Here is a 112,945-nt window from a genome sequence, read left to right on the forward strand (position 1 = left end):
CCGAAGAGATGCGCAACACACGGTCGTCTCCGCGTCCCTGACTGAGTTGATTGGCGAGATAGCGCCCTTCAGCCTCATCAACCCCAATCACGGCGCGGTCAGGCCCGCCTTCGGCAAAGAGCCGACGCTTGGCCGCAAAATACCCGCCGAACCCGCCATGACGGTCAAGGTGATCTGGCGTGAGGTTGGTCCAGACGGCAATGTCTGGCGTCAGGCTTCGGGCAAGGTCAGTCTGATAGGACGAGAGTTCCAGCACGATCACCTCGCCGTCATGGGCTGGTTCAAGATCGAGAACACCACGTCCGATGTTCCCTGCCAACTGTGAAGGCCGACCATTTTCCACAAGTATGTGATGGATCAATGCCGATGTCGTCGATTTGCCGTTTGACCCTGTAATCGCGATCACCTTGGGTGTCGTATCAAAATTATCCCAATCCGGTGTTGCGAAAGATCGGAAAAATAGTCCGATATCGTTGTCGACGGGGACATCGGCATCCCACGCGGCGGCAATGATGGGGTTTGGTTTGGGATAAAGGTGCGGAATTCCAGGGCTGACGATCAACGCGGCGACATCATCAAACGCGCCCGCTTTCGTCAGGTCTCTGATGTCAAAACCTGCGTCATAAGCGGCCTCGCGCGCACTGGCCCCATCATCCCAAACGACTGGAATAGCACCGCCTGCTTTCAGCGCCGCCGCTGTAGCGCGACCTGACCGCCCAAGGCCCAAGACCGCCACGACCTGCCCCTCATAGCCTTGGACCGGAATCATCTGGTTTTGCCCCCTAACGAACCTTCAGCGTCGCGAGCCCAATCATGGCGAGGATCAGAGAGATAATCCAGAAACGGATGACAATCTGCGGCTCGGCCCATCCCTTTTTCTCATAATGGTGATGGATCGGGGCCATCAGGAAGACCCGCTTCCCTGTCCGCTTGTAGTACAGCACCTGAATAATCACCGAGAGCGCCTCAACCACGAAGAGCCCGCCGACAATTGCCAGAACGATCTCGTGTTTTGTGGCCACAGCGATTGCGCCCAGCGCTCCGCCCAAAGCCAGAGACCCCGTATCGCCCATGAAGACCGCTGCAGGGGGTGCGTTATACCAAAGAAAGCCCAAACCTCCACCGATTAAACCCATCGTGAAGATCAGGAGCTCACCTGTATGAGGCACATAGTGGACATCAAGATATTGGGTAAAGTCGGTGCGACCGACCGCATAGGCAATCACCCCGAATGCACCGGCAGCAATCATCACTGGCATGATCGCAAGCCCATCAAGCCCATCTGTCAGGTTCACCGCATTCGCGGCACCGACAATCACAATGATTGCAAATGGGATAAAAAGAATTCCCAGATTGATCAGCGTGTCTTTGAAAACCGGCAAGGCAAGCTGATGTGTCAGGTCATCAGGGTGATAGGCCGCAGCCCAGTAGCCGGCGATCCCAGCAATCAATATCCCCAACAAAATCCTGACTTTACCTGAGACACCACCAGTCGACTGTTTGGAGACTTTTGCATAATCATCAGCAAAGCCGATGGCTGCAAACGATAAGGTCACGAACAGCACCATCCACACGAACGGATTATCGAGCCGTGCCCAAAGCAGCGTGCTGAAAGTCAGTGCGCCAACGATCAATAGACCGCCCATTGTCGGGGTCCCGGCTTTGACGAAGTGACCTTCCGGTCCGTCATCGCGGATAGGTTGGCCTTTGCCTTGTGTGCGGCGCAGAACGTTGATCAGAGGTTTCCCAAAGATGAATCCGAATAGCAGCGCTGTCATGAAGGCTCCGCCCGCGCGAAACGTGATGTAGCGGAAGAGGTTGAAAAAGTCTCCGCCATCGGAAAGTGCGGTCAACCAGTAAAGCATGGGTTATCCTTCGTCTTGATCCGAGAGGCGATGCCCCAGTTTACGGATGGCGTCAACGACCAGACTGACTTTGGACCCTTTAGACCCTTTGACCAGCACAACATCGCCTGCATCGACCAGATGTGTCACTTTCGGGACGAGTTCGGCTGCCGTCGCAGCCCACTGGCCACGTTGCCGGTCCGGCAACGCCTCCCACAAATGACGCATCAGCGGACCTGCACAGTGAATAAGCTCCAGTTGCTGAAGATGCGGATTCTGCGCCATCTCGCTGTGCATCTGGATCTCTTGAGGCCCCAGTTCCAGCATATCGCCCAAAATCGCGACGCGCCGTCCCTTGACGATGCGTCCGACATTGTGTGTCGGTGTTGAGGCCGCAAGCACTTCCAAGGATGCAGCAAGTGAAGTCGGGTTCGCGTTGAAAGCATCGTTCAGGAGTTCGAGGCTCTCGCCTTCGTTGGCGCCATCGGTGACGATGACCTCTCGCGTGCCGCGGCCCGCTGGTGGGACCCAGGCCGCGAGATCAAGTGAGGCAGCGACAGGATCAGCACCCAATGCCTCGACCACGGCGAGAACGCCAACGGCATTCACCGCAAAATGCCTGCCAGGAACTGACAGCTTGAACAGGTAGTCCTCTTCACCATGTCTGGCTTTGATCACGGTGATATCGCCTTTGATCTGGACATTTCCGACCATCCAGTCGAGCTCGTTTTCACCAAACAGAACCTTGCGCGCCCCGACGTGATCTGCATGCGCTTGCAGTATGTGGGTGGTATCTACATCCCCGTTCAGCACCGCTACGCCCTCTGGCTCCATACCATCCATGATGCAGGCTTTTTCATGAGCAATGCCCGACAGATCGTCAAAAGACGCCAGATGCGCTGCAGCAACTGTTGTCACCATAGCGACGTGAGGCCGGGCCATGCGCGATAGCGGTGTAATCTCACCCGGATTGCTCATACCAATTTCGATCACCGCAAATTCGGTATCCGCTGGCATCCGCGCAAGCGTCAGGGGCACCCCCCAGTGGTTATTATAAGAAGCCTCTGCGGCATGACACTTTCCTTGCCGCCCCAAAACGGTGCGCAGCATCTCTTTTGTCGACGTTTTGCCGACTGAACCTGTGATTGCTGCGATGCGCGCCGCCGAGCGTGCGCGGGCTGCGCGACCAAGCGCCTCAAGTCCCTTAAGGACATCGTCCACGAGCAAAAGCGGGGCGCTATCTGGCACACCTTCAGGTTTGCGGGACACAAGCGCAGCAGCGGCACCAAGTTCCAGTGCTTGCGCAACAAAGTCGTGGCCATCACGAACGTCTTTGAGCGCCACAAAAAGATCACCCGGCTGAAGTGTGCGCGTGTCGATTGAAACACCTGTGGCTGTCCAATCGCCAGTGGTTTGCCCGCCGGTGGCGGCCATTGCCTCTGCGGAGGTCCATAATTCGCTCATATCCGGCCCTCCAATGCAGCGACAGCCACGCTGGCTTGTTCAACATCATCGAAAGGGAGCACCGTATCACCAACGGTTTGACCGGTCTCGTGCCCTTTTCCTGCAATCAGCAACGCATCACCTGCGGTCAACATATCGACCCCTCTCAGGATCGCTTCAGCCCGGTCGCCAACTTCACTGATCACTGCCGGATCGCCAATGTCCAACGCCCCATCCATTACAGCGCGGCGGATCGTGGCAGGATCTTCAGACCGCGGATTGTCGTCTGTGATAATTACGACATCAGCATTCTCGGCCGCCGCTTTGCCCATCAACGGGCGTTTGGACGTGTCGCGATCCCCACCGGCTCCGACAATAACGATGATCCGCCCCATCACGTGAGGCCGCATGGCTTTCAGCGCGGTCTCAATGGCGTCAGGCGTATGCGCGTAATCGACGAATACCGCAGCACCGCTTTCGCGTGTTGCAGCAAGTTCCATCCGCCCACGTACTGTTTTCAGATGCGGTAAAGTATCAAAAACCGCGTCGGCGTCAGCGCCAGCAGCAATCACCAGACCGGCTGCCAAAAGGACATTCTCGGCCTGAAAACCACCGATCAGATTCAGGCGCGTTTGACGTGATTTGCCGTCCCACTGGAACAGAAAGTCCTGGCCTGTCGCATCAAAGCGTTGCCCTGTTAATTTCAACCGCGCATCGGCATGGCGTCCTACGCCCATGACCGATTGTCCGCGCTCATTAGAGATTTGCGCAACTTGGGGCCCTTTAGGATCATCAAGATTAATGACCGCCGTCCCGTCCTGAGGCAAAACACGGCGGAAAAGACCCATCTTGGCATCAAAATAAGCCTCAAAGGTCTTGTGATAATCAAGGTGATCTTGCGTGAAATTCGAAAATCCCGCTGCCTTCAGGATCACGCCATCAAGGCGGCGCTGATCAAGACCATGCGACGACGCTTCCATCGCAACATGTGTGACACCGTTTTGCGCAGCCTCGGCCATCACGCGATGGAGGGTAATCGGTTCAGGTGTCGTATGCGCGAGAGGATGTGTCCAGACACCTTCAACGCCCGTTGTTCCAAGGTTGACGCCTGCAATCCCCAGTTCTTCCCAGATCTGACGGCAAAAGCTGGAGATCGAGGTTTTGCCATTGGTTCCGGTCACTGCCACAACGGTCGCAGGATGCGCCCCGAACCACAGCGAGGCTGTCTGGGCCAGCGCCTCTCTGGGGTCTTCCGTGACAATCAATGCGGCATCGCTTTCAGCGAGCTCACTTTTTGCAAGCTCCGCACCAGTGGCGTCGGTCAGAATCGCGCCTGCTTTCATACGCAAGGCATATTGGATGAATTCGCCACCATGGACGCGTGCACCTGGCAGCGCAGCAAAGAGAAAGCCCGGTTTCACATCACGGCTATCGACGGCCAATCCGGTGATCTGCGCCTCGCGCCCGCCTTGCGCCCTCAGCCCCAGTTCTGCCAGCGACTTCATCGTCCACCTCGTATTAGTTTGAGGTGAGAGTTACACCGACCTGTTGAGCGCTGTCCACCTGTGGTCTGAGACCCAGCAAGGGCGCGACGCGGCGGATCATCTCGGCCGCAACGGGCACCGCCGTCCATCCCGCCGTACGGCGCGGCTCTGTCCCGGATGTTTCGGTGGGCTCATCAAGGGTGACGATCAAAACGTAACGCGGGTTGTGAGCCGGGAAAACCGACGCAAAGGTCGCAATGACTTTGTCATCGTAGTAGCCGCCACCGGCGGCGCGCGGCTTGTCGGCGGTGCCGGTTTTGCCACCCACCGCATAGCCTGGAACCTCGGCGAATGATGCTGTCCCGCGGGTCACCACCTGACGCAGCATATCGCGCGAACGCGCGCTGACCGCCGCGCTGATCACGCGCGGCCCCTGCTGGGGTTCACTTTGACGCAATAACGTCGGGCGCACCTGCGTGCCGCCATTCAAAAGCGATGCATAGCCCGCCGCCAGATGCAGCGGCGAGGACGACAAACCATGACCGTAAGAGATCGTCATGGTGGAGATTTCCGACCAATTCCGCGGTGCAAGCGGACGCCCTGTTGGCGCCTCAATCATCTCGATCTGGGTCGGCTCAAGAAAACCGAGGTTACGCAAAAAGTCCTGCTGACGCTCCGCACCGATCTGCATGGCGATCCGCGCGGTACCAATGTTCGAGGATTCAACAATAACGTCGGTCGCACTCAGGCGCGGCCCATAGTCATGGAAATCCCTGATACGGAAGCGACCCCACGTCAGCGGCCCTTGCGTGTCGATCATGGTGTCGGGATTGACAAGACCCAGTTCCATTGCCTGCGCAACAGTGAAGATCTTGAACACGGAACCTAGCTCATAGACACCTTGAACAGCACGATTGAACAGCGGGCTGTCTGACTGGTCGCCGCTTGTCAGAACGCGAGGTCTGTTGTTGGGATCAAAGTCCGGCAGAGAGGCCATTGCGACAATCTCGCCTGTGTGAATATCCATCAATACCGATGAGGCGCCTTTGGCGTTCATGATCGACATGCCGCCTGCCAGGACCTGCTCGGTGACGGCTTGCACCGTCAGATCAAGCGACAACTGTAGCGGCGCACCTTCATTTGCCGGATCACGCAGGAAGCCATCGAATTGCCGTTCAACACCAGCCACACCGATCACTTCCGCAGAGGAGACGCCCTCGCGACCGTAGCTTGCGCCGCCAAGGATGTGCGCGGCAATCGGGCCATTGGGATAAAGCCGCATTTCGCGTGGCCCGAACAAAAGACCAGGCGAGCCAATATCATGGACCTCTTGCATCTGCTCAGGGCTGATCTGGCGACGGATCCAGAGAAAGCGTCGATCCCCTGTGAAATCTTCATGCAGTTCTGCGGCATCGAGTTCTGGAAAGATCGCAGCCAATTCACGGGCTGCCCGCGCAGGATCAATCATGTCCTGAGGATGGGCGTAGAGCGAATGCGTCTGGAGATTGGTCGCAAGGATACGACCATTTCTATCAATGATGTCAGAACGTTGCCCGATGATGGGATTGCCCGCCACAACCGCGCGGGGTTCCTCCGGCACGGAAGATGCCAGCGCACCCATCCGCATTCCGATCACGCCGAAGGCGACGAAAAACGCAAGCCCCAGCACCAACAAACGCCCCTCAGCGCGTTGACGCTGTTTGTCAGCCATGGCGGCATGCCGTCGCGCCTTATTGGCAGCTTCGATTGCGGCAGGGTTTTCCCCCTTCTCTCTGGCGCGCAGGACTGCTGCGAGCGGGCGGAGTGGTGTCCGGATCATAGTCCACTCTCCGATCCTGCATTGTCAGAAGACAGCTCGATTGCATTCGTAATCGGCAAAAGCGGTTGCTGGGGGAAAGCAACCTGATCAACACTTCCAAACGCCTCCGGCATCAACGGCAAGAGGCCGAGCCGGTCAAAGTTCAAATCGGCGAGATCCGCCAAACGGTCAGGCCGGTTGAGATACGCCCACTCTGCGTTCAAGACGCGCAGCCGTTCATGAGCAGCACCGATTTCTTGGTGCAGATCACGCACGTCAGCAATTGCCGACTGTGTTTTGTAGTTTTCCTGATAGGCCCAGAAGGCCAAGCCCATGACCGCCAAAGCCGAGAGCACGTAAAACAAACCACGCATTACTTCCGCCCCTTTTTCATCGGCATGCCCAGGTCCTTTGGGTCAATCGGTTCGGCAGGCGCATCTGTGCGCACAGCGACACGCAGTTTTGCCGAGCGCGACCGCGGGTTTTCGGCCAGTTCCTGTTCGTCAGGTCCGATCGCCTTGCGCTGACTGACCTTCCACGCCGGAGTGATCTCTTCCAGCGCCGGGGCATACCGGTTGGCATTGGCCGCATTGCCTGATCGGGCCTGAAAGAACCTTTTGACCATCCGGTCCTCGACCGAATGGAATGTCACAACGGCAAGCTGGCCACCGGGTTTCAGCGCCCGCTCGGCCGCCATTAGCCCTTCTGCGAGCTCACCATATTCATTGTTGACCGCGATGCGGAGCGCCTGGAAGGTGCGCGTGGCCGGATGTGATTGTCCAGGTTTTGCACGCGGGAGGCACCCTTCCACCACTTTCGCCAGCGCGAGCGTAGTGTCGAGAGGTCGCGCGGCCACGATCGCTTTAGCGATCCGCCGCGACGCGCGTTCTTCGCCGTAAAGATAGATGATATCAGCAATTTCTGCCTCCTCAGCTTCGTTACAGATGTCAGCGGCGGACCGCCCTTCCTGTGACATGCGCATGTCCAATGGCCCGTCCCGCATGAATGAAAAACCGCGCTCAGCAAGATCCAACTGCATGGAACTGACGCCCAGATCCAAGACCACGCCATCGAGGTCGCTGGCGTAGTCGTCGAGCTTTGAAAAAACGCCCTGCACCAGTTTGATCCTGTCGCCGTATGTCGGAACCCAATGCGATGCCATTTCGAAGGCCAGCGGATCACGGTCCACACCGATCACCGTGTCGGCGCCAGCCTCAAGCAGCGCGCGCGTATATCCGCCATTGCCAAAAGTGCCATCAAGCCAGACCCCGGAAACAGGCGAGACCGCTGCGATGAGCGGCCTGATCAGGACAGGAATGTGTGGGGTTTCGTCTGCGGCAGCTGACATCGGACCCTCACGTACCTAGCAAACTCAGCGGATCGAAATCATCGGGCTGTTCGGCCAACCAGTCAGCCATCGACTGACCAACGGTTTCCTCATATGTCTCTGCTTTCCAGATTTCGAAGTGGTCACCGACGCCACTGAAGTAGAGCTCTCCATCAGTCAGGCCCAGCTTCTGGCGCTGACGGATCGGCATTACTGTGCGGCCGTCTTTGTCGACTTCGAGTCTGATGGATTGACCAAGGATCAAACGTGACAGGCGCATCTTGCCAGGATCACCTTTCGGCATCGCATTGATCTGGTCGGCAATCTCGGCAAACCCGTCCATCGTATAGACGTGCAACGTTTCTTTCAGGTGATCGCCGTAAAGCAAATAAAGTCTGGGGTTCAGGCCTTGCGTCCACTCGGGATCGCCAGCTTCGAGAACACGACGAAAATCAGCAGGGATCGACATGCGCCCCTTGCTGTCCACCTTTTGGGTGTGTTCGCCTGTAAAACTCAGAACCACTGTCCCTCGGCCCTTGCCCCCTGAATTCCTCTGGATGTGAAAACGGCGGATTGCGCTGCTGCCACTGCACAATCCGCCGCCTTCGTCCCTTTGCGGGAAGTCCGACTGCGCGTGCCACCTGGGGGGATGTCTGCTCGCTCACGCGCCGGATCTGTTGGGTAATGGCGAAGCCTGTATGAAACCTGCAACTTTCGCCGGTTGGGGTTCTTATTTTGCCCCTTTGGAAATCAAATTCGTCATTACCGTGACACTGTTGTGCCAGCAGTTTCCTCACCGATCAACACTTTTTTGGGAATTCATGGAACTTACTGGAAATGACTGGAGTGCCAGCACTAAGGTTGCGATCAACCACAACAAATTCATGCGCAATATAGAGTGTTACGCTACCAAAAATCATCAATATATGGGAAATTCTAAGCGTTCCACCGCGTCCCAGCGCAACCCTGACACCAAAGAAAAAATTTGATCTCGTGGAGACAAATCTCACAAATCAAACGTGAATATACCATGTGGGACAGGAAATCGTCTCGCCATGCTCCGTCGATTCCAGACTTTCCCGAAACGAGTCGCGATGTGTCAGATCAGTGACTTGTGCATGATGTGCGCAGCCACATAGCCGAGCGACGGATGATCAAAAGCCTCAGGGATCGTGCCGATGATCTGGAATCCGAGCCGGGTCCACAGTCGGATTGCACCCTCGTTACTTTCGAGCACAAAATTGAATTGCATCGCGCGATATCCGATTTCTCGTGCGATCTCCTGACTATGTTCGCACATCGCGCGGGCAACGCCCTGCCCGCGCGCCGAAGGATCAACGATGTAACCGCAGTTACAGACATGCGCCCCGCCGCCCGACTGGTTTGGGCAAAGATAATACGTTCCAAGGACACGCTCTTGGTGCTCTGCCACGAAAGTGGCGTCTGGCCGATCAACCCAATAAGCGAGCGCGTCCTGCCTACTGATCGCCGGATCCACGGCATATGTATCGCCGCGTCGGAACACATCACGCAACAACGGCCAAATAACGTCAGAATCATACGCCCCGGCCGGTCGGATCAGCATTACGCCATGCCGCCATCAATCAGACGCTGCGCAAGCTGTCCATATGCTCGCGCCATTGGCCCGTCACCAGCCGCAATCGGTGTGCCCGCATCGCCCGCAAGCCGAGTTTCCAGGTCAATCGGCAGCGCACCGAGCAGTGGAACACCCAGCCTCTCAGCCTCGGTTGCGACGCCACCATGGCCGAAAATATGATGTTCACTGCCACAAGTCGGACATTGAAAGCTCGACATATTTTCGATCATGCCAAGGATTGGCGTGCGGACAGAGTTGAACATGTCAATCGCCTTACGCGCATCAAGAAGCGCCACATCCTGCGGTGTGCTGACAACGATTGCACCTGTGACCTCCGCTTTCTGGCACAAGGTCAACTGCACATCACCGGTACCAGGCGGCAGATCAACGATAAGCACATCCAGCTTGCCCCATTGGACCTGCCCCAGCATCTGTTGCAGCGCCCCCATCAGCATCGGGCCGCGCCAGACGACCGCTTTGCCTTCTTCCATCATCAGCCCGAGCGACATCATCGTGACGCCATGCGCATGAAGCGGGATAATCGTCTTGCCGTCGGGGGAGCCGGGACGCTTGTTCACCCCCATCATGCGTGGCTGTGAAGGTCCGTAGATATCAGCGTCAAGCAATCCCACCTTGCGCCCTGCCTTCGCCAAAGCTACGGCCAGGTTCGAGGATACTGTGGATTTACCAACACCCCCCTTGCCGGACCCGATTGCCAGTATCCGATCCACACCGGACACTTTTGCAGGGCCGGATTGTGGTGTCGGGTGGCGACCAACCTTGAGCGCTGGCGGATCTTTCGGTTTCGCTGGCGCACCGTGGGCCGTAAGCACCACAGAAGCTGTTTCCACCCCTGGCAGGCGGCGCACGATATCTTCAGCCGCGCGGCGGACAGCATCCATCCGCGACGCTGCTTCCGGGGTTTCCGCTTCGATCACGAATCTGATCGCGCCGTTTTCTACGGAAAGCGCACGGATCATGTCTTTCGATACGAGATTCTCCCCGCCAGGGAGTGTCAATCGGGAGAGTGCGGCAAGCACATCGTCGCGTGTGGCTGTCATTCGGCGCCCCTTGGGTCAACTGTTTTATCGGGTTCATGCCACATCTGGCATGATGATCCACCGACGCAAGTGCCTAGCGTGCAACTTGCGTAAAAAACAAGCAAACACATGACACTAGGTCAACGCCTCTTATGCATTTGCTGCATAGCAGCATTGACAAACGCGTTATTGTGCAAGTGCAGCATTATCCTACATAACTGTCACAAGAGCGGAAAACACCGCACCTACCAATTCGAGACTGCCACCTCCTCCCCCTGAGGCAGTCTTGAGAATGAACCTACGGCTCTCCTCCTCCCTGACGCCGTGGGTCAGTTCAAAACGGTGGCGACACTCACCTCCTCCCAGAGTGTCGCCACCGACATGGAATTCGGGACCGCCTCCCTCCTCCCTGGCGCGTTTCGAGAAGACCGCAAGGTTATCGCACCTCCTCCCGCGATGCTTTGTGAAGAAGTGTGCTACTGCCTCCTCCCTTAAGGTGGCGCGCTTATAAATAAGAAACGGTCATGCCCACCTCCTCCCGGGCATGGCCGTTTTTTTATGCGCGGGTATCCTTAGGGCTTCCCATCACCATATAGCTTGTGATCGATCGCACATGCGGCACGGTGCCGAGTGTGTCGGTATGAAAGGCCTTGTAGGCTGGCAGATCGGCGACTTCGACGCGCAGCATATATTCAAATGCACCAGCGACATTGTGGCATTCCGTGACTTCTGCCGCACGTTGCATTGCTTGCTCAAAGCCCGATTGAGCTGCTTTCGTATGCTCAGACAGCCCGACCGCGACATAGACAACATAGGACCGACCAGTGCGCACAGGATCCAGCTTTGCGCGATAGCCCCTGATCGTGCCGTTCCGCTCTAGTTCCTGAACGCGGCGCAGACAGGCGGACGGCGACAGGCCGACAGCTTCGGCCAATTGCAGGTTGGTCATCCGCCCATCGCGTTGCAATTCACGCAATATTTTTTCGTTTATTTGATCAATACCAGCCATTAATTGATCAATTACACCAAAATGGCACAACTTGGCAATTTCATTGCGCAATATGCCAATTAATGTTGCGCCATGACATATGAAATTCTCATTGCCTTAATTGGCTTCGCGTTCGCCAGTTCGGTCACACCGGGCCCCAACAACCTGATGCTGATGGCATCGGGCGCCAATTATGGTTTGCGCCGGACCGTGCCGCATATGCTGGGTATCTCAATAGGCCATGCCTTTATGGTGGCAATGGTGGGCATCGTGCTCTTGCAAGTTTTCGAGGCTTATCCGGTGTTGAACACCCTGCTCAAAATCCTCAGCGCGGCCTATATGTTGTGGCTTGCGTGGAAAATCGCCAACGCTGTGCCACCGGAGGCAAAAGAGGTGACGGGGAAGCCATTCACATTTCTGCAGGCCGCTGCCTTCCAGTGGGTCAACCCAAAGGCCTGGTTCATGGCGATTACGGCAATCAGCGCTTATGCACCACAAGACAGGGGCATCGTCATCGGATCATTGATGGTCGCGGTGATCTTTGCAGCCGTCAACTTGCCGTCCGTTACTGTCTGGGCCTGGATGGGGGTGCAAGTACGGCGCTGGCTTGGCACAGCACAGAGGCTGCGCGTGTTCAACGTCTCCATGGCCGTGTTGCTGGTCGTTTCGCTTTATCCGATGTTGATCAGTTAGGTCCTTGCTCCATCAACCAATCCCGCACAGATTAGCTGCATGAAAACGCCATTTGAAAAGATGATCGCGGGTGAGCTTTACAACGGAGCTGATCCAACGCTTCTGGAGATGCAGGCGAAAGCACAGGCACGTCTGGACGCCCTGAACGCGGTTTCACCTGATGATAGGCCCGCGCAACTCGCAGCGATGCGAGCACTTTTCGGGACTGTGGATGGACCGTGCATCATCAAGCCGCCATTCACTGTTGAGTTCGGTTGCAACATTCATTTGGGGGCATGGGTCTTTGTCAACAACGGCGCAACCTTCTTGGACAGCGCCCCGATTACAATCGGAGAACGCGCCGCAATCGGGCCAAACGTCCAGCTTGTTACGGCAACCCATCCCGTCCGGCCCGCAGATCGTTTCACCGACACTAATCCTGAGGGGATGCCTCCTTTCATCGTGCACAATATCGCCAAGCCAATCACGATTGGCGCATATGCTTGGATTGGTGCAGGGGCGATCATCATGCCCGGCGTGACGATTGGCGCGGGGGCTGTCGTTGGCGCCGGGTCGGTCGTGACCAGAGATGTGCCAGACCGCATGATCGCTGCAGGCAATCCGGCAAAGATCATCCGTTCTGTGGACGACTAGCGGCTAGAACGGCACATCATCCGCCTGATCGGCACTGACGACAAATTTGGCGACAACATGCTTGGCACCCGCCTTGTCAAATTCGATGACCAGCTTGTCACCTTCGATCCCCATGATCTCGCCATAGCCGAATTTCCGATGGAACACGCGCTCCCCTTCGGTAAAGGCGCTGGTGGCATCCAGATCAATCGTCATGTTCCGCGCCTCTGACGGGGCGGTCATGCCGCGCTGTTGGCTGCGGGATTGCAGGCGCTTCCAGCCAGGCGAGTTGTAGACATCGGCGCGGCTGGCCTCTTCATGCAGGGTCGATCGCGCCATCCCCTGCATCATGGGAGAGGCGCTCGCCGACATGCCTGCTGCACCATATCCCCCCCCGTAAAGACCGGGCGGCGTCAGCACCTCCACATGATCCTCTGGCAGTTCGTCGATAAAGCGCGACGGCATCTGGCTTTGCCACTGACCATAGACACGGCGGTTGGCGGCAAAAGAAATCGTGCACACCTCTTCGGCCCGCGTGATACCGACGTAGGCGAGCCTGCGTTCCTCTTCGAGGCCCTTGAGCCCGCTTTCATCCATCGACCGTTGCGAGGGGAACAAGCCGTCCTCCCATCCCGGCAGGAATACGGCGGGAAACTCCAGACCCTTGGCGGCGTGCAGCGTCATGATACTGACCTTCTCGCCGCCATCGTCTGTCTCATTGTCCATGATCAGACTGACGTGTTCGAGGAACCCCTGCAGGTTCTCGAAATTCTCCAGCGCCTTGACCAGTTCCTTCAGGTTCTCCAGCCGCCCCGGCGCCTCAGGCGTTTTGTCGTTCTGCCAGAAGGTCGTGTAGCCGCTCTCATCAAGGATCATCTCGGCGAGTTCGACATGGGTGTCGGCCTCATCGCGGACCTGCGCGTTCCAACGGTCGATCGAGGCAACCAGAACGCCCAGTTCCATCAAACCCTTGCCACCAAGCAGCTTGCCCTGCACAACCAACCGCGCACCTTCAACCAATGACACGCCGTTGCTGCGGGCCGTGCGCTGAATCGTTTGCACTGCCTTGTCACCCAGCCCACGCTTGGGGGTATTCACGATCCGCTCGAATGCCAGATCATCCTCTGGCGAGACCGCGAGGCGGAAGTAGGCCATCGCGTCCCTGATCTCCATGCGTTCGTAAAAGCGAGGGCCGCCGATGACACGGTAAGGCAGGCCGATGGTCAGAAAACGGTCCTCAAAGGCGCGCATCTGGTGAGATGCGCGGACAAGGATCGCCATATCATCAAGGCCGATGGGCGCCATGCCACGGGTGCCGCGCTGCGCCGCTTCGATCTCTTCCCCGATCCAGCGGGCCTCTTCCTCGCCATCCCAATGGCCGATCAGGCGAACCTTCTCGCCATCCTCGCCGGAGGTGAAGAGCGTCTTGCCCAGCCGCCCCTTATTGGCGGAAATCACACCGGACGCAGCGGCAAGGATATGGCCCGTCGAGCGGTAGTTCTCCTCCAGCCGCACCACATGCGCGCCCGGAAAATCTTTTTCAAAGCGCAGGATGTTTCCCACCTCTGCCCCGCGCCAGCCATAGATCGACTGGTCATCATCGCCCACACAACAGATGTTCTTGTGCGACTGGGCGAGCAGGCGCAGCCACATATACTGGGCGACATTGGTGTCCTGATACTCGTCCACCAGAATGTAGCGGAACCAGCGCTGGTATTGCTCTAGCACATCCGGATGCTTCTGAAAGATCGTGACCATATGGAGCAGGATGTCGCCGAAATCCACTGCATTGAGGTCCAGCAGGCGACGCTGGTAGGCGGCATAAAGATCGATACCCTTGTGATCGAACGCGCTGCTTTCCGCGACAGGCACCTTCTCTGGCGTCCAAGCCTTGTTCTTCCAACCGTCGATAATGCCTGAGAGCATCCGCGCGGGCCAGCGTTTGTGGTCGATGCCCGCCGCCTCGATCAATTGCTTCATCAGGCGGATCTGGTCGTCGGTATCCAGAATGGTGAAATTCGATTTGAGACCAACCAGTTCAGCATGACGACGCAACTGCTTGACACAGACAGCATGAAAGGTACCCAGCCAAGGCATCCCCTCAACAGCCTCACCCAACATGCCCCCGATACGCGATTTCATCTCGCGCGCGGCTTTGTTGGTAAATGTCACGGCCAAAATCTCATGCGGGCGCGCGGTGCCCGTGATCAGAAGATGCGCAATCCGTGTGGTCAAAGCTTTGGTTTTGCCGGTCCCCGCGCCCGCCAGCATCAGAACGGGACCCTGCAAGGTCTCCACCGCCTCGCGCTGCGCGGGGTTCAGACCATCAAGATAGGGCGCCGCCGGCCGCCCCATCGCCCGCTGGCTCAGCGGCACCGCCGCCGCCTCAAACGCATCATCTTCGGAAAAACTGCTCATTTCTTTCACATAGCCCCATTCGCCACATGTGAAAAGGCTTGTTCTCTTTCCGTTCCAGCCATTATTGGCCCACAAATATCCCCGCCGGAGGCCTTCCGGACGTTGCAAACCGCGCGGATTTCGCCATAGCTTTCCGCCCATGACACTGCATGCCCGCTACCCCGCCATCTCCGATCTCAAAGCGCGCGCACGCCGCCGGATCCCGCATTTCGTCTGGGAATACCTCGACAGCGCCACTGGGGTTGAGGCCACCCAGCGCCGCAACCGGACCGAGCTGGACAAGGTGCTGCTGAACCCCTCGATCCTGCATGGCGAGTTCGACCCCGATCTGTCAACCACACTGCTGGGGCACAAACACCCCCTGCCCGTCGGCATCGCCCCTGTCGGCATGTCCGGCCTGATCTGGCCGGGGGCCGAGCAGATGCTGGCGCGCACCGCCGCGAAGGAAGGTATCCCCTACACTCTCTCGACGGTCGCCGCGCAATTGCCGGAAGATGTCGGCCCGCATGCCGGTGACCACGCGTGGTTCCAGCTTTATCCACCGCGCGACCCCGCGATCCGTGACGACATTCTGACACGGGCCAAAGACTCCGGCTTTACGACCATTGTGCTCACCGTCGACGTTCCTGTCGCCTCGCGTCGCGAGCGGCAGACCCGTGGCGGGCTGACCCAACCGCCCCGCCTGACGCCGCGTCTGGCAGTGCAGGCGGCCCAGTGCCCCGCATGGCTCATGGGCATCCGCAAGACGGGCATGCCGCGCCTGCGCCTGATGGAAAGCTATTCTGAGGTGAAAACCACCCTGCCCTCGAACCAGCATGTGGGCTACCTTCTGCGGACGTCACCCGACTGGGATTATTTCAAATCTCTGCGCGATGTCTGGGACGGGCCCTTGATCGTCAAGGGCGTCAGCAACGCGAAAGATGCGACACGCCTGCAGACCGAAGGGGCTGATGCCATCTGGGTCAGCAACCACGCCGGCCGTCAGTTCGACGGTGGTCCCGCCAGCATTGAGGTACTGCCACAAGTGCGTGCAGCCACTTCGCTGCCTGTCATCTTCGACAGCGGGATCGAGGGCGGTCTGGATGTGTTGCGCGCGATCGCCCTTGGTGCCGACTTCGTCATGCTCGGCCGCGCCTTCCACTATGGGCTAGCTGCCTTGGGCGAGGAAGGCGCGGCACATGTCCTTGATATCCTGCGGCAGGACATGTTCAGCAACATGGGACAGATCGGCGCCAGAAAACTCTCCGACCTGCCCGGCTGCCTGCGGCACTAGCGCAACGTCATCCCGCCATCGACCATATACTCTGAGCCGGTGACGAACGCGGCCTCGTCCGACAAAAGAAAACATGTCACTGCCGCAACTTCTTCCGCTTTGCCCATCCGGCCCAATGGCACGTTGCTGGATATCTGTTCACGCAACTCATCGGCATCACCATCATCCGACCCGAAGGCGTCAAAGAAATTCGTCTCAATCGGACCGGGCGCGACAGAGTTGACGCGAATGTTCCGATCAGCGAGCGCCCGCGCCCAACTGCGGGCCATTGCGGCGCAGGATGCCTTGGTCGCGGCATAAATCGCGCCCTTGGGACCACCCAGATAAGGAGCCACGGATGCTGTCAAAAGCACTGCACCACCGTCCTTGATCAACGGTTTGAGCGCGGCCATCTGCAAAGCCGCGCCGCGAACATTAACGTTCATCATGGCATCAAAACCTTCGGCATCGACATCCTCAACCGCCATATTCTGTCCGAACCCGGCATTGAGATATGCACCGTCAATCTCGCCCATCTGATCCTTGATCTTGTTAGCTAACTGTTTTGCAGTGTCAGGATCTGAGGCGTCGTTGCGCAAAACAAGACTTCCCGATGGCAAACGCCGCCCCGCGTCGTCCAGGTGATCTTGCGTGACGCCGGTCACTGCAACCTCGCCGCCCTCTGCGACGATACGCTCTGCCGTCGCAAGGCCGATTCCACTCGTGCCGCCTGTGATCAGAATCCGCTTTCCGACAAATCGTTTCATCATTGTCTCCTGTCTTCGTTCAGAGCCCAACGGCGCAGCGGGCGGCTCCGTTCCACCCAAAAATGCCTGTGACGATCCGAGACAGTTTACGTGGCGTTTCAAACCGCATAGGAATGCTGCAACTGCAAAAAGAGGCCGCCATGACCGACTTCAAAAAAATCCTGATTGCCAACCGCGGCGAAATCGCCATCCGCATCATGCGGGCTGCCAACGAAATGGGAAAAAAGACCGTGGCAGTCTTTGCCGAGGAAGACAAACTCGGTCTGCACCGTTTCAAGGCGGACGAAGCCTACCGCATCGGTGAAGGTATGGGGCCGGTTGCAGCGTACCTCTCGATTGACGAGATCATCCGCGTGGCCAAGATGTCAGGAGCCGATGCGGTCCACCCCGGCTATGGCCTTCTGTCCGAGAATCCCGATTTCGTGGATGCCTGTGCCGCCAACGGGATCACCTTTATCGGCCCCAAGGCTGAAACCATGCGTGCCCTTGGTGACAAGGCCAGTGCCCGCCGTGTGGCGATTGAGGCCGGCGTTCCTGTTATCCCAGCGACCGAAGTGCTGGGCGATGACATGGCCGCAATCAAAAAAGAAGCGGCTGAAATCGGCTACCCGCTCATGCTCAAAGCCTCATGGGGCGGTGGCGGACGCGGTATGCGTCCGATCATGTCCGAAGATGAACTTGAGGAAAAAGTCCTCGAAGGCCGCAGGGAGGCTGAGGCCGCTTTTGGTAATGGTGAGGGCTATCTGGAAAAGATGATCATGCGCGCCCGTCACGTCGAAGTGCAGATCCTCGGCGATCGTCACGGGCAAATCTATCATCTTTGGGAACGCGATTGTTCGGTCCAGCGCCGCAACCAAAAGGTCGTCGAGCGCGCACCTGCCCCCTATCTGAGTGGCACGCAGCGAGAACAACTCTGTAACCTCGGCAAGAAAATCTGCGCCCATGTGAATTATGAATGCGCGGGCACGGTCGAATTCCTGATGGATATGGATTCGGGCGAATTCTATTTCATCGAAGTAAACCCGCGCGTTCAGGTGGAACACACCGTCACCGAAGAAGTCACCGGCATCGACATCGTGCGCGCCCAGATCATGATTGCCGAAGGCAAATCGCTGGTTGAGGCGACGGGCTGTGCATCTCAGTATGACGTCAAACTGGACGGCCACGCCCTGCAATGCCGCGTGACCACCGAAGACCCGCAGAACAACTTCATCCCGGACTATGGCCGCATCCAGATGTACCGCTCGGCCACAGGCCCGGGTATTCGTCTCGATGGTGGCACGGCTTATTCAGGCGCGGTCATCACGCGCTACTACGACTCGCTGCTTACAAAGGTGACGGCCCGCGCGCCTACACCCGAAATGGCCATCGCCCGCATGGACCGCGCCTTGCGTGAGTTCCGCATCCGCGGTGTGTCGACCAATATCGCCTTTGTGGAAAACCTGCTGAAGCATCCGACCTTCCTGAACAACGAGTATCACACCAAGTTCATTGACGAGACGCCGGACCTTTTCAAATTCTCCAAGCGCCGCGACCGTGCAACGAAAATCCTGACCTATATCGCGGATATTACCGTCAACGGGCACCCCGAAACCGCTGGACGTCCGCGCCCTGCGGCGGACGTCAAGCCTCCCAAACCACCGGTGAAGCCGACAACAGACGTCACCCCCGGCACCCGCAACATTCTGGACGACTTCGGACCAGAGGCCGTTGCCGACTGGATGAAGGACCAGAAACAGCTTCTGATCACCGACACCACGATGCGCGACGGGCATCAGTCGCTTCTTGCAACACGGATGCGCTCCATCGACATGATCGGCGCGGCACCGGCTTATGCGACCAAAATGAATGGCCTCTTCAGCGTCGAATGCTGGGGCGGGGCGACATTCGATGTGGCATATCGTTTCTTGCAGGAATGCCCTTGGCAGCGCCTGCGCGATATTCGCGCGGTCATGCCGAACATCATGACCCAGATGCTGCTGCGTGCGTCAAACGGCGTGGGTTACACCAACTATCCTGACAACGTGGTGCAAGCCTTCGTGGCACAGGCCGCGAAATCCGGCGTTGATGTGTTCCGCGTGTTCGACAGCCTCAACTGGGTTGAGAATATGCGCGTCGCGATGGATGCCGTCATTGCGGCCAACAAGGTCTGCGAAGGTACGATCTGCTACACCGGCGATCTGATGGACCCTGCGCGGTCCAAGTATGATCTGAAATACTATGTCGGCATGGCCAAGGAGCTTGAGGCCGCAGGTGCACATGTCCTGGGCCTGAAAGACATGGCGGGTCTTTTGAAACCCGCTGCGGCGACAGCATTGGTCACCGCCCTTAAAGAAGAGGTGTCGCTCCCGATCCACTTCCACACGCATGACACCTCTGGTGCGTCCATCGCCACGATACTCGCGGCGTCTGCCGCCGGTGTCGACTGTGTGGATGGCGCAATGGACGCATTGTCAGGCAACACATCGCAGCCAACACTTGGCTCGATTGTGGAGGCGCTGAAAGGCACAGAGCGTGACACAGGGCTGGATGTGGCCGCGATCCGTGAGATCAGCAATTACTTCGAACAGGTCCGCGCGCATTACGCTGCATTTGAATCTGGCCTTCAGGCCCCTGCCTCGGAGGTCTATCTGCACGAAATGCCAGGTGGGCAGTTCACCAATCTCAAAGCACAGGCGCGTAGTCTGGGGCTGGAGGAGCGCTGGCACGAGGTCGCACAGACCTATGCCGATGTGAACCAGATGTTTGGTGACATCGTGAAGGTCACGCCATCCTCCAAAGTTGTGGGTGACATGGCATTGATGATGGTCTCACAGGGTCTGACCCGCGCGCAGGTCGAGGACCCTGCCGTCGATGTGGTCTTCCCCGACAGCGTGGTCGAAATGATGCATGGCGATCTGGGCCAACCACCTGGTGGCTGGCCGAAAGCGATCCAGAAGAAGGTTCTGAAGGGCGACAAGCCGATTACCGACCGGCCTGGCAAGCACCTTAAACCGGTCGATCTGGAAGCCGTGCGCGCCGATCTTTCGTCCCAGCTTGAAGGCAAAGCGGTCGATGACGAAGACCTCAACGGCTACCTGATGTATCCCAAGGTCTTCCTCGACTATATGGGTCGCCATCGGACTTACGGGCCTGTGCGGACGCTGCCAACCCGCACGTTCTTTTACGGAATGGAACCGGGCGAGGAGATTTCTGCCGAAATCGATCCCGGCAAAATCCTTGAAATCCGACTGCAAGCTGTGGCCGACATGAACGAAGACGGCGAGGTGAAAGTGTTCTTCGAACTCAACGGTCAACCGCGGACAATCCGGGTGCTGAACCGTCTTGCTGCCGCTGACAAGATCAGCCGGCCGAAAGCCGAACAGGGCAATCCGAACCATATCGGCGCGCCGATGCCAGGTGTTGTCGCAACAGTCGCCGCGCAGGCTGGCAAAGAGGTGAAGGCTGGCGATCTGCTGCTGACGATTGAAGCCATGAAAATGGAAACCGGCATCCATGCCGAGCGTGACGCGGTGGTCAAAGCTGTGCACGTGCAGGCCGGTGGTCAGATCGATGCCAAGGATTTGCTGGTCGAGCTGGAATAAATACCCGCTTCGTCGAAACGCCTTCTATTGCGGCTGCCCCAACGGTGGCCGCGATTTTCGTTTTGACTGTTGGGTGCATCACGGGATTGCGGCTATCAATGACCTAGTAGCACCACCCTGACGCAGGAACTCATTTGCAACGCCATCTCGCTCTCATCGCTGTCTTGGTCCCTGACTATGAGGCAGGTATCGCGTTCTTTGTTGGCCAGATGGGCTTTGACCTTTTGGAAGACACGGATTTGGGAAATGGCAAACGCTGGGTGCGTGTGGCCCCGAGAGGCGCACAGACCGCGTTTCTGCTGGCCAAGGCTGTCGGTGCGCAGCAACAAGCTGCCATCGGTGCGCAGGGCGGCGGTCGCGTTTGGCTTTTTCTGGAGACTGACGATTTTGACCGCGACCATCGCGCAATGGTCGCAAATGGCGTTGTCTTTGAGGAAGCACCGCGCGACGAACCTTACGGGCGCGTCGCTGTTTTCCGTGATCCCTTCGGCAACCGTTGGGACCTGATCACATTTCGGGAGTAACGCGTGCAAAAACTGTTGTTCGTCAGTGATCCGCATATCACCATCGACGGCGAGACCATCATCGGGCTTGATCCTGCAGAACGCCTTAAAGCGATCTTGGAGGCGGCGATCACGGCGCATGCGGATGCAGAGGCGCTGGTGCTGCTGGGTGATCTCACGCATCACGGTGCACCGGCGGAGTATGCACGATTGCAGTCGGTACTTGCGGGTGTCCCCATCCCCATCATTCCCATGATGGGCAATCACGATCGCCGTCAGGCTTTTATCGAGCTGTTCCCCGAGACACCGCTTGCCGATGGGTTCGTGCAACAGGTCCGGGACTTCGGGCAAACCCGTCTGATCACCCTCGATTCGCTTGACGGCCCGCCCTATCGGGACGGGCACCACGCAGGCAGACTTTGTCCCACCCGTTTGGAGTTTCTGGAAACGGCTTTGGCCACCCGTGGGGACAAATACGCAATCGTTTGTGTGCATCACCCGCCCTTTGCGACAGGTATCACTGGCATGGATAGCATCAGGTTGGCAGAGGGGTCCGCATTTCTTGACCTCTTGGCAAGCTACGGAAAGCTGCATCTTATCTGCGGTCACATTCACCGCACCATGTCCGGTAGCACGCGCGGCGTGCCCTGGAGCATGTTCAAAAGCCCCTGCCATCAAGGCTTGCTTGCCTTCGATGATCCCAATTCACACCTCTCTTCGAATGAACCGGGTGCCTACGGGCTCGCCCTCCTTTCAGGTGACGGCGTCGTCATACACAGTGAGGATGTGGGGCTCACGGGCAGGCAGGTCTTTGGCGGCTATGCGGTGGCCGATCATCCGTAATCTCTCTGCAAGAAAATCTGCGCAGCACTGCGATTTTGGTCTTGCAACGCAGGATCAGACTTTATAGATCACGCTTCACGAATTGCAGCGCGGGCGTAGCTCAGGGGTAGAGCATAACCTTGCCAAGGTTAGGGTCGTGAGTTCGAATCTCATCGCCCGCTCCAATTCGACGAAAGGCCGCGACACCCGTCGCGGCCTTTCGTCGTTCAGATGATCGTTCTTCACGCGTCGACGGCCAGCTCAGACAGCACCGCCGACGACTTCCAGCACTTCCTCGGGTCGCGCCAACCTCGGCATTGATCTTGGTTGGGGCGCAAAGCCATCTGCACGCAGGATCGCTGCAACTTCGGCCATGATGACCTCATCCAGCCTTTCAGGTGGTGCGCCCAATTCTTCACGCCTGATCTCTGCCATTTCAGGCAAAGCAATCGCGAGATCGGCAGGGCTGTCCTCATCATCGGATACGGATGCCGCATATCGTGGTTCTGCGTCGTGCAAGACAAGTGGTGGCAAAGACTGATCATAATCGTCGATCGCTTGCTGGCGAGTCACCCGCGCCATGACATCTTCGGTATTTGAAACCGCGGCCAAGGCCAGTCGTCCCACTACGTATGCGTCCACTGTTGAGCCGACCAACGCGTAAAGCGATGGGATCAGCAGATAAAGATCATCGGTTTCATCCCGGTCTCTGTCTGTGAAGAGAATCGTGCTGATAAAGGGGGCCTTACGTTCGCCAGAAAGGGCGATTGAATGTGTAAGCTGCCCGTCGATGCGTTCGTCCATAACGAGCAAATCTATCGTATCAACCCTGATCAAGGCATGCGCCACGTCAAGTTTTTCGACACAAAGGATCTGAAACCCTTTGTCCATCAGAGCACGTGATACAGCACAGGCCGCTTCCGGGTCCTGTCGCAAAATGAGGGCTTTCATCGGGTTCTCCTGATAAAAATGGCAACACGCCCAACTAAAGGCCGAACCCTTAAATTTTGCTGAAAAGTCACAGCAGATTTTGTCGGGCTTGGCCCCTGCCCTGATTTCGGCCTATAGAGCGATACGAACCACCGAAGGCAGCACCTCATGCGCAAGGCAACGATCACTCGCAAGACAGCCGAGACCGATATCTCCGTCACTATCGACCTTGATGGCACCGGCACCTACGACAACCAGACCGGCGTCGGTTTCTTTGACCACATGTTGGATCAGCTGTCGCGTCATGCCTTGATCGACATGACGGTCCGCGCCGACGGTGACCTGCACATTGACGATCACCACACGGTCGAAGACGTGGGCATCGCGCTGGGACAGGCGCTGACAGAGGCGCTGGGTGACAAAAAAGGCATCTACCGCTACGGGTCCTGCCATCTGGCAATGGATGACGCACAGGTGCGCTGTGCGCTGGACCTCTCTGGCCGTCCCTATCTGATCTGCAACCTTGATCTGCCCTTCGGCAAGATCGGGACGTTTGATACCGAGCTGGTGCGCGAGTTCTTTCAGGCGCTCTCGACCCATGGCGGCATCACGTTGCACATCGACAAACTACACGGCTTCAACGCCCACCATATAGCCGAGGCCGCTTTCAAGGCCGTTGCCCGCGCCCTGCGAGAGGCGGTCGAAACCGATCCGCGCAAGGCCGATGCCATCCCTTCGACCAAGGGCAGCCTATGACAACGGCACTCGTCGATTACGACAGCGGCAACCTGCATTCGGCCCAAAAGGCCTTTGAACGCATGGCAGCAGATGTTGGCGCGGGGTCGATCATCGTGACATCCGATCCAGAGGTCGTGGCGAAGGCTGACCGGATCGTCCTGCCAGGTGACGGGGCCTTCCCCCATTGCCGGAGCGAGCTTTTTGCGCGGTCAGGGTTGGCCGATGCGATTGAGGACGCTGTCATAAAGCGCGCTGTGCCCTTTATGGGCATCTGTGTCGGGATGCAGATGATGGCGACGACCGGTCACGAATATCAGGAAACCCCGGGCTTTGGCTGGGTTGCCGGTGATATCCGTAAGATCACCCCATCTGACGAGAGCCTCAAGGTGCCCCACATGGGCTGGAACGATCTAATAATCGACGCGCCCCATCCGGTGCTGGACGGGATCACGACAGGTGACCACGCCTACTTCGTGCATTCCTATGCTATGCAGGTCTCCAATCCTGACGAGCGTCTTGCCCATGTGGATTATGGTGGCGATGTCACCGCAATCATTGGCCGCGACAACATGATCGGGATGCAGTTCCACCCCGAAAAATCCCAGGATGCCGGACTGAAGATGATCGGCAATTTTCTGCTATGGGCGCCTTAGCAGTAAATGCCTGTTTTGGCATGAAATTATCGCCGCACCGAGACTGCAATACTCAGGCTTCGTGCTTCTCTGGGCGTGATCCGGGAATGCACTTGTTTACTTTCATCCTCTCAGGACATGATTGCCAAAAGCAAACTGCACCGCACGACCGGTGCTGCAACACCGGGCAGTCAAAATGAACCTCAATCGCCGCACCTTCGCATTTGCCATCGTCGCGAGCCTCGCGGCTTGCGGTGGACGCGACGAAACAACGGCTGCCAGCAGCCGCAGGATCACAGATATTCCGCTCTACCCAAACGAAACGCCGGCGCTTCGGGCGCTGATCAACCGCTATGCCGCCGTTCATGGTATACCCGTCACGCTGCTGCATCGTGTGATCATCCGTGAAAGCACACATAACCCAGCAGCCCGAAACGGACCCTACATGGGACTGATGCAGATCCACCCCAATACAGCACGCGGCATGGGCTATCGGGGCACCCCAGAAGGTCTGCTCGATGCAGAAACAAACCTGATCTACGCGGGCAAATACCTGCGCGGCGCGTGGCTGGTTTCCGGCGGAGACGAAGAGGCGGCCGTCATGTGGTACGCGCGCGGCTATTATTACGAGGCCAAACGGCTTGGCCTGCTCGAAGAAACCGGATTACGCTGACTTCGCTGCGCGCTCGGCAATCTTCAAGCAAAGCTCGGTCGCCTTCTCCATGTCCTGAACGGAAACCCACTCCAGCGGGCCATGGATGTTCTGCATCCCTGTAAACAGGTTCGGGCATGGCACGCCCAACTCGGTCAGCCGCGATCCATCTGTGCCGCCACGGATCGGGACGGATTTGGGCGTGATCCCAAGATCGTCAAACGCGGCACGCGCCAGATCGACCGGCATCATGTTGTCTTCAAGCCAGTAACGCATGTTGCGATACTGCGGTGAAATTTCACACGTGATCTTGGCGCGCGGTTCGGTAGCGGCAATCGTTTCGCAAACCTGGCGCATCAGCGCACCTTTCGCCTCTAGCCCATCCATTTCGAAATCACGCAAGATGAAACGGACAACCATTTCGTCAGCTGTTCCTTTGCAATCAACAACATGGATGAACCCTTGATATCCATCCGTTGTTTCAGGTGTCATGGTGACATGCGGCAACGTATCGACGATCTTGGCCGCCAAATGGATGGCATTGACCAGTTTGTCCTTCGCCCAACCGGGGTGGATCGAAACACCTTTCACCGTGACAACAGCAAAGTCGGCGGAGAACGTCTCGTAGACTAGTTCCCCCAGATCTTCCCCGTCGAAAGTATAGGCAAAATCAACGCCAAGATCCCTTGGCAGACGATCATCCACACCGCGCCCGATCTCCTCATCCGGCGTAAAGGCGACACGGATTGTCGGGCGCTTGATGTCAGGGTTTTCCAAAAGATGGCGTGCCGCGGTCATCACGATCGCCATCCCGGCCTTATCATCAGCACCAAGCAGCGTAAGGCCTGAAGCCGTTACAATGTCATCACCGATCTTTTCGAGGAGATACGGATTATCCTCTGGTGTCAGTGTCAGTTCAGGATCATCGGGATAGCTGATCGCACCTCCGTTATAGCCTTCGATCACTCTTGGCTTGACGCCTGTCGCATTGAATTGCGGTGCGGTATCGACATGCGCAAGGAAGCCGATCGTCGGTCCTTCAGTCGTTCCCGGAATCGTCGCGATCACTGTGCCGTAGTCCGTTTTGACAACATCGGCGGCCCCCATCTCGGTCAACTCCTCGACGACGAGGTCAAGAATGACGTGCTGGCATTCTGTGGAAGGTGCGCCCGGTCGGTCCATGTCGGATTGGCTGTCAATCTCGCAATAGCGCACGAGGCGGGATTTCAGTTCTTCCTTGAATGCAGTCATGATGGCCTCCGATCAGTTTGAACCCAGCAGGCCGAACCGTAGCGGCAAAGTCAATCCGCTCAAGATGCAAAAAGGCCCCCGCAAAGCGAGGGCCTCGGACCTTTCATAGAGCCGGTCTTACTGGACGCGCACCCAATCCTGGCTGGAGCACAGCAAGCCACCGGCAATGCACCCGCGTAGACGCAACTGGTTGCCTGCAACCTGCATCTTGCCAATGTAAATCTTGTCGTTTGACGGACGCCAGACGGAGCCTTCGTAGCTGCCATCACCGGCAGGCATCATGTCGATCACCAGCGTCTTGCCGATGTTCTCTGACTGATATTCTCCGTCAGCGTTGAATGTGCGGGCAATCACACCACATACGGCTGCGCCGCACTGGGCCATCTCGATATGTGCATAGGCCCCATCATCCACCTGCGTCTGCCATGTGCCAATGGCCGCATCCTGCGCGGCGGCGGCTGTCCCGAACACAGCAACAGCGACGGCTGCAATAAATTTCTTCATCCTCAATTCCTCCCTGAGTGATGGGCGAAACATGTGCAAAAGCGCCGATTCCGATCAAGGATGACGTTGGGTCCATTGGCGTCGTTGCATTTTCTGACCTTGCGTGCTTAACCGCGCCGACAGCAATCAGAGGTGCGAAACCATGATCCTTTACCCTGCCATCGACCTCAAAGACGGAAACGCGGTCCGGCTTGTGCATGGCGATATGGACCAGACGACAGTCTTCAATGATGATCCCGCGGCACAGGCCAAAGCGTTTGTCGCTGCAGGTTGCGAGTGGTTGCATCTGGTTGATCTGAACGGTGCGTTTGCGGGTGAACCGGTCAATGCCGCACCGGTCGAGGCCATTCTCAAAGCCTGCCCTGTCCCGGCACAATTGGGCGGTGGCATCCGCGATATGGCCACGATTGAGCGCTGGCTCGACAAGGGTCTGGCCCGCGTCATCCTCGGCACGGTCGCGGTCGAAAACCCCGAACTGGTACGCGAGGCGGCAAAGGCCTTCCCCAATCAGGTGGCTGTCGGTCTCGACGCCCGCAATGGCAAAGTCGCGACACGCGGCTGGGCCGAAGAAACGGACGTGATGGTCACCGATCTTGCCAAATCCTTTGAGGACGCCGGTATCGCTGCCATCATCTATACCGACATCCTGCGCGACGGGGCGATGAAGGGACCGAATATCGAGGCGACCGCCGATCTCGCGCGCGCCGTGTCGATCCCCGTGATCGCCTCGGGCGGTGTGTCGTCGATGGACGACCTGATAGCACTACGGGACACAAGCGTGATCGCAGGAGCGATCTCTGGCCGCGCGCTCTATGATGGGGCAATTGATCTGGGTGCTGCGCTGGAAGCGCTGCGCTAGTTCTTTCATCATTTTGCCAAAAATACTCAAAGGGCAACGCTTGCCGCAGGCGCAGCGGCAGCCTAGAAGCAAGACATGTTGAAAACGCGCATCATCCCCTGTCTCGACGTCGCCGAGGGCCGCGTCGTCAAAGGCGTGAACTTCGTAGATCTGATTGATGCAGGCGATCCGGTCGATGCGGCGATTGCCTACAACGCCGCTGGCGCGGACGAGCTTTGCTTTCTCGATATCATGGCCACGGAAGAAAACCGCGGCACGATGTTCGATCTGGCGACTCGCACAGCTGAACAATGCTTCATGCCGCTGACAATCGGTGGCGGTGTGCGCACCCACCACGACGTACGCAACCTGCTCTTGGCAGGGGCCGACAAGGTCAGCTTTAACTCTGCCGCTGTCGCCAACCCTGATGTCGTGGCTGAGGCTGCAATGCGATTTGGCAGCCAGTGCATCGTTGTGGCGATCGATGCCAAGACCGTGGAACCGGGCCGCTGGGAGATTTTTACCCATGGTGGACGGCGTGCGACCGGCATTGATGCGGTGGAATTTGCCCGTACAGTCGTTGAAAAAGGCGCAGGAGAAATCCTGCTGACCTCAATGGACCGCGACGGGACGAAGTCCGGCTTTAACCTGCCCCTCACACGCGCGATCTCGGACGCCGTGGATGTGCCTGTCATCGCCTCTGGCGGCGTTGGCACGCTTGACCATCTTGTTGAAGGTGTGACGATGGGTGGCGCTTCGGCGGTTCTGGCCGCCTCGATCTTTCACTTCGGCACCTACACCATCGGCGAAGCCAAGGATCATATGGCCGGTGCCGGCATCCCTGTGAGGCTTTCATGACGCTTGATGACCTGGCACGCACAATAGCCGAGCGAAAAAATTCAGACCCCGAAAGCAGTTGGACTGCAAAGCTCTTGTCGAAGGGCCCTGAAAAATGCGCTGAAAAATTCGGTGAAGAAGCGGTCGAAGCCATTATCGAAGCGGTCAAGGGTGACAAAGACCGGCTGACGTCGGAGGCCGCCGATGTGCTTTATCACCTGCTTGTCATGCTCGCTTCGCGCGACGTTACATTGGCCGAGGTTCTGGAAGAGCTCGCGCGGCGTCAAGGCACCTCAGGTCTTGCCGAGAAAGCCGCGCGAGGCTGATACATCAGCTGGCGCGGAGTCCGCCACTCATCCATTGCACAATGTAGCTGTCTGAAAAGAAGCCTTCGAACATCGCACGACGCCTTGGCGGCTGCTGACGTTCCCATTCGATCTGCCGCAGCATCTCACGTGCCTCATCCTCGCGCATGGCCTTTTTTGCCATTCGCGCCGCTCTCTGGGCGATGTGCGACTGACCTGGTCGACGGCGCGCGGACCGTGCGGTCTCAAGGTTGAACTCAGCGACCCACTCTGGACGATAGGCCTGTTGCAGTGCGTCAAGCGACGGTGCCTCAGGTGTCCCGTCGGTCGCAGTCGTCTCCTCTTCGGTCTTGAGGACATGCTTGTTGGTTTCTTCAACGATGGCCGAAATTTCCTTGAGCGGGACTGCCAATGGCACTTTGACCACACGTTCTTTTTGCTGTTCAGCCTCAATGCGCTCAAGCCAGTGACGGGCGCTCTGGATACGCGCATCAGGGTCGACCTGCATCGCCTGATCCACTGTTTCCAGCAACACATCGTCAAAGTCCGGGAAGCGACCAAGCAGCGGCTTACAGGGATCATCTGTGCCCGCAGCCAATGCATTTGCACGCGTTTCGGCATCCGCGGGGGCTTCACCCGAAATCAGGTGATAAATGGTGGCGCCGAGGGCATACAGATCACTGCTCGCGCCCTGCTGCGCGCTGACGTCGTAGAATTCATGCGGGGAGTAGCCGTCTTTCACGACCAGGATATTTGCACCGGCCTGTTTTTCTGCGCCTTCGCGGACCGCACCAAAATCTATCAGGATAGGGCCACCCCATTTATCGAGAAGCACATTGTCTGGTGAGATATCGCGATGCAGGAGGCCGTTTGAGTGGACCAGATCAACAGCATCAAGCAGTTTGATCAGAATGCCGTGGATCTGATCAGGCGACAATTCCTCATCACCCAATTCAATGATGTCCGCCAGATCACGTCCCTCGATCAGATCAAGAACCATATAGGCGGTACCATTTTCCTCGAAGACTTGATGCACGCGCACGATATTGGGGTGTTTGAGCATCGCAATGCTGCGTGCCTCGCGAATGAACATCGCAACGATCTGTTTGAATGTGCCGTTGAACTCGGGATCCGCGACGGAAATTTCCGTACCGTGTCTTTCGCAAAATCCATCGGCAAAGCATTCCTTGATGACCACCGTGCGCTCCAATCCCGCATCCTTGGCAAGATAGGTCATGCCAAAACCGCCGGCGCCGATTTGCTGGTCTATTCGGAATTTGCCGCCTTGCAGAAGCGTGTCAGGGGCAAGGGCTTGATCGGGCGCAGCAGCAACGCCCTCTTCATCGAGTATTCTGGTCTTTTCCAATTTTTCACCATCGTCTCTGGAGTGGACAGGGACAACAACAGCTTACTCGTGACACCCTAAGGTGCTGACGGCGCTCTGATTCCGTCAATCAGCCTTTCGCGTGTTAATCAGCATCGGCGAGAGTCTGCTTATGAACGCTGTATGAACGGGGGAAACCCGCGCAAAACCGGTGGCATAAGGCGGAAGTAGGATCGCAGCTTGAGAAAATTTTCTTTGAATTCGCGGCGCTAGGAGAGTTTGGAGGAAACACGGCCCGTCACGAATCCACCCATCCGTAATTCATTAAACAGCCGCTGATACTCAATCTTCGGGCATCTGTTCTGGATGACATCGACACCGCGTGCTTCTGCTTTGGCGGCCGCTTCTTCGTGCATCACCCCAATCTGCATCCAGATTGTCTGGAGGTCCGGCCAACGGTCCAATGCGGCATCGACGATCGGCGGCACTGCGTCTGATCGGCGGAAAATATCGACCATATCGACGTTGACCGGGATATCTGACACCTCTGCATAGACTGTCTCACCCAAGAGGGTCTGACCGGCTAGCCCGGGATTAACGGGTATGACACGCATACCCTTTAGGCCCAGATAACGTGCCACATAGTAGCTGGGTCTGATCTGGTTTGCGGAGACACCAACGACCGCAACAGTTTTGGTGCGTTTCAAAACGTGGCGCAGGAAATCGTCTGAATACGTCATAGCCCGACGATAACTCAGTCGATGCTGATAAAAAAGCGCCCGGTTTGCCCGGGCGCAGGTGTTGGAACGAGGGACAGTGAAGAAGGGCGGACAGTTCCAAATGTCCTGCCCTCGAAAGATCAGTTATGGTGCAATACCGCACCGCAGAAGATGTGATCAGGCAAACGTGATGGTTCGCGATCTGATGCCCGCTTGTGTCCAACGACTTGCGCAAATTTCCCTAGTCGAAGACCTCATCAACCACGTCTTCGATCACATCCCACAGGCCAGACAGCATTTTCTTGCCAAAGCTCTTGCCTTTGCGGCGCTTGTGGGGCCGTGGCGCGTGACGTCCCGTATGCGTGTTGTCGTATTTGCGCTTCGGAGGCTTGGCGACCGGTGCCGCCGCTCGTGCCTCAGTTTGTGGAAGACTTTTCATCGCACGCAGTGGTGCGCCGCAATTGCTGCACGTCAACTCGTGCTTGTCTTTGCCGCGCAGCACCAGAGCGGCCTTGGTCCCGCAATAACAACAGGTCGCAATCTTTGTGGCCGCCATTCTTCTCGTCTCTCTGCTACGCTTTTACAGCATATAGGGCGACTGCCGCAGCATTTGAGACGTTGAGCGATCCAAATCCACCTGCCGCGTCGATTTTGACCAATGCATCACAGGTTTCGCGGGTTTTTTCACGCAAACCCGGTCCTTCGGCTCCGAGCACAAGGGCAATCGGTCGATCTCTTTGGCCCTCTACAGCGGTCTCAATGCTTTGGTCGGCTTCACCGGCCAACCCCAAGACCAGATATCCCATACTCTGCAATTCGGAGATAGCGTCGGCAAGGTTGCGCACGCGCAGATAGGGTTGCCGCTCCAAAGCACCACTTGCTGTCTTTGCCAAAGCACCTGTTTCGGGTGCAGAGTGCCTTTGCACTGCGACGACAGCGCGCGCGCCAAAAACCTCTGCTGACCGCAAGATAGCGCCGACGTTATGAGGATCTGTTACCCGATCAAGCAACACCATTCGCGGCGGCATCAGTCCATCACCAAGCGCGACATCGGCCAGACTGCCCCAGTTGCGTGGTTTCACTTCAAGTGCGGCGCCTTGATGGACCGATTGCGGATCAAGAGGCGCCGCAAACTTGCGCGGGTCGGAAATCTCTGGTTCCAACCCGCTTTCGCTGACAGCATCGCCCAGACGCTCAAGCGCGTTTCGCGTCACCACAAGACGAAGTTTTTCGCGCTCAGGGTTCAGCAAGGCATCCCTGACGGCATGCAGCCCGAAAAGCCAGACTGTTTCCTGCGCAGCCGCACGTTTCGCCTGTTCCTTGGCAATGACCCACTTGGGTTTTTTCATTTCTCTCGCCCTTCATTTCTACTATCGCGATAGCCGACATCTGTTCTGCTGTGAAGAGCGCCTGCACTGGCTCATTTTGCTGTTGACGCACCCTAGGGGCGCAGGTAATCACCCCCGCAGTGGGCGACAGGCCGCAAGGTGTGGCAGGGGACTGTAACTCCCTCGAGGCGACTCACGCCTGGTTCGATTCCAGGGTCGCCCACCATACATCCTAACATGCTGTTTTTTATGGCGTGCAGATGCTATCATTATCTGCAAATGGCCAAATCTCGATACAAATGGCGTGGATTTCGATACAATGGGCGATGAGGACAGAGTTCCTTACTTGAAGATTGATCGCGGTAGGTACTTCTATCAACGGAGGGTGCCACAGCGGCTTCAAGCGCATCTTGGAATACGAAGGTGGCAAATGCCATGTGGCGATGTTTCCTATTCGAAAGCTGTGCAAATGGTAGTTACGTGGGCTGAAGAGCACGACGAACTCATTGCAAGCTTGCGTGACCCAGACAAGCTTCAAAAGGCCGGGGTGGAAGCGTCACGCCAACAGACGGCAAAGCAAATGGCTGACCCTGATCCGCTTTTTCCCGCCTACTACGCCATGACAGAACAGAGAGAGGGTGAGAAGCAGTTTTACACTCGCGAAAGTTTACCACGCCCATGGCAGGCAGCGGCGGTCTTGATGCAGGAAGCACAGCGGATTTACGAAGGCAAGCCATCGTTGGAAGCCCCGATCTGGCGGATCAAATACAGAATCGAAGAGCTTGAGCGTGGCGACCAAATAACATCCAAGTTGTCCCTACCAAGTCTCCCTGGCCTAAAGGAGTATGTGGCTAGATTGGACAACAAGATCGTTGCCGCTGCTCGAATTGAAGTTCGCGACACCGTCCCGATGCCTCTGTACGCAGAATTGTATTTAGATAAGCTGAACGAAGCCCATGACCTAGGCTTTGGCGTTCACGCGGGGATTCCAACTGATCCGGATGAGCGTGAGGAGTATGACTTTATCAAGCGCAAGCTTGAACGCAGGATTTCTGAACTGTCGCCTGACCCAAGCACACTGACGGCCTTGCTAGAGCGATACTGTGACTTCAATTCTATCCGACTTGGCCCTCGTTCAAAATACCGCCGAGATTTGTCGCGTCTTATAGCGATCACTGGCGATGTGCCAATCGGACATGTACGCGTGGAAAGCCTCCGGGAACTGAGAGATCAACTTCTCGGCAAAATAAAGCCATCATCCATTCAAGCTGTATTTACACCAATCAAAGGTGTCTTTGGTTTCGCGTTTGATGAAGGCATCATCGAGATGAACCCAATGCAGGGAGTCAAACTGCCACGAGACAAAAGACCAATTGAAGAAAGGAAGTGGAAGCCGTTCGATCCAATCGAATTTGGTAGAATCATGAAGGCAGCGGAGGAGCTATGGTCGTCACCTGTGCGAGGACTATCCGACGCCCGTCGAGAGGCAATACACATGGTCGTTAGGGTGCTAGCCTTCTCAGGCATGCGCCCTGTCGAAGTGATCAGACTAGGACCAGATGACGTTACTGATGCTTGGATACGCATCACAGGCAGTAAGACCGAAAGTTCAACAAGAGTAGTACCGCTTCATCCAGAGATAAGTGACTTCCCAAGATGGATTGCATCTGGTGGCTTGACCACCTTTCAGTCGATCAATACGGACCAAGTCGGCTCAGTGCGTCATAACTTTGGACGCCTTCTGAGGGATAAGATGAAGGACCCAATTACTGACCCGCAGAAAGCTCTCTACTCACTTAGGTCTACGTTCGTTAATGCAATGCGTCGTGCTGGTGCCGACATTCAGGTTCAACGTGCCATTCTCGGTCACAAGGAAGCTGGCGCGATCCGACACTATGACGACGGCCCAGAGTTTGAAGTTAAGCGCAAGTGGGTCGAAGCAACTGATCCCCGCCGATGACTTTGTGATGACTGAATGTAGACCACGAGGGCTGCTTTGGGATCATTGACGATGTGATCAATCTCAAGACGATAAAGCTCCGCCACGGCCTACCCCATCTTCTCGAGCGATGGCCGCACATTCAGCCGGTTGACAACTTCCTGCACGGCACCCTCCACAGATTGCAATACTGACGACGCTTGGCAAACAATCTCTTCGGGATACTGTGAGCGTTCAGTCCAATCGGAAACCCCCTAGCAGATTGCTAGTCGAGCTACCATTGGTGGTAAAATCACCGCCGACTATGCCCGCCACCTCTTCAGCGTTGGGGCCGTAAAAGCTACCAGAATATAAAAAATCGCTCTGCGCTATGTCGAGGTCGGCAGCTAAACTTCCGCTTGGTGTAGCTGTTGCGGAGAAAGTGTTGTCTGAGATTTCCGCTGATTGTAGCGCAAGCTCGCCCATCAACGATTCCGTTGGTTCGGCAACGTTGTCATTAAACTGTGTTCCGGTAAGAGATGTAATAAACCCGTCAACGCCGGTTCCATCCATATTCACCGTCAAAGTAGCGTCACCCTCAAGCCTATATCGATCCGCTCGGCTCACAAATCCTTCGGCAGGTAATATCTCGCCAAGAAATGACCCTGTGTAAGTTGAGGACCCTGCGTTTGAGACAGCGTTTGGCGTTGTCAGGGTTCCAATTACTGCAAATCCGAATGCGCCCGTGAGGCCACCTCTGCCATCAGTCACAGCGATAGTGTATTCAACTACTTCTGAATAACGAGTTCCACTCCCATCGATCACTTCAGAGAGTTGACCGTCACTTGCAAACAAAAGTGCCTGAAAGCCATTTGTGAAAGTCTCATTGAAGGTATTGATCCTAAATCCTGGGTAAGTACCGTCAATGTTCTGACCGTCGGTGTCGGTCGTCGGATCAAAGGAGAATTCGCGGCCATTCACAGTCATTATAACATTGCCATTGTCGGCAAGTTCCATTGCGAAGTCATCAGCTTCTAAACGCGTGGTATCTCCATCGAAATCTGTCGCCACTTGGGTTGCCGCTGAGCTTGCTGGCACGAAGGCAGCACCAGAAGCAAAAGCGGTCGAAAGGTTTCCGGCATCTTCAGAAAAAACTCGTACATCCGGCTGGGCCATGTCTGCCGTCTGGCTACTTGAACCACAGGCAGTCAGGCAGGTAACGGCAGTCAAGGTAACGACTAATGTGCGCATAATTATTCCCAACGTCAGAAAATTGAATTTGGTATCGATTGATCTTGCGAACATACCGATCTTAGCGTCCGCTGAAAGCCTAGATCGGAATATTCTAGAAGCAGAGACCATCTTGGGTGCCGTAATTTGCTCATCGTGCTTAGGTTTGAAGGCCAAGCCCAGTCGTGCCATGTTACGACCTGGCTCTACAGTTAGCTTAATAATTCAGGCCTCTCAAAAGATGCACTGTTTGCGCCTCGTCAACGACTGCAACGCCCGAATAGAACCTGAACGCATCAGCTAGCCCGCGCCCCAAATACAACTGAGTGTGATATGAGGGGCCAACTGATGAAGTACTTGATCGAAACCGATGACCTAAAGCTCCGTGAACCACTTATGTTGCCCTTACTGCCGGTGGTGGCAGTGCTGGGTCTTCACGCCGCCCTGCCTCTTGAGCACGAAGTCGAAACCTTCATCAATAGCCACGGCGGCGACGCAAGCGTTAGACGGCACCGCTGGTATTTTGAGATTTGGGATCGCAGTGGTGGCGATACCGTTACGGCAAGAGGCAGCTTGGTTTTTGAGGCCGGGCAAGTTGTGCCAGAAGCAATGCACCTCGAACCTGACTACCTCAGCGCAAACCTCGCCGCCTATATGGAACGTCTTGCTGGCCGCCTCGGACTTCAATGCAGTTAATGCGACCGGATCATCGCAGGTGACCTGCTACAGGACACAAATCAACTTGGATGGTCCCAACCAATCCTGCACGACGTCGCAGGTGTGGTGGTGATGGGATGGCCTTAGTGAGCAAGCTATGTGGTCTCTACCGACGGCTCAGGGAGTTCGTGGCCATCGCTTTGATACGCCTCCCACAACGCCTCAACGCCGTCGTCCAGCAGTGCACCGTATGGCAACCTACTGTAATCTTTCAAAGCACGCAGACGTTGCTGTGTCAGGCGAGACACCGACCGAACTGATAGTTTCACGAATGCTGACATGACTATCTCCCCTCGAAGGTATTTAGCCTTCGGGTCACAAAATCGGTGCTGATTACCGATTTTCGGTTTTTGTGCCTACATAAGTAGAGGCCTGCTTGTGCACGCCGCTTGTCGCACAGGTTCCAGGCATGATTTGACCCTGAGGCCGACGCATGAAGAGCACAAAACAAAAGACCTTTGAAAGCAACCTTACTGCTGGTCCATTGATGTCCACGTCGAAACGGATGCCCAAGCTCAGGTACAACATCGAAAACATGCGGCTGGGTCGGATGGAGCTTGGTTCGAACAGATGGTTCAAAAAAGCGACCTCGGTCATCTCGCATCTAGATTACCCTGCTATTGCTGACGTTCCTCTCTACCGAGGCAAACCTGCCTTCCTTCGGGACGGTGGTGTTGTCACCAACGCTCACATTGATGGTGTGGCGAAAAACAAATCCACATTGCCGCGGAAGGGTTACCCACCTCGATTTGGTCCACGTATCCTGAGGGCCGCAGAGATGCTTGCAGAATGCCCGTATGAACACTTGGGTTATCTGACCGCTGTGACCAGCATGGGGACAAGCAAGGAAGATGCTTATGAACTTGTTGAAGTGGAAAGCAAGCGTCTCAATCGCTATATCAGAAATAGATTTCCACATGCGATCTGGCTCTTGGTGCCCGAAGTCTCTGAGCACATGGCGGGTGATGTTCAACATGACCTGCTGCTGGACCGTGAATGGCGGAAGGGTCTGAAACCAAACCACTTGGTATACAAGGTCCACTTCCATGGGGTCTTGTATGTGCCTGGCCTCAACCCTCAGGATCAACAGCTAGGATTTCAGCGACATCGCAATGGAAAGATGGTCAAGCACTTCGCTGGGAATAACCAAGTGCGCGTCTTACCCATCGACCGAGAACGTCACCAACAGGATGCCCTTGGAAACATCTTGGGGATCATTGGCTACGGTACAAAGAAGCATTTCAGCCCCCCATGCAAAGCAAGAATGTTGGAAGGCTATGCTGAATGGATTTGGCTGACTCATCGGATCACGATGAACACTAACCTCGTCCTAACTGGTGGCACAACATCAGGCATCCATTTGCATTGCTCCTATTGTGATCACTATTTCCTGAAGGGCGATCAATGTCGGTGCATGCCCGTCTTTGAGGATGATGACTTTTGCCAGTTCAGTACTGACGGTTCTTCCTCTAGCAGTTCGTCAGATTCTCATTCAGGTTGTTCTGATATCCCTCTTAGGGATGACACTAATTTAAACTCGGTCGGCCTAGATCGTTGTGAAACCAATACAAAAACCGTGTCCGTGAAAAATCTGATCATCGGTTTGGTGCAGGGTTTCACGCGTCTTCGACAATGGATGCAGGGCCTGATCAGAGGGCCATAGGCAAGCTAATTCCCACGTGGTTCGGGGGAGTGAAGCTTCATTTGTGACAAATGGATGCCGCTGAAACAGCGGCAATCAAACGGTTCTGCCTTGGTCTTTCCAAGTCTAGGCTGTGAGATTTGCTTTTCTGTTTTTGCACCGATTGCAACAAAACCAAAAACACCTGACCGATTTGCTGACCCACTAAATAGCAATGAAGCCGTCGGAAGGCACATTGTCGTCACAAGGAGGAATGCTTCGTGAAGAATGAAAACAAGATCGGCGAAGCAGAGATCGAGGGCATGGCCGAGGCCCTTGCCTTCTTGACAGAGTTCGGCGACGCCGAGATCAGGCGGTTTCTCTGCCGCCTCCCAATCTATGCTGGCAATGTGGACGCACCAATGACGCTGCGTGATCTAGCCTACGAAATCAAACTCTCACCTTATGTGGACGCGGCATGGACGAAAGTGCGATCCACCCCAGGCCTCACCAATCAAATTGCAATGGTCATGAAGGTCATAGACGTGGCTGAACGCGAACTGAAGCGTGATTCCGGCGAGACAAGGCAGTTCAAACGAAACATCAATATCCTCGCGATGATGAATGCTTATCAGCAAGGTGGTCATAGTTGATTGTGCCAGAGTTTTGGCCGCGCCCAAACAGTGAAAGGCTGACTATGCAGGCTCACATTCCCTGACTATCGTGATGCAAATTACTTTCATATCTGCAAGAAGTATAGAAAGATAAATGCACCAGGTTCTTGGGCCGTTACTCGCAGCAAATCGCAACCAAATGGGCCTCACGCTAAATTCTCTGTCTCAGATGGCAGGCATCAGTGTTCCGACGCTCCGCAACCTTGAACGAGGTAAAGGAAACATTGGTTCTTATCTTTCCTGCCTCAGTGGTTTGAACCTCGACCTCAGATGGGCTGGTATGCCGGAATACTGCCATGGTCGCTCATTGGCCATCAGGCGTCGCAAAGCCGGATTTAGCCAAAGAAACGCTGCTGTTCGACTTAACGTCAGTCACCGCACCATCATTGCCTTAGAGACCCAGTTCATAGGTCGCATCGATACACTCGACTCTTACCTTTCCCTTCTCCGCCTCAAACCACGGGTGATCTCTGCTGAGCGGACTGGACAAAACGCTGTTCACGTCAATGCGCTCTATCCTCGGCTTGGTTATGTCTTGGACGCTGGCAGAGCAGAGGCTCCGCGCTTTGGACTTGTCTGTGGCGACGCTCTCCAAGTCCTTCGGAGTCTTCCGAGTGGTATTGCTGATTGTGTCATTACATCACCGCCGTATTGGCAACAGCGCAGATATGCGTCGGGAGGCATTGGGGAAGAGCAAACTATGAAGCTTACCTCAAGCAGCTTCGAGCCGTCTTCCGTCAAGTCTACCGCGTTCTTGCTCCATCAGCTTCTCTTTGGCTGAACATTGACGACAGCTATGCCGACGGGTCTATGCAAGGAATACCTTGGCGGTTGGTGCTGGGCATGGTGGAAGACGATGGCTGGATCGTGAGGAACGACAATATCTGGTCGAAGACTGGTGGTTCTTTGAACCGTGCTGATGATCGGCACACGCACCGGCACGAACACATGTTCCACTTGGTCAAGCAGCGTAACTATCACTTCGATGCAGACGCCGTTCGACTTCCCCCTGCAAAGGGACGGCGACACGGCGATGAGATGATCTCAGCAACAGGAGTGTCGAAAGCGGTTTGCCACCAACGGATTGAATCTGCATCCGGCATGACGAAGAGCCAGCGCATTTCCGCAAAAGTTGCTGTTGATGAGACATTCGCGGCAATTGATGCGGGCATTCTGCACGACTTCAGGCTAATCCTCAAAGGCGAGAACCGCGTCACGCATTCTGACAGCGAAGAAATATCCGCCCGAGCTTCCCGACTGGAACGAGATGGATATTACATCTTGAAGTACAACCCGAAGGGCAGCATGCCCAGCGATGTTTGGCGCATCGCGCCAGACCGTTCAAAGGGCCGCACAACGCACTATGCCGCCTTTCCAGAACAACTTGTCGAGGTTCCGCTCAAAGCGACCTGTCCCATCGGTGGAATTGTCCTCGATCCGTTCGCCGGTACCGGCACCACGCTCGTCGTTGCACAGCGATTGGGCCGCCATGGCGTCGGCATCGATTTGTCAGATGATTACTTGCAAGTTGCTCGGGAACGGCTCGGCATCAACACATGAGCCTGATAGGTCAGCGGGCCGAACTGGGTAGCCAGCGATAGAGGGTCGGCACCGAAACACCTACAGCGGCGGCGGCGTCCTTAGCCGTTGTGCCTGCGGCCAAAAGTTCCCTCACCGCGTTGACCTTGTCCTCAGTCATGGATCGCGGTCTACCGCCGATACGTCCCTTTGCCTTCGCGGCCTTCAAGCCAGCTTGCGTTCGTTCACGGATCAAGCCACGCTCAAATTCAGCAATCGAGGCACATATGTGAAAGAGGAGGCGCCCAGAACTCGTGCTGGTGTCGATTGCTTCCGTAACGCTGTGGAACGCGACACCATTCTGCTTCAGGTGGTCCATGATCTCAATGAGATGCGGTAGACTGCGAGCGACGCGATCTAGTTTGTATACCACCAACATGTCGCCTGAGTTTGGACGCAGGTAGTTCAATGCCTTTGCCAACACCGGTCGATCTCGTTTGGCACCAGACGCAATCTCGGAGAAAATCTTGTCGCAGCCCGCCGCCTCCAACGAAGCGATCTGGCCATCGTGAATTTGGTGGCCGGTACTGATCCGCGCATAGCCAATTCGCATTCATGCTCCTTCTCGAAACTCATAAAGTCTCTACCGATGTGCGCCGTTGCTTTCGAGATGGGGTTCCAAGAATGAAAGCGGCTGTGTTTTCCAGGCCGGTCGGGCTTGCACCAGGGATCGGTTTCAAGATGCTCGGAAATGACCGTTTACGAGCAAACATGTTTTTCATTAATGCAATTGACCCAACGCATTATCCTGTAGCTAACACGCCTAAAGCCGCTGTCAGTCCTTGATGTCAAGCCGCCGCAATCACAGATGAGGACTATAACAGCACTCTTAAACTGCATTTCTTTGGAAGCTTTAACATGAACGACGTTGACTATGTTCGGGACCTACTGAAGCAAACCTATGCGACTGAATACCCTCATGAGATACCTCATCCAAAACTAGAAGAGGTCATTGGCTCTGTGGCTTTTGACTATCTTGAAGGTACGGTGGAAGGAGAGAACCCCAATGGGGAAACCAGTCGCGACGGCAATCCATACTTATGGTTCAAACACGCTAACAAGTCGATCCTTTCACATCGTTTCATCTCTGCGGTCACGCTGGGCAAATGGGTGCCAAGAGAATGTAACATCGACCACGTCAACCATAACCCGTCTGACAATCGGCCGAGTAATCTGCGCATCACCACCCCTCGTGACAACGCAGGCAACCGACGCGAAGCCTTGCTGTCCGATCTTGCAAGTTTTGATACGGTGGAAGCGAAATTACAGTCATTGAAGACGCCATCCCATGCAACCAGCAGCGACCTTGATGATCACCCTCCTGCTGAACAACCTGACACTGGCTATAGCCTATCAGTTGGTCCAGAAACGCGATCAGGCCGTCCTCTATATACGGGAGAAACCAAGCCAGGTAGCTCATCTGGCACCTATCACGGAACAACGTTTGGTTCATGGCACTGGTATCCTGATGGTTCCGTCCCCGACCCCAATGAGTATGTAAAACACACTTAGTTCCTCACCTCATGGTCACGAGGGAGCATTAAATTGACTGACTGGTGGCTATCAGCATTGAATGCCATTAACGTTTCACGAGTACCTTGCTGCGTGGAAGAAGAATGAACAAAGACCCTGAAAGAATTAGCTTTGGAACGGTTAGCCTTGTGACACAGGGCGAACACAAGTTCTACACAACTACCATCCCCAGCGAAATTCTGGCTCGAACATGTGTCGCCATTAGCCGTGAAGAAAACAATATTGATGGCTTTCAACGGGTGCTTGACCGCAAACGGGCACAAGACATCGCAGACTATATCGACAATGGGCTGGGCACAGTACCAAGCTCAATAGTCCTGTCATCCCAAGATGATGCTGAATTGGTGTATGACTCAAAGCGGAAGAGCATTTCATTCAAAGACATACCTCAAGCGTTTTTGATCCTGGATGGGCAGCACCGAGTTTTTGGCTTTGCTCTTGCTACGAAAACCCTTCGGGTACCTGTTGTGATCTACGACAACCTAAACAAACGGGAAGAATCCAGACTGTTTATTGATATCAATTCAAAGCAAAAGGGTGTTCCATCCGAACTCCTTTTGGATATCAAAAAAATGGCTGAGTACGAAAACGATGCCGAAGCCACCATGCGAATTATCTTTGATCGTTTCAAAGACGATCCGAGCACAGTACTTTTCTCTAAGCTATCCCCTTCAAAAAAAGTTTCAGGCAAAATTACAAGAACTGTCTTTAACGCTGCTGTCGGTCCATTGGTTAAGTTGTTCAAGTCCATGTCAGACGATGAGGTTTATGACATCTTGAAGGCCTATTACCAGGCCGCTTTTGACTCAATTTTTGATGCAAAGAACATAAAAGATGATTTCTTCCAACCGACCGTGTTCAAAGCTACCAGCGGCTTCTTTCCTTCCGTAGCACGAAGGGCAAAAGATAGGTTTGGTGCAATCTACTCTTACGACCACTTTGCTGAAGTCCTTAGCCCCGTGTCTGACAAATTCAGACCTGCAAAGATTAAGGAAGCCAAGAACGCATACAAGCCTTTGGTCAAGCATCTAGAGGAATGTTTGGATTCAGACTTCCATCTGTAAAGGCACACAGAATGGCACCTCCCGTTGCACTACTGAGGCAAGTGAGGCTTGATCTTCTTTGCGCCCACGATGCTACGACTGACGACTTTAAAGCTTTTCTTGCATCACAAAGATATATACCGTCCATAACGAACGGATCACTACATCTTAGTCCATTCGTGTGTGATGAACTGGTTTCAGCACTGGCGGGTGATTGTAGCAAATTTGGTCGGGCGGCATGCGAAACGATAGCAGGTTTGTGCACTGAGCCCAAAGCACCAAAGAATGCGGCTTGGTTCGTCGTAAGGTCTTACTACGCAGCTTTTTACTGCGCTCATGCTTTCCTCAGGCTGTTTGGAAACACCTGTACAAACCTTGATGGCGCTGAGTTCACCAAGCTGAAAGAAGCTGTGAATGCCTATAGCCACCCCCTCCCAAGCAAAGGCTTTTACAAAATTGCAATTTCCAGAGATCAACAGAGTTTGGATTTTGAGAAACTCAAGAACTCTCACGAGGACACGTGGGCAACCGTTTATGAGTTGCTAGGGGAGTTACGCGATGCTGCTGCAACGGTAACGGCACCTAAGGCTTCTCGTGACGAAACCGTTCAACTGCTCAGTGACCTCAGAGCAACCTTGTCTGACAACGGAAGATTTGAGAAAGGAAACTACTTGTCATACTTCAGAAACCAAGTGCAGTACCGCTTTGCCGAGAAGACTTGGTACCCTTATGGATCAAAAGCTTTCCCGCCTCCCATTTCCGCAGAAGAAATTGCACAATCAGTATTAGATGGTCGGTACCAACGCCTGACGGGCTCTAGCGAAATTGTTAAGTTTCTGAATGCTTCTCTTGAATTCGCTCAACTGACGCTGGACCTAGTTGACTACTCAGCAGAACGCGGCCTTGATGCCAGCACACATCTGAACCGCGACTACAAGCGCATCAGACATATCTACGCTTGATGATGACATATTCTCTTTAGCGGCCCCAACATGCTGTGTATGATGTCGTAAGGAGCGTTAACAAATGACAAAACCATTATCGTCAATTGAACTATGTGCGGGAGGCGGTGGACAAGCACTTGGCCTTGAACGTGCAGGTTTTGGCCACGACGCACTTGTTGAGAATGATCAATGGGCACGTGCCACCCTCAAGCTGAACCGTCCTACATGGAACGTTTTGGAGGGGGAGCAATGCGACCTAACAAAATTTGACGCCACTCCCTTCCGTGGAGTTGATCTTGTTGCTGGTGGTGTCCCTTGTCCTCCGTTTTCAAAGGCTGGCAAGCAGCTAGGAGCGGACGATGAAAGAGACCTTTTTCCACACGCCGTTCGGGTAATTGATGAGGTTCGTCCTAAGGCTGTGATGTTGGAGAATGTTCGCGGCTTCCTTGATGCTGTCTTTCATGACTACCGAAATGAACTGAAGTCGCAGTTGAAGAAGCTTGGGTACACACGTGTCGAATGGCACCTGTACAATGCGTGTGACTTTGGCGTGTCACAACTTCGCCCACGAGTGGTGATCGTAGCCATGCATGACGACTACGCTGACAACTTTGATTGGCCAGTTGGTAAGGCCACGACACCGCCAACCGTCGGTGAGCTACTTTATGAGATGATGGCATCCAAAGGTTGGCGTGGTGCCAAGAAGTGGCGGGACAATGCTGATGAGATTGCCCCTACCATCGTTGGCGGTTCAAAGAAGCACGGTGGCCCTGACTTGGGTCCAACTCGTGCCAAGAGAGCCTGGGAGGCCCTTGGCGTAAATGGCAAGACCATTGCGGAGGAAGCCCCCGAACGAGATTTCGTTGGGCTTCCTCGGCTGACTGTCCAAATGGCTGCAAGGGTTCAGGGATTCCCTGAAGACTGGCAGTTCGCGGGACGAAAGACAAATGCGTACCGCCAGGTTGGCAATGCCTTCCCCCCTCCTGTTGCAGAGGCTGTCGCACTGAATGTGAAAGCTGCAATCACCTCCACGAAAAGACTATACGCGGTCGCCTGATGGAAGCTTGGTTGAAAAAAGCCAGGAAGGATTTCCATTCTGCATGCCTTGCTGGGCCAATCTCGATCACAAAGTCGGTCCCCAGCATTGCGGATGTGTCAAACAAGGCCAGTAGAGAAATTTCGTCGGCCCTAGTTGGCAAGATTGGAACAACGCAGCACAAGGCGGAGAAGCCAGCAGGCCAGACCGCAGGGCATATGTTTGAAAGCGTGTGCCAGGGCTTTCTCCAAGAAAGCATCGTACAGCTTTCACATCTCCGTCCAGGACACTTCTCAGTCGAAAGAGGAAAAGCGATCTCCCTCTTCGACCAGTATGCTCACCTTGATGAACTGCGCATCCTCTCTGACGCCAGTAGAGAACTGAAGACCCATCTAGGTACGGACTACCTCATCAAGCCAGATGTGGTGGTCATACGTGAACCTGAGACGGATGAGAGCATCAATGCTGGCAATTTCATCGTAGATGACAGTGTCGCAAAACAAACCTCTATCCGCCAGGCCAATGGTGCATATGCTACGCTACATGCTTCGGTGAGTTGTAAGCTTACTATTCGATCAGACAGAGTTCAGAACACTCGCTCTGAGGCATTGAACTTAGTGCGTAACCGCAAGGGTCGCCTCCCACACATTGCAGCGATCACCGCTGAGCCCGTCCCCTCAAGAATTGCTGCCATCGCTTTGGGCACTGGTGACATTGATTGTGTCTACCACTTCGCTTTGAATGAACTTGTTGAAGTTCTCGTGGAACAGGAACGCGAAACTCTGGAACTCGTGGAAACGATGATTGATGGAAAACGCCTGAGAGACATTTCCGACCTGCCGCTTGACCTGGTTATATAGCGCCTCTTCGATACATTTGGGTCATTTCTCGATACAAATCGCCCACCCCACGTTACCCCTCGCATGACAAGTTAAATAAAAACAGTTACCAATAGTATTGGCGGCGGTCGTGGAAAATTCGATTCCAGGGTCGCCCACCATTTTCGATGATGTCGGATTCTTGAATGAAGCGCCTTTTGGCGCCTAGCAAACCATGTGGCTTGGCCGAAATCGCCCATGACAAGTGGGGTTTGCAACGCAGCTGCCTAGCAACTAGTCATGGACGACACTTCATTTCATGCCGACCATGCCAGACACACACGTCCAACCCAATATTCTGATCATCGGACAGGCCGGTCGGCTTGCCTATGAGGCGTTGCTGTTCGCCGTCTCTCTTCGTGCGGCATCGCCAGACTACGTGGGCAAACTTTTTGTGGCCGAACCGCAACCGAATGATCTGTGGGATCAGGATCCGCGGATGCCCCACCCCGTCAAAGAAGCGCTTGAGGCACAAGGGGCCCATATTGTCCCATTTGAAAACGAATTCTTCGGGCAAAGCTATCCGCACGGAAACAAGATCGAAGCCTTGAAAGCCCTGCCTGCCGACGAGCCTTTCATCTTTTTTGACAGCGATACGCTCATTACAGGCGATCTGGGGCGAATCCGTTTTGATTTCAACAGACCAGCCGCGTCCATGAGGCGTGGGCCAACGTGGCCTGTAGAGGAACTCTATTGGCCGGGCTACAGCGCGATCTGGAAATCGCTCTATGACCGCTTCGGGCTTGATTTTGAAAGCTCTCTCGACCTGTCACAGCCGGATGAATACTGGGAACGCTATCTCTATTTTAACGCGGGTTGGTTTTACGGCGCTGATCCTGCTGAATTCGGGGCGCGTTTCACCCGCTATGCCACCAGTATTCGCGACGATCCGCCAGCCGAGTTGGTCATCCAACCCCTCTATCCATGGTTGGATCAGATTGCCTTGCCGCTTGTCATTCACAGTCTGGGTGGTGGAAGACCGGGCCTTGGCCTGCATGGCCTCGACGGGCAGGTCACTTATCACTACCGCTATCTACCGCTGCTTTATGCAACGGCCAGCGATGCAACGGTTGCGTTTCTCGAAAAGATCACCGCCCCAAACAAGGTGAAGAAGGTGTTGAAACAGCACGAGGCCTACAAACGGATCATTTTCCAGAACAAAGGCGCAAAAATCCGTGCACTTTTTGACCGGAGCAATCTGCCGCGCAAGGAGCAGGCAATTCGCAAAAAGCTGCGGTCAGAGGGCCTTTGGATGCGGTGACGCAACATCTCGCGTGGCCGGACCGCCAAACGATAGGCGTGATTGGCCGCGCCTAGTCATCTTCAAGCGCTCTTGGCAAAGAGTCCTTGCTCTTCGGCCAGGCCCTTCACTTCGATTGGATTGCCAGAAGGGTCCCTGAAAAACATCGTCCACTGCTCGCCAGGCTCACCTTTGAAACGCACTGACGGCGCGATGATGAAATCTGTCTGAAGCTCTTCCAAGCGCCCAGCGAGTGCTGTCCATTCATCAAGTGGCAGCACAATGCCGAAATGGGGCATCGGAACGTCATGTGCACCCACTTTACCCGTCGCAGCATATGCAAAAGGTTCGCCAAGATGCAGGCTCAATTGATGGCCGAAAAAATCGAAATCTACCCAAGTGTCAGTTGACCGCCCCTCGGTTGCGCCGAGCGCACCGGAATAGAATTCTCGGGCCTCTTCCAGATCGGAAACGTGGAACGCGAAATGGAAAGGATGGGGCATGTTTGATCCTCTTTTGCCGGCAGCCGTTGAGTGCCTTTTCAATTGCGCCTACACCTAGCTTCGAGAGATTGAAAAGGGAGTCCCAAAATGACCGATGGTCCAAGTTACGGCTTTGACACGCTGCAAATTCACGCTGGTGCGCGGCCTGATCCGGCAACTGGTGCGCGGCAAGTGCCGATCTACCAGTCTACAGCTTACGTGTTCCGCGATGCTGAACATGCTGCGGCTTTGTTCAATTTGCAGGAAGTCGGTTACATCTATTCGCGCCTGACCAACCCGACTGTTGCTGCCTTGCAGGAACGTATCGCAACGCTTGAAGGTGGCGTTGGCGCGGTCTGCTGTTCATCCGGTCATGCCGCCCAGATCATGGCGCTTTTCCCGCTCATGCAACCTGGGCGGAATATCGTGGCTTCGAGCCGTCTTTACGGCGGGACCGTCACCCAGTTCAGCCAAACCATCAAACGGTTCGGCTGGTCTGCGAAATTTGTGGATATGGACGATCCGGAAGCCGTGAAAGCGGCCATCGACGATGACACGCGTGCGGTCTTCTGCGAGGCGATTGCAAACCCCGGCGGTCACATCACCGATCTGGAGGTCATTGCTGGCGTTGCTGACGCAGCAGGTATCCCGCTGATCGTCGACAATACCTCTGCCACCCCATATCTCTGCCGTCCGATCGAGCATGGGGCAACCTTGGTTGTCCACTCCACCACGAAATACCTGACCGGCAACGGCACGGTAACGGGTGGTTGTGTCGTCGATAGCGGTAAGTTCGATTGGTCCGCCAACGACAAGTTCCCATCACTCAGCCAGCCAGAGCCTGCCTATCATGGCCTCAAATTTGCCGAGACATTCGGCCCGCTGGCATTCACGTTCCACGGCATTGCGATTGGTTTGCGTGATCTGGGCATGACCATGAACCCGCAAGCGGCCCACTACACCTTGATGGGGATTGAAACACTGTCATTGCGCATGGATCGTCATGTCGAGAACGCCATGAAGGTCGCAAAGTGGCTCGAAGATGATCCAAGAACAGACTATGTCACCTATGCGGGTCTGGACAGTTCACCATACTCGAAACTTGTTCCAAAGATCTGCCCACGTGGCGCCGGTGCATTGTTTACCGTCGCTGTAAAAGGTGGTTACGACGCCTGTGTCAAACTTGTGGATAGCCTCGAAATCTTCAGCCATGTGGCCAACCTTGGTGACACGCGCAGCCTGATTATTCACTCGGCCTCGACAACGCACAGGCAGTTGACGACGGAACAACAAGAGGCGGCTGGTGCAGGCCCGAACATTGTGCGCTTGTCGATCGGCATTGAAGACGCCGACGACCTGATCGCAGACCTCGATCAAGCCCTTTCAAAAGCGACTGCATAATCGATTTGGGACCCGCCCTGCCCTTGGCCTGGGCGGGTTTCTGCTTTAGCATGAAAAACGTGGGGGCAAACGCGTTTTGCCGGATAAACGATCATGCTAGACGCATCCAATGACAGCCAATTTTGCGCTTTCCCTTTCGATTGAGGGTATCGACCTCTTACACCGCGCCCCTGATGGATGGCGCGCCATCGGGCATGTCGATATCAGCAGCGAAGAACTGGACAATGACCTGGCCAATCTACGGGCCAAGGCCGCGGCTGTTGCGCCAGACGGATTTGCAACAAAGCTCATTATCCCGGCAGATCAGATCAAGTTTTTGACGCTAGATCGGGCTGAGGCCAGTCAAGCGGAAGTACATGCAGCCGTCGAGGGCACCACACCTTACAGCTTGTTCGACCTTGTCATCGACCATTGGTTGGCGGGCGACCAAACGCATATCGCAGCCGTAGCACGCGAGACTCTTGAAGAAGCGGAATCATTCGCTGACGGGCATGGCTTCAGGCCAGTTGCATTTGTCGCGCTACCACCTGATGGCACATCCGAGAAAGAGGTCTTCTTCGGGCCGACTTCGATTGCCGACGAAATACTGGGGTCCGGTCATACGATTGACCGCGCGGAACCTGCGGTCGTCACCGGTACGCGGCTAAAGGTGCGCCCTGCCCCGGCAGAGACGGCAGAAATGGCCCATGCATCTGCCTCCAATGTTCAAGCAACGCTGTTCAAGCCAAGCTTGTTTGATGCGATCATCCCTGAAACACGATCTAGAACTTTCACAGCCCGCCGCCCTGTCGCGGCGGCACCCCTTGTGGCCGAGCGCGCGCCGACTGTCGCGGCACCAGCCACAGTTGGACCAGCACCTGTTCGTCAACTGGGCGTCCAATCGACGGTCAACCCGAAACTGGTCGCTGCTGGGATTGGTATCGCCGCCATTCTAGGCATTGCCGTCTGGGGTGCTTTGCCATCCTCTGAGCCAGAGGCGGTTGCCGTCGCCCCATCGGAGGTCGTGACGGCCACTGTTGCATCTACGCCAACCGAAAGCGCAAGCGTCGAGGATTTAATTGCCGCAATACCGCCTGAGGTCGGCACGCAAGAGATCAGACCGCTTTCAAGCACTGAAATCGCCGATCCACCGCGCGTTGCAAGCACAAGTGCTGCGCCTGTTGATCGCGCGGCACCACAGATCATTGCAGAGGCAGAAATAGATGCATTGCCTTTGCCACCGCAACTGCCTCCGCCCCCGCCATCAGAGATTGCTGAGGATAACAGTGCTTTAAGCACCGCACCACGGGTTGATGTGGGCCGCGTCGCGACACCAGACGAAGCGCGGGCATTCTACGACGCAACCGGTGTCTGGTTGCGCGCACCGCGCTTCTTTGACGAACCGTCAGGTGCGATTGCACTCGGTTTCACCCCACCCGCAAGCACTGAAACTTACAGCGCAGCCCAATTGCGCCCCGACTTTGCGCGGACGAGTGAGCCCGAAGTGGTCTTTGTTTCACCAACCAACCCGCCCCCTCCAGAGGCTGTGTTCGAGCGTGATGAGGACGGGTTCGTGCGAGCCACACCAGATGGTGCGGTGACACCCGACGGAGTCATCGTGTTTGCCGGGATTCCAGACTTGCCACTGGCGGGCCCACGTCCTGAGCTGAGCGAAGAGGACCTCGCCCGATTTGCGCTTTTGAACGAGACACCTGACGGCGTTGTCATTGTCCCGGGACCCCCTGAGGTTATTCCACCACTCAGGCCCAATGATCTGGTCGTTGAAAACGCTGACACGGGAAGCTCCCCCACTGAAGAAAGCGCAGAGTTACCGCCAGGCAGCGTGGGTCTTGCAGCGCTTGAACTGCAAAACACCGGTAGCGTCGCGCTGGACAGTGAAACCGTCGAAGCAGGCGCGGACGCCGACCTTCGCCCCCAATTGCGGCCCAACGGGCTGTCACCGACCACGGTCGGTGCCCAGTCCGATTTGACAGATATCCTCGAAGGAGTGGTGGCAGCAGACGCGACGCTGCGGTTTGACAATAGTACAAATCTTGCCGTCACGTCTTCGGTGCGGCCTGCAGATCGTCCGGCAACTCTGGAACAGGCCGCAGCACGCGTTCTGGCACAGCGCACGGCAGAAACGCTGACGGCAGCAGCAGCCTCTGCCCAGCGCACACCGACGCCTGAGCAACCTCCAGCCGCATCAGAGGTCGCCGCAGCTCCTGCACCCCGTACGACTGGGCCTGTGCCAGGCGGCGTCGCAAGAGCCGCCACAATCGAGGATGCGATCCGTCTGCGCGACATCAATCTGATCGGCGTCTACGGCCGGCCCAGCGACCGGCGCGCACTGGTGCGCCTCAGCAACGGCCGCTACGTGCGTGTGGAGGTAGGCTCTGAACTTGACGGCGGTCAGGTGGTCGCCATCGGTGATGAGGCGCTGAACTACGTCAAGCGCGGTCGGACCTATGCAATCGGGCTGCCTGACAGCTAGAGACTTCGGACTTTCGGTCTGCCCCCCTTTCAAACTGAAGTCTGGCCGTTAAGGTAGCGAAGTGGTGTTACAAAGCGATGGCTGACAGGTAAGCTGATGGAAAGCTTCCTTTTTCAAGCGACAATTTACCTTGGTGCCGCCGTGATCGCGGTGCCGCTTGCCGCGCGGCTTGGTCTGGGGTCTGTGCTGGGATACCTGTTGGCAGGTATTGCAATTGGCCCGCTGACCGGTCTTGTCGGCACTGAAACAAAAGACCTCCAGCATTTTGCAGAGTTCGGCGTCGTGATGATGCTATTTCTCATCGGACTGGAGCTCGACCCGCGTGCTTTGTGGAATATGCGGCAGCGTCTTTTGGGTTTGGGCGGGATTCAAGTTCTTGGAACCACGTTTGCAATCACACTCGGTGCCCGTCTCTTCGGCTATGAATGGGGAACGGCGATTGCAATCGGGATGATCTTTGCATTGTCTTCGACGGCTATCGTCCTCCAAACCCTAAGCGAAAAAGGATTGGTCAGAACAAGCGGCGGACGGTCAACATTCTCGGTGCTTCTAGCTCAAGATATTGCTGTGATCCCGATGCTTGCTCTGCTGCCGCTGCTGGCGCTGACACCGGTCCTTTCGCTGGCCGAAGATGGCTCAGTCGTCAGAGCCGCAACCCAGCATGACGACGGGCACCATGCGGCAATCAGCCTTGTCGAAGGACTACCCAGTTGGGGCGTCACCTTGGTGACGCTTGGTGCTGTCGCAGCCGTTATTCTGGCAGGCATTTTTCTGACACGGCCAGTCTTCCGCTACATCCATCACGCCCGACTGCGGGAGATGTATACGGCCCTTGCACTGCTCATGGTCGTCTCAATCGCTGTGCTGATGCAAATGGTTGGCCTTTCCCCCGCTTTGGGAACATTTCTGGCAGGGGTCGTATTGGCAAACTCGGAATTCAGGCACGAGCTTGAAAGCGATCTTGAGCCATTCAAGGGATTGTTGCTGGGGCTGTTCTTTATCACGGTCGGCGCAGGGATAGACTTCAATCTGCTTTGGTCAGATCCGTTTGGGATCGTTGGGTTGGCCTTGGGCATTATGTTGGTCAAGGGACTCATCCTTTTTGCATTGGCAACGGCCTTCAGGCTTCACCGCAAGGATCGCTGGCTCTTTACGTTGGGCTTGGCGCAGGCCGGCGAATTCGGTTTTGTCCTGATATCGTTCTCATTACAGCAAGGTGTTTTGACGGATGCATTGGGTGGACGCCTTTTGCTTGTGATCGCTTTGTCCATGCTGATCACACCGCTGCTGTTTATCGTCTATGAGTTGTTGATCCGCCGCATGTCAGATGGGGACGACGAAGAACATGATGAAGTTGATGAGCAAGGCACGGTGATCATTGCGGGGATCGGACGCTTTGGGCAAATCGTGAATCGTCTGGTCCGTAGCGCCGGATTTGACACTGTTGTTGTCGACAACAGCCTCGCCACCGTGCAGATGATGCGCAAATTCGGATTTCGCGGCTTCTTCGGCGACCCCACACGGCCTGACCTGTTGAAAGCGGCAGGCCTTGAGGATGCCCGCGTGCTTGTTGTCGCGATTGACGACAAATCCAACGCGGTGAAGCTTGTCCGCTATGCCCGCAAAGCGCGGCCTGACCTTCATATCATCGCGCGCGCCAGAGACCGCGTCCATGTCCATGAGCTATACGACGCCGGAGCTGACGACATCGTCAGAGAGATGTTCGATAGTTCACTGAGGGCCGGCCGGTACGTGCTGGAAAACCTCGGCCTGACGGAATTTGAAGCCGCCGAGGCCGAACAGGCATTTTATCAACATGACCGGACCGCGCTCAGGGAGCTTGCAGAACTCTGGAAGCCAGGGGTCCCTGTCAGCGATCTGCCAGACTACGTGGCACGCGCAAGAGAGTTGAATAGCTCGCTGGAAATGGAGTTGTCCGCGCGCCAGCAGAATGCCGAACGCGCGAAACCAAATGATTAACCGTCGCTGACGCCTGCTTCGGCAAAGGTTGCCATGCCTGAATGGCAAGCCACCGCGCCTTTAAGCACGCCGATTGCCAACGCTGCACCCGATCCCTCGCCCAGACGCAAACCGAGGCTCAAAAGCGGCTCCTTGCCGATGGCGTCAAGCAAACGGCGGTGTGCGCCCTCGGCGCTGAGGTGTCCGGCAACCGTATGATCAAGTGCGCCATCTGCTGCTTTCGCCAGACAGCCTGCTGCGGCACAGCAAATAAACCCATCGAGGAGCACAGGGATGCGGTAGTGTCGGGCGGCCGCGATCGCACCCGCCATAGCAGCTAGCTCTCGCCCACCAAGGCAGCGCAGCGCCTCAAGCGGGTCATCAACCCTGTGGCGGGCCAGCCCTTTTGCGACAACGTCTGTCTTGCGCTGCAATCCCGCATCATCCACCCCGGTGCCGCGCCCGGCCCAGTCTGCGGCGTCGCCGCCATACACCGCTGCCGCGACCGCTGCCGCCGCGGTCGTATTGCCGATGCCCATTTCACCGGTCACAAGCAAGTCGGCTTCAGGATCGACGGCATTCCAACCTGTTTGCAGCGCGCTGACGCATTCGTCTTCGCTCATCGCCGGATGTTCGGTGAAATCCGCTGTGGGGGTGTCGAGATCCAGCGGATAAACATCCATCTTTGCGCCAAACGCCTTGGAAAGCTGATTGATTGCTGCACCACCATGTTGAAAGTTCGCAACCATCTGCACAGTGACTTCGGCAGGAAAAGCCGAAACGCCTTGGGCGCAGACCCCATGATTGCCGGCAAAGATCAAAACCTGTGGATTGTCGATTGTTGGCCGCGGGGTGCCGCGCCAGCTGGCATACCAGATTGCAAGGTCCTCCAAACGGCCCAAAGCACCAGGAGGTTTTGTCAACTGGCCATTGCGATCCTGTGCAGCGGCCAACGCCACCTGATCTGCATCAGGCGCTTTGAGGAGCGTGTCCCGAAAGGTGGAGAGTGTCGTAAATGGCGCTTGCATCGTATCCTCGCTGGGGTCAGTCTTTGGCCCTGTTTAACCGAGGCATCGGCAATGAAAAGGCCACAAAGGACCGCATCTTGATCGAAGACGACAAACGACTGATTGATCGTGTGGACCTGCCCGCAGCCATAGGGCTTCTGACACGTTTGCCCGTCGTCATTGACGGTGATCGCGCAATGGCACGGGGTGCCGCTTCGGCTTGGGCCTATCCATTGGTCGGGGTCATCATCGGCACAGTTGTGGCTGGCATCGCGGGTATCTTTATGTGGCTCGGCGTTCCGCCTTCAATCACTGCCGCACTCGCCTTGGCTGGCGGGATTGTCGTGACAGGTGCCATGCACGAGGACGGACTTGCCGATAGTGCAGACGGGTTGTGGGGCGGTTGGGACAAAGCGCGCCGCCTCGAAATCATGAAAGACAGCCGGATTGGCGTTTACGGCGTCGTCGCGCTCGGATTGTCTTTGCTGATCCGCTGGTCAGCTCTCGTCGCGATTATTGGCACGGGCAATACATGGATCGCATTGATCGCGACAGGTGCTCTCAGCCGGTCAGCGATTGTGGGTGCGATGACCCTGCTGCCACACGCGAGGCGAGATGGTTTAAGCAAAAACGTCGGGCGCCCGTCGCAACAGACCTTTTGGGTATCTGCCGGTCTCGGCGCCTTCTTTGCGTTGATCACAGGTTTCCTAGGCCTGATCTTTCTTGCCGCTCTTATCACCGTCATCTGCGTGATGATTGCAAAGGCAAAGATCAACGGTCAGACGGGCGATATCCTCGGGGCGACCCAACAGATCGCCGAAATGAGCATCCTGATCGCAATTGTCGTCAGCGTCACCTGAGACGGCTATTGCGGGTCGCGACACGCCAAGGCATCGTCAAACGACTGCCGGTCGCGATGCGGACCAATGGCACGGGTTTGCAACTGCCCACCGCGCAATGATGTCGCCATGACCGCGCTCCAGTCGGCACTGGCGGTAATCATTTCAGGGCCTTCGCCACAGTCTCTGATCCCCCCGCCAATGTCCCGTTCACCGATCCGGTGGTTGGTCAGTCCTGACAGATCCGCCACCGGCTCGAGCGCGCCATTCACAAACCGCCAGACCCGTAAAGTCTTGGCCAGATGTGGTCTGTCGATATAGGCAATTTCGACTGCCCCGTCGCCGTCAAGATCAGTCGCCCCGATGGGGGCAAGCCATCTGTTCGTCCGGCCAATATGCGGTGTCGCTGCGATTTTGCCAGTTGCATCGTAGATTGCCAATTGCGCACCTTCTGGCGCGAGGGTCTCTACCACGACCACCTCTGGTTCACCGTCGAGATCGAGATCGACAAGGCGGGGTGCGACGTCCTCAAACACTCGCTCAGCAGGCAGTGTGAATTGTCGGACACCACCAGTTGTTTCCAGACGCAGCCCGCCCCATTCGATCGCGTCACCCAGAACGCCATGCGCGTAGCGATCAGTGGGATCAGTGTATTCCGCCGAAAGAATACCGTCGGCGCAAGCAGAGGTGGCGAGAACCGCCACCAATGCAATACTACGGATCAAATCTGCTTTTCGGGCATTTGAACCCGCAATCCGTCAAGGTCATCCGTTACCTTCAACTGGCACGTCAGACGCGATTTCACCGGATCAGGTTCGTAGGCAAAGTCCAGCATATCCTCTTCCATCGGATCCTTGGCAGGAAGCTTTTCGACCCAGGCATCATCTACATAGACATGGCAGGTGGAACAGGCACAAGCGCCGCCACAGTCGGCCTCAATCCCGGGAATGCCATTATCGCGGGCCCCTTCCATGACGGTCAGACCGTTTGCGACATCAACAACGTGTTCTTTGCCACCGTGTTCAACGTAGGTAATCTTTGCCATTTTCGCGTCGTCCTTCAGCGATATCTCGGTTTCGACCCTAGTTAGTGCAGGTCAGCGCCCCTCGCCACCCCCAAAACGAATGGCGGCAGATATGAGGGGTTCGGCTGAACTTTGGATGCGGATAAGCAGTTAAAACGCCGATAATTGAAAAGGGCGACCCCTGAGGGTCGCCCAAGAAAATGCACGGACGTGAGCCTTACTCTTCCAAAGGCAGCGCAACAAAGCGTGGATCACCACCCCGGCGAACGAGCAACAGGATCGACTTCCGTCCCGCTTCGGTTGCCGCTTCAATCCGCGCTTCAAGATCAGCAACAGTTGCAACAGCCTGCTGACCAGCCTCAGTGATCACGTCACCCTCAAGCAGGCCTTTTGATGCGGCTTCGGAGTCAGCGTTGATGCCTGTGATCACCAGACCGGTTTCAACCGTGATTGAGTACTGGTCAACAAGCTCAGGTGTGATTTCTGAGAGTGTCAGCCCAAGAACTTCAGCCGGTTCAGGCTCGGCGGTATCGTCAGATGCAGGGAATGCAACGGCCTCTGATGTCTCCCGACGACCAAGTACGACGGTGAGGTCTTCCATGTCGCCATCACGCAAGACTGCAACTGGGACCTCTTTACCAACGGGCGAGTTACCAACGATCCGGACCAGCTCGCGCGTATCTTCAATCTCGATCCCGTCGAAAGTCAGGATAACGTCGCCAGCAACCATACCGGCATTTGCGGCAGGTCCCTCAGGCACGTCGGTCACCAAAGCACCGCGCGCTGTATCAAGCCCGTCGATCGCCTCGACCATATCCGGTGTGACATCCTGAATACGGACACCCAACCAACCGCGGCGGGTTTCGCCAAATTCGATCAGTTGATCGACCACGTTTGTGACAACGGCGGAAGACATTGCAAAACCGATCCCGATGGAGCCGCCGTTCGGGGACAGAATTGCTGTGTTCACGCCAATCACTTCACCATCCATGTTGAAGAGCGGGCCACCAGAGTTACCACGGTTGATCGCGGCATCCGTCTGAATGTAGTCATCATAGGTTCCCGACAGGGCGCGGTTGCGGGCTGATACGATACCGGCAGAGACCGAGAAACCCTGGCCGAGTGGGTTACCCATCGCCATCACCCAATCACCAACGCGGGCGCCATCTGCATTACTATCGCCAAACTCAACGAATGGCAGGTCCTCGAGGTCGACCTTCAAGACAGCGATATCTGTGTTCGGATCAGTACCTACCAGTTCAGCAGGCACCCCAGGTTCGCCACCCGGGAAAAACTCGATCAGAATTTCATCAGCGCCTTCAATGACGTGGTTGTTCGTGACGATGTAGCCGTCTTCCGAGATCACGAAGCCCGAACCCAATGCCGACGAACGCCGCGAGCCTTCGCCAGGTCCACGATCCAGATCGTTGAAGAAATCTTCAAACGGTGATCCTTCGGGGACCAACCCCTGTGGACCTGTCCGCCCGGCAATTGTTGTGCTTGTGGTGATATTCACGACCGCAGGACTGACTTGTTCGGCCAGATCTGCGAATGTCTGTGGCCGCGCTTGTGCTGATACCGATGTCACCTGAAACAAGAGCATCGCCAACGCAGCGAAGAGAGTGATTACGAATGCCGGCAGCAAACGGCCTGACCGCTGCTCCCGTTGAATTGCGATTGCCTGAGACTTCACGGGGCAATTCTCCTTTGTCTGGGTAAATGGCAGTTTGTCTGCCTGTTCCGACGTCCATTCATTTATGTAGTGCGCAGAATTAGCAACGCCAACCTCTGACACTATTGCTCAAGAGCGCGTGATAGATTCCGTTACCGAAAGACAAAGAAAAAGGGCCAGCAAAGTGCGGGCCCCTTTCAAGCTTTGCAGAAGAGCAACGCGCTTAGTTCGATCCAGTGTCAGACTTCAAGTAGTTGAAAAACTCGTTGTCTGGCGACAGCACCATCGTGGAATTACCAGGCTGCAACGACCGCTGATATGCTGTCATCGACCGGTAGAATTCAAAGAACTCCGGATCACGGCCAAAGGCGTCAGCGAAAATTTCGTTCCGCCGGGCGTCAGCCTCACCCTGAATAATCTGGCTTTCGCGCTGCGCTTCAGAAACGAGCTCAACCACGGTACGATCCGCTTGCGCACGAATGCGCTGCGCTGCTTCGTTACCACGCGCCCGTTCGTCGGCTGCCTCGCGATCACGCTCAGCTTTCATCCGCTCGTAGGTTGCGTTCAGGTTTTCAGGCGGCAGGTCCGTCCGCTTCAAACGCACGTCGATCACTTCGAGACCCAGCGCACGGGCTTCGGCAATCGCACTGTTCCGGATCCGCAGCATCAATGCAGCACGATCAGTCGACAGAATGTCGTTAGAGGACACCGAACCAAGCACCTCGCGGGTTTCAGCACGCAAGATGGAGTCGAGACGGCGGGCGGCCGCTTCTTCACCACCGGCACCAACCGCTTGGCGGAACTGCTCTACGTCAGAAATCCGGTAGCGTGCGAAAGCGTCGACGACCAAACGACGGTCGTCAGACGGTGTCACTTCGATTGGGTCGAGGTCACGGCTCAGGATGCGGTCGTCATAGCGAACGACTTCCTGAATGAGCGGGATCTTGAAGCCCAAACCCGGTTCTTCCTGCACTTTCACGATCTGACCGAACTGCAGGACCAAAGCCTTTTCACGTTCGTCAACGATGAACACTGCAGACAGCGCGCCAATCACAACAACCGCAATGGCGGGCAAGAGAAATGCTGATTTACGCATTAGTTTGTCCCTCCGGCTGTATTGCGACGCAATTCATTGAGCGGCAGATAAGGCACGACGCCTTGACCATTTCCGTTTCCTTCATCAAGCAAAATGATATCGACACCGCCGAGAACACTTTCCATCGTCTCAAGATAAAGACGCTTTCGCGTCACTTCAGGTGCCTGAGTATATTCGTCGAGCACGGCAACAAAGCGGCTTGCCTCACCTTCAGCTTCGTTGACCACGCGGGCACGATACGCTTCGGCCTGTTCGAGGATTTGTGCTGCTTCACCGCGTGCTTCTGCTACGACTTGGTTCGCGTAGGCATCAGCGACGTTCTGAACACGGTCCCGTTCCTGTTCGGCATCCTGAACCGCGCGGAAAGACGCAATAACTGGCTCAGGCGGGTCAGCTTTGTCAAAGTTCACACGAATGATCGAAACGCCTGAATCGTAGCTATCCAAGGTCGTTTGGATCAGATCACGCAAGCGATCAGCAATCGCACCACGGTCACGGTTCAGGATCGGGGCGAGTTCGGACTGCGAAATAATCTCACGCATAGCCGACTCCGCAACCGCTTCGATGGTTGCTGGCGGGTTGGCTAGGTTGAAGAGATATTCTTCAGGGTTGTTGATGTTCCAGACAACCTGGAAGTCGATGTCGACGATGTTTTCGTCACCCGTCAGCATCAAACCCGCGTCCATGCCAGAGCGGCTGGTACCGATGTCGATGTTCCGTTCCGTTGTGACCGCAAGAACCTCGCGCGTCACCACTGGCCATGGTGCGAAGTTCAGACCCGGCTCACCAACTTCGAGAAAGTCACCGAGGAACAATTCAACAGAGCGTTCTTCTGGACGGACCGTGTAAAAAGACGCGAAAAGCCAAAGGGCGATCGCACCGATGATGCCTAAGCCGACTGTACCGCGGGTCAGCTTCGGGCCTTCTCCGCCGCCACCGCCGCCGGTCCGGCGCTGGCCATCTCCGCCACCGCCCATGAGGACGCGCAGTTGCTCGCGCCCCTTGTTCACAAGATCATCAATTTCGGGAATATTCGGGCCGTTGTTGTCAGGCTTCCGACCGCCGTTGCCGCGATCATCGTCGCGCCCGCCGCCAGAGCCTCTATTTCCACCGCCGCCCCAAGGGCCACCAGTATTTCCTGCCATCGTTTTCCAAGCTTCCTTTCAGCGTCGTCCGGGCTTCCCGGACACTCCCTAGGCATGTGTGCCTTGTTTATGCGAATTCAAGCTGTTCGCACGGGTTCCTTCATTGTCACCAATTCTTCGGCCATCGTGGGGTGAACCGCAACCGTCCGGTCAAAGTCTTCCTTTGTCGCTCCCATCTTTACTGCGATACCGGCAAGCTGGATCATTTCGCCAGCATGGTCTGCGACGATGTGACAGCCAAGAACCTTGCGTGTCTCGACACTGACCACCAATTTCATCAAGACCCGGTCTTCGCGACCTGCAAATGCATGGTTCATTGGTTTGAACGAGGTGCAATAGATTTCCACCGGTTCCTTATCGCGGGCTTCCTCTTCGGTCATGCCCACCGTGCCAAGCTCAGGTTGCGTGAACACAGCGGACGGGATCAATTCGTGATCGACGGGCGTCGGATTACCTTTGAAGACTGTCTCAACAAAGGCCATCCCTTCGCGTATAGCGACCGGCGTGAGCTGCACACGGTTTGTCACATCTCCGATAGCATAGACCGATGGCACGTTCGTCTGGCTGTATTCATCCACGACAACCTCGCCACGGCGTCCAACTTTGATGCCGGCGTCTTCCAGTCCAAGGTCATCAGTATTGGGGGTTCGGCCAGTCGCGAACAGCACCTGATCAAAGATCTTGGTGGTCCCGTTGGTCGCCTTCACCCAGATGCCACCGCTTTGTTTGCCGCGCGGCATGGAGACTGGCTTGCCTTCTTCCATCGGGACGCCCTGCTCTTCTCCCTCATGATCCTTGTCAGTGGCGGCCCGCATTTCGACGATATTTGTTCCCAGATGCAGGTCGATGCCTTTGACCCGCATCCCTTCGGCCACGAGGCCGCGGGCTTCGTCGTCGAAGCCGCGCAGGATTTGTGCGCCACGGTAGTATTGCGTCACCTCCACGCCGAGACCGTTCAGAATCCCCGCAAATTCCGAGGCGATGTAACCTCCGCCGATGATCAGGATCGACTTCGGCATCTCCTTGAGGAGAAAAATATCGTTCGAAGTGATCCCCAGGTCCGCATTCGGCAGATCCGGCAGTGAGGGGCGACCGCCCGTGGCAATCAGAATGTGCTTGGCCGTGATTTCCTCACCTGTCGAAAGGGTGACTGTGTGAGGATCTTTCAGCCGCGCACGCGCGTCGAATATCTCTACGTCCGATCCATCGAGAAGACGCCTGTAAACACCTTCGAGACGATCAAGTTCCTCATGCAAATGGTCGCGGAATTTTGGCCAGTGAAAGTCGCCGTCTTCAATATCCCAGCCATAGGCGCGTGCGCCCTCGAACATCTCCGCATAGTTTGACGCAAATACCATCAGCTTTTTAGGCACGCACCCGCGGATAACGCAGGTCCCACCCATCCGATATTCTTCCGCCAGCGCCACCTTTGCACCAGCCGATGATGCAACCCGCGCTGCGCGCACACCACCAGAGCCGCCTCCGATCACGAAAAGGTCGTAGTCAAATGTCATTCTTTTGCTCCGGTTCGTTTTGTATTGATGGACGACGGATCAGTCGGCCACGTCCGTGAATATATTGTCGTCATCACGCACGTCGTAATGAAGGATTTCTGCGCTGTTGGTGCTGAGGTCGCGCACGGTCACCTTACCATCACCATGACCGACGATCGCCATGTCACAGATGTCTATGAACAGGCCGTTTTCAACCACGCCCGGGATTTGGTTCAGCACCAAACCCAATTGCCGCGGCGCACCGATGTGACGCAGATGTAAGTCGAGGATGAAATTGCCTTCGTCCGTCACAAAGGGTTCATCGCCCTGCATCCGCAAGGTGATCTCGCGGCCCAGAACGTCCATGCTATTCAACATTTCGCTGATAAGATTTTTCGTCACCGCAACGCCGAACGGCACGACTTCGACAGGGAGCGGGAATTTTCCCAGGTCAGCGACGCTCTTGCTGGCATCGGCGATGACGATCATCCGTTCACTGGCGGTCGCGACGATCTTTTCCCGCAAGAGCGCCCCTCCACCGCCCTTGATCAGTGCGAGGCTTTCATCGACCTCATCAGCGCCGTCGACGGTCAGATCCAGCCATTTTACTTCTTCTAGGGCAACTGTCTTCAGGCCGATCTGTTGGGCAAGCATGGCAGTCTCTTTGGATGTGGCAACGCAGGTGACATCCAGCCCTTCCTCGCGGACCAGCTCCCCAACACACTGCGCAAACCACGCGGCTGTTGATCCGGTCCCAAGACCGACCTTCATGCCGGATTCCAGATACTCGGTCGCCTGTTTTGCTGCGACAAATTTTGCTCTGTCGATGGGGGTCAGTTCACCACTCATAGTCCGCTCCGCAGCCCTCTCGATGGACTTATAACAGCTTCCAGGCGAGGCGCGAGGGCGGATCGTTGTCGTGCGCGCTGCATCTGGAGTGACATTTACCGTGAGATTGGTCGTATTTGGTGGATGGTGTCATGGGGATTCCGGCTAGCGTGCAGCCAAACCCATCGCAGAAGGGCAGGAAACGCAGCATGTTCCTTTCAGTATTCGACATGTTCAAGATTGGTGTCGGTCCCTCTTCATCGCACACAATTGGACCGATGGTGGCTGCGGCCCGTTTCTTAGACCACTTGCGGGCGCAGCCCTTTCAGGTCGCAGGGGTCCGGGCGTCTTTGCACGGTAGCCTGGCGTTTACAGGTGTCGGGCACGCCACTGATCGCGCTGTGATCCTCGGCCTCGCTGGCTTCAGGGCCGATGACTATGATGCAGAACGCGCAGAAAGCGAGTTGCAAAGGATTAAGAACGAAAAAACAGTTTCCCCCGACGGTCTGGGTAGACTTCAATTCGATCCAAAAGATCATTTGGTTTTCGATTACGGGCCGGCTTTGCCCGGACATGCCAACGGTTTGATCCTGCGCGGGACAGATGCACAAGGCGACATCATCACCGAGGTGACCTACTATTCGATTGGTGGCGGCTTTGTGCTGACGGAGGCCGAACTCGCTGCTGGCAAAGATCAGGACACCGGCCACCCTGTGCCCTTTCCTTTCAAGAGCGCTGATGAGATGATCTCCATGGCAGCGTCATCGGGCAAAACCATCGCAGAGATGAAAAAGGCCAATGAGTTATCGCGGATGCCTGGCGCAGATCTTGAGAAAGGCTTGGCGCGCATCTGGGATGTGATGAACGCCTGCATCGAACGCGGTTTGACCAACGAGGGCATTCTGCCTGGCGGCCTGAAAGTCAGACGCCGCGCGAAGGGGATCTACGACGCACTGCTGGCCGAGCGCGGTATGAACCTCACCGCGCCGCATACGATCAACGACTACATGTCGACCTACGCCATGGCGGTGAACGAAGAAAACGCAGCCGGCGGGCAGGTTGTGACAGCCCCGACGAACGGGGCCGCCGGCGTAATACCCGCAACAATCCGCTATTGGCTCGATCACGTTCCGGGCGCGTCTGCGTCTCGCGTGCCTGAATTTCTTCTCACGGCAGCGGCAATTGGTGGTTTGATCAAGTTCAACGCCTCAATTTCAGGTGCTGAATGTGGGTGTCAGGCAGAAGTTGGCAGCGCGTCCGCGATGGCTGCAGCTGGCTTGGCAGCCGTGTTGGGCGGCACCCCGGAACAGATTGAAAATGCCGCGGAGATTGCGCTGGAGCATCATCTGGGCATGACCTGTGATCCTGTGAAAGGATTGGTTCAGGTCCCATGTATCGAGCGAAACGGATTGGGGGCCATCAAAGCTGTTTCTGCAGCCTCTTTGGCGATGCGTGGAGACGGTCAACATCTGGTGTCGTTGGATGTTGCAATCGAGACGATGCGACAAACAGGTGTCGATATGAGCGAGAAATACAAAGAGACAGCTTTGGGCGGCCTTGCGGTGAATGTTCCCAACTGCTGAAACGCGCCGGAAGAGCATAAGGCTTAAATGCACAGCAGCCGGATCTGATCCGCGATACCGCGGAATGTGTTGAGGCAGTTCGCCTACCACTGTAGTTTCGCGCTATGACAACAGACCGTCCTTTCCTCGGCGTTATGCTGATGCTCGCCTTCTGTGTGCTGGCACCCATCGGTGACAGCATCGCCAAGTTGCTGGGCGGAGCCGTGGCGGTCGCGGTACTGGTCGCTTTCCGCTTTGGTATTCAGGCAATGTTGCTTTTGCCGCTTGTCATTATTGGTGGACAGGGACTGCGCCTGCCTCAAGGCACGCTTGGCTGGACGATCCTGCGCACGCTTCTGCATATAGCGGGTATCGCCATGATGTTCACGGCACTGCGCTATCTGCCACTTGCGGACGCCATTGCGATCGCTTTCGTTATGCCGTTTATCATGTTGCTTTTGGGGCATTTTGTGATGGGCGAGGAAGTCGGCTGGCATCGACTTTGGGCCTGTGTCATCGGTTTTATCGGTACGCTTCTTGTAATCCAGCCAAACTTCATCGAGGTCGGTTATCCAGCTCTTTATCCCCTGGGCGTTGCTGTCATTTTTGCGCTTTTCATGATGGTGACACGCAAGATCGCCAGAGCGATGGATCCCATCAAGCTACAGGCCATCAGCGGGATACAAGCTTCCATCGTTCTTGGCGTGGGATTGGTTCTTTTTCCCGAATTGCAAGGTGATCTTGGGTTTAGCTTATCTGCGGAAACCTGGATTTTGATTGGCGCAATGGGAGTCCTTGGTACGTTCGCGCATCTCTTCATGACGTGGAGCCTGCGTTTCGCACCTGCCTCGACCTTGGCGCCTATGCAATACTTGGAAATTCCGTTCGGCACGATCATCGGCTGGCTGATCTTTTCGGAGCTACCAAACGGTTTGGCCGCAATCGGTATCTGCATCACGATAGCCGCGGGCCTCTATATTATCCTTCGCGAGCAACGGTTGTCACGGCAGCCGCCAATTGCGCCAGAGGGAGTGTGACCAGAACAGGTGCACTGCTGGTCAGAACCACTTTGCCCCCCACCGCCTCATTCGATGGGCTGCTAAATCCACCCATCGCCATCGCGCGTGACTCAAACGGCCATTGAACGCCGCTGAGTGTCACCGCATCGACCGGCGCGACTGGCATGACTGAGATCCGCGTCTTCTGAGGCAGGTCGATCGCAACCGTCCCTGCACGAGCCAAGAAAGACGCATCATCCTGATCGACCAAAATGACGGGCCGCTCGGAAAGCCGCAGCATCACGTCGAGAACCGCCAGAGTGTGGTCAAGTCGCCCGCCGGTAAATCCGAGTGCAAAGACATAGGGCGCGTCAACGCGGCTCAGCGCCTTCTCAAAGTCTGTCGAGGATTGCTCAGCCACTTGGAAAATCTGCTCAGAAAAAGCCACGCGCGCCTCATCCGAAATGCTATCAAGGTCGCCAATCACGCGTTCTGGCAGAATGCCTTTCGACAGCAGAAAATCAGCGCCTGAATCCACCGCAACGAAGGACTTTGCGTATGCCGAAACGGCAGAGAAAGCGGCCTTGGAAATTCTTGCACCACCTACGAGGCAAATTGGTCTATCATTTGAAACAATTGATTGGAACGGCACCTATTAGACCTCGATTCACAAACATTCCCCAAAAGGGTCACAAAATGATCCTGAATGTAACCTGTTATTGGTTTGGTGTGAAAACCTAACAGACCGGGCCGAAACGTGGCCGCTCACAGCAAGGAAAGCGATATCTCATGAGCGAGCAAAACAAAATCCTCGACGTTACCTATGGCAAATTCTCGTGCCGACTTGAGGGATTTGATGATGCGGTGGAGACGATGAAGGCTGTGGTCACCTATTTCCATGACCTTGCCGGTCATGACAGCTTTCTTGAAGTTGCGCCCGGCCTTCCGGATATGGAAACGCTCGCCAGGTTGGCACAAGCCCAATCTGGCGGACAGGTCACTGCCGAACCGCTTGACGGCGGTGTCAGCCTGACACGAACCGAGCAGCTCGCTGACGATGTTTCCGAAGACGGAGCTGAAACCGAGGCTGAAGACGACGTGTCAGCAAATGAGGCGGAGGTTGAAGCTGAAGCCCCGGCAGACGAAGGCATGATCAATGCGTTTGTCGAGGCCGAAGAAGACGCCGCCGTTGATGATGGGCTTGCTGATGAGGCAGATGAAGTTGCTGCAAATGACTTCGCTTCAAACGAGACAGATGAAGACAACAACGAGACGGCGACAGACGTACACTCTGAGCCAGAGGAAGAAGCAATCGAAGAAACTGCAGAAGAAGCGCCTGCCGATGACGATAGCTTTGAAAGCCGCCTGAACCGCATCCGTGCAGCGGTCAGCCAAGGAAACGAGGTTGAGGCCACCGCAGATTCTGAGAGTGCCGATGAGGTGAAGGCAGAAGAAGAAACCGCCGCGAAAACCAGCGCTACGGTCTCCGACTTCCGCCCCGGAAATCCTCTCGCACAGAGACTCGCACGGCTGGCACAGCGCAAGTCTGAAGTCATGATGGCCGAAGACCGGAAGATAACACCGCTGTCACAAGACAAGGACGACACAGGATTTGATGTCGCGGCCGAGGAAGACGGGGCCGACCATTTACAAAGCGAAGACGCTGCCGCTTCTGACGACGTAGCGCCGCAATCTGAACCTGTAGAAGAACATGAATTTGACGCCGACATAGAGTTGGCCGAGGAAGAAGAGCTCGCGGAAGACGCCACAGCAGATGACGCTTGGGCTGCTGCTGACGAGGCGGACGTCGAAACGTCTTATGATGAATCTTCATCCGACGACATTGATGTAGGCGAAACAACAAGCGAAGACACGGGTTTCGACGCACAGGATGAAGAGGCTGTCGAAGACGATCTTGATGACGAAGCCGATACTGACAAAGCCGATACAGACGATCGCCCTACTTCGCAGATCGACCGGCCTCTGTTGTTGACGACCCCGCAGCGCCCAATGGCGGATGATGCGAGCATCAACGATGACGATGATTTCGATCTTTCAGCCGAGCTGGCGGAGATTGAAAAAGAAATTGCAGCACGCCCACGCAATGAAATGACCCGCCACGGGCTGCCGCGCCGTGTCGAAGATGCGATGAGCCGCATTTTCACAGAAACGAACCAGCAACTTGATTCACCCGAAGGCCGTCGCCATCGCGACGCCCTCGCCCAGCTCAAAGCTGCCGTTGCAGCAACCGAAGCTGCGAAACAACTGGGTGAAAGCAACCGGTCCCGTGACGCAGGTGAGACCTTCCGCGATGATCTGGGCGCTTTGGACGCAGAGAACCGTCAGAAGCGCGATGGTCTGCCGCCTCTGAAACTGGTGACAACGGTAGAAGGAACAGCAGACGGTGAGGCATCCAAGCCTCGCGAAACGTCAAAGCCGCTCGACATTGCCGCCCAGCGCCTGCGCGAGATTGCAGCCACAAAGGACAGCGACGAGGACACGCCCGCTCCCGGTGGCTTCGCAGCATTTCTCGAAAAACAGGGTGTCAGCGATCTGGGCGACAAGCTTGAGGCGGCGGCGGCCTATCTGGCATTTGTCGAGAATGATCCTGATTTCACCCGCCCTCAGTTGATGCGTCTCGTTCAGTCTGCATCACGTGAGGAAATCAGCCGCGAAGATGGACTGCGCAGTTTCGGGCGGCTACTCCGCATGGGACGGTTTGCAAAGATGAACAACGGGCGGTTCAAGGTTGATGACAATACCCCGTTCCGTCCGCGCAAGTCGCGTTTGGCCTAAGTAAGGGTCGGAGTGCTAAGAAATGAAAGGCGGGCCAAGTGCCCGCCTTTTTCACTATCGCCCGCTTTGATCTGGGTCGGGTTGTCCAATCCCCTTGAACACCCATTTTAGCGGAAAGGCCCAGCCGATCCCCAGCAAGATATAAACGACAAACTCAACTGGCCACGGAAACCGGATCTGGTTGTTCATCATGCCGCTCATGATACCTGCGGCGAATATAATGTAGATTGGCAACCCAATCACCAGGATAAAAAGCGCCAGTCTTTTCCGTGCCTTGTAAGTCATTTTTCCTCTAGTCAGCGAAGGGGTCAGTCACCAGAATGGTGTCTTCCCGCTCAGGTGACGTGGAAACTAGGGCAACTGGGCAATCGATCAACTCTTCGATGCGGCGCACGTATTTGATGGCCTGCGCGGGCAGATCGGCCCAGGATCGCGCGCCTTCGGTCGATTGGGACCAGCCTTCAATCTCTTCATAGATAGGTTTGCAGCGTGCCTGCTGATCGGCGGCTGTTGGCAAATAATCAAGGGTCTTGCCGTCCAACTCATACCCGACGCAAATCTTGAGTGTCTCAAAACCATCCAGAACATCAAGCTTTGTCAATGAGATACCGGACACACCTGATGTCGCACATGTCTGGCGGACAAGGCAGGCGTCAAACCACCCACAGCGCCGCTTGCGGCCGGTCGTCGTGCCAAATTCATGCCCGCGCTCGCCCAGACGCTGGCCATCGTCATCATGCAATTCGGTGGGAAACGGACCTTCGCCGACGCGTGTGGTATAGGCTTTCACAATACCGAGAACGAAATCAATCGCACCCGGCCCCATGCCGACACCCGTTGCCGCCTGGCCTGCAATCACGTTGGACGAGGTCACAAACGGATAGGTGCCGAAGTCGATATCAAGAAGCGCACCCTGCGCCCCTTCGAACAGGATGCGTTTTCCTGCCTTGCGCTTTTCATTGAGAACTTTCCAGACCGGCGCGGCGTACTCCAGAATGGCCGGCGCAATGTCACGCAGCTTCGCAATCAGTCCGTCGCGGTCAATCGGGTCGAGACCCAGCCCGCGGCGCAATGCGTCGTGATGCACAAGCGCACGATCAACCCGCAACTCAAGGGTTGCGTCATCGGCGAGGTCAGCGACCCGGATCACCCGACGCCCGACCTTGTCTTCATAACACGGACCAATTCCGCGACCTGTCGTGCCGATCTTGGCGACGGAATTCTGATTTTCGCGCGCACGGTCCAGTTCACCGTGAAACGGCAAGATGAGCGGCGTATTTTCTGCAATCATCAAGGTTTCGGGCGAAATAGTGACGCCCTGCTCGCGCAGCGTTTCAATCTCTTTCAGCAGGTGCCACGGATCAAGAACAACACCGTTGCCGATGATGGAGAGCTTGCCGCCGCGCACGACGCCTGATGGGAGTGCGTGAAGCTTGTAGACCTCGCCTTCGATGACAAGGGTATGGCCCGCGTTGTGCCCCCCCTGAAAACGCGCGATGACATCGGCACGTTCGGAGAGCCAGTCCACGATTTTGCCTTTGCCTTCATCGCCCCACTGGGCGCCTACGACCACCACGTTTGCCATTAGAATCCGTCCTCGCGTCAATGCGTGCCCCCTATAGCTTTCCGCCCCGTCTGGGGAAACCGCTAAATTGGCGCAGGCTATGCTGGACACCGGACAAGGGTGACGCCATCTTTCAGCCAAGCAGGAAAGGAAGAGAACATGGGTTTCGTTCTACGCTGGATATTCGCCTTTATTCTGCTGTCGGCCACCTACAACCCGACGGCGTGGAATTTCGTGCGGTGGGCAGAGGCCAATAGCGAAGAGAGCCTTTCCTTGGTGGTCTTGGGCGGGCTGGTCCTTCTCATCGGATACATCATTTATTTGCGGGCCACGTTACGCTCGATCGGGATTTTTGGCATGATCCTTGTTCTGGCAACCGTCAGCACAGTGATCTGGGTGCTTTTTGATCAAGGGCTGATCAGTCTCGACAACCCGACCGTCAACACATGGATCGCGATCTTCGCGCTGTCGCTGGTTCTTGCGATTGGCTTGTCTTGGTCAATTGTCCGTCGGAGGCTGACCGGCCAAACTGACGTGGATGACATCGACGAATAGGCACCATTCAGGGGTTGCGGGATTGCCACGCAGCTTTTAGATACCGCGTGTTCGCGAACGCCCCGAAAGGCCCATTGATGGAAAACGTCGTCCTTATCATTCACCTGATCCTTGCGCTCAGTCTGATTGGCACAGTGCTGCTCCAGCGCTCTGAGGGTGGTGGCCTGGGTATGGGCGGCGGCGGCGGTGGCGCAACGGGCAGTCGTCCGGCCGCAACAGCGATGAGCAAGTTCACATGGGCGTTGGCCGTTGCTTTCATCTGCACGTCAATCGCTCTGACCCTGATCGCACAAAGCAATTCTTCAGGTGCGTCGGTTGCTGACCGGCTTGCCCCATTGCCAACCGAAGAAGGCGTCGAAGTGCCGTCATTAGGTGATAGCCTTCTGCCACCATCTTCCGATGATGCGCCTCTGCTGCCTTCCGGCGACTAACCACAACCCGTTGCAGCGGGGGGTGCCTGCTGCAACACGATCTTGGGGTAATGGTTGCCAAACAGCGGCGAATCCGCTAGTAGTCAAATCCCGTGATGATGCGAACTTTCGGGTTCGTTTTTCTTGAAATTTTGATTATCTCGCGGGGGTACTCAGCCAATGGCACGCTTTATTTTCATCACTGGCGGTGTGGTGTCTTCGCTTGGCAAGGGACTGGCCTCGGCGGCGCTTGGCGCGTTGCTTCAGGCGCGCGGCTATTCTGTCAGACTGCGCAAACTTGACCCCTACCTCAACGTTGATCCCGGGACGATGTCACCCTTCGAGCATGGCGAAGTCTTCGTCACCGACGATGGCGCTGAAACCGATCTCGATCTTGGCCACTACGAGCGTTTCACAGGCGTGCCCGCGCGGAAAACGGATTCGGTTTCGTCCGGCCGCATCTATTCAGACGTTTTGGAAAAAGAGCGCCGCGGTGATTACTTGGGCAAGACAATCCAGGTGGTGCCCCACGTCACGAACCAGATCAAAGACTTCATTTCGATTGGCGAAGACGAAGTTGACTTCATGCTGTGCGAAATCGGTGGCACAGTTGGCGACATTGAAGGTCTGCCGTTCTTCGAGGCCATCCGTCAGTTCGCCCATGACAAGCCGCAAGGTCAGTGCATTTTCATGCACCTCACGCTTTTGCCCTATCTCGCCGCATCCGGTGAATTGAAAACCAAACCGACCCAGCACTCGGTGAAAGAGCTGCAGTCAATCGGGATCGCCCCTGACATTCTGGTTTGCCGCTCAGAGCAGCCGATCCCTGAAAAAGAGCGTGAAAAAATTGCGCTTTTCTGCAACGTCCGCAAACAGTGCGTTGTCGCCGCCTATGACCTGAAATCCATTTATGAGGCACCCCTTGCCTATCATGAGCAGGGTCTCGATCAGGCGGTTCTGGACGCATTTGGTATCTCCCCTGCTCCGGCGCCAAAGCTAGAAGTCTGGCACGATGTCTACGACCGCATCCACAATCCCGAGGGTCAGGTCAAAGTGGCCATCGTCGGGAAATACACCCAGCTTGAGGACGCCTATAAGTCGATCGCAGAGGCGTTGACGCATGGCGGAATGGCGAACCGTGTAAAAGTCAAAATCGAATGGGTCGACGCCGAACTTTTCGACAATGACGATGCCACGCCTTATCTCGAAGGCTTCCACGCAATTCTGGTTCCCGGCGGCTTTGGCGAACGCGGAACCGAAGGCAAAATCAAAGCCGCAAAGTTCGCGCGTGAAAAGAAAATCCCCTATCTCGGAATTTGCCTGGGCATGCAAATGGCCGTGATTGAGGCCGCGCGAAACGTTGCCGGCCTTGAAAAAGCCGGATCAGAAGAATTCGACCATGAAGCGGGCAAGAAACGCTTTGAGCCGGTCGTCTATCATTTGAAGGAATGGGTCCAAGGCAATCACATGGTTGCCCGCAAGGCTGACGACGACAAAGGCGGTACAATGCGTCTTGGGGCCTATGATGCGACTTTGATCGAAGGCTCGAAAGTTGCTGAGGTCTACGGTTCTACATCAATCGAAGAGCGTCACCGCCACCGCTACGAGGTCGATATCAAGTATCGCGATATGCTTGAGGCTTCGGGGCTGAAATTCTCCGGCATGTCACCGGATGGCAAACTGCCGGAGATCGTCGAATGGGAAGGTCACCCCTGGTTTATTGGTGTCCAGTTCCATCCTGAACTGAAGTCCAAGCCCTTCGCGCCGCATCCACTATTTGCTGATTTCGTGCGCGCCGCCGTTGATACCTCGCGCCTCGTTTAAAAGTCGAAGCTGAAAAGACGCGTGATCGCAACAGAGGTTGTGATCTGCGTGTCATCTTGGCTCAGCGGGCTATCCGCGGCGTCGCCTTGCAAGAGATCGTAGCGCAGCGAACCGACGACCTCCCATTCGTCACTGATGGAATAGGTCGCCTCGACAGAAAGACCGGTGCTGACAAGTCCCGCGTCGGGATCGTAGGCTTCAAAATCAGTTGCGTCTGCTTCTGTTGATGACACACCAAAATAGGTGCCGACATAATCCGCATCGCCCCAAAGTGTGCGTGGCCCAAATGCGATCTTGAGGTCCGCGCTAGGATAGAAAATCACGTCGCCGCCAATTTCCGCAACAAATGATTCATGCCCAATCACGCCGTAACGCACGGCAGCAAATCCGGTGAACTGCGCCGTGTCATATGTCAGCCCGCCGCCTAGTTCTACGCTCGGATCAATTTCACGCAATCCTGACAAATCATCGGAGTTTTCATCACTGCGCCCCTCCACCAACCGGAATGATCCAGTGGCACCAAATCCTTGCTTCTGTTCTCCACCAATTGCGATTCCGCCAAATTGGAGCCGTTCCAATGTGAATTCCGTACCGAGTCCAAGGGCCATCTCATCCGACCCGGGATAGGCAGGCGCATACTCAGGTCCGAAACCCAGACGGAAAGTGAGCTTGTTCTCTTGCGCGACAGCCGGGGAGGCAACGGACAATATCATCAAAGAGAGGATGAACGCGCGCATGGGGCAGGCCTTTCAGCAAATTGCGCGGACCGACGGCAGGGCTTGCAAACGGTCCCGATAGACATTGTTACGCCCTTAAGCTAGCGATGGATCAAAGGTTTCACACTTCATGCTATCATACCAACACATCTATCACGCAGGAAATCTTGCTGACGTGCATAAGCACGCGCTGCTGGCTTGGGTGCTGGCGTATATGACCCGCAAGGACAAGCCTTTGTCCTATATCGAAACACACGCCGGGCGCGGTCTTTACGATCTGCAAGACGCAGCCGCGCGCAAAACAGGCGAAGCCACACAGGGTATCGGCGCGGTCGGTGACTGGTTTCACGATGACCATCCCTATGCCCGCGCCCTTGCACGCATTCGCGCCAAGCACGGGCCGGATGCCTACCCCGGATCGCCAGCTATCGCAGGTGAATTGCTGCGTGCAATCGACGACATCCACCTGGCTGAGCTGCATCCGCAGGAATACGCGGCGCTTTCTGCGAATATGTCTGCTTATGGTGGCGTCTTTCGCCAACAGGACGGATTTGCGGCAACGCTCTCGCTCTGCCCACCTGAGCCCCGTCGGGGACTGCTCTTGATTGATCCCTCATTCGAAGTGAAATCTGACTATCAGACAATCCCGAAGTTCATTGCGCAAATACATCGCAAATGGAATGTCGGCGTGATCATGCTTTGGTATCCGATCCTTGGTGACAAACGGCATATCAGCATGACCAAAGCACTTGCCCAGACGATTCCAGCCGGAACGGTCCACGAGGTGTCATTTCCGCCTGCGCGCAAGGGGCATGGCATGATCGGTTCCGGTTTGTGGTTGCTCAATGCCCCCTACGGCTTTGAGGAAGAGGCGACAAAATTGTCCGCGCACTTTGCAGCCCTCAATCGCGACCCTATGTAAGCGATATGATAGGTGATCTTCTCAGGCGTTTGACAGCCCCCGACCCCCAACCTCTTCAGGAAACAGATGCGCGCGTTGCGCTTGGTGCGCTTCTCGTGCGCGTTGCGCGCTCAGACGGTGACTATGCCGCGTCTGAAATCGCACAGATCGATCAGGTATTGATGCGTCGCTACGGCCTTGATCAAAAAGCTGCAGCCCATCTGCGCGCGGAATGCGAAGCCCTTGAGGCGGAAGCCCCCGACACTGTCCGCTTTACCCGAGCGATCAAAGATGCGGTCGACTACGAGAATCGCGTTGGTGTGATCGAGGCACTTTGGGCGGTGGTCATGGCCGACGGTGTGCGCGATGACGAGGAAGATAGCATGATGCGAATGACGGCATCATTGCTCGGCGTGACGGATCAGGACAGCCACCGCGCAAGGCTCAGGGTCAGCGCAGGATGATCGCCAGCCTGCCGATGTATATGACGCCTCTGACGGAAGCGGCCTATCATCGGTTTTGGGCAGCAATCAGGAAGCATCTGGCCAGAGCAGGCCTCGATGCACCTGAGGAAATCAGCACAGGCACGACAGACCTGCTAGCGCATTGGCGCGACCCCAGCCTTCTGCTTTCGCAAACCTGCAGTTTGCCCTACCGCGCAAAGCTGAAAGACCACGTCAGTCTTGTCGGAACACCAGACTACGGTCTGCCTGATTGTCCCGCAGGTCACTACAACAGTGTCATTCTCGTTCGTGACGCCAGTCATGTAGGCGATCTTAGCGATCTGAGGGGGCAGCGCTTCGCCTATAACGATGCGTTGTCCCAGTCAGGCTGGGCAGCAGTGGCACTCGAAAGACCAGACATCCTTGGCGGAGCACACATGTGCACCGGCAGCCATCGCGCGTCAGCCCAAGCTGTCAGTGACGGGTTGGCAGACTTCGCAGCGCTCGATCATGTCACATGGCGGCTTCTGCGCGCAGAAGACAGATTTCGTGACTTGAGCGTCATTCATACAACCACCCCGACGCCTGCCCTGCCCTTCATCACAGCCCAACACGCACATGTTGATACGATCCGAAACGCCCTTAATGGTGCAATCGGCACATTGAGCGAAGCCGACCGTCAGATCCTGATGATCCAAGGATTGACCGATATCTCAACCGCGGCCTATGCCCTTCCGCTTCCTCCCTCCCCGGAGGCAATCAACGCTTGACGCTAGGTCAAACGCAAGCGCCCCGTTGCAAAACCCTGCAAAATAGGCACAACTAGCCCTTGGAATTGCAAAACGGCACGAGTGTGACAGACCAAACCCCCGTTATCGAGATACGCGACCTGCACAAGGCCTACGGGCAGCTTGAGGTACTCAAGGGTGTCGACATTACTGCGCCGGCAGGACATGTCGTTTCGCTGATCGGGTCATCAGGCTCTGGAAAATCGACACTTTTGCGCTGCGCAAACCTGCTTGAAGACAGCCAGCAAGGCGACGTGATCTTTTGCGGCGAACCTGTGGCATGGAAGGGCGAAGGTGCGAACCGTCGGCCAGGCGATCATGCACAGATGATCCGTATTCGCACAAACCTGTCGATGGTATTTCAGCAGTTCAATCTTTGGGCGCATATGACAATTCTGCAAAATGTCATGGAAGCACCCGTTACCGTCCTCAAGCGTGAAAAGGCTGAGGTTGAGGCTGCCGCACGGAAATACCTCGATAAGGTGGGCATTGGCGACAAATGCGACGTCTATCCCGCACAGCTCTCAGGTGGCCAGCAACAGCGCGCCGCGATTGCGCGCGCCTTGTGTATGGAGCCAAAGGCGCTGCTGTTTGACGAGCCAACCAGCGCTCTTGACCCGGAACTTGAACAAGAAGTGGTGAAGGTCATCAAGGATTTGGCCGCCGAAGGGCGGACCATGATTATCGTCACCCACGATATGCGGATGGCGCACGACGTGAGTGATCACGTCGTTTTTCTGCATCAAGGCAAAATCGAAGAGCAAGGCCCACCAGGCGAACTCTTCGGCAATCCAAAGACCGAACGTTTGCGGGGCTTTCTATCCGCGACGGTCTCATAACTTCATCAACTCGGGAGAAAACTGATGAGAAACCTGATCCTTTCGACTGCTGCGCTGGCCCTTTTGGGCGGCATGGCTTTTGCAGACGGCCACGCAGTCGTGCGCATGGGCACCGAAGGTGCCTACCCTCCATACAACTTCCTCAACGATGATGGTGAAGTTGACGGCTTTGAGCGTGAACTGGGCGATGAGCTTTGTGCGCGCGCCGAACTGACCTGTGAGTGGGTTACCAACGAGTGGGACAGCATTATCCCTAACCTCGTGTCCGGCAACTACGATGTGATCATCGCCGGCATGTCGATCACCGATGAGCGTGACGAGGTCATCGACTTCTCGCAGAACTACACACAGCCTGATCCCTCCGCATATCTTGCGATGTCTGATGATGTCGACCTTGAGAACGGTGTGATCGCCGCACAGACCGGTACAATCCAGGCAGCACATATTGCCTCGACCGGTGCAACACTGCTGGAATTTGCGACACCTGATGAGACCATCGCAGCGGTCAAAGCTGGTGAAGCTGACGCCGTTCTGGCCGACAAAGCCTATCTGACCCCGATCGCCGAAGCTGACGGCGAGTTGATCATGTTGGGCCAGCAGGAGTTGATCGGCGGCGGAGTTGGTCTTGGCCTGCGCGAAAGCGACGGTGAATTGCGCGAAGCCTTTGATGCAGCCATCACTTCGATGAAAGAAGACGGCTCGCTGAACGAGCTGATCGCCAAGTGGGGCGTCGGCGAGCAGTTCTAAGACCTGCCGCAAATCTCTAGGATCAGGGCCGCTTTTCGGGCGGCCCTTTTTTATTGTGCAAAGCGGTCGGGCCGATATGGCGCCAACAAGGCCGCCCCCGCGTTGTCCAGCCGCCCTGCGATCTCTTGCGCAGCAAGCTCTGCGACGATGGGTCCGAGCGTGATCCCCGAGTGCAGACAGGCGACATAGACATTTTCGGCTAACGACCCGATCACTGGCTTGCCGTCAGCGGGCACCGGCCGTTCGCCGTACATGATCTCTGACCAGTCCAGGTCCTCAATTCCGTTCAGAAATTCGCGCAGACGCACCATGGCGGCGTCGGCAGCTTCATTTGGCATTTCGGTCAATTGATCTGACGAATCCGCCTGATGATGTGCAGCCGCAGGCATCAGAATGTGGCCTGATGGCTCCTGACGGATTTCGCCGATTGGGCTTGCAAGGATATGGCGCAAAATTGGCGTAACAGGCTTGGTGCGCATATTGTAGGCGGGGCGGTGCAGCATCGGGACTCTTGCGCCGATGGACCCTGCAAGCGCTTGGGTCCCGGTACCGGTTGCCAAGACCACTTGATCAGCCCAGAGAACCCCTTGCGCCGTTTCAACCCCGCTGCGCCCATCGTCCGCCTGAAGGACACGATTGACCTGCAGGCCGCGGATGACCTTTGCCCCTGCGGCCTCAGCCACGGCGAGCAGTCGGTTGGGCATGTCGGCAGAGGGGGCCGCACCCTCGACAGGAAAATGCAGCGCTACTTCAGGCACCGCCCGCAGCGCTGGTTCTTTGGATGCGATAGCCTGAGGCGATTGCCATTCGACAGGGTAAGAGAGTTCTCCCAATTGGTCTGCCAGTTTTTCCAAATCCGGGACAGGCAGGTCCCAGCACAGACAGCCGGACCACTGCAGATCAATCGCATCCTCGTCCGTCAGACGATGCCATGCTGCAATCCCTTCAGCCCGCAACCGATGATGATCGTCGTCGAGAAAGAAACTCGCATTGATCCAACCGAAAGACGCGGTTGTTGCTAGAGGAGCTTGCCCGGCGATGACCGTCACGTCTGCACCAGCGCGGGCCAGACGCATGGCAATTCCTGCCCCAATGATCCCCGCACCCACAACAATGATCCGCTGCGCCATGTCAGCAACCTCGCCTTATCCCCTGTCGTCCAGCCGAGATAATCACACCAAGAGATTGACACACAAGGTGAGATGGTGGACCCATGTCTGACAGGCAATTTGGGCGATAAATGTTCGGTTATTGTGAAGATCCCGCGACACTAGACGGACTCGTCTGGCTCAGTTGCTATCTGACAACCGGCAAACATATGTCCATCTACTGGGCAGTCGGCACCGTCTTGTTGCTTCTGGCAATCACCGCACCGGCAGCACTGGCGTTTGGTTTCGCAGGCGCATCTGCCGCGCGGAGCACTCTTGCGCCCCTGCGCTGGATTGGCAAAACCTACATCGCCGTCGTGCGCGGCATTCCTGACATCGCTTTTTTCCTTTTCTTCGTGATCGCACTGGATCAGGCGTTTGAATACGTGCGGCACAAGATCAAATGCCCCGATTGGCAAGAGCCCATCAGGCAGGGCAATGACTTTGTCGTTTGCTCGGCTGCAAAATTACCCTTGGGCAATGCCCCGCAGTGGGTACATGAAACCTATGGCTTCTTTCTTGCTGTCCTGACCTTCGCCATTGTTTTCGGAGCCTTTGCTGCCAACGTCTTGTTCGGCGCCATGCGGGCCGTCCCGAAAGGGCAGCTCGAAACAGCAGAGGCTTACGGCATGAACCGTCGCCAGACGTTCTGGCGCGTGCTGGTGCCGCAAATGTGGGTCTATGCCTTGCCGGGTCTTTCCAATCTCTGGATGGTCCTGATCAAGGCCACGCCATTGTTGTTCTTGCTTGGTGTCGAAGACATCGTCTATTGGGCGCGCGAGCTGGGCGGCGCGAAACAACCCCAGTTCACGGATTACCCGCATCCTGATTGGCGCATGTGGTATTTCCTCGCCCTGCTGGTTTTCTACCTCGCCTTTACCAAAGTTTCAGAAGTCGTACTTGACCGCATTATGGCCAAGCTGACCCACGGGCAGGCAACCGCCGCAGGTGAGCGTCAGAGAAAGGCTGCAGCCTAATGTCTTGTTGGGAAACGATTGCCGACTACGCCCTGCGGAGCCAAGGGATTGGTGAGAGGCTTCTGCCGCGCAGCGACTTCACACTTTGCCAGCAGTTTGTGCTGATCGGCTCAGGCATGATCTGGAATATCTATTTCGGGATCTTTGCTCTTGTCTCAGGCTTCTTCCTTGCGACGGCAGTGGCTGTGGGCAAGGCCGCGCAGAACCCCCTTTATCGCAAGCCAGCGGAATGGTTCATATTCATTTTCCGTGGCTCGCCGCTGTTTATTCAATTCTTCTTTGCCTACTTCGTCTTCCTCAGTCTCAAGCAATTCAGCCCTTTCTTCGATGCCTTTACATCGGCGTGGCTGGGGGCGCTGATTGTGCTGTTCCTGAACACGGCAGCTTACTCTGGCGAGATTTTCTACGGTGCCCTGCAGTCAATCCCCAAGGGCGATACAGAAGCGGCCGATGCATATGGTCTATCGGGCTGGTCACGCTTCAAACGGGTGATATGGCCCACCATGCTGCGTCTGGCGTGGCCTGCCTACACCAACGAAGCGATCTTCCTGTTTCATGCGACCACGCTTGTCTTCTTTTCGGGTTTTCCGGCGACACAGCAGCGCGGTGATGCACTCTACTATGCCAATTATTTTGCCGACAAGACGTTCAACCCGTTCATCCCCTACCCGATCCTTGCGTTCTATTTCATCTTGCTGACGCTTGCGGTCATTGGCATCTTCGGCCTTGTAAACAACCGCCTGAACCGCCACCTGCCGCAAGACAGACGCAAGGCCCTGAAACTCAAACCACAGATTATCCGATGAGCTGGCTCGACGACCACCCTGAAGTCCGCAACCTGCGTTGCGGCGTAGCAGACCTGAACGGGCAAGCGCGCGGCAAACGCGTTCCTCGTCGCTTTGCGGCCAAACTTGAAAAAGACGGCACACGGATGCCCCTCTCGGTGGTCAACGTGGACATCTGGGGAGAGGACATCGAAGATAGCCCGCTGGTGTTTGAAACGGGTGACGCGGACGGTGAGATGCTTCCGACCGAACGCGGCTACGTTCCTATGCCGTGGTTGCCGACACCGACTGCGCTTCTGCCCTTGTGGGCGTATCATGAGGATGGTCGCCCCTTCGCCGGTGACCCGCGACACGCGCTGGCAGAAGTGCTCAAGCGCTACAAGGAACGGGGCCTGACACCTGTCGTCGCCACGGAGATGGAATTCTATCTCGTGGATGACAGTGGCAAAGGGATCATGCAGCCCAAATCTCCACGCTCAGGCAAGCGTCGTGATGCAGCCGAGGTTCTATCCCTTCGTGCGCTTGATGCCTTCGACATTTTCTTCAACGAGCTTTATGACGGCTGCGAGGCGATGGATATTCCCGCGGAGGCCGCAATTTCCGAAAGCGGTTTGGGTCAGTTTGAGGTCAATCTTGAACATGTCCCTGATGCGCTCAAGGCCGCAGATGATGCGTGGTTTTTCAAGATGCTGGTGCGCGGACTTGCCCGCAATCACGGTATGGCGGCAAGCTTCATGGCAAAGCCTTATGATGAATATTCCGGCAACGGGATGCATGTGCATTTCTCGGTCGTTGATGAAGACGGCAACAATGTCTTTGCCAACGGTACGTTCGAGGGAACGCCCATGCTGCAAAACGCGATCGCCGGATGCTTGCAGGGCATGTCCGAACTTGCGTTGATCTTTGCGCCACATGCCAACAGCTACGAGCGCCTCGTACCTGAAAGCCATGCGCCAACCAGCATCTGCTGGGCTTACGACAACCGCACCGCCTCGGTCCGTGTGCCTGGTGGCAGCTTCGCGGCGCGTCGGATCGAACATCGCGTCGCCGGGGGCGATGTGAACCCCTACCTGTTTCTTGCCGCCGTCCTTGGCTCTGCATTGATCGGGATCGAGGACGGGCTGACACCGCCTGCCCCGATCACTGGTAACGCATATGATCAAAAGTTGGATCAGTTGCCAAGTGACTGGTCTGAAGCCATCAAATCCTTCGAGAACAGCACCATGGCGCGCCGAATTTTCGATAAACAGCTGGTAGATAACTTTCTGCGAACGAAGCGTCAGGAATTGCGCGACTTCCAGGAACTGACACCTGAAGAGCAGCTCGCGCTCTATCTGGACACTGTTTGATCAAATTATTCCAGACCCCCTAGCGTCCTGTCGCGCGAGCGATTAGCGTGGATGCATCAATCGCATGGTGAATCATGAAAATCGGTATTTTGCAGACCGGACACGCTCCTGACGAGTTGCTGCGTGATCGCGGGGACTATGATGCGCATTTCCAACGCCTTTTGGATGGGCATGGATTTACGTTTGAAACCTACAATGTCGTGGATATGTCATTTCCGGAAAGCGTCACTCAATGTGACGGATGGCTGGTTACGGGTTCGAAACACGGCGCTTACGAGGATCACCCTTTCATTCCGCCGCTCGAGGATTTCATTCGCGAAGCGTATGAAGCACGTATTCCCATGGTTGGAATATGCTTCGGGCATCAGATCATCGCCCAGGCACTTGGCGGCCATGTTGAAAAATTCGCTGGTGGCTGGTCTGTCGGACGGCGCGAATATGACTGGAACGGCGAGGTGATAGCGCTGAACGCCTGGCATCAGGATCAGGTCATCCGCCGCCCTGAAGGGGCCAAGGTTCTTGCCGCCAACGATTTTTGCGAAAACGCGGCACTCGTTTATGAGGACCGCATCTTTACCGTGCAGCCTCACCCTGAATTCGACAGCACGTTCATTGAAGGGCTGGCGATACATCGGGGTCCCGGCGTCGTGCCAGAGAACCAATTACAAGAGGTGGTCGCAAACCTCGACCGCCCGGTCAACAATAACCAACTGGCCGCCAAGATCGCGCGCTTCTTCAAGGAAAGGACTGTCGCATGAGCTGGATGGACGAAATTCCCGAGGCTGCCAGAACCTACCTTGAGGTAAACCGCCTCGACGAGGTTGAATGTGTGATCGCCGATTTGCCCGGTATCGCCCGCGGTAAGGCTGTCCCGGCGGGCAAGTGGGACAAGCAGAACTATTTTCATCTGCCCAACTCGATCTTCTTCCAGACGATTACTGGCGACTGGGGTGAGGCCGCCGGGCCGGAAGGTTTCCTTGAACCTGATATGATCTTGAAGCCCGATTATTCGACGGCGACGGCTGCGCCATGGGCCAATGATGGGACCTTGCAGGTGATCCATGATGCCTATGACCAGAAGGGACGGCCGGTGCCTTTTGCGCCGCGCAATGTCCTGAAACGTGTTGTGGACCTTTATGCCAAGCAGGGGTGGACTCCCATCGTCGCACCGGAGATGGAATTCTATCTGGTCGGCCGCAATATCGATCCCGCCAAGCCGATTGCGCCAATGATGGGGCGCACCGGTCGCCCTGCAGCAGGACGCCAAGCCTATTCGATGTCAGCGGTTGATGACTATGGCCCTGTCATCGACGACATCTATGAATTTGCTGAAATTCAAGGATTTGAGATCGACGGCATCGCGCAGGAAGGCGGCGCAGGCCAGTTGGAAATTAACCTAAGGCACGGCGATCCGGTGAAACTTGCTGATGAGGTTTTCTACTTCAAGCGGCTGATCCGCGAGGCTGCACTGCGCCACGACTGTTTTGCCACCTTCATGGCTAAACCGATTGAGGGCGAACCCGGCTCTGCCATGCATGTTCATCATTCCGTCACCGACACCGACGGGCGCAACGTCTTTACCGGCCCCCAGAATGGTGAGACTGACGCGTTTTTCCATTTCATTGGTGGTCTGCAGGAACACTTGCCCAGCGCCATGGCGTTGATGGCACCTTATGTGAACAGCTACAGGCGTTATGTGCCAGGCGAAGCAGCGCCTGTGAACCTCGAATGGGGACGCGACAACCGGACAACGGGCATCCGGATACCAATCTCCAGCCCGGCGGCCAGACGCGTTGAAAATCGCCTGCCAGGGATGGACTGCAACCCGTACCTTTGTATCGCTGCGTCCCTCGCCTGTGGTTATCTTGGCATGATGAACGAGATTAGACCCGACAAACGCTGGCGCGGCGAAGCCTCTGACAGCGAGGCAGAGGTCGCTGAATCGCTTTGGACGGCGCTTGATCAGTTTGATGAGGCAACTGAGCTCCATAAGGTTCTGGGCACAGACTTCGCCAGAGTCTATTCCATCGTGAAGCGCGCGGAATACACTGAGTTCCTTCAGGTCATCAGCCCTTGGGAGCGCGAGCACCTTCTGCTGAACGTCTGATGGTCAGCCCGCTCTATCGGAACGAAAGACCCGGCGAACTTCCCGACAGTTGGTATGTCGCCTCCGCGCGCCTGCCAGCGGAACGACCATCGCTGAAGGGCCACCATCAGGCAGACGTCTGCATCATCGGCGCGGGCTTTACCGGACTGTCGACAGGCTGGGAACTGGCCCAAAAGGGTCTTGATGTGATCATTGTCGATGCACACCGTGTCGGGTTTGGCGCATCAGGGCGTAACGGTGGTCAGGTCTGGAGCGGCTACAACACGCCACAGCGCAAGCTGGCCAAAACGTACGGCGCTGACCATGCCAAAGATCTCTGGGCGATCACACAAGAGGCCAAGGCACGGGTGCGCGCAATCTGTGACGCACATGTCCCCGATGCGCGGTTTCGTCCGGGGATCGCAGAAGCGGCAACAAAACCTGCAGAAGTTGCAGAGATGCACCGCGACGCTGCCTTTCTGCAGGACAGCTACGGATATGCAGAGATCACCGCGTTAGATCGCAACCAAATTCAGGACATCATCCGCACAGAGGACTACTACGGCGGCCATCTTGATACGTGTGCCGGGCATATCCACCCTCTTCGGTTTGTCGTCGGGCTCGCTGATCTGGCCGAGGGTGCTGGTGCGCGCATCTTTGAACGGACCGAGGCGCACCACATCAGCGACGGCGATCCCGCGATTGTCAGATGCCCGCAAGGCCAGATCAGGGCCAGACATGTCATTCTTGCTGGCAACGGGTATCTGCCGAACCTGAGGCGCGCCGTCACGGCAAAGGTGTTGCCGGTCAACAGCTTTATCGCCGCGACAGAGCCGTTGGGCGAACGCGCATCGGAAATTCTGACACGGGACATTGCTGTCAGCGACAGTAAATTTGTGAACAGCTATTATCGCCTGTCCGAGGACAAGCGGCTGCTTTTTGGCGGACGTGCCGCCTATGGGATCGGCTTTCCGAAAACGCTGCATCAGGAAATGCAGGCACGGATTGCAGCAACCTTTCCCCAGATTGGCAAAGTGCGGATTGACTATGCCTGGGGTGGGACACTCGGTGTGACAGCAACGCGCCTCCCGGCGATACAGCGCCTTGCACCAAATGTCGTCTCCGCTGGTGGATATTCCGGCGTCGGTGTGGCCCTATCGGGCATGGCGGGCAAGATCCTTGCTGAAGCGATCGCGGGACAGGCTGGGCGCTTTGACACACTCGCCAACTTGCGTGTCCCCACCTACCCAGGTGGCACACTGTTCAGAAGCCCGATCAGGCATCTGGCCATGACATGGTTTTCGCTTAGAGACCGTCTAGGTGTGTGAGCCCGTCTTGTCTGGCTACAAGCGCGTCTCCGGAAGCGACGCCGCATCGCAAATCGCACGGCACCTGCGCCGCTGTCTCTTCAGCTAATGAGAGAGGCCGGAAAGTCCGATGACGCTCCGATCATTTACCCATTTTCGTAAGCTTTTCCTGCAAGGCGGCAAGCTGGCTTTTGATTTCGCCAAGGTCGTCATCGTCGCCTTTTTCACCGTCTTTGCCCGGTGCAATCATGCCGCCGGTCATCGCTTTGAAAAACGCTTCCTGTTGGGCGCGCATCGCCTCAAAGCCCGGCATGGCAGCCATCGGGTTCGCCTTGCCCATGTTCTCGAATGCCTTTGACTGACCCTCGCGCAGCATCTCAAAGCTGGCTTGCAGGAAGCCGGGAACAACCGACGCCGCCTGACTGGTGTAGCTGCGGACAAGATCGGTCAGCACATCAACTGGCAACACGCTTTCGCCACGGCTTTCGTGCTCTGCGATAATTTGCAACAGATACTGTCGGGTAAGGTCATCGCCGGATTTGAGATCCACAATCTGGACCTCACGCCCTTCACGGATAAAAGCAGCGATATCCTCAAGGGTCACATAGTCGCTCGTCTCAGTGTTGTAGAGGCGCCGGCTGGCATAGCGTTTGATCAAGAGTGGTTTATCGGCATCCGCCATGGTGCGTCCCTCCCGGACGTGTTGCGCTGCAGAGAAGACTATGCCGCGCCTGCTAAAAAGGGAAGCCTTTGCTGCAAATGAAAAGACGGCCCGCAATGCGGACCGTCCTTTAGAAATCTACCCGAGGGAGGTTCGGGCGTGTTTCTCAGCTTTGCTTACTTTGCAGCAGCAGTTGCTTTCTTGGCAGCAGCAGTCACTTCGTCAGTGGCTTTCTTTGCAGCTTTTGTCAGGTCTTCAGACATGTCCTTGCCAGCGGCCAGAACGATTTCCATTGTCTGTGTCTGAACTTTTTTCGCGATTTCAGCGAAAGCAGACATGTGCTCTGCAGCAGATTCAGCTTGTGCAGAAGCGAAGTCTGTCATCGCTTTTGCGTAGTCAGCAGGCTCTGCCTTTGCTTTAGACATAGCTTCCATCTTTGCGATGGTGTCTTGTGTCCACTTTGCGGACAGCTCAGCAGATTTGCCAGCGGCGTCCAGAGCAACAGCAGACATTTTCTCGGCCAGTGCAGTCTGGTTCTTGAACTGCTCTTCCATTGCTTTTGTGTCTACTGGGAATGCGCCAGCCATATCTTTGAAGATCGCTGTGAAGTCTTGTGATTTAGCCATTGTATCAGCCTTTCGGTTCGTAAGTCGGTGCGGGATTTTCGAAGAGGCCCCGCTGTTATCCTGTGACAAAGATATACGCGCTGCAGCGCAGCATTTCAAGTATTTTTTCTGCACTGCAGCAAAAAATGCTGCAACCGCATAAAGCTGATTATTTTCGGCTACTTAGCGACAACGTAAGTCCCGGGCGCAGGTGCAAGGATCGGAAAATCATCACTACCTGGTGTACGTGCTGGCACTTTTTTGCCGGATTTATCAGACAGCCAACCATCCCAGCGCGGCCACCACGACCCTTCGTTGAAGTCAGCACTGTCAAGCCAGTCATCCGCGGTGAGGCCAACTTCTGGATTGGTATAGTGACCATACTTCTTCTTTGAAGGCGGATTGATGATCCCCGCGATATGTCCGCTCTGGGACAGGATAAATGTCTTATCCTTTGATCCCATCTTTACGACGCCATCGTAGCTGCTTTTCCACGCTGCGATGTGATCGGTTTCGCAGGCAATTGCACAGAGCGGAACAGTGACATCATTCAGGTGAACGATCTCGCCGGAGATTTCGAAGCCCTCTGTCGCAAACTTGTCTTGTTGGCAAAGGCCGCGCAGATACTCGACCGACATTTTCGCAGGCAGGTTGGTGCCATCGCCGTTCCAGTAGAGCAGATCAAAAGCGGGCGGGGCCTTGCCCATCATGTAGCTTTTGATCGCCGGACCATAAATCAGGTCATTGGAGCGGAGGAATGAAAACGTCCGGGACATGAAGAAACTATCCAGAATGCCGCTTTCTTCGACTTCCTGCTCGATCCCGTCCACGAAGTCGTCGTCAAGAAAGACACCCACTTCGCCTCGGTCGGAGAAATCCGTCAGAGTAGTGAAGAACGTCGCTGAGTTGACAGTCTTGTCGCCACGCTTCTTCATCAAGGCCAGAGTCAGCGACAGTGTCGTTCCGGCGATGCAGTAGCCAACGACATTGATCGTTTTCACGTCGCAGATTTTTTTGACCTGATCCATCGCCGTCAGGTACCCGTCTTCAACATAATCCGTCATGGAAGTGTCACGATAACTGGTATCGGGGTTGACCCAAGAGACGACGAAGACCGTGTAACCTTGATCAACAGCCCACTTGATAAGGCTGTTCTGCGGTTTGAGGTCCATAATATAGAATTTGTTGATCCACGGCGGGAAGATCAGCAGCGGCCGCTGGTAGACTGTCTCCGTGCTTGGCGCGTATTGGATCAGCTCGAACATATGGTTTCGGTAGACGACTGAACCCGGCGTTGTTGCGAGGTTCTCACCCAGCTTGAAAGCCTTCTTGTCAGCCAGCGTGACGACAAGATCGCCCTCGTTGGCTTCGAGATCTGCGATCAGGTTTTCAAGACCGGCAACAAGACTTTCACCTTCTGTTTCGGCGGCAAGTGCAAGCGCTTCAGGATTCGTTGGCAGGAAATTTGTCGGGCTGATCATGTCGACAAGCTGTTGCGAGAAATAGCGCAGGCGCTTCTTTTCGTCTGCGTCGAGTGTCTCGATATCCTCGACGGCCTGCTGCACAGCTTCGGCGTTCATCAGGTATTGCTGCTTGATGAAATTGAAGTAGGGATTCGTTTCCCACAGCTCATGAGAAAAACGACGGTCACGCGGGGTTTCGTCGGTCGGTGGCTCCAGCTTGCCTTGTGCAAGCAGGTGCTGCGCCTCCACGAAATGCTTGACCGATTTGCCCCAGAATTCGAGTTGGTGCTCAATCAGCTTTGCCGGATTGTTGACCATCTCTGTCATGTAGGCGGTGGCCGCTTTCATGTAGAGTTCCTGGCTTGGTCCCTGCAACGCAGGTGCGACATGACGCCCCTGCCCCATAACTTTCAAGAGCCGTTGTGTGAGCTCCTCCACCTTGGCCAGATTGGCTTCCAGCTTTGCGACGTTTTGGCTAGATGTCGCGTTTGACTCCAAATCTTTTGTTGTCATTTTCAATTCCCTACGTGTATGCTGCACCTGCAGCATTTTTGCGCGCCTTACCATCGGAGATCGACAATATGAAGTACATGATGACTTACGACCTGATGGAAACCATGCGAAACACCAATCAGTGGCTCGGGGCGACAGCGCGCGCATATGCCTCTTATCCGATCATGTCGTGGGGCGCAAATCCGGCGATCGACTGGCTGAAGGCCTGGGGCGAAGTGACCGAGCGCACATTCGAGCGGATGATCGTCAAACCAGACTGGAATATTCCGCCCGTCGCCGGCCCGAAAGGCAAGGATTACCCCGTCGTCATCGAAACGGTTGTCGAAAAGCCTTTCGGCGATCTGATCCATTTCACAATGCCTGGCCGCAAGCCCAGCAAACGCCGCGTGATGCTGGTTGCTCCCATGTCAGGACACTACGCGACTCTGCTGCGCAAGACCGTGATCAGCCTCTTGCCTGATGCGGATGTATACGTCACCGACTGGCACAACGCGCGCGATATCCCCGTCAGCGCCGGCAAGTTCGATATCGAGGATTACACCCTTTATTTGATGGATTTCATGCGGGCTGTCGGCCCCGACATCCACGTCATCGCAGTCTGCCAGCCTGTGCCTCTCGCACTGGCAGCGACAGCCTATCTGGCGGAGCTTGATCCGAAAGCGCAGCCGCGTTCGCTGACATTGATCGGCGGACCGGTCGATCCCGAAGCAAATCATACAGAAGTCACCGACTTCGGCCGCTCGGTCACGATGGGCCAGTTGGAAGAAACCATGATCCAGCGTGTCGGCTTCAAATATGCCGGCGTCGGCCGGATGGTCTATCCCGGCCTGCTGCAGCTTGCCTCCTTCATCTCGATGAATGCTGAAATGCATACCAATGCCTTCCGCGATGAGATTATCCGCGTCGCAAAAGGCGAAGCCTCAGAGCATGACCGCCACAATGATTTCTATGATGAATATCTGGCAGTCATGGATATGACGGCGGAGTTCTATCTCTCAACGGTCGAACGCATCTTCAAAGGGCGCGAAATCGCACAGAACGACTTTGTCGTTGCGGGCCATAAGGTTGATTTCAGCAAGGTCACAACGGTTGCCGTCAAAATTGTCGAAGGTGAAGACGACGATATCTCGGCGCCCGGTCAGTGCCTTGCAGCATTGGATCTGCTGACTGGGCTGCCTGACGACAAAAAGGCCGCGCATCTTGAACCTGGCGCAGGGCACTATGGCATTTTTGCTGGCAAAAGCTGGCGGAACAACATTCGCCCGCTCGTTCTGGACTTTATTGATGCGAATGCTGATGCGCCGTCTGACGCACAGTCCAACGTCGTCAACCTCAAGTAATCACCGCAAAACGAGTGGCATTCTGATCCACCGGTGCAATGCATCGGTGGTCGCCTCTGGTCGTTCAAGTGTGGGCAGATACCCTGCCCCCTCAATGACCTCGAGTGACGCGTTGGGGATCAGCTCCGCAAGAAACTGATGGCGCTTGATGTGGTACTGGCCATCGTGGCTGCCACAGATCACCACGGCAGGTTGCGCAATCTTGCGCAAGACATCTTGTTGGTCGCGCCTGCGCTGCATCGCACGTGCTTGCTTGATGTATGCATCCGGCCCGACATCCTGACCCATCTGGGTCATTTTTTGAACAAGCGCCGCTTTGTCAGTAGACGGTCCCATCCATGTGGAGTTGATCTCGTGTTGCAACACGTCATCCCAACGCCCTGACTTGGCTGCGATGATCTGTTCTTCCCTTGCCGCTGCGCGTTCAGGCGAATCCGGTTGCGGCGTCGTGCTGACAAGGGCGATGCGCGTGATCCGCTCAGGCGCACGGCGCATGATCTCCATCGCGACCATGCCACCGAAGCCAACCCCCAACAGCGAAAATTTTGAGGGCGTCCAGCTGAGGATCTGACTTGCGATCTCTTCCATCCGCTCGCCACAGTCCGTTGGTGCCACCATCACCGCATGATCGCGCGACAATGCCTCGATCTGCGGGAAGAATACCCGTGCATCACACAAAACTGGCGGCAGCATCACGAGGGTTTCGCGCGACATGTCTGGTTGCCTCTTCTTCTTGGCGTTGCTCAGCGGTTCACCACAATAATCAAGCGCGCGCCATCGGAAATGCAAGGCACTTTACATGTTAAGCCCTTCCAGCCACGACAGAATTGCTGCAACCGCGCCGTCGGTCTGCTTTGGCGAAAAGATATCACCCGCCATGATATGCCCCATCTGGTCATCGTCGGGTGTCTGGTGGAACTTGTAGCTGGCCGTCGCAGCGCCCCATTTGGCAATGGCCTTTCGCGTCCGCTTTGCGGAGACAACCTGATCAGCGTCGTTATAGCAAAAAAGCGCCGGAGTTTTGATCACCCCGAGGTCTGCGCGCATGGCCTCTCTGACGGTCGCAGCCATCGTATGCACCGCCTTGGTCGGATAACGCACCGTCCAATACGCCGCGTGCGCTTCGTTGAGCACATTAAAGCTGCGCTCGCGCCCCACCACCAAATGCGAGCATTTCTCGGATGCTGGCAAATCCAGAATGGTCTGTGCCAAGCGGTGAGTCAGACCGAAATTGGGTGAAACATGGACCATCGCGTTCACCTTTGCGCCCCTTGCCAGTGCAATCGTTGCAAGCGTGCAGCCGGTAGAGCAGCCGATGACGATAACCTTCTCACCGATCAGATGTGCAATCTGCAAGGCCTCTGAGACATCATCGAGCCAGGCTTGTGGTGATGCAGTCGCCATTGCGTCACCGTCCTGCCCGTGACCTGTGAGGCGCGTAAAATGCAAGTTCGCACCAAGCGCATTGGCCACCTTGTCAGGCAACGGCCGTATTTCTTCCGGTGATGCAGAAAAGCCGTGGATGAAGAGGACAGCAAACTTTGTTTTCTGACCCCGCGCGCCAGCCCAGATCACACGCTTTTCACAGCCTTGCCGCAGGTTTGGAACCTGCGCCTCAGCCGCGGCCAGTTCGGCATCGAGGGTGTCGAGATCAGGCAAGGGCGCGGGCCGCCATCGGACGGTAGATGAATGCAAGGCCAAGCACCGCCACGAACAGGATCGCTGCCGGGATCAACGTGATAGCCATCTGCAGGGTCGCAATGGCCCCGTCGGACTGCGCGATTGTGCCATCTGTCGTCTCAAGCCACCCGGCCGCCGCCAATGTAAGCCCCAAAATCGCGGGCGCGACCGCGTTTGCAAGTTTCTGTCCAAAGAGCCACACAGCTGAGAATGCACCCTCGATCGCGGCACCGCTTTCACGGCGTGTGACGTCCATCAGATCAGGATACATCGCCCAGGGGATCTGCTGGTAAGCGCCATTGGTCATCCCAGCCAGCACAAACATACCCGCGATGGCGGTGACATTGACAGACGGCAACGCACTGTAAAGCGCATAAAGCAGCGCGATATAGAGCAAGAGCCCGACAATCAACGCACCTACCTTGCCAAGCCGGTTCGAAAGCAGCACCCAGAACGCCTGACTGAGGATCGAGCCGACCACAAAGGCCGCAAACATAAGACTGAGTGTGGTCAGCGCGGATGCAGCACCGGACAGCATCGTGTCGCCACTATCAACAATCAGGTATAGTGCCGCGAAGGGAAGCCCGGCTGTGATCATCGCAATTGCAAGTGTCATTACACCGTAAAGTACCACCAACACCATAAAGGCACGGTTGCTCAGCACCAAACCGAGGATACCCTTGAAACTGACCGTGACGGGTGTCTCAATGCGTGGTGCTTTGCGCACGGACCACAGCGAGAACCACACAGCACCGATCATCAAGGGCGAAACGGCCAGAGCCGCCATCGCATACCCCATGCTTCCGGCCAGCCCGGGGATCACCGCCCCGCCGATCAGGATACCGACGCTGGCAAAGGCCATCCGCCAACCTGTCATGGCCGACCTTTCCTTGGGATCTTGCGTGATCTCGCCAGCCTGCGCGCCATAAGGGATCGCAACCATCGTAAAACCAATGGTGGCCACACCGAAGCCTGCGATGACCCAAGCCACGTTCGCAGACATTCCCATCCCCTCAGGCACAGAAAACAGCCCGACCATCCCGACCGACATCACCAGAACGCCGATGAACATCCACGGCGCGCGCCGGCCAAACCGCGTCCTGGTCTTGTCAGAGAGATACCCGATCAGCGGGTCAGTGATCATATCAAAGATCAGGACCGCAGTGGTCACAAACCCCGCGATGCCTACCGGGACACCCAAAAACGCCGTCAGGTAGGCCAGTACCAAGAGTTGCTTGACGACCACAAAAACAACGATGCCCATATCAGCAAGGCCCCAGCCTGCTTTTTGTCCTACCGATAAAGCCATGAACCTGTCCCCTCCCAAGGATTTGCAGCACCCTAGTCAGGAGAAATCGCACCGCCAAAGTAAAACGTAACGTCAGCCCGCGCGGGCGAGGACTTCTTCGACGGATGTGACAATAAGGGCAAGACAGTCATCGTCCGAGAACCTGTGGTCGGCGCCATCCACAAGGGTCAGACGCATGTCGCCTCCTTCGGCATGTGCAAGCAATCGCAATGCAACCGACATCTCGACATCAGCATCCGCTGTGCCTTGCAAAAACCGCACAGAGAAAGGCAAAGGCAAGGGATCGCGCAGCACAAGACGCTGGCGTCCTTCCTCGATCAAGCGACGTGTGATGATGTAGGGTTCACCGTAATCTGATGGCAGTGCGACCTGACCTTTCGCCAGCTCAGCTTTCTGCGCCTCATCAAATCCGGCCCACATGCTGTCCTCGGTAAAGTCAGGCGCGGCCGCAATCGTGACGAGCCCCGCGACCTTTTCCGGCATGGCGCGGCTAACAAGAAGGGATATCCACCCCCCCATGCTTGAGCCAACCAGAACCACGGGTCCATCAATCAGCGCAATTGCAGCGCAAGCATCCTCAAACCAGTCTCCAATTGCCCCGTCGGTGAACACCTCTCCGCTTTCACCGTGTCCTGAGTAATCAAAGCGCAGGAAGGCCCGACCAGCGGATTTCGCCCATGCCTCGAGATGGATGGCTTTGGTGCCTTCCATGTCGGACTTGAAGCCGCCCAGGAAAACAACCGCGGGGCCAACACCTTCGGTCAGATGAAACGCGATGCGTCGCCCCTCGGGCGATACAAATGACGGGGTTTGTGCAGATTCTGTCATGGCGCCACAGCACCACATGGCTCAACAAGCTGCAAGTCAGCTAAACCGTCGTAACGAAGTAGGATTTTAGCCTGAGGTTTCCCAGTGTGGCCCGGATCAGCCGCCGACGTAAACAGCTGCCTGTGGGCGGTAGAAAATCTTCTGGTCATGCAACCGGCCCAGCAGTTCTTCGTTCTCACGCTGGTCCTGTTCGATCACCCGGATCGATTCCAGATGTGCAGGGTTTTCCTCTGACAACGCCAACCGCATCCGCGACAGTTCCCGTCCGCGTGCACGCAACGCCTCTTCGATCATGTCGACATCGGCAATACTCAGATCAAAAGAGCGGTTGTAGCGCGGCATTGGTTATCCCCTAGATATAGGTTTCACATCGGAAACTAAGTCGTATTTAGCCGCTACTGTGTCGCAGTCAACGTATATCTCTGCATACAAATGATGAGCGCAGCGCATATCACTTGACCTCGCCTTCCGGCAAAGGCATTCAGCGCGCACACATAACCCGCAACCGGGCGTTCCGTGGGCGCCAAACCGACGAGGAGACTGCCGATATGGCTCAGATTTCCCTAACCTTTCCTGATGGCAATGCACGACAGTATGACGCTGGCGTGACCCCTGGCGATGTGGCTGCCGATATTTCGACAAGCCTGCGCAAGAAAGCCATTTCTGCCACTGTCGATGGTCAGCACTGGGACCTGCAGTGGCCGATCAACGCTGACGCGACGATCGCGATCAACACAATGAAGGACGAGGAACCTGCGCTTGAGCTTGTCCGTCACGATCTGGCGCACATCATGGCGCGTGCTGTGCAGGAAATCTGGCCTGAGACCCAAGTCACAATCGGTCCTGTCATCAAGGACGGCTGGTATTACGACTTTGACCGTGCAGAGCCATTCACACCCGAAGATCTGGCTATCATCGAAAAAAAGATGAAAGAGATCATCAACGCCCGCGACGAGGTGCGCACCGAGGTCTGGGACCGTGACCGCGCGATCCAGTATTACAAGGACCGTGGCGAGCCCTATAAGGTGGAATTGATCGAAAGCATCCCCGGCGACGAGCCGCTTCGCATGTATTGGCATGGCGACTGGCAGGACCTCTGCCGCGGGCCGCACCTGCAGCACACTGGTCAGGTCCCTGCCGATGGTTTCAAGCTGATGTCCATCGCCGGCGCCTATTGGCGTGGCGACAGCGATCGCGCCATGTTGCAGCGTATCTACGGCTGCGCCTTCACCAACAAAGAAGGTCTGCGCGCCCACCTGAACATGCTGGAAGAGGCCGCCAAGCGCGACCACCGCAAGCTGGGTCGCGAGATGGACCTGTTTCATATGCAGGAAGAGGCACCCGGTCAGGTCTTTTGGCACCCTAACGGCTGGACGGTCTACACCCAACTTCAGGATTACATGCGCCGCCAGCAGCGCAAAGGCGGCTATGTGGAGGTCAACACACCGCAGGTCGTCGACCGCAAGCTGTGGGAGGCCTCGGGCCACTGGGAAAAGTATCAGGAGCATATGTTCATCGTCGAAGTGGACGAGGAACACGCACGCGAAAAGGCCGTCAATGCGCTCAAGCCCATGAACTGCCCCTGCCACGTGCAGATCTTCAATCAGGGCCTGAAGTCCTATCGCGATCTGCCGCTGCGCATGGCCGAATTCGGGTCGTGCAACCGGTATGAGCCGTCCGGCGCGCTGCACGGCATTATGCGCGTGCGTGGCTTCACGCAGGATGACGCGCATATCTTTTGTCGCGAGAGTCAGATTGAAGAAGAGACAGCGGAATTCATCCGCTTCCTCAGCGAGATCTACAGCCACCTCGGCTTTGAGAGCTTCAAGGTAAAATTCTCTGATCGCCCCGAAACCCGAGCTGGTTCAGATGAGGTCTGGGACAAATCCGAGGCTGCATTGCTGGCAGCAACCCGTGCCGCCGGCATCGAACCGGAGTTGAACCCGGGCGAAGGCGCCTTCTATGGTCCGAAGCTCGAATTCGTCTTGACTGACGCCATTGGACGCGACTGGCAATGTGGCACGCTCCAAGTCGATTTTGTCCTGCCTGAGCGCCTCGACGCGACCTATATCGGGGAAGATGGCGCCAAACATCGGCCGGTCATGCTCCACCGCGCGACGCTTGGTTCATTCGAACGCTTCATCGGCATCCTGATCGAGGAACATGCAGGCAAGCTGCCCTTCTGGCTGGCCCCGCGCCAGGTAGTTGTCGCCACCATCGTGTCGGATGCCGATGACTACGCATTGGAAGTGGTTGATGCGCTCAAGAAGGCTGGCGTCCGCGCCGAGGTCGATCTGCGCAACGAGAAGATCAACTTCAAGGTCCGCGAACACTCGGTTGGCAAGGTTCCTGTCATTCTGGCACTCGGTGCGCGCGAGGTTGAGGAAAAGACCGTGACTGCCCGCCGTCTGGGAGAGAACAAAATCTCTGTAACATCTCTCGCGGAAATTGTTGCAGAACTGGGCGGGGCCGCGACACCACCCGACCTTTTGTAACATTCAGCATAATCAAGCTGTAACAAACCCGCCGGAGCACCCTTCGGCGGGTTTGTTGTTTTTCAAGGGTTTTATCGCCTGCGGCGGCCTGTCGCAGCGCAGCATTTTTCACCTGACCTCACGGCAGCGTCATGCACGGCCCTGTGAATGGTCGACAGCGGTATACGGCGGTTACGGTTTGGGCATCGCCAAGTCCGGTGACCATCTTATTCTGATCCAAACCAAAGGAATTTCACATGTCCAACACAACCAAGACAATCGTTCTGGCAACCGCCGTTGCATCAGCAGTGGCCGGTATTGCAGGCAACGCAACCGCACAAGAAAACGAAAAATGCTACGGCGTATCGCTGGCCGGTGAGAACGACTGCGCAGCAGGTCCGGGCACAACATGCGCAGGCACATCTACCGTCGACTATCAGGGCAACGCATGGACGCTGGTCCCTGCCGGCACTTGCGGCGATATCGAACTGCCCGTGATGGCGGACGGCACAGAGCGCATGGGCTCGCTGGAAGCGCTTGATCGCGACCTGCCTGCATAAGCCAAGTTCTCGTTCAGGGCGGCCCCGGTGCCGCCCTGCACCAACACCCCCCAAGGGACAGACCCATGCTAGACGCGACACCTTCATCCTCTCTGCCAGCGCGCCCCGGCGTCGGATACAAGCCGCAGCACTATGCGGCTATCATGGACCAGCCCGCAGCCCTCGGCTGGCTGGAAATCCATGCAGAGAATTACATGGGGGGTGGCGGACGTCCCATTGCCCAGTTGCGTCATCTGGCCGAACGCTTCCCCATTTCGGTCCACGGCGTGGGTCTTTCCATTGGGGGCGAAGGCGATCTGGACAAAGATCATCTTGCCCGTCTGAAACATCTGATCGGCTGGCTCAACCCCGCCAGTTTTTCCGAACATTTGGCGTGGTCCACGCACGACAGCCATTTCTTCAACGACCTGCTGCCCCTGCCCTATACAGCGAAAACCCTCAAGCGCGTCGCCGCGCACATTGATCGGGTCCAGGAGGTGCTTGGCCGCCAGATGCTGCTTGAAAACCCGTCAAGCTATCTGGCCTTTACTGAAAGCGAAATGTCAGAGACCGACTTCCTGCGCGAGATTGCCCAACGCACAGGCTGCGGGCTGCTGCTGGACGTGAACAACGTCTTTGTGAGTGCCACGAACCTCAAAACCTCGCCACAGGACTATATCGACAACTTCCCGCTTGAAGCCGTTGGGGAAATCCACCTTGGCGGCCATGATGAGGACGAGGACGAAACCGGCGCGCCCCTGCTGATCGACAGCCATGGCCGCGAGGTGGTTGATCCTGTCTGGTCATTGCTGGACTACACCCTTCAAAGGTCCGGCCCAAAACCGCTTCTGATTGAATGGGACACGGATGTCCCTGACTGGCAGATCCTCTATGCCGAGATCGAAAAAGCAGATCAGGCGCTGTCAGTGGTGGTGCAATGATGACTGTGACACAGACCGCCTTCAGGCATGCAATGCTCGATCCTGCCGCGACCGTGCCGCATGGGATCATCAATCCCGATGGTGCCCCTGCAACAAAGCGGTTCGACGTCTATCGCAACAATGTCGCCGTGAGCCTTTCAGATGCGCTCGAAGCGGCCTTCCCTGTGATGAGCAAACTGCTGGGCGATGAATTCTTTCGCGCAATGGCTGGCGTTTACCTGCGCACGCACCCCCCAAAATCGCCCCTGATGATGTTTTACGGCGAAGCGATGCCGCAGTTCATCGGACGCTTTCAGCCAACAAAAAAGTTCCGCTACCTTCCAGACATCGCAAGAATGGAACTGGCGATGCGTCAGGCCTACCACGCCGAGGATGCGACCCCGGTCGCACCCGAAGCGCTCGGCGCAATCGCGGCTGATGCCTTGATGAGCGTCAGGCTCGGTATCGCGCCAGCCGTTCAAACAGTGATGTCCGACTTTCCCATTCACGCGATCTACCGTGCAAACGTCGAGGCTGACGCCCCCAAGCCGGTCATGCAACCGCAATCAGTCGTCATTACGCGGGCCGGTTTTGACCCGCAATACCATCTGATCAACGCGGCTGGCGCCGCCTGCGTCGAAACGCTCAAGAAAGGGCAATCTCTCGGTCAGGCGCTGGCCGCCGGTGATGACACCCTCGATCTCGGGGCTGTGCTGGGGCTTTTGCTCGCGCAAGGCGCTGTGACCGCAATCTACTGAAAGGCACCTGTTCAATGACCTCTCTCCCTTTTGCCAACCTCGCTCGCCCGCTTAACCGTGCCGGAGATGAGGTCCTGCCGCTTCTGGCGCGGATTATCTTTGCTGGCGTCCTTTTGATGTATTTCTGGAATTCAGGCCTGACGAAGGTCGGTGACGGCGTGTTCGGTATTTTCAACCCGTCTCTCGGCGCTTACGCGCAAATTTTCCCCAAGGCGATGGAGGCGGTCGGCTACGACGTGTCGCAACTGGGCATTTTCCATTGGGCGGTCGTTGTCGCTGGGACAATCGCCGAATTCGTCCTGCCGCTTCTGCTGGTAATTGGCCTTTTCACACGGCTTGCCGCACTGGGCATGATTGGCTTTGTCGTCGTGCAATCCCTAACCGATCTTTACGGTCACGGCGGTATCGCACACATCGAGACCTTCGGCGCATGGTTTGACGGCGCATCAGACGCGCTGATCTTGGATCAACGCGCTTTCTGGATTTTGGGACTGAGCGTTCTTGTGTTCAAAGGCGCAGGCGCGCTTTCAATTGACCGCGTTCTCTTCAGAAATGCGCCTTCGGCTCATCAGGCCGTCCTGCAGCAATAGCCAGCAGCCCGCCAAGCCCGACAAACCCAATCGGGAACATGGTTCCGACGTTAAAGCCGAAGGCCGCGTAAAAGAAAAAGCAGCTGATCAGCATCAGGATGCCACCCCAAAGGGCGCGCGACTTGGCCATGGCACCGCCTGCAATCGCCAGAAGCGGCGCGCTGAAGCTAGCAAAGCGGACAAATCCGGGATTATCGAGCAGTCCGAAAAGCTCCCCCAATTCCGCGTGGCGTTCGGAGACTTCAGCGTATCCGTATCCCACCAGACCGACGAGAATCCCGATCAACCCGCCAATGATACCAAGTAAACCTGCGGCGTTGCGCATCGTACTGCTCCTTTTTTGCTGGTTTCGAGATAGGCGCTTTGTCGTCAGCTTCCAAGGTATCTTTGCTGAACGTCAGCTTTCCAACCAATCGTCATTCCTGCATCCGTCACAATCACCGGCCTTTTCATCAACGTCGGGTGTGCGCGCAAAAGGCTTGCCGCATCCTGTTCTTTTTGCTCATCTGAAAGGCCGCGCCAGGTCGTTGACGCGCGATTGATCGCTTGATCCCCAAACGCTGCGACAATTGCCTCAATGTCCTCATCAGAAAGACCATCCGCCCTGACATCAACCACGTCAGGTGCGTAACCCGCGGTTTCCAGTGCTTTGCGTGCTTTGCGACAGGTGTCGCATGATTTCAGCCCAAAAAATCGCATTTCGCCTCCTAATTGTGCAACCTTCTGCCAATTCTCGCTGACAATGCGTATGTCATTTGCAATTTACATAAAAGAGACAATGCTAGCGGCCAAGGCAGCGGGCGCGCGAGCGCACGCGGAATTAGCCTTGAATACAAAGGAGAACGGAAATGCCCACTGGCACCGTAAAGTGGTTTAATACGACAAAGGGTTACGGATTTATCGCACCCGACACAGGCGGCAGCGATATATTCGTGCATATTTCAGCAGTAGAACAGTCCGGATTGACCGGCCTTGCCGACAACGAGAAAGTCACCTTCGATCTGATTGAGGGGCGCGACGGCCGCAAGATGGCCGGCAACATCGCAAAGGCAAGCTAGACCACCCAGCATGGTTCACGACACCGGACTAGCCTATACGTCAGGTGTCGTATTTTTTCTCAGGCATCCGGCTGCGCACCAGCGCAAGAAGGTCGGTATCAGACTGCGGCACCTTCGCAGTCTGCAACTCCTCTTCGCGCTCTTGCATGGCGCTGTCAAAGGCCTGCTGGCGGGCACCAACGACGGCCATTTTCCGAACAAAGACAAGCACTGCACCCGCACATTGCAGGCTGAAGAAGAAGAGCGTCGCGAAGAGTGACGCTGCCACGAAAATCGCAGCCTCCGTTCCCAAATTCGCCAGATCAGCCCAGTCATCCATTGTTGCAATCGACGCCAACTGCAGCATCGCGGCCTCTCCCATGCCGAAGATGGCCATGACCGAGAACACCAGCGGAACGACCATGATCAGCCCCAATTGAGAGACGACAACAAGCGCAAAGACCGCGCCAAAGCCACTGCCAAAGCCATAGAACGGCGTATGCGGGCGTCCGGTGGGATCGGCGCCGATCGAGGCCCCGGCCAGCGGCACCAGAAGTGCCGCGCGCAGCGCCATCGCGATCAGCGCGACCGCGGCTGTCACGCCCCAGGTCACAGCGGCGTTGATTGCCGTCAGTTCCGTAAATAAGGCGTCGCCGCTTTCGGCCCCCAGCATCATCAGCCCCGCCAGATCCAGCGGGCTGACAAGCACAAAGAGACCGGCCCCGAGGGCCAGTAAAATAAGGATCACCACAGCCTCGAAGAAGCCGTATCCGATGGCCGGCGCAATCAGGCCAAGGTAGCTGCGGCGCGGTTTGATATGGTGCGCTTGCAGACCTACCCGCAACCCGACCATCAACGGCACGACACTCGCGCCGACGCTGAAAGCCACGATGATCAACGCACCTGCAAAAGGCGAGAGCACACTGGCCACAAGGACCAGCACCACTGCGATCACACCAAATGCCACGAGTGAAAGGATCAGCGCAGGCAGCGCGATGGCGTAGCGCCAGAGGATCGAAAAGGAAAACGGAAAGGCGCGTAGAAAGATCACGGGGGGTGGCTCCGGTCGGGTGATGTCAGCGCCAGTATGCGCCTGCGATCTGGATCATAAAGCGAAAACTCTGAGGCATTCTTTGGGCGATCAGCGGCTGCGCATACAGTCGGTGCAAAGCGCAATCGCCGGGTCAGCCGCCAGTCGCGCAGGCGCGATTTCTTCAGCACAATCAATGCAGTAGCCGTAGTCCCCTGACGCGATCCTGGCCAGGGCAGCGTGGATTTTCTGCCGCTCTGCCGCGCGCCTGCGGGCTTGCGCCTGCGCCATGGCCTGATTTTGCAACGCATCCATCCGCGACAGCCGCCCCACCGCCTGCTGGTCAAGCTCCACCGTTTTCTGCCCTGCGGCCCCTGCGGCATCCTCGGCATCAAGCGCGGCAAGGCGCGCCTCAAGCATGGCGAGTGGATCACTCATTGGCGCTGTGTTTCAGGGGGTGGAAAGATGCGCCAAACCTTTGACATCTCGGGAAAAACCGGAGCTACCACAGATCGCGGATGCCCATCGCGCCACGGTGGCAGAGCAGATATCAGCGAGGGGGGACTGCGGTGCAAATGACAGCTCCTTCTGTCGGGTCTGTGCACAGGCTAGCGCAGGTCGGGCCGCAGGTCACCAGCGACCTGACGCAACGGGCGGCACGGCCTGCGACGGCGCGAGCCGGGAATCACCGGTTAACGCCTGCAATCACGGGGCACCGGGCGTACACCGGCGGTGCACCCGCCGTACACAGGCTGTACACAAACTGCGCAGACACACCGGCGGCGCGCAGGGTGTGAACGCAACGTACGCCCGGCTTTGTAAAGAACAGGTAAACGGCAGAGCTGCGTTGACGTTTTTGTAACACCTGCGGGCTATGTTGGGGTTCAAGACGGTTGGTGCGGTGGTGCGCAGGGTTGGCAGGACGGTGTGTGAGTGGGCGTGACGGCACCGGCGAACTGACCGTTGGGCCGTTGCTGGTTGCGACGGGTGGCACACCGGTTGGCGGGCCAGAGGTGTTATTCGTTCGGGTGTGAGGACCGACTTGAAGACGATCAGGGGGATCGTACCGTTCTGGAGACCATCGGATGGATGGTTTTGGGCGCAAACGGGCGGAGCGCACGGGGGCGGGTGTTTCATGTGAGCGGGAGCCCTTTTGAAGATCGCACCGTGGCTGCATCAACGCGCAGCGAAAGGGCAGCGCCCGGACCGAGGGGGTCGTGACCGTCTCGGAAACTGTCCAGTGGACAGTTTCAGGTCACGGCGGGCGGAGCCCCGGGGTGCGGGAGTTGTGTGCAACGGAAGAGCAGCGCCTGGACCTCGGTGATGGCGCTGAGACCTCAATGCGATGCGCATGTGGTTCGTCATGGGTGACGGTTGCTCTGATTGAGGCGTTGCGGGAGCGCCCTCTCTGTGGGGGTGAGGGCCGTCTTGCAAACGATCCGGGGGATCGTTTGAGGCCCGAACGGGCGGAGCCCAAAGGGCGCGGGTTTCGGGCGAGCGGAAGCCCCTTTTGAAGATCGCACCGTGGTTGCTTCAGCGCGCAACGGAAGGGCAGCGCCCGGGCCGAGGGGGTCGTGACCGTCTCGGAAACTGTCCAGTGGACAGTTTCAGGTCACGACGGGCGGAGCCCCGGGGGGCGCGGAAGTTGTGTGCAACGGAAGGGCAGCGCCCGGACCTCGGGGTGGGCGCACTTCCGTCGGTGGTTTTTGATGTGGGTGCGTCACGGGTGACGGTTGTTCTGTTTGAGCCGTTGCAAAAGCGCCCTCCCCGTGGGGGAGGTCCGGGCGCTGCCCGAGCAAGCTCGGGCGAGTTCACGATATCAAAGAACCGATCTCAAACCCTCAATCGCGGAATACACATCCTGATCATTGATAGGTCTATTATGTTTGTTCTCAGGGTGATGGACCGAGTTGCGAACAAAATGGGGAAGAGTCACAGCGTAGTCATTCCCATCTGAACGCCTCCAGTTCTCACGATAGGACAAACCGTTCTTGACCAAAACTTCGTCGAGTTGCCGCACTCTCTCTGCCTCAAACTGAAGCATTGCAGAACCCCAAAGTTCATCAAGGTATTCCACGCTTGGCATCCCAAAGACCAAGAAGTTGACCTCGTTCACAGTCAGGCCATGCCGCAGTTTCGTCTTAAGGCCGGACATTGGAGTTACTTCGCTCTTTCCTTCCTTGAGAGCGAATTGAACAACACTTGCATCCGAACCGACGTCTCTGACGATATAGGGGGAATGTGAGGTCAAAATTATCTGGTGGTTGGCGGATTTTTCGAAAAAGAATTTCGCAAGTTTGGTTTGCAATCTTGGGTGGAGATGCATTTCAGGCTCATCAATGAGAAGGATCAACGGTTCCTTTGCATGTTCCGCCAAGTAGCACTGTAGCTGCAGCGCAATTATCATCTCTACGCCTGAGCCAAGCATTTCGACAGGCAGTCTTTCAGCAGCGTTGTCGGACGTAGTTGCGAAATGGAGATTATCGAATGGTGAACTGTAGCTTAGTGGGTTGAGTGATACCGGAAACTCTAGAAGTTGCGCGAGAGCATCGGTCAACTCCGGCCCAAATTCCTTTGGAATTGACTTGATGGTTTGGTCCGTAAAGGCCGCATGAACCTTCTGGTAGTCGTCTTCTTGCTCGACGTCTTTGATTTGCTTTCTGAAACGCCACGAAATCTCGTTTGTGATGCGGTCAAGAGTTGTTGCGAACTGTCCTCGTCCAATGTGTCTTGCTCGCGAACGTTCCAATAGAAAGCATACTGGAAGAGTGCCTTCAAACACTCTAGCCGGATCGAAAGACTTATCCCGCGCATCAAATTTCTTGTATTCGCCCTTCGCAAGAATTGGCGTTCCGTCTGGCTCTCTGTAGGCATCTTCATCAACAATAAAATGCGTCCGCGCCGCGAAGGGCTCCGAAATCAAACGATTTGGTTGTTTTCGATCCCGGCTCTCTGCAGTGAACTCAATTCCGGTGCATTCAAAGTGTGCTTTGGAGAGGAATGGTGACCCCGACCTGGCTTTGAACCGGTCGAATTCCAGTTCTGCTGCAATCTTTTCCTCGAGATTGAAAAAATCAGTGGGGCGAATTCTAGAAGCCGCTGAGAACGACTGGAATGCCAGACTAAGAAGTTGAATCGCAGAGGTCTTGCCCGAACCGTTCTCCCCAATGAAGAGATTCAGACCACTTCCTTTGCGACCGTCCGGTCGCCGCAAAGGAACTCGCACTTCATTTAATGATCTGAAATTCCTGCAGTATAGTTCCTTCGGAAAGAACTCTGCTCTCACCCAATAATCCCTTCAAACTCCCGCCATTCCCCCTTGCTCATGCCTGAGGTCTCCTGCGTGACCTCCTCACCCTTAAGCATACGCCGCACGCAGTCAATCGCCTTAGACGAGAGTGTGGCGCCGCCCATGCGGTAGTCCTCGAAGGCGCCATAGGCCGCGGGCACCCAGTCGGCGACGACCTTGCAGATCTCCTCGGCATAGACGCGGATTTCGTATTGTGCGTGGGCATCGGCGCGCAACCGCAGGAAGTGGAAGAGGTTGTGCAGGTCCACCTTCCAGTACCACTGCGTGTAGATGTTGGCTGGCAGGTTCATGCGGGCGAGTTCGCGGGCAAGGCCCTGCTGGTCGTCCTGGCTGATCATCTCTTCATAGTGGTCATAGCAGCGCGCCGCGTCGCCCTTGAGGTATTCCAGCACGCGGGCGGCTTCTTCGCCTGTCAGCGCCTCTCCCCTGCCCTGATTGTTGATCACGGATTGGGCGGCGAGTTGCTCGGCCTGCGGAATGTAGAATTCACGGTCGAGGATCGAATAGCGGGCGGAGTATTCATTGACGTTGGCGGTGCGGTGACGGATCCACTGCCGTGCGACAAAGACGGGCAGTTTGACGTGCAGCTTGATCTCGCACATCTCGAAAGGGGTCGAGTGCCAGTGGCGCATCAGATAGCGGATCAGCCCTTCGTCGTTCTGCACCGATTTGGTGCCCTTGCCGTAGGACACGCGGGCGGCCTGACAGATGGCGGCGTCATCGCCCATATAGTCGATCACCCTGATGAAGCCGTGGTCGAGCACGTCGTAGGCGGTATAGAGGTGTTTCTCCATCCCTTCGGCGACCGCGCGGAGCGTGGGTTGAGGGTTGCTCCGCAGTGCGTCGATTTCGGCCTGCTGTTCGGGTGTCATGGGCATATGGGCTCTCCACAAAAAAACGAGTCGCGCCGACTATAGGAAATGGCTGGCTGTGACAAAACCACCAACCTTTGGCCCTCAATACGCCGCAATGCCTGTATTTTGTTGACATGAAATGTGGTGACCGCGAGGTTACTGTCCAAAAGGGGCAGATTTCCGAGAAGGAGCATTAAATGAAGAAATTGATGGGATTGGGCGTCGTTCTTGCCACCGTTGCCGCATGTGACCAGCGGCCGGTTGAAGGCGGCGACGTGGTTGATGAGACGCCAATCGGTCTTGAGCCGGTTGTCGAAAACGGTCAGGTGGGTGTCGGTGACATCCTTGCGGCTAATTATTCGCCCGGTGCAACAGAGCCACTTGTGGTGCGCGTCTCGCTTGACGGTGGCGTGCGGGAACTACAGGTCTATGGCGTTTACGCCGGTGGCGAGATCGACGACCTCGACTATGAAAGCTATTCCTTCCAGGACGGTGGCGATAGCCGTTTCTTCCGTGGATTTGCACGTGAATCCAGCGATGGGTCGGTGAATGCGGTCGTGGTCTCTGACGGTGGCCAGTTCAACCGCTTCTTCGGCGGTGCGGTTGCCAACCAGATTGACTATTCTGCCCCAAGCGGTGGGTTGGTGCGTTACCGTGGCGAATACGTGGGCCTCGTCAACTTTGGCGCACCAAACGGTACTGGCGCCCCCGGTGCACTGAACGGCGTGCCGATTGAATCCTACGCTGTCACAGGTGATGCATTCATCCTTGCCGACTTTACCGAAGGCGCGGTCAACGGCGAAATCTTCAACCGATCCTTTGAGGATGGTGCTGATCTCGCGTTTGTCCCTGATGATGTGACATCGCTTGATTTGCCGGAGATCGTCCTTGTTGTGGGCGACATCGCCGGTGACGGCAGCTTCACTGGCACAGCAGAGTTGACCGAGCTTGAGGCTGTTGGCACTTATGGCGGTCTTTTCGGTGGCGATGATGCCTCGTCCGTGGCGGGTCTGGTCAGACTTGAGGCCGGTTTCCTCGGCGTCGTACAGACCGGGACCGACCCAGACACCGGGGCACCCATCTTTACCCCTATTGGCACTGGCGCGGAAGTTGAGCACGGTATCTTCGTTCTCGATGAAACAGAGGCCCTCGACTAGGCCATTGGGTGACCCAACGCTATGATGCAATGCATCAAGACAATCACGGCGGCGGCCTGCTTTACTGCGGTCGCTGCTTCTGCCTTTGCGCAGGATACTGTCGATATCCCGATTGATCAGGCCGGGGCTGTGGCGACGCAGGCCCTGCTGGCGGGTGAAACTGCGGTTGCGGCCCAGATTGCCGAAGCGGTGCTGACGCAGCGCCCTGATGATCGCGCGGCACTTGTTGTCGTCGCCGCGGCGGCACCTCGTCTGAACAACCCTGAACGCGGGATTGAAACAGGGGCCCGCGCCTGGCGTCTGTCTGACACCCCTTTGCAACGCTATGAGGCTGCGCGTCTGACCGCGCTTGCCGCTGCGGAAGCGGAAAGGTTCACCACTGCAGCATTCTGGCTGAGGCTCGCGCTTTTGTCGGCACCCTATGACGCCGAACGTGCGCGGACAATCGCGGATGGCCGTCAGGTTTCGCAAAGAAACCCTTTACAGGTGCAACTGTCTTTTTCGCTTGCTCCGTCGACAAACGTGAACGGCGGTGCAGAGACCGATATCTCAAGCGCACCGGGCAACCCTGACGGCCGACTGTCAGACGATGCACTGGCCCTTGCCGGCTGGCGCGCCTCATTGGGGTTCGGCGCCAACTATCGCGTGCAGCAAAATGAAACGAGCCGCACAACGGTTGGATTTTCGCTGCAAGCCTCGCGCGTGCGTTTGACCGATGATACCTCGGTGCCTGATGAGGCGTTCGACACCAATTCGATTGAAGCGCGCTTGCGGCATGAACGCCTGTTTGCAGACGGGCTTTTGGGCATCAGCCTGTCGCGCGGTCAGTTCGACTACCGCGATCTGGATCTGGCAGCCGAGACAACCGACTTTGAGAAATACGACGCAACACGTTTGTTTGTTGACTACCGCTATCCGGTATCGGACAGGACGACGGTGGATGTTTTCGCCGGGCGCGAGTTGCTGCGCTATGACGCCACTGGCATCGGTGAGGTCAAGCGGACCATCCTTGGCTCATCCGTGAGCTATCGACTGGAGAGTGGCGACCGGATCAGCACCACATACCGCTTTGTCGGCAGCGACGGTGACAACGGCAATTATACGTCTGATGATCACAGCCTCAGCGTCTCTTACGGATTTGCCGAACCTTTCGGCGATGTGACTGTGGCCTTGGGCGGTGGGGTGCGCTGGGCGGATTATCCCGAATATCGCCTGCTGAACCCTGTGACAGGCGGGCGGCAGGACGAGACAGTCTTCGCCAACGTCAATCTTGGGTTCCCAGAGGCCAGTATCGCCGGTTTCATCCCCGGCATCCGCATCGATGCCAACCGCACCGACAGCAATGTCAGCCGGTTTGATCGCGAAAGCCTCGGCGCAAGTCTGACCATCACGTCATCGTTTTAGGGAAGATGGTGCTGTGAGAGAGGATTGAACTCTCGACCTCACCCTTACCAAGGGTGTGCTCTACCACTGAGCTACCACAGCACGTGAGGCGTGGAATTAGACGCAATCGCGGTTTGGTGCAAGCCCTCTCTGGACGGTTTTTGCCCAGATTGATAAGACCACCTGCATGAGCGAGAAAGACCCCAAGCAAAAGGCGAAAAAGCCATCGCAAAGCCGCGAAGACCGGCTGAAGGCGGCGCTCAAGGCCAATATGGCCAAACGCAAGGCACAGGCCCGTGCCCGCGCTGGGACAGCAGACAAGAAAGAGTAGGCAGGCATGGATTCGATCGTTGTCAAAGGTGGCAAACCCCTCAGCGGGCAAATCCCGATTGCGGGTGCAAAAAACGCGGCACTGACGCTGATGCCGGCGACGCTCTTGTCGGAAGAACCCCTGACGCTGACCAATGCGCCGCGCCTGTCAGATATCAAGACGATGACCGCCCTGTTGCAGTCGCTTGGTGTTGAAGTGACGGCGTTGCAGGATGGCAAGGTGCAGGTGCTGTCGTCCCATGCGATGACATCGACCCGGGCGGACTATGACATCGTGCGCAAGATGCGTGCCTCCAACCTTGTGCTGGGGCCGTTGCTGGCCCGCCATCACCACGCCGAGGTGTCATTGCCCGGCGGCTGCGCGATTGGTGCGCGGCCGATGGACATTCATGTCACAGCGCTTGAGGCGATGGGGGCTGAGATCGAACTGAAAGACGGCTATCTGCACGCAAAGGCGCAAGGTGGTCTCAAGGGCGCGAAGGTGCCATTGCGTTTTGCCTCGGTGGGTGCCACCGAAAACGTGTTGATGGCCGCCACGCTGGCCAAGGGCACAACGGTCATCGAAAACGCGGCCCGCGAGCCTGAAATCGTGGATCTGGCGACCTGCCTGCGCGCCATGGGTGCACAGATTGCCGGCGACGGAACCAGCACAATCGAGGTGCAGGGTGTGGATCGTCTGGGGGCCGCAACCCACCCGGTCGTGACCGATCGGATCGAGTTGGGGACCTATATGCTTGCCCCCGTTTTCGCAGGCGGCGAGATCGAATGCCTTGGCGGGCGCATTGATCTGGTGGGGGCCTTTGTCGAAAAGCTTGATGCTGCCGGAATCGATGTGTCCGAAACTGACGCGGGGTTGAAGGTCAAACTGCGCGGCGACCGTCCCAAGGCGGTCGATGTCGTGACCGAGGTCTTCCCCGGTTTCCCGACCGATTTGCAGGCGCAGATGATGGCGATGCTTTGCACTGCTGACGGCACATCGGTGCTGGAAGAGCGTATTTTCGAGAACCGCTTCATGCATGCGCCTGAGCTGATCCGCATGGGTGCCAATATCGACGTGCATGGCGGTGTGGCCACTGTGCACGGGGTCGAACGCCTCAAGGGCGCGCGCGTGATGGCAACCGATCTGCGGGCCTCGGTTTCGCTGATCCTTGCGGGGCTGGCAGCCGAAGGGGAGACGGTTGTCAGCCGGATTTATCACCTTGACCGCGGCTATGAGCATATCGAGGACAAACTCGGCGCGGTTGGTGCACAGATCGAACGGGTGTCGGAATGACGGAAGATGCACGCTTCGAGGATGGGCGCGAGGGGCCGTTGCGCCTCAAGGCACTGGATGGCGAGGATTTGCAGGTGCTTGCCGCCCTTGCCCAGGACGCGGTTTTTCCGGCGACGGAGATGCGCTGGGACCGCAAGGCGCGCCGGTTTGCAATTTTGTTGAACCGTTTCCGCTGGGAGGACGTCGCGCGCGCCAAGGCGCGGGGCCGCGCGGTAGAGCGGGTGCAGTCTGTACTGGCCATCGAGGATGTGATGCAGGTGCAGTCGCAAGGCGTGGACAAAAGCGATCCTGACATGGTCTATTCGCTACTGTCTGTGGCCTTTATCCCCGGAGAGGACGGCACTGGCCGTGTTGAACTCACCCTTGCCGGAGACGGCGTGATCGGCGTGGAGGTCGAGGCGCTTGAGGTGATCCTACGGGACGTCACGCGGCCTTATGCGGCACCCTCTGGCAAGGTGCCAGGGCACAAGGACTAGGCGCGAAAACCTGTTTCTCGCGACAGCCAACAAGTCACTTGCGTTTCCATGATTTTCTGGCTGGAATATCAAACTGCCCTACGTCATCCTTGGCCGAAGGCGGAAGGTTGACCACGTGAACGGAAACACACGCTACGCGAACTTGCTGATTGATGTCGCCGACGCACTTGCGAGTGGTCAAACCAGCGAGGATGCTTGGTGGACCGCCAACCGGATTGCCAGGCAACTGGGCGCGAATGCTTTGAATGCAGGTGCTTTCAGTGTTGCGGGCCAAAACATCCAGTGGATGCGAAGCACAATGGATCCGCTGTGGCTCGAAGAATATGCTGATCAGGCGATGTTTGAAGTCGATAGCGTGCTTGCGTCAGCGATGGCGGGACGGGCACCTGCACACTTCGACGTTCAATTGCAGGACAGGCACCGCGACGGGGAACCGCGCAGCGGGGCGCTGTTTTCGGGCATGATGACCTATGACTACCGGTTCATCATCGCGCACAGCTGGTTTCACGATGATACTGGGGTATGCCTTGCCCTGAGTTGCAAGGACGATCCACAGGACATGTTCGGACTGGGGACCGCGCGCGCTTTCTCAGTTGTATCTGCAATGATGGCCGAACGGATCACCGCGCCCGGCGCAGAGGTTTTTGAGGCATGGGCCTACAGTTCCAACTGGCAAATGCTCAATGTAGCAGAGCGTGATATATTGGCTTTCATGGCGAACGGCATGACGGTCTCGGAGGTGGCTGACGAGGTGTTGCTCACCGAGTTCGAAACCCACAGATTGATCCATCAGGCCAGACTCAAGATGAAGGCAAAAACCACCGAACAGGCACTTGCTTTGGCGATACAGCGCGGCCTTGTCACTCTTTGAGGTCGCGCCCGCGCGGCTTGAGGGGAGACGGGCCGCCTTTCTCCAATCGCGATGCAGACTTGCCATTGCCCCCTGCCCGCTATGTCCCTCCCCTTTAAGGCGTGACCATCAATGCCGCAGTTCCTCGCAACCACTGATCCAGATTTCGAGGCCCGTTTCGCTACCCTTTTGGCCGCAAAGCGCGAAGATAGCCGTGACGTCGCACGATCGGGCCCGCGCGCTGCGGCTAGAGCGTTGCCCGCGCGTTCGGCACTTCGAGTGTGACGATGGTGCCGACAGCCCCCCGTCCGACGTTGAGGCTTGCATTCAAACCCGCACAAAGCCCGCTGATAATCTGTCCGCCGAGCCCACCTTCGTCAGGCCACTCCGTGCCTTCGGGAATTCCGATCCCATCGTCAGAGACGATTGCGCGCAGGCCGCCGTCATCCGTCTGTCTGACAATCAATTCGACCAGACCGGAGCTTTGACCATCAAAGGCGTGCTGCATTGCGTTGGTGAGCACCTCTGAAACGATAAGTCCGATCCGAACAGCGTTATCAGTCTGCATCATAATCGGTTCGACATCGATGTTGACCCGCACCCCAGGCCGACCGTCGAGGTGGGCAATCGCGTTGCCAACCCGTCCGAGATAAGACCCAAGCTGGATCTGATCTTCATTTTTTTCAGCGCCCGCGGCTGACATTTCTTCGTAGAGCAGTTGTAGACTTTCGATCCGACGCCCGATGTCTTTCAGGTCCTCACCTTCGGACATTTTTCGCGACTTGATCCTGATCAGGCCAAGTATCATCGCCAGATGGTTTTTTACGCGGTGCTGGATTTCAGCAATCGTGTCCTCGAGCGCCAGAACGACTTTACCCTGATCGCCTGCAGCCACTTCGCTTTGCAGCCCCACAAAATATTCCGGCTCGCCTGTCTCTTCGTCCAAAATAGGCGAAATCAAGAGCGCATTTCTGAATTCTTCGCCGTTGGCGCGCTCATTGGTCAAAACCATACTGATGTCTTTGCCGGCAGAGACTGCTTTGCGCAATGCATCGACGTCTTTCTTCCTCGCCCCCTCACCTTGCAAGAACCGGCAGTTCCGACCGAGGGCCATTGCGGCTTTATATCCTGTGAGATCCTCGAAGGCGCTATTCACATATATGATTGGATTATCTTCGAGACGCGGATTTGTAATGACCATTGCAAGGCCGGATGCACCAAAGAGCGAAATTGCATCTGAATGACTCATATCGCCGGGTGCGAATTCAGACTTACGGTCCATTAAAAGATTTCCTCATGTTGAGAGCGGCACCCAAAAACTGCCGGAAAACCCAAAAACAATCCCATTATGATCGAGAAATGACCTGTGACAAGCAAAAGAAAAGCCTGACGTAAGGTAGGCCGCGAAAGGGTTCTTGACGGGGGCTGACTTCACGCGGTTGACGCTATTTTCGGTGAAAGCTTTACTTTCTTCCGCTTGCAACCAATCCTGTCATCGTGGCGGCGCGGCGGTTTCGTTTGCTCTTTGCAGTCAAGGATGATGGCAGGCCATTTCATGCTGCATGACTGCTTGGCAAACTGATTGCTGTTGCACCGGACGTAGTGCTCCTCCTCGCAGTTGATCTTGCCCGGTCGTGGCATGGCGACAACATCACCTGCCCCATTGCCCCCCTTCCCCCTGCCCGCTATGTCCCTCCCCATTAAGGAGTGACCAACAATGCCGCAGTTCCTCGCCACCACTGATCCTGATTTCGAGGCCCGTTTCGTTGCCCTTTTGGGCGCAAAGCGCGAAGATAGCCCTGACGTCGATCATATCGTGGCAGAGATTATTGCCGATGTGCGCAACCGTGGTGATGCGGCCGTTCTTGAGCTGACGTCGAAATTTGATCGCCTCGACCTGACTGCCGCCACCATGCGCTTCTCTGAAGCTGAGATTGCAGCTGAATGCGCCAAGGTGTCTGACGCGGATCGTGCCGCGCTCGAACTGGCCGCGGATCGTATCCGCGCCTATCACGCGCGCCAGATGCCCGACGATGCAATGTGGACCGATGAGACCGGCGCGCAGCTCGGCTGGCGCTGGACGCCTGTTTCGGCCGCGGGCCTTTATGTGCCTGGTGGCCTGGCGTCTTATCCGTCCTCGGTTTTGATGAATGCCATCCCTGCGAAGGTGGCAGGCGTCGGACGGCTCGCCATTGTCGTGCCGACGCCAGATGGGGTGACGAACCCGCTGGTGCTGCTTGCCGCAAAGATTGCAGGTGTTGACGAAATCTACCGCATCGGTGGGGCGCAGGCTGTTGCGGCCCTCGCCTACGGGACTGAGACCATCGCCCCTGTCGATAAGATCACCGGCCCAGGCAATGCCTTTGTGGCTGCCGCCAAGCGCCGTGTCTTCGGCAAGGTCGGGATCGATATGATTGCGGGTCCGTCCGAGATCCTCGTGATTGCGGACAAGGACAATGATCCTGACTGGATCGCGCTTGATCTGCTGTCTCAGGCTGAACACGACGAAAGTGCGCAGTCGATCCTGATCACGGATGATGCAGCCTTCGGACAGGCGGTGGCAGACGCGGTGGATGCGCGCCTTGAGACGCTAGAACGCCGGGCGATTGCCGGGGCCAGTTGGCGCGATTTCGGTGCGGTGATTACCGTGCGCGATTTTGATGAGGCTGTCGCCCTGTCTGACCGCATCGCGCCTGAGCACCTTGAGCTTTGCACAGGCGACGCCGAGGCCTTGTCAGAGAGGATCACCCATGCGGGGGCGATCTTTATCGGGGGTTGGACACCCGAAGCCATCGGTGACTACATTGGCGGGCCGAACCATGTGCTGCCGACGGCGCGGTCGGCGCGGTTTTCGAGCGGGCTGTCTGTCATGGATTTCATCAAACGCACCACATTGTCGCGCATGACGCCGGAGGCGCTGGCCGCAATTGGTCCTGCTGCAGCACGTCTTGCCCAGTCCGAAAGCCTTGAGGCGCATGGCCTGTCTGTCCTTGCGCGTCTGGACCGTCTGAACGGAGGTCAGTCATGACCAAGATCATTCACATCGAAATCGACGACCGCAATCTGCCGCCACCGACACCCGAGATCGAGCAGGAACGCAAAGTGGCGATGTTTGATCTGCTGGAAGACAACAGTTTCACTATTCCCGCCCGCGACGGGCGCGAGGTGCCGGCGGGGCCTTACAAACTGGGGCTTGCGATCAAGGAAAAGCGCCTCGTCTTTGACATCAAGCAAGAAGACGACAACCCCGCTGGCGAGTTTCACCTGTCGCTTGGTCCATTCCGCCAGGTGGTGAAGGATTATTTCCAGATCTGCGAAAGCTATTTCGACGCGGTCAAGAAATTGCCTCCGAGCCAGATCGAGACGATCGACATGGCCCGTCGTGGCATTCACAACGAAGGTGCGCGGGTCTTGCAGGAACGGCTAGAAGGCAAAGCCGACGTCGATACCGATACCGCCCGCCGCCTCTTTACCCTTATCTGCGTCCTGCATTTCGGGGGCTGACGTTGTCGGAGGGGGAGAAAACATACGAGGATCTGCCGCAGTCGGTTCTCTTTTGTTGTGACCATAATTCGGTCAGGTCCCCCATGGCCGAAGGCATCATGAAAAAGCTCTATGGCACGCAGTGCTATATCCAGTCGGTCGGGGTGAAGAACGACCTTGAGATCGACGGCTTTTCCGTGGCCGTCTGTCAGGAGCTTGGCGTGGA

113 protein-coding genes, 3 tRNA genes and 1 pseudogene (2 of these 117 running past the window's edge) are annotated in these 112,945 nt (G+C 56.5%); 64 read left to right on the forward strand and 53 right to left on the reverse strand.

The window, feature by feature from the left end; all coding sequences use genetic code 11:
* The 8 genes in view from murD to BM316_RS08430 are tightly spaced (at most 13 nt apart) and all read right to left on the reverse strand, a layout consistent with a single transcriptional unit that may run on beyond the window.
* Nucleotides 1–769, reverse strand: partial view of a UDP-N-acetylmuramoyl-L-alanine--D-glutamate ligase gene (gene murD / locus BM316_RS08395; protein ID WP_090206388.1) — the 5' portion only. Its footprint begins 632 nt before the window's first position; 769 of the gene's 1,401 nt are visible here — the first part of the coding sequence; it begins with the start codon at nt 767–769; its stop codon lies beyond the left edge, outside the window.
* Between the two features lie 13 nt (nt 770–782).
* Entirely contained in the window at nt 783–1,865 is a 1,083-nt protein-coding gene (mraY, locus tag BM316_RS08400; RefSeq protein WP_090206391.1) for a phospho-N-acetylmuramoyl-pentapeptide-transferase, read from the reverse strand.
* A 3-nt stretch (nt 1,866–1,868) separates the two neighbouring features.
* Nucleotides 1,869–3,308: a UDP-N-acetylmuramoyl-tripeptide--D-alanyl-D-alanine ligase gene (locus BM316_RS08405; RefSeq protein ID WP_090206394.1), complete on the reverse strand. Its 1,440-nt coding sequence runs from the start codon at nt 3,306–3,308 to the stop codon at nt 1,869–1,871.
* Nucleotides 3,305–4,792, reverse strand: coding sequence for a UDP-N-acetylmuramoyl-L-alanyl-D-glutamate--2,6-diaminopimelate ligase (locus tag BM316_RS08410; protein ID WP_090206397.1), 1,488 nt, complete (start codon nt 4,790–4,792; stop codon nt 3,305–3,307). Before BM316_RS08410 ends, BM316_RS08405 begins: the two co-directional genes overlap by 4 nt.
* Before the next feature lie 13 nt (nt 4,793–4,805).
* Nucleotides 4,806–6,590, reverse strand: coding sequence for a peptidoglycan D,D-transpeptidase FtsI family protein (locus tag BM316_RS08415; protein ID WP_090206400.1), 1,785 nt, complete (start codon nt 6,588–6,590; stop codon nt 4,806–4,808).
* Complete coding sequence (ftsL, locus tag BM316_RS08420) at nt 6,587–6,943, reverse strand: cell division protein FtsL (RefSeq protein ID WP_090206403.1); 357 nt, start codon at nt 6,941–6,943, stop codon at nt 6,587–6,589. The genes BM316_RS08415 and ftsL overlap by 4 nt, the downstream gene beginning before the upstream one ends.
* Nucleotides 6,943–7,917 (reverse strand): 16S rRNA (cytosine(1402)-N(4))-methyltransferase RsmH, encoded by a 975-nt coding sequence (rsmH, locus tag BM316_RS08425; RefSeq protein WP_090206406.1) that lies wholly within the window; start codon nt 7,915–7,917, stop codon nt 6,943–6,945. Before rsmH ends, ftsL begins: the two co-directional genes overlap by 1 nt.
* Nucleotides 7,918–7,924: 7 nt before the next feature.
* Nucleotides 7,925–8,419 (reverse strand): division/cell wall cluster transcriptional repressor MraZ, encoded by a 495-nt coding sequence (locus tag BM316_RS08430; RefSeq protein WP_090206408.1) that lies wholly within the window; start codon nt 8,417–8,419, stop codon nt 7,925–7,927.
* Nucleotides 8,420–8,594: 175 nt separating this feature from the next.
* Here BM316_RS08430 and BM316_RS08435 point away from each other — a divergent pair, with 175 nt between their 5' ends.
* A complete protein-coding gene (locus BM316_RS08435) occupies nt 8,595–8,885 on the forward strand; it encodes a hypothetical protein (RefSeq protein WP_090206412.1) in 291 nt (96 codons plus the stop codon).
* Nucleotides 8,886–8,995: 110 nt separating this feature from the next.
* Here the strand turns inward: BM316_RS08435 and BM316_RS08440 are convergent, their stop codons facing one another.
* The 3 genes from BM316_RS08440 to BM316_RS08450 form a co-directional block, all read right to left on the reverse strand.
* On the reverse strand, nt 8,996–9,481 hold the full coding sequence (locus BM316_RS08440; RefSeq protein WP_090206414.1) for a GNAT family N-acetyltransferase: 486 nt from the start codon (nt 9,479–9,481) through the stop codon (nt 8,996–8,998).
* On the reverse strand, nt 9,481–10,554 hold the full coding sequence (locus BM316_RS08445) for an Mrp/NBP35 family ATP-binding protein (RefSeq protein ID WP_090206417.1): 1,074 nt from the start codon (nt 10,552–10,554) through the stop codon (nt 9,481–9,483). Before BM316_RS08445 ends, BM316_RS08440 begins: the two co-directional genes overlap by 1 nt.
* 535 nt (nt 10,555–11,089) lie before the next feature.
* Complete coding sequence (locus BM316_RS08450) at nt 11,090–11,542, reverse strand: Lrp/AsnC family transcriptional regulator (protein ID WP_090206420.1); 453 nt, start codon at nt 11,540–11,542, stop codon at nt 11,090–11,092.
* Nucleotides 11,543–11,614: 72 nt separating this feature from the next.
* On the opposite strand from BM316_RS08450, the gene BM316_RS08455 reads away from it, so the two are divergent.
* Together BM316_RS08455 and BM316_RS08460 are read left to right on the forward strand one after the other, a co-directional pair.
* Complete coding sequence (locus BM316_RS08455) at nt 11,615–12,214, forward strand: LysE family translocator (protein WP_090206423.1); 600 nt, start codon at nt 11,615–11,617, stop codon at nt 12,212–12,214.
* Between the two features lie 39 nt (nt 12,215–12,253).
* The gene (locus tag BM316_RS08460; protein WP_090206426.1) at nt 12,254–12,847 is read left to right on the forward strand and encodes a sugar O-acetyltransferase; all 594 of its coding nucleotides are present in this window, start codon (nt 12,254–12,256) and stop codon (nt 12,845–12,847) included.
* A gap of 3 nt (nt 12,848–12,850) precedes the next feature.
* On the opposite strand, the gene BM316_RS08465 is transcribed toward BM316_RS08460, so the two are convergent.
* Nucleotides 12,851–15,244: an ATP-dependent helicase gene (locus BM316_RS08465; RefSeq protein WP_090206429.1), complete on the reverse strand. Its 2,394-nt coding sequence runs from the start codon at nt 15,242–15,244 to the stop codon at nt 12,851–12,853.
* Nucleotides 15,245–15,383: 139 nt separating this feature from the next.
* Here BM316_RS08465 and BM316_RS08470 point away from each other — a divergent pair, with 139 nt between their 5' ends.
* Nucleotides 15,384–16,517 carry an alpha-hydroxy acid oxidase gene (locus BM316_RS08470; protein ID WP_090206432.1) on the forward strand — a complete coding sequence of 378 codons (1,134 nt, stop codon included), beginning with the start codon at nt 15,384–15,386 and terminating at the stop codon, nt 16,515–16,517.
* On the opposite strand, the gene BM316_RS08475 is transcribed toward BM316_RS08470, so the two are convergent.
* Nucleotides 16,514–17,263, reverse strand: a complete 750-nt coding sequence (locus BM316_RS08475) for an SDR family oxidoreductase (protein WP_090207768.1) — start codon at nt 17,261–17,263, stop codon at nt 16,514–16,516. The genes BM316_RS08470 and BM316_RS08475 overlap by 4 nt on opposite strands.
* A gap of 140 nt (nt 17,264–17,403) precedes the next feature.
* Between BM316_RS08475 and BM316_RS08480 the strand changes: the two genes are divergently transcribed.
* The 4 genes from BM316_RS08480 to BM316_RS08495 all read left to right on the forward strand — a co-directional run bounded on the left by BM316_RS08480 (nt 17,404) and on the right by BM316_RS08495 (nt 22,357).
* Entirely contained in the window at nt 17,404–20,847 is a 3,444-nt protein-coding gene (locus BM316_RS08480; protein WP_090207771.1) for a pyruvate carboxylase, read from the forward strand.
* A 134-nt stretch (nt 20,848–20,981) separates the two neighbouring features.
* Complete coding sequence (locus BM316_RS08485; RefSeq protein ID WP_090206435.1) at nt 20,982–21,371, forward strand: VOC family protein; 390 nt, start codon at nt 20,982–20,984, stop codon at nt 21,369–21,371.
* 3 nt (nt 21,372–21,374) lie between these two features.
* On the forward strand, nt 21,375–22,193 hold the full coding sequence (locus BM316_RS08490; protein WP_090206438.1) for a phosphodiesterase: 819 nt from the start codon (nt 21,375–21,377) through the stop codon (nt 22,191–22,193).
* A gap of 89 nt (nt 22,194–22,282) precedes the next feature.
* Nucleotides 22,283–22,357, forward strand: a tRNA-Gly gene (locus BM316_RS08495).
* Nucleotides 22,358–22,433: 76 nt separating this feature from the next.
* Here BM316_RS08495 and BM316_RS08500 read toward each other — a convergent pair.
* Nucleotides 22,434–23,123 (reverse strand): hypothetical protein, encoded by a 690-nt coding sequence (locus tag BM316_RS08500; RefSeq protein ID WP_090206441.1) that lies wholly within the window; start codon nt 23,121–23,123, stop codon nt 22,434–22,436.
* 147 nt (nt 23,124–23,270) lie between these two features.
* On the opposite strand from BM316_RS08500, the gene hisB reads away from it, so the two are divergent.
* From hisB to BM316_RS08515, 3 genes are all read left to right on the forward strand, one after another.
* Nucleotides 23,271–23,858: an imidazoleglycerol-phosphate dehydratase HisB gene (gene hisB / locus BM316_RS08505; RefSeq protein ID WP_090206444.1), complete on the forward strand. Its 588-nt coding sequence runs from the start codon at nt 23,271–23,273 to the stop codon at nt 23,856–23,858.
* Complete coding sequence (gene hisH / locus BM316_RS08510; protein WP_090206447.1) at nt 23,855–24,493, forward strand: imidazole glycerol phosphate synthase subunit HisH; 639 nt, start codon at nt 23,855–23,857, stop codon at nt 24,491–24,493. The genes hisB and hisH overlap by 4 nt, the downstream gene beginning before the upstream one ends.
* 175 nt (nt 24,494–24,668) lie before the next feature.
* The gene (locus tag BM316_RS08515; RefSeq protein ID WP_090207774.1) at nt 24,669–25,145 is read left to right on the forward strand and encodes a lytic transglycosylase domain-containing protein; all 477 of its coding nucleotides are present in this window, start codon (nt 24,669–24,671) and stop codon (nt 25,143–25,145) included.
* Here the strand turns inward: BM316_RS08515 and pepT are convergent.
* The gene (pepT, locus tag BM316_RS08520; RefSeq protein WP_375342232.1) at nt 25,137–26,375 is read right to left on the reverse strand and encodes a peptidase T; all 1,239 of its coding nucleotides are present in this window, start codon (nt 26,373–26,375) and stop codon (nt 25,137–25,139) included. The two genes, BM316_RS08515 and pepT, sit on opposite strands and share 9 nt — an antisense overlap.
* Before the next feature lie 117 nt (nt 26,376–26,492).
* Nucleotides 26,493–26,879, reverse strand: coding sequence for a DUF2147 domain-containing protein (locus BM316_RS08525; protein WP_090206453.1), 387 nt, complete (start codon nt 26,877–26,879; stop codon nt 26,493–26,495).
* Nucleotides 26,880–27,021: 142 nt separating this feature from the next.
* Here BM316_RS08525 and hisA point away from each other — a divergent pair, with 142 nt between their 5' ends.
* The 3 genes from hisA (at nt 27,022) to BM316_RS08540 (ending at nt 28,880) form a co-directional block, all read left to right on the forward strand.
* Nucleotides 27,022–27,738, forward strand: a complete 717-nt coding sequence (gene hisA, locus BM316_RS08530; protein ID WP_090206456.1) for a 1-(5-phosphoribosyl)-5-[(5-phosphoribosylamino)methylideneamino]imidazole-4-carboxamide isomerase — start codon at nt 27,022–27,024, stop codon at nt 27,736–27,738.
* A gap of 75 nt (nt 27,739–27,813) precedes the next feature.
* Nucleotides 27,814–28,575, forward strand: a complete 762-nt coding sequence (gene hisF, locus BM316_RS08535) for an imidazole glycerol phosphate synthase subunit HisF (RefSeq protein ID WP_090206458.1) — start codon at nt 27,814–27,816, stop codon at nt 28,573–28,575.
* Nucleotides 28,572–28,880: a phosphoribosyl-ATP diphosphatase gene (locus BM316_RS08540; RefSeq protein WP_090206462.1), complete on the forward strand. Its 309-nt coding sequence runs from the start codon at nt 28,572–28,574 to the stop codon at nt 28,878–28,880. The genes hisF and BM316_RS08540 overlap by 4 nt, the downstream gene beginning before the upstream one ends.
* Nucleotides 28,881–28,884: 4 nt before the next feature.
* Here BM316_RS08540 and BM316_RS08545 read toward each other — a convergent pair whose 3' ends face one another.
* From BM316_RS08545 to rlmB, 4 genes are all read right to left on the reverse strand, one after another.
* Nucleotides 28,885–30,225 carry a serine/threonine protein kinase gene (locus BM316_RS08545; RefSeq protein ID WP_090206465.1) on the reverse strand — a complete coding sequence of 447 codons (1,341 nt, stop codon included), beginning with the start codon at nt 30,223–30,225 and terminating at the stop codon, nt 28,885–28,887.
* A 227-nt stretch (nt 30,226–30,452) separates the two neighbouring features.
* Nucleotides 30,453–30,923 (reverse strand): CoA-binding protein, encoded by a 471-nt coding sequence (locus tag BM316_RS08550; protein WP_090206468.1) that lies wholly within the window; start codon nt 30,921–30,923, stop codon nt 30,453–30,455.
* Nucleotides 30,924–31,143: 220 nt separating this feature from the next.
* Nucleotides 31,144–31,458, reverse strand: a complete 315-nt coding sequence (locus BM316_RS08555) for a hypothetical protein (protein WP_090206471.1) — start codon at nt 31,456–31,458, stop codon at nt 31,144–31,146.
* A gap of 16 nt (nt 31,459–31,474) precedes the next feature.
* On the reverse strand, nt 31,475–32,251 hold the full coding sequence (gene rlmB, locus BM316_RS08560; RefSeq protein WP_090206474.1) for a 23S rRNA (guanosine(2251)-2'-O)-methyltransferase RlmB: 777 nt from the start codon (nt 32,249–32,251) through the stop codon (nt 31,475–31,477).
* A 121-nt stretch (nt 32,252–32,372) separates the two neighbouring features.
* Here rlmB and BM316_RS16700 point away from each other — a divergent pair.
* Nucleotides 32,373–32,456, forward strand: a tRNA-Tyr gene (locus BM316_RS16700).
* 78 nt (nt 32,457–32,534) lie between these two features.
* On the forward strand, nt 32,535–34,190 hold the full coding sequence (locus BM316_RS08565) for a tyrosine-type recombinase/integrase (protein ID WP_131802554.1): 1,656 nt from the start codon (nt 32,535–32,537) through the stop codon (nt 34,188–34,190).
* Nucleotides 34,191–34,403: 213 nt separating this feature from the next.
* Here the strand turns inward: BM316_RS08565 and BM316_RS08570 are convergent, their stop codons facing one another.
* On the reverse strand, nt 34,404–35,570 hold the full coding sequence (locus BM316_RS08570) for a transferrin-binding protein-like solute binding protein (protein WP_090206480.1): 1,167 nt from the start codon (nt 35,568–35,570) through the stop codon (nt 34,404–34,406).
* A gap of 156 nt (nt 35,571–35,726) precedes the next feature.
* Between BM316_RS08570 and BM316_RS08575 the strand changes: the two genes are divergently transcribed.
* A complete protein-coding gene (locus BM316_RS08575; RefSeq protein ID WP_131802555.1) occupies nt 35,727–36,074 on the forward strand; it encodes a hypothetical protein in 348 nt (115 codons plus the stop codon).
* Between the two features lie 116 nt (nt 36,075–36,190).
* Here BM316_RS08575 and BM316_RS16590 read toward each other — a convergent pair whose 3' ends face one another.
* Entirely contained in the window at nt 36,191–36,376 is a 186-nt protein-coding gene (locus tag BM316_RS16590) for a hypothetical protein (protein WP_131802556.1), read from the reverse strand.
* Between the two features lie 152 nt (nt 36,377–36,528).
* Between BM316_RS16590 and BM316_RS08580 the strand changes: the two genes are divergently transcribed.
* The 4 genes and pseudogenes from BM316_RS08580 to BM316_RS08595 all read left to right on the forward strand — a co-directional run bounded on the left by BM316_RS08580 (nt 36,529) and on the right by BM316_RS08595 (nt 39,950).
* On the forward strand, nt 36,529–37,758 hold the full coding sequence (locus BM316_RS08580; RefSeq protein ID WP_090206486.1) for a hypothetical protein: 1,230 nt from the start codon (nt 36,529–36,531) through the stop codon (nt 37,756–37,758).
* 239 nt (nt 37,759–37,997) lie between these two features.
* Nucleotides 37,998–38,369, forward strand: a complete 372-nt coding sequence (locus BM316_RS08585) for a hypothetical protein (protein WP_090206489.1) — start codon at nt 37,998–38,000, stop codon at nt 38,367–38,369.
* 115 nt (nt 38,370–38,484) lie between these two features.
* Nucleotides 38,485–38,604: pseudogene (locus BM316_RS16890) on the forward strand (helix-turn-helix domain-containing protein); the annotation flags it as partial.
* A 437-nt stretch (nt 38,605–39,041) separates the two neighbouring features.
* A complete protein-coding gene (locus tag BM316_RS08595; RefSeq protein ID WP_165606559.1) occupies nt 39,042–39,950 on the forward strand; it encodes a DNA-methyltransferase in 909 nt (302 codons plus the stop codon).
* Nucleotides 39,951–39,960: 10 nt separating this feature from the next.
* Here the strand turns inward: BM316_RS08595 and BM316_RS08600 are convergent, their stop codons facing one another.
* Nucleotides 39,961–40,521, reverse strand: a complete 561-nt coding sequence (locus tag BM316_RS08600) for a recombinase family protein (RefSeq protein WP_090206494.1) — start codon at nt 40,519–40,521, stop codon at nt 39,961–39,963.
* A 305-nt stretch (nt 40,522–40,826) separates the two neighbouring features.
* Between BM316_RS08600 and BM316_RS08605 the strand changes: the two genes are divergently transcribed.
* The 6 genes from BM316_RS08605 (at nt 40,827) to BM316_RS08630 (ending at nt 46,663) form a co-directional block, all read left to right on the forward strand.
* Nucleotides 40,827–41,480, forward strand: a complete 654-nt coding sequence (locus tag BM316_RS08605; protein WP_090206497.1) for an HNH endonuclease signature motif containing protein — start codon at nt 40,827–40,829, stop codon at nt 41,478–41,480.
* 104 nt (nt 41,481–41,584) lie between these two features.
* Nucleotides 41,585–42,565: a DGQHR domain-containing protein gene (locus BM316_RS08610; protein ID WP_090206499.1), complete on the forward strand. Its 981-nt coding sequence runs from the start codon at nt 41,585–41,587 to the stop codon at nt 42,563–42,565.
* Nucleotides 42,566–42,576: 11 nt separating this feature from the next.
* On the forward strand, nt 42,577–43,506 hold the full coding sequence (locus BM316_RS08615) for a hypothetical protein (protein WP_131802557.1): 930 nt from the start codon (nt 42,577–42,579) through the stop codon (nt 43,504–43,506).
* 64 nt (nt 43,507–43,570) lie between these two features.
* A complete protein-coding gene (locus tag BM316_RS08620) occupies nt 43,571–44,545 on the forward strand; it encodes a DNA cytosine methyltransferase (RefSeq protein ID WP_090206505.1) in 975 nt (324 codons plus the stop codon).
* The gene (locus BM316_RS08625; protein ID WP_090206508.1) at nt 44,545–45,384 is read left to right on the forward strand and encodes an NgoMIV family type II restriction endonuclease; all 840 of its coding nucleotides are present in this window, start codon (nt 44,545–44,547) and stop codon (nt 45,382–45,384) included. Before BM316_RS08620 ends, BM316_RS08625 begins: the two co-directional genes overlap by 1 nt.
* A gap of 286 nt (nt 45,385–45,670) precedes the next feature.
* Nucleotides 45,671–46,663 carry a GT-B fold glycosyltransferase domain-containing protein gene (locus BM316_RS08630; protein ID WP_090207779.1) on the forward strand — a complete coding sequence of 331 codons (993 nt, stop codon included), beginning with the start codon at nt 45,671–45,673 and terminating at the stop codon, nt 46,661–46,663.
* 62 nt (nt 46,664–46,725) lie between these two features.
* On the opposite strand, the gene BM316_RS08635 is transcribed toward BM316_RS08630, so the two are convergent.
* Entirely contained in the window at nt 46,726–47,145 is a 420-nt protein-coding gene (locus tag BM316_RS08635; protein ID WP_090206509.1) for a VOC family protein, read from the reverse strand.
* A gap of 87 nt (nt 47,146–47,232) precedes the next feature.
* Between BM316_RS08635 and BM316_RS08640 the strand changes: the two genes are divergently transcribed.
* The 3 genes from BM316_RS08640 (at nt 47,233) to BM316_RS08650 (ending at nt 52,978) form a co-directional block, all read left to right on the forward strand.
* Nucleotides 47,233–48,525, forward strand: coding sequence for an O-acetylhomoserine aminocarboxypropyltransferase/cysteine synthase family protein (locus BM316_RS08640; RefSeq protein WP_090206512.1), 1,293 nt, complete (start codon nt 47,233–47,235; stop codon nt 48,523–48,525).
* A 109-nt stretch (nt 48,526–48,634) separates the two neighbouring features.
* Nucleotides 48,635–50,998 carry a hypothetical protein gene (locus BM316_RS08645; RefSeq protein WP_090206516.1) on the forward strand — a complete coding sequence of 788 codons (2,364 nt, stop codon included), beginning with the start codon at nt 48,635–48,637 and terminating at the stop codon, nt 50,996–50,998.
* 96 nt (nt 50,999–51,094) lie between these two features.
* A complete protein-coding gene (locus BM316_RS08650; RefSeq protein ID WP_090206520.1) occupies nt 51,095–52,978 on the forward strand; it encodes a monovalent cation:proton antiporter-2 (CPA2) family protein in 1,884 nt (627 codons plus the stop codon).
* Here the strand turns inward: BM316_RS08650 and cobT are convergent.
* Entirely contained in the window at nt 52,975–53,985 is a 1,011-nt protein-coding gene (gene cobT / locus BM316_RS08655) for a nicotinate-nucleotide--dimethylbenzimidazole phosphoribosyltransferase (protein ID WP_090206523.1), read from the reverse strand. The two genes, BM316_RS08650 and cobT, sit on opposite strands and share 4 nt — an antisense overlap.
* Between cobT and BM316_RS08660 the strand changes: the two genes are divergently transcribed.
* Nucleotides 53,973–54,824 carry an adenosylcobinamide-GDP ribazoletransferase gene (locus BM316_RS08660; RefSeq protein WP_090206526.1) on the forward strand — a complete coding sequence of 284 codons (852 nt, stop codon included), beginning with the start codon at nt 53,973–53,975 and terminating at the stop codon, nt 54,822–54,824. The genes cobT and BM316_RS08660 overlap by 13 nt on opposite strands.
* A gap of 5 nt (nt 54,825–54,829) precedes the next feature.
* Here BM316_RS08660 and BM316_RS08665 read toward each other — a convergent pair whose 3' ends face one another.
* The 7 genes from BM316_RS08665 to rpiA form a co-directional block, all read right to left on the reverse strand.
* The gene (locus BM316_RS08665) at nt 54,830–55,528 is read right to left on the reverse strand and encodes an FG-GAP repeat domain-containing protein (RefSeq protein ID WP_375342233.1); all 699 of its coding nucleotides are present in this window, start codon (nt 55,526–55,528) and stop codon (nt 54,830–54,832) included.
* Nucleotides 55,525–55,848 carry a 2Fe-2S iron-sulfur cluster-binding protein gene (locus BM316_RS08670; protein ID WP_090206528.1) on the reverse strand — a complete coding sequence of 108 codons (324 nt, stop codon included), beginning with the start codon at nt 55,846–55,848 and terminating at the stop codon, nt 55,525–55,527. Before BM316_RS08670 ends, BM316_RS08665 begins: the two co-directional genes overlap by 4 nt.
* Nucleotides 55,849–56,044: 196 nt before the next feature.
* Nucleotides 56,045–57,430 carry a Do family serine endopeptidase gene (locus tag BM316_RS08675; RefSeq protein ID WP_090207783.1) on the reverse strand — a complete coding sequence of 462 codons (1,386 nt, stop codon included), beginning with the start codon at nt 57,428–57,430 and terminating at the stop codon, nt 56,045–56,047.
* A 292-nt stretch (nt 57,431–57,722) separates the two neighbouring features.
* Complete coding sequence (gene hflC / locus BM316_RS08680; protein WP_090206531.1) at nt 57,723–58,595, reverse strand: protease modulator HflC; 873 nt, start codon at nt 58,593–58,595, stop codon at nt 57,723–57,725.
* Nucleotides 58,595–59,740, reverse strand: coding sequence for an FtsH protease activity modulator HflK (hflK, locus tag BM316_RS08685; RefSeq protein WP_090206534.1), 1,146 nt, complete (start codon nt 59,738–59,740; stop codon nt 58,595–58,597). Before hflK ends, hflC begins: the two co-directional genes overlap by 1 nt.
* Before the next feature lie 77 nt (nt 59,741–59,817).
* Nucleotides 59,818–61,254, reverse strand: a complete 1,437-nt coding sequence (locus BM316_RS08690; RefSeq protein ID WP_090206538.1) for an FAD-dependent oxidoreductase — start codon at nt 61,252–61,254, stop codon at nt 59,818–59,820.
* A gap of 39 nt (nt 61,255–61,293) precedes the next feature.
* Complete coding sequence (gene rpiA / locus BM316_RS08695) at nt 61,294–62,082, reverse strand: ribose-5-phosphate isomerase RpiA (protein ID WP_090206542.1); 789 nt, start codon at nt 62,080–62,082, stop codon at nt 61,294–61,296.
* Nucleotides 62,083–62,270: 188 nt separating this feature from the next.
* Here rpiA and BM316_RS08700 point away from each other — a divergent pair, with 188 nt between their 5' ends.
* On the forward strand, nt 62,271–63,644 hold the full coding sequence (locus BM316_RS08700) for an L-serine ammonia-lyase (RefSeq protein ID WP_090207785.1): 1,374 nt from the start codon (nt 62,271–62,273) through the stop codon (nt 63,642–63,644).
* Nucleotides 63,645–63,748: 104 nt separating this feature from the next.
* Nucleotides 63,749–64,660, forward strand: coding sequence for a DMT family transporter (locus BM316_RS08705; protein WP_090206545.1), 912 nt, complete (start codon nt 63,749–63,751; stop codon nt 64,658–64,660).
* Here the strand turns inward: BM316_RS08705 and BM316_RS08710 are convergent.
* Entirely contained in the window at nt 64,602–65,273 is a 672-nt protein-coding gene (locus BM316_RS08710; protein WP_090206548.1) for a thiamine diphosphokinase, read from the reverse strand. The two genes, BM316_RS08705 and BM316_RS08710, sit on opposite strands and share 59 nt — an antisense overlap.
* 137 nt (nt 65,274–65,410) lie before the next feature.
* On the opposite strand from BM316_RS08710, the gene BM316_RS08715 reads away from it, so the two are divergent.
* Entirely contained in the window at nt 65,411–67,417 is a 2,007-nt protein-coding gene (locus BM316_RS08715; protein ID WP_090206551.1) for a hypothetical protein, read from the forward strand.
* A gap of 54 nt (nt 67,418–67,471) precedes the next feature.
* Here BM316_RS08715 and BM316_RS08720 read toward each other — a convergent pair whose 3' ends face one another.
* Together BM316_RS08720 and BM316_RS08725 are read right to left on the reverse strand one after the other, a co-directional pair.
* Nucleotides 67,472–67,702, reverse strand: a complete 231-nt coding sequence (locus BM316_RS08720; RefSeq protein ID WP_090206554.1) for a DUF2842 domain-containing protein — start codon at nt 67,700–67,702, stop codon at nt 67,472–67,474.
* A gap of 7 nt (nt 67,703–67,709) precedes the next feature.
* Nucleotides 67,710–69,002: an adenylosuccinate synthase gene (locus BM316_RS08725; RefSeq protein ID WP_090206556.1), complete on the reverse strand. Its 1,293-nt coding sequence runs from the start codon at nt 69,000–69,002 to the stop codon at nt 67,710–67,712.
* Between the two features lie 138 nt (nt 69,003–69,140).
* Between BM316_RS08725 and BM316_RS08730 the strand changes: the two genes are divergently transcribed.
* The 3 genes from BM316_RS08730 to pyrG all read left to right on the forward strand — a co-directional run bounded on the left by BM316_RS08730 (nt 69,141) and on the right by pyrG (nt 71,770).
* Nucleotides 69,141–69,536, forward strand: coding sequence for a DUF6524 family protein (locus tag BM316_RS08730; RefSeq protein WP_090206558.1), 396 nt, complete (start codon nt 69,141–69,143; stop codon nt 69,534–69,536).
* A 77-nt stretch (nt 69,537–69,613) separates the two neighbouring features.
* Nucleotides 69,614–69,967 carry a preprotein translocase subunit SecG gene (secG, locus tag BM316_RS08735; RefSeq protein WP_090207788.1) on the forward strand — a complete coding sequence of 118 codons (354 nt, stop codon included), beginning with the start codon at nt 69,614–69,616 and terminating at the stop codon, nt 69,965–69,967.
* A 159-nt stretch (nt 69,968–70,126) separates the two neighbouring features.
* Entirely contained in the window at nt 70,127–71,770 is a 1,644-nt protein-coding gene (gene pyrG, locus BM316_RS08740) for a CTP synthase (RefSeq protein WP_090206561.1), read from the forward strand.
* Here pyrG and BM316_RS08745 read toward each other — a convergent pair.
* A complete protein-coding gene (locus tag BM316_RS08745) occupies nt 71,767–72,507 on the reverse strand; it encodes a MipA/OmpV family protein (protein WP_090206564.1) in 741 nt (246 codons plus the stop codon). The genes pyrG and BM316_RS08745 overlap by 4 nt on opposite strands.
* A gap of 109 nt (nt 72,508–72,616) precedes the next feature.
* Here BM316_RS08745 and BM316_RS08750 point away from each other — a divergent pair, with 109 nt between their 5' ends.
* The 5 genes from BM316_RS08750 to BM316_RS08770 all read left to right on the forward strand — a co-directional run bounded on the left by BM316_RS08750 (nt 72,617) and on the right by BM316_RS08770 (nt 76,204).
* Nucleotides 72,617–73,408: a 23S rRNA (adenine(2030)-N(6))-methyltransferase RlmJ gene (locus tag BM316_RS08750; RefSeq protein WP_090206566.1), complete on the forward strand. Its 792-nt coding sequence runs from the start codon at nt 72,617–72,619 to the stop codon at nt 73,406–73,408.
* A 5-nt stretch (nt 73,409–73,413) separates the two neighbouring features.
* Nucleotides 73,414–73,851 (forward strand): tellurite resistance TerB family protein, encoded by a 438-nt coding sequence (locus tag BM316_RS08755; RefSeq protein WP_090206569.1) that lies wholly within the window; start codon nt 73,414–73,416, stop codon nt 73,849–73,851.
* Nucleotides 73,848–74,600, forward strand: a complete 753-nt coding sequence (locus tag BM316_RS08760; RefSeq protein ID WP_090206572.1) for a phosphate/phosphite/phosphonate ABC transporter substrate-binding protein — start codon at nt 73,848–73,850, stop codon at nt 74,598–74,600. The genes BM316_RS08755 and BM316_RS08760 overlap by 4 nt, the downstream gene beginning before the upstream one ends.
* An 83-nt stretch (nt 74,601–74,683) precedes the next feature.
* Nucleotides 74,684–75,457, forward strand: a complete 774-nt coding sequence (locus tag BM316_RS08765) for an ABC transporter ATP-binding protein (protein ID WP_090207791.1) — start codon at nt 74,684–74,686, stop codon at nt 75,455–75,457.
* Between the two features lie 24 nt (nt 75,458–75,481).
* A complete protein-coding gene (locus BM316_RS08770) occupies nt 75,482–76,204 on the forward strand; it encodes a transporter substrate-binding domain-containing protein (protein ID WP_090206574.1) in 723 nt (240 codons plus the stop codon).
* Between the two features lie 50 nt (nt 76,205–76,254).
* On the opposite strand, the gene BM316_RS08775 is transcribed toward BM316_RS08770, so the two are convergent.
* Nucleotides 76,255–77,334 (reverse strand): NAD(P)/FAD-dependent oxidoreductase, encoded by a 1,080-nt coding sequence (locus BM316_RS08775; protein ID WP_090206576.1) that lies wholly within the window; start codon nt 77,332–77,334, stop codon nt 76,255–76,257.
* A 110-nt stretch (nt 77,335–77,444) separates the two neighbouring features.
* Here BM316_RS08775 and BM316_RS08780 point away from each other — a divergent pair, with 110 nt between their 5' ends.
* The 6 genes from BM316_RS08780 (at nt 77,445) to BM316_RS08805 (ending at nt 83,877) form a co-directional block, all read left to right on the forward strand.
* Nucleotides 77,445–78,329 (forward strand): ABC transporter permease, encoded by an 885-nt coding sequence (locus tag BM316_RS08780; RefSeq protein WP_090206579.1) that lies wholly within the window; start codon nt 77,445–77,447, stop codon nt 78,327–78,329.
* The gene (locus tag BM316_RS08785) at nt 78,329–79,135 is read left to right on the forward strand and encodes an ABC transporter permease (RefSeq protein WP_090206582.1); all 807 of its coding nucleotides are present in this window, start codon (nt 78,329–78,331) and stop codon (nt 79,133–79,135) included. The genes BM316_RS08780 and BM316_RS08785 overlap by 1 nt, the downstream gene beginning before the upstream one ends.
* A complete protein-coding gene (locus BM316_RS08790) occupies nt 79,132–80,463 on the forward strand; it encodes a glutamine synthetase family protein (protein WP_090206585.1) in 1,332 nt (443 codons plus the stop codon). Before BM316_RS08785 ends, BM316_RS08790 begins: the two co-directional genes overlap by 4 nt.
* A gap of 74 nt (nt 80,464–80,537) precedes the next feature.
* Nucleotides 80,538–81,221 (forward strand): type 1 glutamine amidotransferase, encoded by a 684-nt coding sequence (locus BM316_RS08795; protein WP_090206586.1) that lies wholly within the window; start codon nt 80,538–80,540, stop codon nt 81,219–81,221.
* Complete coding sequence (locus BM316_RS08800; protein WP_090206589.1) at nt 81,218–82,570, forward strand: glutamine synthetase family protein; 1,353 nt, start codon at nt 81,218–81,220, stop codon at nt 82,568–82,570. The genes BM316_RS08795 and BM316_RS08800 overlap by 4 nt, the downstream gene beginning before the upstream one ends.
* A complete protein-coding gene (locus BM316_RS08805; RefSeq protein ID WP_090206592.1) occupies nt 82,570–83,877 on the forward strand; it encodes an NAD(P)/FAD-dependent oxidoreductase in 1,308 nt (435 codons plus the stop codon). Before BM316_RS08800 ends, BM316_RS08805 begins: the two co-directional genes overlap by 1 nt.
* Nucleotides 83,878–83,998: 121 nt before the next feature.
* Here the strand turns inward: BM316_RS08805 and phaR are convergent, their stop codons facing one another.
* The 3 genes from phaR to BM316_RS08820 all read right to left on the reverse strand — a co-directional run bounded on the left by phaR (nt 83,999) and on the right by BM316_RS08820 (nt 87,098).
* Entirely contained in the window at nt 83,999–84,538 is a 540-nt protein-coding gene (gene phaR / locus BM316_RS08810) for a polyhydroxyalkanoate synthesis repressor PhaR (protein ID WP_090206594.1), read from the reverse strand.
* A gap of 155 nt (nt 84,539–84,693) precedes the next feature.
* Nucleotides 84,694–85,143: a phasin family protein gene (locus BM316_RS08815; protein ID WP_090206596.1), complete on the reverse strand. Its 450-nt coding sequence runs from the start codon at nt 85,141–85,143 to the stop codon at nt 84,694–84,696.
* 158 nt (nt 85,144–85,301) lie between these two features.
* Entirely contained in the window at nt 85,302–87,098 is a 1,797-nt protein-coding gene (locus tag BM316_RS08820; protein WP_090206599.1) for a PHA/PHB synthase family protein, read from the reverse strand.
* Nucleotides 87,099–87,166: 68 nt separating this feature from the next.
* Between BM316_RS08820 and phaZ the strand changes: the two genes are divergently transcribed.
* Entirely contained in the window at nt 87,167–88,438 is a 1,272-nt protein-coding gene (phaZ, locus tag BM316_RS08825; RefSeq protein WP_090207794.1) for a polyhydroxyalkanoate depolymerase, read from the forward strand.
* Here the strand turns inward: phaZ and BM316_RS08830 are convergent, their stop codons facing one another.
* The 5 genes from BM316_RS08830 to BM316_RS08850 all read right to left on the reverse strand — a co-directional run bounded on the left by BM316_RS08830 (nt 88,439) and on the right by BM316_RS08850 (nt 92,597).
* Nucleotides 88,439–89,152, reverse strand: coding sequence for an alpha/beta fold hydrolase (locus tag BM316_RS08830; protein WP_090207796.1), 714 nt, complete (start codon nt 89,150–89,152; stop codon nt 88,439–88,441). It abuts the gene before it with no gap.
* A gap of 81 nt (nt 89,153–89,233) precedes the next feature.
* Nucleotides 89,234–90,097: an alpha/beta hydrolase gene (locus BM316_RS08835; RefSeq protein WP_165606560.1), complete on the reverse strand. Its 864-nt coding sequence runs from the start codon at nt 90,095–90,097 to the stop codon at nt 89,234–89,236.
* Complete coding sequence (locus BM316_RS08840; protein WP_090206604.1) at nt 90,090–91,427, reverse strand: MFS transporter; 1,338 nt, start codon at nt 91,425–91,427, stop codon at nt 90,090–90,092. Before BM316_RS08840 ends, BM316_RS08835 begins: the two co-directional genes overlap by 8 nt.
* 72 nt (nt 91,428–91,499) lie before the next feature.
* Nucleotides 91,500–92,255 (reverse strand): alpha/beta hydrolase, encoded by a 756-nt coding sequence (locus BM316_RS08845; protein ID WP_090206607.1) that lies wholly within the window; start codon nt 92,253–92,255, stop codon nt 91,500–91,502.
* A gap of 96 nt (nt 92,256–92,351) precedes the next feature.
* Nucleotides 92,352–92,597 carry a hypothetical protein gene (locus tag BM316_RS08850; protein WP_090206610.1) on the reverse strand — a complete coding sequence of 82 codons (246 nt, stop codon included), beginning with the start codon at nt 92,595–92,597 and terminating at the stop codon, nt 92,352–92,354.
* A gap of 206 nt (nt 92,598–92,803) precedes the next feature.
* On the opposite strand from BM316_RS08850, the gene thrS reads away from it, so the two are divergent.
* The 5 genes from thrS to BM316_RS08875 all read left to right on the forward strand — a co-directional run bounded on the left by thrS (nt 92,804) and on the right by BM316_RS08875 (nt 97,536).
* Nucleotides 92,804–94,750 (forward strand): threonine--tRNA ligase, encoded by a 1,947-nt coding sequence (gene thrS, locus BM316_RS08855; RefSeq protein WP_090207800.1) that lies wholly within the window; start codon nt 92,804–92,806, stop codon nt 94,748–94,750.
* Nucleotides 94,751–94,986: 236 nt separating this feature from the next.
* Nucleotides 94,987–95,289: a BufA1 family periplasmic bufferin-type metallophore gene (locus BM316_RS08860; protein WP_090206612.1), complete on the forward strand. Its 303-nt coding sequence runs from the start codon at nt 94,987–94,989 to the stop codon at nt 95,287–95,289.
* A 65-nt stretch (nt 95,290–95,354) separates the two neighbouring features.
* Nucleotides 95,355–96,209: an MNIO family bufferin maturase gene (bufB, locus tag BM316_RS08865; RefSeq protein WP_090206615.1), complete on the forward strand. Its 855-nt coding sequence runs from the start codon at nt 95,355–95,357 to the stop codon at nt 96,207–96,209.
* Nucleotides 96,206–96,946: an HvfC/BufC N-terminal domain-containing protein gene (locus BM316_RS08870; RefSeq protein ID WP_311135662.1), complete on the forward strand. Its 741-nt coding sequence runs from the start codon at nt 96,206–96,208 to the stop codon at nt 96,944–96,946. The genes bufB and BM316_RS08870 overlap by 4 nt, the downstream gene beginning before the upstream one ends.
* 14 nt (nt 96,947–96,960) lie before the next feature.
* Nucleotides 96,961–97,536 (forward strand): DoxX family protein, encoded by a 576-nt coding sequence (locus BM316_RS08875; protein ID WP_090206617.1) that lies wholly within the window; start codon nt 96,961–96,963, stop codon nt 97,534–97,536.
* On the opposite strand, the gene BM316_RS08880 is transcribed toward BM316_RS08875, so the two are convergent.
* Nucleotides 97,493–97,861 carry a hypothetical protein gene (locus BM316_RS08880; RefSeq protein WP_090206619.1) on the reverse strand — a complete coding sequence of 123 codons (369 nt, stop codon included), beginning with the start codon at nt 97,859–97,861 and terminating at the stop codon, nt 97,493–97,495. The two genes, BM316_RS08875 and BM316_RS08880, sit on opposite strands and share 44 nt — an antisense overlap.
* Before the next feature lie 44 nt (nt 97,862–97,905).
* Complete coding sequence (locus tag BM316_RS08885; protein WP_090206622.1) at nt 97,906–98,235, reverse strand: arsenate reductase family protein; 330 nt, start codon at nt 98,233–98,235, stop codon at nt 97,906–97,908.
* A gap of 149 nt (nt 98,236–98,384) precedes the next feature.
* Between BM316_RS08885 and BM316_RS08890 the strand changes: the two genes are divergently transcribed.
* The gene (locus BM316_RS08890) at nt 98,385–98,594 is read left to right on the forward strand and encodes a cold-shock protein (protein WP_090206625.1); all 210 of its coding nucleotides are present in this window, start codon (nt 98,385–98,387) and stop codon (nt 98,592–98,594) included.
* A 40-nt stretch (nt 98,595–98,634) separates the two neighbouring features.
* Here the strand turns inward: BM316_RS08890 and BM316_RS08895 are convergent, their stop codons facing one another.
* The 4 genes from BM316_RS08895 to thyX all read right to left on the reverse strand — a co-directional run bounded on the left by BM316_RS08895 (nt 98,635) and on the right by thyX (nt 103,791).
* Nucleotides 98,635–99,624 (reverse strand): hypothetical protein, encoded by a 990-nt coding sequence (locus BM316_RS08895; protein ID WP_090206628.1) that lies wholly within the window; start codon nt 99,622–99,624, stop codon nt 98,635–98,637.
* 90 nt (nt 99,625–99,714) lie between these two features.
* Nucleotides 99,715–100,041: a TraR/DksA family transcriptional regulator gene (locus BM316_RS08900; RefSeq protein WP_090206631.1), complete on the reverse strand. Its 327-nt coding sequence runs from the start codon at nt 100,039–100,041 to the stop codon at nt 99,715–99,717.
* Between the two features lie 1,381 nt (nt 100,042–101,422).
* Nucleotides 101,423–102,889 (reverse strand): ATP-dependent nuclease, encoded by a 1,467-nt coding sequence (locus BM316_RS08905; protein WP_090206634.1) that lies wholly within the window; start codon nt 102,887–102,889, stop codon nt 101,423–101,425.
* Nucleotides 102,886–103,791, reverse strand: a complete 906-nt coding sequence (gene thyX, locus BM316_RS08910; protein ID WP_090206637.1) for an FAD-dependent thymidylate synthase — start codon at nt 103,789–103,791, stop codon at nt 102,886–102,888. The genes BM316_RS08905 and thyX overlap by 4 nt, the downstream gene beginning before the upstream one ends.
* Before the next feature lie 173 nt (nt 103,792–103,964).
* On the opposite strand from thyX, the gene BM316_RS08915 reads away from it, so the two are divergent.
* Both BM316_RS08915 and BM316_RS08920 read left to right on the forward strand, forming a co-directional pair.
* Nucleotides 103,965–104,924 carry a hypothetical protein gene (locus tag BM316_RS08915; protein ID WP_090206640.1) on the forward strand — a complete coding sequence of 320 codons (960 nt, stop codon included), beginning with the start codon at nt 103,965–103,967 and terminating at the stop codon, nt 104,922–104,924.
* Nucleotides 104,925–104,945: 21 nt separating this feature from the next.
* Nucleotides 104,946–106,328: a hypothetical protein gene (locus BM316_RS08920; RefSeq protein ID WP_242649800.1), complete on the forward strand. Its 1,383-nt coding sequence runs from the start codon at nt 104,946–104,948 to the stop codon at nt 106,326–106,328.
* A 6-nt stretch (nt 106,329–106,334) separates the two neighbouring features.
* Here BM316_RS08920 and BM316_RS08925 read toward each other — a convergent pair.
* A tRNA-Thr gene (locus tag BM316_RS08925) sits at nt 106,335–106,409 on the reverse strand.
* Between the two features lie 85 nt (nt 106,410–106,494).
* On the opposite strand from BM316_RS08925, the gene BM316_RS16705 reads away from it, so the two are divergent.
* From BM316_RS16705 to BM316_RS08940, 4 genes are all read left to right on the forward strand, one after another.
* Nucleotides 106,495–106,638, forward strand: coding sequence for a hypothetical protein (locus BM316_RS16705; protein ID WP_165606561.1), 144 nt, complete (start codon nt 106,495–106,497; stop codon nt 106,636–106,638).
* Between the two features lie 6 nt (nt 106,639–106,644).
* Complete coding sequence (gene murA / locus BM316_RS08930) at nt 106,645–107,910, forward strand: UDP-N-acetylglucosamine 1-carboxyvinyltransferase (RefSeq protein WP_090206643.1); 1,266 nt, start codon at nt 106,645–106,647, stop codon at nt 107,908–107,910.
* Complete coding sequence (locus tag BM316_RS08935; RefSeq protein ID WP_090206646.1) at nt 107,907–108,386, forward strand: DUF2948 family protein; 480 nt, start codon at nt 107,907–107,909, stop codon at nt 108,384–108,386. Before murA ends, BM316_RS08935 begins: the two co-directional genes overlap by 4 nt.
* Before the next feature lie 115 nt (nt 108,387–108,501).
* A complete protein-coding gene (locus BM316_RS08940; protein WP_090206649.1) occupies nt 108,502–109,257 on the forward strand; it encodes a helix-turn-helix transcriptional regulator in 756 nt (251 codons plus the stop codon).
* Nucleotides 109,258–109,483: 226 nt separating this feature from the next.
* Here BM316_RS08940 and BM316_RS08945 read toward each other — a convergent pair whose 3' ends face one another.
* On the reverse strand, nt 109,484–110,518 hold the full coding sequence (locus BM316_RS08945) for a sensor histidine kinase (protein ID WP_090206652.1): 1,035 nt from the start codon (nt 110,516–110,518) through the stop codon (nt 109,484–109,486).
* A gap of 435 nt (nt 110,519–110,953) precedes the next feature.
* On the opposite strand from BM316_RS08945, the gene hisD reads away from it, so the two are divergent.
* From hisD to BM316_RS08965, 3 genes are all read left to right on the forward strand, one after another.
* Entirely contained in the window at nt 110,954–112,264 is a 1,311-nt protein-coding gene (gene hisD, locus BM316_RS08955; RefSeq protein WP_090206658.1) for a histidinol dehydrogenase, read from the forward strand.
* Nucleotides 112,261–112,740, forward strand: a complete 480-nt coding sequence (locus BM316_RS08960; protein ID WP_090206661.1) for a UPF0262 family protein — start codon at nt 112,261–112,263, stop codon at nt 112,738–112,740. Before hisD ends, BM316_RS08960 begins: the two co-directional genes overlap by 4 nt.
* A gap of 83 nt (nt 112,741–112,823) precedes the next feature.
* A protein-coding gene (locus BM316_RS08965) for an arsenate-mycothiol transferase ArsC (protein WP_242649801.1) crosses the window boundary here: on the forward strand, nt 112,824–112,945 show its 5' portion. It continues 289 nt past the right edge of the window; only the first 122 of its 411 coding nucleotides appear in the window; the start codon lies at nt 112,824–112,826; its stop codon lies off the right edge, out of view.

Origin of the sequence: Yoonia litorea (assembly GCF_900114675.1) — a bacterium.
GTDB lineage: Bacteria > Pseudomonadota > Alphaproteobacteria > Rhodobacterales > Rhodobacteraceae > Yoonia > Yoonia litorea.

Excerpts from the sequence above, each read along its gene's own strand:
- BM316_RS08760 (WP_090206572.1), top strand. The coding sequence starts at position 73,848 with ATGATCGCCAGCCTGCCGATGTATATGACGCCTCTGACGGAAGCGGCC.
- BM316_RS08800 (WP_090206589.1), top strand. The coding sequence starts at position 81,218 with ATGAGCTGGATGGACGAAATTCCCGAGGCTGCCAGAACCTACCTTGAG.
- BM316_RS08945 (WP_090206652.1), bottom strand. The coding sequence starts at position 110,518 with ATGGACCGTAAGTCTGAATTCGCACCCGGCGATATGAGTCATTCAGAT.
- BM316_RS08600 (WP_090206494.1), bottom strand. The coding sequence starts at position 40,521 with ATGCGAATTGGCTATGCGCGGATCAGTACCGGCCACCAAATTCACGAT.
- BM316_RS08440 (WP_090206414.1), bottom strand. The coding sequence starts at position 9,481 with ATGCTGATCCGACCGGCCGGGGCGTATGATTCTGACGTTATTTGGCCG.
- bufB (WP_090206615.1), top strand. The coding sequence starts at position 95,355 with ATGCTAGACGCGACACCTTCATCCTCTCTGCCAGCGCGCCCCGGCGTC.
- hflK (WP_090206534.1), bottom strand. The coding sequence starts at position 59,740 with ATGGCAGGAAATACTGGTGGCCCTTGGGGCGGCGGTGGAAATAGAGGC.
- BM316_RS08630 (WP_090207779.1), top strand. The coding sequence starts at position 45,671 with ATGCCAGACACACACGTCCAACCCAATATTCTGATCATCGGACAGGCC.
- hisA (WP_090206456.1), top strand. The coding sequence starts at position 27,022 with ATGATCCTTTACCCTGCCATCGACCTCAAAGACGGAAACGCGGTCCGG.
- BM316_RS08730 (WP_090206558.1), top strand. The coding sequence starts at position 69,141 with ATGGGTTTCGTTCTACGCTGGATATTCGCCTTTATTCTGCTGTCGGCC.
- BM316_RS08860 (WP_090206612.1), top strand. The coding sequence starts at position 94,987 with ATGTCCAACACAACCAAGACAATCGTTCTGGCAACCGCCGTTGCATCA.
- BM316_RS08690 (WP_090206538.1), bottom strand. The coding sequence starts at position 61,254 with ATGACATTTGACTACGACCTTTTCGTGATCGGAGGCGGCTCTGGTGGT.
- BM316_RS08460 (WP_090206426.1), top strand. The coding sequence starts at position 12,254 with ATGAAAACGCCATTTGAAAAGATGATCGCGGGTGAGCTTTACAACGGA.
- BM316_RS16705 (WP_165606561.1), top strand. The coding sequence starts at position 106,495 with ATGAGCGAGAAAGACCCCAAGCAAAAGGCGAAAAAGCCATCGCAAAGC.
- BM316_RS08775 (WP_090206576.1), bottom strand. The coding sequence starts at position 77,334 with ATGGCGCAGCGGATCATTGTTGTGGGTGCGGGGATCATTGGGGCAGGA.
- BM316_RS08820 (WP_090206599.1), bottom strand. The coding sequence starts at position 87,098 with ATGACAACAAAAGATTTGGAGTCAAACGCGACATCTAGCCAAAACGTC.
- BM316_RS08845 (WP_090206607.1), bottom strand. The coding sequence starts at position 92,255 with ATGACAGAATCTGCACAAACCCCGTCATTTGTATCGCCCGAGGGGCGA.
- BM316_RS08850 (WP_090206610.1), bottom strand. The coding sequence starts at position 92,597 with ATGCCGCGCTACAACCGCTCTTTTGATCTGAGTATTGCCGATGTCGAC.
- pepT (WP_375342232.1), bottom strand. The coding sequence starts at position 26,375 with ATGACTGCATTCAAGGAAGAACTGAAATCCCGCCTCGTGCGCTATTGC.
- secG (WP_090207788.1), top strand. The coding sequence starts at position 69,614 with ATGGAAAACGTCGTCCTTATCATTCACCTGATCCTTGCGCTCAGTCTG.
- BM316_RS08640 (WP_090206512.1), top strand. The coding sequence starts at position 47,233 with ATGACCGATGGTCCAAGTTACGGCTTTGACACGCTGCAAATTCACGCT.
- BM316_RS16590 (WP_131802556.1), bottom strand. The coding sequence starts at position 36,376 with ATGTCAGCATTCGTGAAACTATCAGTTCGGTCGGTGTCTCGCCTGACA.
- BM316_RS08715 (WP_090206551.1), top strand. The coding sequence starts at position 65,411 with ATGAGCGAGCAAAACAAAATCCTCGACGTTACCTATGGCAAATTCTCG.
- BM316_RS08450 (WP_090206420.1), bottom strand. The coding sequence starts at position 11,542 with ATGGCTGGTATTGATCAAATAAACGAAAAAATATTGCGTGAATTGCAA.
- BM316_RS08780 (WP_090206579.1), top strand. The coding sequence starts at position 77,445 with ATGTTCGGTTATTGTGAAGATCCCGCGACACTAGACGGACTCGTCTGG.
- BM316_RS08890 (WP_090206625.1), top strand. The coding sequence starts at position 98,385 with ATGCCCACTGGCACCGTAAAGTGGTTTAATACGACAAAGGGTTACGGA.
- BM316_RS08705 (WP_090206545.1), top strand. The coding sequence starts at position 63,749 with ATGACAACAGACCGTCCTTTCCTCGGCGTTATGCTGATGCTCGCCTTC.
- BM316_RS08445 (WP_090206417.1), bottom strand. The coding sequence starts at position 10,554 with ATGACAGCCACACGCGACGATGTGCTTGCCGCACTCTCCCGATTGACA.
- BM316_RS08750 (WP_090206566.1), top strand. The coding sequence starts at position 72,617 with ATGCTATCATACCAACACATCTATCACGCAGGAAATCTTGCTGACGTG.
- BM316_RS08475 (WP_090207768.1), bottom strand. The coding sequence starts at position 17,263 with ATGAAACGATTTGTCGGAAAGCGGATTCTGATCACAGGCGGCACGAGT.
- BM316_RS08610 (WP_090206499.1), top strand. The coding sequence starts at position 41,585 with ATGAACAAAGACCCTGAAAGAATTAGCTTTGGAACGGTTAGCCTTGTG.
- BM316_RS08880 (WP_090206619.1), bottom strand. The coding sequence starts at position 97,861 with ATGCGCAACGCCGCAGGTTTACTTGGTATCATTGGCGGGTTGATCGGG.
- BM316_RS08625 (WP_090206508.1), top strand. The coding sequence starts at position 44,545 with ATGGAAGCTTGGTTGAAAAAAGCCAGGAAGGATTTCCATTCTGCATGC.
- hflC (WP_090206531.1), bottom strand. The coding sequence starts at position 58,595 with ATGCGTAAATCAGCATTTCTCTTGCCCGCCATTGCGGTTGTTGTGATT.
- BM316_RS08550 (WP_090206468.1), bottom strand. The coding sequence starts at position 30,923 with ATGACGTATTCAGACGATTTCCTGCGCCACGTTTTGAAACGCACCAAA.
- rpiA (WP_090206542.1), bottom strand. The coding sequence starts at position 62,082 with ATGAGTGGTGAACTGACCCCCATCGACAGAGCAAAATTTGTCGCAGCA.
- BM316_RS08500 (WP_090206441.1), bottom strand. The coding sequence starts at position 23,123 with ATGAAAGCCCTCATTTTGCGACAGGACCCGGAAGCGGCCTGTGCTGTA.
- BM316_RS08470 (WP_090206432.1), top strand. The coding sequence starts at position 15,384 with ATGACACTGCATGCCCGCTACCCCGCCATCTCCGATCTCAAAGCGCGC.
- BM316_RS08725 (WP_090206556.1), bottom strand. The coding sequence starts at position 69,002 with ATGGCAAACGTGGTGGTCGTAGGCGCCCAGTGGGGCGATGAAGGCAAA.
- BM316_RS08650 (WP_090206520.1), top strand. The coding sequence starts at position 51,095 with ATGGAAAGCTTCCTTTTTCAAGCGACAATTTACCTTGGTGCCGCCGTG.
- BM316_RS08830 (WP_090207796.1), bottom strand. The coding sequence starts at position 89,152 with ATGTCGCGCGAAACCCTCGTGATGCTGCCGCCAGTTTTGTGTGATGCA.
- BM316_RS08435 (WP_090206412.1), top strand. The coding sequence starts at position 8,595 with ATGAAACCTGCAACTTTCGCCGGTTGGGGTTCTTATTTTGCCCCTTTG.
- pyrG (WP_090206561.1), top strand. The coding sequence starts at position 70,127 with ATGGCACGCTTTATTTTCATCACTGGCGGTGTGGTGTCTTCGCTTGGC.
- BM316_RS08915 (WP_090206640.1), top strand. The coding sequence starts at position 103,965 with ATGAAGAAATTGATGGGATTGGGCGTCGTTCTTGCCACCGTTGCCGCA.
- BM316_RS08900 (WP_090206631.1), bottom strand. The coding sequence starts at position 100,041 with ATGAGTGATCCACTCGCCATGCTTGAGGCGCGCCTTGCCGCGCTTGAT.
- hisH (WP_090206447.1), top strand. The coding sequence starts at position 23,855 with ATGACAACGGCACTCGTCGATTACGACAGCGGCAACCTGCATTCGGCC.
- BM316_RS08660 (WP_090206526.1), top strand. The coding sequence starts at position 53,973 with ATGGCGCTTGCATCGTATCCTCGCTGGGGTCAGTCTTTGGCCCTGTTT.
- cobT (WP_090206523.1), bottom strand. The coding sequence starts at position 53,985 with ATGCAAGCGCCATTTACGACACTCTCCACCTTTCGGGACACGCTCCTC.
- BM316_RS08875 (WP_090206617.1), top strand. The coding sequence starts at position 96,961 with ATGACCTCTCTCCCTTTTGCCAACCTCGCTCGCCCGCTTAACCGTGCC.
- BM316_RS08670 (WP_090206528.1), bottom strand. The coding sequence starts at position 55,848 with ATGGCAAAGATTACCTACGTTGAACACGGTGGCAAAGAACACGTTGTT.
- hisB (WP_090206444.1), top strand. The coding sequence starts at position 23,271 with ATGCGCAAGGCAACGATCACTCGCAAGACAGCCGAGACCGATATCTCC.
- BM316_RS08605 (WP_090206497.1), top strand. The coding sequence starts at position 40,827 with ATGAACGACGTTGACTATGTTCGGGACCTACTGAAGCAAACCTATGCG.
- BM316_RS08785 (WP_090206582.1), top strand. The coding sequence starts at position 78,329 with ATGTCTTGTTGGGAAACGATTGCCGACTACGCCCTGCGGAGCCAAGGG.
- BM316_RS08635 (WP_090206509.1), bottom strand. The coding sequence starts at position 47,145 with ATGCCCCATCCTTTCCATTTCGCGTTCCACGTTTCCGATCTGGAAGAG.
- BM316_RS08795 (WP_090206586.1), top strand. The coding sequence starts at position 80,538 with ATGAAAATCGGTATTTTGCAGACCGGACACGCTCCTGACGAGTTGCTG.
- rsmH (WP_090206406.1), bottom strand. The coding sequence starts at position 7,917 with ATGTCAGCTGCCGCAGACGAAACCCCACACATTCCTGTCCTGATCAGG.
- BM316_RS08405 (WP_090206394.1), bottom strand. The coding sequence starts at position 3,308 with ATGAGCGAATTATGGACCTCCGCAGAGGCAATGGCCGCCACCGGCGGG.
- BM316_RS08615 (WP_131802557.1), top strand. The coding sequence starts at position 42,577 with ATGGCACCTCCCGTTGCACTACTGAGGCAAGTGAGGCTTGATCTTCTT.
- BM316_RS08840 (WP_090206604.1), bottom strand. The coding sequence starts at position 91,427 with ATGGCTTTATCGGTAGGACAAAAAGCAGGCTGGGGCCTTGCTGATATG.
- BM316_RS08575 (WP_131802555.1), top strand. The coding sequence starts at position 35,727 with ATGAAGTACTTGATCGAAACCGATGACCTAAAGCTCCGTGAACCACTT.
- BM316_RS08555 (WP_090206471.1), bottom strand. The coding sequence starts at position 31,458 with ATGGCGGCCACAAAGATTGCGACCTGTTGTTATTGCGGGACCAAGGCC.
- BM316_RS08745 (WP_090206564.1), bottom strand. The coding sequence starts at position 72,507 with ATGCGCGCGTTCATCCTCTCTTTGATGATATTGTCCGTTGCCTCCCCG.
- BM316_RS08870 (WP_311135662.1), top strand. The coding sequence starts at position 96,206 with ATGATGACTGTGACACAGACCGCCTTCAGGCATGCAATGCTCGATCCT.
- BM316_RS08525 (WP_090206453.1), bottom strand. The coding sequence starts at position 26,879 with ATGAAGAAATTTATTGCAGCCGTCGCTGTTGCTGTGTTCGGGACAGCC.
- BM316_RS08805 (WP_090206592.1), top strand. The coding sequence starts at position 82,570 with ATGGTCAGCCCGCTCTATCGGAACGAAAGACCCGGCGAACTTCCCGAC.
- thyX (WP_090206637.1), bottom strand. The coding sequence starts at position 103,791 with ATGCCCATGACACCCGAACAGCAGGCCGAAATCGACGCACTGCGGAGC.
- phaR (WP_090206594.1), bottom strand. The coding sequence starts at position 84,538 with ATGGCGGATGCCGATAAACCACTCTTGATCAAACGCTATGCCAGCCGG.
- BM316_RS08515 (WP_090207774.1), top strand. The coding sequence starts at position 24,669 with ATGAACCTCAATCGCCGCACCTTCGCATTTGCCATCGTCGCGAGCCTC.
- hisF (WP_090206458.1), top strand. The coding sequence starts at position 27,814 with ATGTTGAAAACGCGCATCATCCCCTGTCTCGACGTCGCCGAGGGCCGC.
- BM316_RS08675 (WP_090207783.1), bottom strand. The coding sequence starts at position 57,430 with ATGCTCTTGTTTCAGGTGACATCGGTATCAGCACAAGCGCGGCCACAG.
- BM316_RS08415 (WP_090206400.1), bottom strand. The coding sequence starts at position 6,590 with ATGATCCGGACACCACTCCGCCCGCTCGCAGCAGTCCTGCGCGCCAGA.
- BM316_RS08620 (WP_090206505.1), top strand. The coding sequence starts at position 43,571 with ATGACAAAACCATTATCGTCAATTGAACTATGTGCGGGAGGCGGTGGA.
- ftsL (WP_090206403.1), bottom strand. The coding sequence starts at position 6,943 with ATGCGTGGTTTGTTTTACGTGCTCTCGGCTTTGGCGGTCATGGGCTTG.
- BM316_RS08935 (WP_090206646.1), top strand. The coding sequence starts at position 107,907 with ATGACGGAAGATGCACGCTTCGAGGATGGGCGCGAGGGGCCGTTGCGC.
- BM316_RS08960 (WP_090206661.1), top strand. The coding sequence starts at position 112,261 with ATGACCAAGATCATTCACATCGAAATCGACGACCGCAATCTGCCGCCA.
- hisD (WP_090206658.1), top strand. The coding sequence starts at position 110,954 with ATGCCGCAGTTCCTCGCCACCACTGATCCTGATTTCGAGGCCCGTTTC.
- rlmB (WP_090206474.1), bottom strand. The coding sequence starts at position 32,251 with ATGAAAAAACCCAAGTGGGTCATTGCCAAGGAACAGGCGAAACGTGCG.
- BM316_RS08755 (WP_090206569.1), top strand. The coding sequence starts at position 73,414 with ATGATAGGTGATCTTCTCAGGCGTTTGACAGCCCCCGACCCCCAACCT.
- BM316_RS08410 (WP_090206397.1), bottom strand. The coding sequence starts at position 4,792 with ATGAAGTCGCTGGCAGAACTGGGGCTGAGGGCGCAAGGCGGGCGCGAG.
- BM316_RS08885 (WP_090206622.1), bottom strand. The coding sequence starts at position 98,235 with ATGCGATTTTTTGGGCTGAAATCATGCGACACCTGTCGCAAAGCACGC.
- BM316_RS08920 (WP_242649800.1), top strand. The coding sequence starts at position 104,946 with ATGATGCAATGCATCAAGACAATCACGGCGGCGGCCTGCTTTACTGCG.
- BM316_RS08540 (WP_090206462.1), top strand. The coding sequence starts at position 28,572 with ATGACGCTTGATGACCTGGCACGCACAATAGCCGAGCGAAAAAATTCA.
- phaZ (WP_090207794.1), top strand. The coding sequence starts at position 87,167 with ATGAAGTACATGATGACTTACGACCTGATGGAAACCATGCGAAACACC.
- thrS (WP_090207800.1), top strand. The coding sequence starts at position 92,804 with ATGGCTCAGATTTCCCTAACCTTTCCTGATGGCAATGCACGACAGTAT.
- BM316_RS08700 (WP_090207785.1), top strand. The coding sequence starts at position 62,271 with ATGTTCCTTTCAGTATTCGACATGTTCAAGATTGGTGTCGGTCCCTCT.
- BM316_RS08720 (WP_090206554.1), bottom strand. The coding sequence starts at position 67,702 with ATGACTTACAAGGCACGGAAAAGACTGGCGCTTTTTATCCTGGTGATT.
- BM316_RS08455 (WP_090206423.1), top strand. The coding sequence starts at position 11,615 with ATGACATATGAAATTCTCATTGCCTTAATTGGCTTCGCGTTCGCCAGT.
- BM316_RS08570 (WP_090206480.1), bottom strand. The coding sequence starts at position 35,570 with ATGGCACGACTGGGCTTGGCCTTCAAACCTAAGCACGATGAGCAAATT.
- mraY (WP_090206391.1), bottom strand. The coding sequence starts at position 1,865 with ATGCTTTACTGGTTGACCGCACTTTCCGATGGCGGAGACTTTTTCAAC.
- BM316_RS08645 (WP_090206516.1), top strand. The coding sequence starts at position 48,635 with ATGACAGCCAATTTTGCGCTTTCCCTTTCGATTGAGGGTATCGACCTC.
- BM316_RS08770 (WP_090206574.1), top strand. The coding sequence starts at position 75,482 with ATGAGAAACCTGATCCTTTCGACTGCTGCGCTGGCCCTTTTGGGCGGC.
- BM316_RS08790 (WP_090206585.1), top strand. The coding sequence starts at position 79,132 with ATGAGCTGGCTCGACGACCACCCTGAAGTCCGCAACCTGCGTTGCGGC.
- BM316_RS08480 (WP_090207771.1), top strand. The coding sequence starts at position 17,404 with ATGACCGACTTCAAAAAAATCCTGATTGCCAACCGCGGCGAAATCGCC.
- BM316_RS08580 (WP_090206486.1), top strand. The coding sequence starts at position 36,529 with ATGAAGAGCACAAAACAAAAGACCTTTGAAAGCAACCTTACTGCTGGT.
- BM316_RS08815 (WP_090206596.1), bottom strand. The coding sequence starts at position 85,143 with ATGGCTAAATCACAAGACTTCACAGCGATCTTCAAAGATATGGCTGGC.
- BM316_RS08465 (WP_090206429.1), bottom strand. The coding sequence starts at position 15,244 with ATGAGCAGTTTTTCCGAAGATGATGCGTTTGAGGCGGCGGCGGTGCCG.
- murA (WP_090206643.1), top strand. The coding sequence starts at position 106,645 with ATGGATTCGATCGTTGTCAAAGGTGGCAAACCCCTCAGCGGGCAAATC.